Source organism: Pseudoalteromonas sp. SCSIO 43095 (assembly GCF_023650455.1).
Taxonomy (GTDB): Bacteria; Pseudomonadota; Gammaproteobacteria; order Enterobacterales; family Alteromonadaceae; genus Pseudoalteromonas; species Pseudoalteromonas tetraodonis.
In genome coordinates this window covers 1038085-1153427 of the sequence record NZ_CP087995.1, presented here as the reverse complement: position 1 = coordinate 1153427, position 115343 = coordinate 1038085, and the positions used below count along the sequence as shown (strand labels likewise).

Below are 115343 nucleotides of genomic sequence, written 5' to 3'. Positions count from 1 at the left end.
TCGAATATTAAAATCACTTAACACTTTCATTAAATTCATTTCATGTTGGCGCAAAACAATTTCAGAGCCAATTAACGCTACCAGCGTTAAATTGTTTTCAACCGATACATGGCAAAATTCAGCAAGCTTATCTAAACATGCTTGATCAAGCTCTGGACGTGATGCATTAGGCGCATTATCAAGGGTAATTGCTACACTAATTTCAGAGGTGGTGACCAAATCTACCGAAATATTGCACTCACTTAAAATAGTAAATATACGCGCTAAAAAGCCACTGGCTAATAACATTTCTGGGCTTTTAAGGGTTAATAATATTTGATTTTTACGTTGCGTTACCGCACGAATACCAGGTAGCTGCGATTTTTCACGTTCAATCCACGTACCGCCAAGTTCTGGCTCTGTGCTTGAGCCAACAAACACATTAATATGGCTGCGACTGGCAGGCAAAATTGTAGCTGGGTGCAGCACTTTAGCGCCAAAGGTCGCCATTTCTGCTGCTTCATCAAAACTTAAACGCGCAATAGGAGTGGCTTTTACACACAAACGAGGATCGGTGCTAAAAATACCCACTACGTCAGTCCAAATATGCACACTTTTAGCGTTAATAGCCTCAGCAAGCAGTGCAGCACTATAATCTGAGCCACCTCGACCGAGCGTGGTCGTTAAATTGTTTGCATCGCTACCAATAAACCCTTGGGTTACAATAACGCTATCATCAAGCAGCGGAATTAAATGTGTTTTAGCGGCTTGCGCTGTGGCGCCCACATTTGGTGTTGCTTTACCAAATTGGCTATCGGTTTTAAGCACCTGGCGCACATCAAAACGAGTGGCATTTAAACCCTTTAACCTTAGTACTTGGGTAAATAAGTACGACGATAAACGCTCGCCAAAGCTAAGTAGCTCATCGAACTGCTGCTCAGTATTGAGTGTTTGTGCCGCCAACGTTTGAAATGCATCAAGCGTTTGATTAAACCCAAGGGCTAAATCATCATCTAACGACAGGTCATTTAAAATAGCCTGCTGAATCGCAAGTACACCATCAATATGCTGTTGGCGTTTAGCGGCTTCAATACCCGCTTTGCAAAGCTCCACTAAATGATTGGTCACTCCGGCACTGGCGCTTACTGCAACAATACGTACATTTTTATCGTTTACGATAATTTCGCTACAACGGCTCATCGCCTCAAAGTTAGCAACGCTGGTGCCACCAAATTTGGCAACAATGTAATCTGATTTTGTGCACTGTGAACTTTGTGGCACTGATTGGGTAGTCATTTCGTCTCCTTTCGCGGCATCCAAACCGCAATAAAACAAGAAGAACTTGGCAGGAAATAAAGATAAGAAAAATCTACTGCCAGAAGCTCTCCACCTAAATTGGTGACAGTTTTGAGGATTCAGCCCCATAAACCGAAAAACAATAGTAACGACCCATTATTTTCCTCGGCGAGTACTTCCCTCCTTAATGGTCGCAGGCTGTCGTTGCCTCACATTAAGTACCTAAGTATCGCACCTCTTCTGAATGTATTATTAACCTGTGGCTAATAAAACAAAACCGCACTAAGAGTGCGGCTTTGAAAGTTATCGTTTAGACGTCTAGCTGTCAAGTCGTTTTACACTAAAATCAAATAAAACTACCCATTAAGTAAGAGCCCGCATAACCAAAGGTGTAACACAGTAATAAATACAGCGATAAGCGAAGGTAACTTGCAAACGTCAGCTCTTTTACCTTACTCATGGCTATAATACCGGCTGCCGAGCCAATGATTAGCATAGAGCCACCTACACCGGTTGCATACGTAAACGACAACCAATGCTGTTGACTCATTACAATGTCGGCTTTTAATAACGCTGCCGTTAGTGGCACGTTATCAACACCTGCAGATAAAATACCCATTAAGTAGTTTGCGTACTCTGGCGCCATTACCGTATACAAATTAGTAAATTGGCTCAGTACCCCAACTTCTTTTAACGCACCAACAAGCAGTAACACACCCACGAAAAACAATAAGGTGTCGTACTCTATGTCGCGTATAAAGTCGATCATATCTTTGTTGATGTCTTTTTTGCGCATTAAAAATTGCGCGACTAAAAACATAATAGATAAACCCAATAAAAAAGTAAGCAGAGGCGGTACACTGTATAAAACACTCAATGTAAGCGTAGCAATAACCGTAGTGAAGAAAATAACCGCAATGGTTATGTCGGTTTTTTCAATACGTTTAAATTTAGTTTTTTTAAACTCGAGTTGCTTATTCATGCCAATTGATAACAAAGTAGCGAGTAATAATACACTTAGTAACGCAGGCACAATTAACAGTAATAAATTGCTAATTGATACTTTACCATCAAGGAAAATCATAAGTGTGGTTACATCACCCGTGATAAGTGATACACCACCGGAGTTTACAGCAAATACAATAAGCGTGGCGTACTTAACTAACTTTTTGGCTTCAAGCTTTAATGACATAATCACTGCCAGTGATATTAGCGTGGCCGTAACGTTGTCTGAAATAGATGAAAATAAAAACGCAAAACACCCCACCAAAAACATCAGCTTACGCTCACTAATGCTGGTTGGCATAATCCGGTTCACAACATTTTCGATAAGTCCTTTAGAGTTTAAATAGGCAACAAAGGTCATTGCGGCCATTAAAAACAGCCATAAAGAAGCAATTTCTAAAATATTGTGGTCTAGGAGGGTTTGAATCGTTTCGGGGCTTTGCCCATTAAGAGGAAAAATAAAGGAGATAATCCAACAAAGTGTACCAAAAAATAATGTCGTTTTTGCTTTGTTTACGTGGATCACATCCTCAATAACGATAAGCAAAAATGCAATCGCTATCAGCGTCAGGATAATCGAGGAAACCATGATATTAAACAACCTTCGGGGTTAAGTAAAAATTGAAACCATGTAAAAAATATACCCACAAACTCTATGTGCCTATATTCGGCGCGGATACTATCACTAAGCGGGTGTAAAAACTATTATTAAATCGTCGCAAAAACGAATACCATATAAGTTCGAGAAATATAAAATAACGAATACTAGGAAGTTGCAACGCCTTATGATCCCAGCTAAAAAGCTACTTAATACCCTAAATGAACACTGGGGTGTATTAGAGCTATTATTTAAGCGCTTTAAAATGGCCGACTTTAGTATTAAAGATCTTCAAAATGCCATTAAGCAAAAGCAACCCACGTGGAATAATGAGCGTATTTATAAAGAAACCAACCGGTTATTGAATCAAGAAATTATTATTCCGCTGGCTAAATCGTCACAACTGGAAATTAACCGCGCCATTGCCGACTTTGCCACCTTTTTACTGCAAGAAGAACATTTAGGCTTAGCACAAGAAATTAGTGTCTTGGTTGATGATTTGGCCCGTTTAGGTAATCGGCTATTCAATGCCGGTGAAATGGAAGATTTTGATGATTTACGCCGCTTTAGCCGTATTATGGATGATCGGGTGCGTAAAATAATCAAACTGTTTTTACACAACGAAAACGCTATTTTAAATATTGTTGAGCAAGCCAAATCTAATAATGCGGTGCAGTCGCTACAAAAACGCTATAAAGCCGTGATAGAAGCGTTTGATGAGTATATAGAACCCATGTTGGAAATGGTGGATATTAGAGGCGACTTTCATGCCTGCTTTACCCTTATTGAGCAACAAATTAGCACCCAAATAGAACACATTGAACGCTCAGGCAAAGCGTACAACGATAAACGCATGCTTGAGCAATTGCGTACCCGCATTCTAGAAATGCACTTAGTTGGCCGGACAAGCTTACGAAAAAGTGCCGATATGCTTATGCCACTGCGTGAAGAGTTGCGCCGTAACAACCTTGTTACCCGCCAAGTAGCAAAAGTATTAGGACTAATACGTAAAAATGGGGTAGATAATATGCTCAGCGCCGTGCAGCCACATTTTGTAAGCGATGCGCAAAAGTATTCATTGGGTCAACAGCGCCATATAGTAGCCTACATGGCAAGCCTGGCTGAGTTTGAGCATCACGAATATCAGCTACCAGAGCAAAACGATGTGCCTGCGTTTGTCACGCCAAACATTCCTGACTATCACGATGTAAAAGCGCAGTTTGCAAAACGCTTCAAAAAGCAGCGTAAAAAACCACAGCCTCTGCTGCAATTTTTAGACGAAAGCTACCCTGAGCTTGAAGCCGATGAAATGCTGTTTTTATATCAAAAGCTAGTGAGCGATAACACCCTACACATTAGCCAAAGCGATAAAAAAGCCCGCGTTAACATTGCAGGCCAGCACTTTTCTTTGTACCCCTTTAATTCAGAGCCTCAGGCTGATAAAGCCGAGCACGAGTAATCACCATGACACAGATAAACTTAAATGAGCTTTCTCACTTACAAGCCATTAATAAAAAATTAGTCGCGGGTTACCACATTTGCGAACAAGACACCCTAATGTGGCAAGAGCTTGACCAACAAATTGAAGCTTACAGCGCCTTATTCACAGCATTAGGCCATGATTTAAAGCACGACAGTCGTGGCTTTTATTATTTTGCTAGCGATGAAAGCACCCCCAATATGGGCAAAATATCGCGCGCGATAGCGCTCACTATTTATATTTTAATCGAACACTTTGCCAACACAGGTAAAGACCCAATGCGTGCATTATTTGATGAGCCAAACGATTTAGAGCTCATGCAAACCTTGGTACAACTTAATAAACATTTATTTGATCAGCTTGAAATATTCTCGGGTTCTGATTTACGCAAAGATGTGTATTTACGCATGGTACGTTTAGGCCTTGCCCGCGAAGTGGAAGGCGGCTTTATGCTACAGGCGCCAATTCATCGCTATATTGATGCCTTAATGGAAGTAAATGAAGAAACCTTTTTAGGAGAGGACGAGGAATGAAAAACTTATACGGACTGAGTAAACTCGCCCTACTTAATACTGCAGGCTATGCAAAGTGTGTGATCCCTCTTGATAAAAGTAGCTCGATTTGTGCGCCTAACAACACAGGTAAAAGCTCAGTAATTAATGCACTGCAATTTCCGCTAATTAATGATTTACGCCTTACCGAGTGGGATGGCCACGATTTAGATGAAACCCGTAAGTTTTATTTTTCATCAGATCAATCGTACATTTTATTGCAAGCCGATTTACCCCATGGCTCAGTTGTCATTGGCGTAGCCGGCTTAGGTAAAATTGCCGGTTATGCACACCAATACTTTTGCTATCAAGGCAAACTTGATTTAGCCCAGTACACCCAAGGCAATACCATTATTAAGTTTACCAAGCTGTTTAATCACTTAAAGCAGCAAGGTTACAACCCGATAGAGCTTAAAGCGCAAGAGTTAAACGCCCTACTTACAGGCGGTGCAACGCAATTTGATGGTGAGATCAATTTAAAAATGATCCCCCTTAACAACGTTCAAGACTCTGCAATATACAAAGAAATATTTCGTCGTATTCTTAATTTACATAAATTAGGTGCAAACGACGTTAAGCGCTTTATGTTACGTGTGTTTGAACGCCACATGTCAAATTCAAAGGTCGACTTTTACGAAGTATGGCGCCGGTCGTTTGATAAAGTAAACCGCGCAAAACGTGAATTAAAAGCCCTCGAGTCAATGCAAGAGCCCATAGCCGCCCTTGAATCTATGCTTGAAAACCAAACCGTTCTTAAAGGTAAACTGGCCGCTTATGCGCCAAAAATTGACCAAGCACTGATTGATTTTGATACGTATCAGGAAGAGCAACTCAGCGAGCTCAACATCGCTCTTGAAGATATTGAGCACGAAAAACACGAGTTTGAACAAAAACAAAGCCTATACGTACAACAATCACGCGATATAGAGCGCAAACAAACCCAAATTGAACAGTGGTTTTTAGATTACAACGCCCTTAAAAGTGAGTTTGAGCTGGTTAATAAAGCCACGCTAAAAACCGGCTTAACGCAGTTAAAAAATGACTACGAGTCGTTGTCACACTCAATAACGAGTGCTCAAGGGCAAAGCCTGCACACCCTTGATTACCGCATTGGCGAAACACAAAAACAAATTAAAAGCTTAAAGTTACAACTTAAAAACTTAGAATATAATTTATTCACTCGTATGCGTGAAGACTTATCACTGAAAGAAGTTGAAGAAATATCGCGGCTATTAAACCCCGATCTTCTCTCCTTTGCCACCACCAGCAATGGCGATATAACCATTGATGATGACGACGCTTTCGGGGAGTTTTTATCACAGCTTAGTGAAAACGTGAAAGGCGGTGTGCTCACCCTGCCCGGTGCCAGTATTAAACTTAAAAAACTCTCACCTGTGCAAATGCAAAGCGGCGAAAACAAAGAGCAACTGAGTGCTCAATTAACCGCGCTTGAGCAATCATTAAAAGAGTTTAAACAACAGCGCGAAGTGGCCGCCAATGTTGCAGATAAGCAAAAAGAAAAAGACGCGCTATACGATGAGCTTATGAGTGCTGAAAGTGCACTTAAACGCTTAGAGCAATTTGAAGTGATGCAACAATCGGTTGACGCGCAGGCGATGCTAAAAGAGCAGCTTTTAGCCGAACGCGAACAAGTTGACGACTACCTACAAGATATTCAAAAAAACAGTGGCTCAATTGCTGACAGACGCTCACTAATCAAATCAAAACAAGCGCAAATTAATCGTCAAACAGAGCGCCTGCGCCAAGTTAAAACCGAGCGTATTGACCACACGTTAGATTTATACAGTGGTAAAGTGACGCCTTACATGATTGATATAAAAATCGATTTTGATAATTTAAGCGATTTAATTCATCACTTTAATAAAGACTGCCAAGAGCTTCGTAATTTCGATATAAATGTACGTAATACCTATATGCATATTTACAATGCAGGTATTACCAAGTTCGATAACGAAAACGATGAGTTTAGTAAATACCAAAAACTTATTAGCGCGTTTCATAATATTGATAACGAACGTGATGCCGTTGAGCGCCAAGGTCGCGTTGCCCTCACCGAAGTGGCCGCCACGATTAAAGGCTTACGTGAAGATTTAGACCGCCTACGCCGTGAAATGAATAGCTTTAATAAAGGCATAAGCCAGCACCGCATTTCAAACCTGCAAGCGTTTAAAATTAATATTATCCCGCGCAAAATGTTGGTAGATAGCATTGATACCATTATCAGTACATCTAACCAAATTGAACAAGGCGATACCCTGGATTTACTCAGCCATGAGCCGTACAGCGAAAGTGCGGTAAACGACGCAAAAGATCATTTAATTAAACTCGCCTCAGACAAAGCAGGCCTGACCCTCACCGATTTATTTGATATTCGTTTTGAAGTGGTTAACCGCGCGGGCGAAACCGAACACTTTGAAAAAATAGATTCGGCTGGTTCAAATGGTACGCGTATCACCATTAAGCTGTTATGTGGCATGTTGTTTATTCGTTACTTATTAAGCGATCAGGAACAAAACTTATACCGTATACCTATTTACATAGATGAAGCGGCTGATATCGATCCGCAAAACCAAAAAGCAATTATAGAAACCGCCCTGAGCTTTGGCTTTGTGCCAATATTTGCTTCGGTTAAACCGCAAATAAGTTGTGATTATATTGTGCCAATTCGTTCAGTAAAAGACGGCGCACAAAACTGGGTAGATGAAAAAGATTGGATTGAGGTTGAACATAAAGACTCTCTACTGGACTAAGAATTAATTGGCTATTCATCTTAGCCAGCTACACTTATTTTTAGATTTTAAATTACCCTCGCCCATGGTAGTTTAAACAAACGCACTTTATTGGAGCAAACGGTATGAAACATATATTTATTGTCGCAGCACTGGCGCTACTTACCGCCTGTACACAAACGCCCGATTGGGATTACGATAAATCAGCAAACTTTAGTAACTACAAAACGTTTGCTTGGGTAGAAAACGCGAGCCTAACCAAAGACACGAATAACTACCAAATCAGTGGCCTTATGGAAAAACGCGTTCGCAATGCGGTAAACAACCAACTAAGCCAACAGTTAGGTATGCAATTGGTTGACGTAGCGCAAGCTGATGTACTTGTTAATTACCATGCAAGTGTTGATAAAGAGCTAGAAGTAGATACCTTTAACGTAGGCTACGGTGCACGTTGGGGTTACTGGGGCACAGGCTTTAACCACGATGTAAGCGCACGTGAGTATGAAGTAGGCACGTTAGTTATCGATATTATTGATCGTGAGTCAAACCAATTAATTTGGCGTGGTGCTAAAGATGGTCGTTTAAAGAAAAAACAAACACCATCACAACGTGAAGCCGCTATTAAAGAAACGGTTGCCAATATTTTAAGCAACTTCCCGCCAAAAAAGCAGCAGTAAGTTTTAATTAATATTTAAAAAGCCCGCAGGCTCGCGGGCTTTTTTGTGAGAAAAGGAATTTTTCGGTGACATTTAAAAAGCTCCTAACCCTTAGCTTATTTTTACCCCTGCTTTGTGCGTTCCATGCGTACGGCACTCAACTACAGTTAAAGCCTGGTATATGGCAAGGAATTTATAAAGATCATTTTGAGTACAATGTACTGGAAATTAAAGAAAACGGAGAACACCGTTTAATAATAGCAAGTATCGCCAATGCATTTTATAGAAATAAATCAATTGCGTTTAGCAATAATGATATCAAATGCAGTCGCATTAATTGCACTATCAAACTTGTTAGCCCTAATAAAGAACATCTGCAATTTACATTGATTTTAAGCCCCTTTTTAGATAATTCATTCGAGGTGTTAGAAATTTATTCTAATGCAGACGATAATTTTGTAATGTCAAAAACGTACCGATTGGAAGAACAAAAAGGGCAATCTACCGTTCGTACATTTATAGGTAAATACCGCTCTAAAATAGATGAGTTAGCTGCTATAGAAAAGACGGGCCTACATGGTTTTTGGGTAGGATTATTAAATTTAGACGGCAAGCAAGAACTAGCAAGTATTGAATTTCACCCCAATAAAAAGTCGTATTTCAATTATTTTACAAATGGGACCAATGACATAATTAGCACCTCTTTTATGCCACAAGATATTCAAGAAAAAGAGAGGATATTGGAAATAACCACCAGCCACCCACTTTTCGCAAATAAGCTAATTATTCATAAAGACAACCGAGAACTTAAAGGCTATATGTACTCAAACCACAAAGGCACAACACTTCAAACTGGCTCGTTCAAATTATATCGTTTTGAAAGGCCTGAGTACCCTTAAAGCTATCACGATTTATACTTGTGCAATAAATCAAGCGGGATATGGCAATAATCATCAGGGTGATTGGTTAAACGGTCTTGATGCTCGGGATCGCTAGGGACATAATTAGTCAATGGCGCTACTTGTACCGCTATTTTTTTTGCATCGTCCCGCTGGCTAATATAGTCTCTGGCGATGTTTAAATGATTACTGTCTTGGCTAAAAATGGCGGTGCGGTATTTTTCGCCTACATCGTTACCTTGTTTATTGATACTGTATGGGTCAATAATTTCAAAAAAATAGCCGATTAATTCATTTAAGGTCACTTCTTGGCTATCAAAGGTAACTTTCACGCATTCGGCATAGCCATCGTATTCACCTTGTGTTGTGTTACTGGTGCCATTGGCACGCCCCGCCTCAGTAGTCACTACTCCAGGTAAATACTTCATAAATTCTTGCACGCCCCATAAGCAACCACCAGCAAAATAAAGTGTGTGCTGATTTAATGAATGGCTCGGTTGTTGTGTTTGCATAATAAAGTGACCAATGTAAATAATTTATAGGATGCAGAGTTACTATTTTGTAACGCTAGATTTGATTATCAAATGCAGTTTTTTATCATTAATGTACAATAGCGCCCAAAATCACCCTAGCTTAGTGAGCTTACCTTATCATGTGATAAAAAATGATAGGTATTTAATTGTTAGCGCCATTGCATAAAATGAGAGTAATGATATGAATCGTGCCCCGCACCTTATAATACCGGCCGTACTAGCCAGTATTTCAACTGTTGCTTATGCAGAGCAGAGTAAAGAAACAGCAACCATAGAACAAATAACAATTGAGGCGTCACCCACCGCCAATACATTACCTGTTGGTACATTTGATTCGCCTATTTCAAATTTAGAGTACGACCCGCGTGTTGACTTGCAATCACGCAATATGGCTGAAGCACAAGCTGATGTAACGATACGCGGGGGTATTTTTGAAAATACCGGCTTTAGAGTCGGCAGTGCAACTCTACTAGACCCGCAGTCTGGTCACTACTTTGCAGAAATTCCTATTGCACCACAAATGCTAACGGGTGCCAGCGTATTAACCGGAGCCGATAATGCACTTTATGGCATGAATAGCTCGGTAGGTACTGTGTCGTTTACTTGGAAACCAATAACAACGGGTGGCAGTGTCTCTTTGGGCGCTGGCTCAAATGACTTTAACCTACAAACAATTCATGCAGGTGTGAGTACTCCAATTGAAGCAAACGCTAATTGGCGTATTGGTTTTGAAGGTGAATATTCGCACTCACAAAGTGATGGTTCAATTGATTTTGGCGATCATGACTTTACCCGTACTTCTGGAAGAGTGCAGTTAACCGGGAGCGATTCACAAACTGATTTATTTTACGGCTTACAAGAAAAGTTTTTTGGTTGGCCAAACCTTTATACCCCCTTTGGTGTAAATGAAACCGAAGACTTAGAAACCCAATTATGGATGCTCAACCATAAGCAAGCCTATGCTACCAACAGTGAATTTGAAGTATCGGCTTATTACCGCAAGCATAACGACCATTATGTTTATTCAAGAGAGAACCAAAGCGCGTTCCAAGCATTTCATGAAACACAAGTAACATCACTGGCTATTTCAGGTCGTCATACGCAAACAAAGTCAGTTGCGGTTAATTACTCGGCGCAATATATAGAAGACAGTATTGACTCCACCACCCTTGAAAATAACTTTACTTCACGTAACTACTTTAAGCTTAGTGTATTGCCTGAATACACAACAGCACTAGCAAGCAACCAGCAACTAACGTTGCGTTTAGGGGCTGCGTTTGATAACACCAGTCGTGATGATTCTGAGCTATCGTTAATTGGTGATGTTAGTTTAAATACCCAAAATAACGATGGCACTGAGCGTACATTGTATTTGTCTTATGCTGAGGCAAGCCAAGTAGCCGGTTATACTGCTATTGGTGGCAGCGAGACTGGTGGGTTGTTCAGAAGTAACGCTAATCTTGAGCGCGAAACCACTAAAAATTTAGAGCTGGGCTTATTGCTTGAGCAACATAGCTGGCAGCTTAACTCCGCGCTTTTTTATCGTAAAGATAACAACCTAACCGATTGGACATTTAACTTTAATTCAAGCTCAGCACGATTTGCACAGCCTGTTGATATTGATACCACAGGCCTTGAGTTTTTAGCCACTAAGCAATTTGATAACGCAGAAATTATTGCCAGCTATATCTACTTACATAAAACAGAAACCTACGGCGCTGAAAATATTGATGCTAGCTTTTACGCCTTAAACTTTCCTGATCATCGTGTAACGCTCGGTGCAATTTGGAACCCGACGGATATGTTAGAGTTTCGAGTAGATAATGAATGGCGTAAACAGCATAACAATGCGCTACGTCGTTCAGGTGACGAGGCGTTATTTACTCAACTGACAGTAAAAATAACTCCACCAGCCCTGCCTAACTTCTTTATCAGTCTTGCAGCTGATAACTTGTGGGATGAGTCGTTTGAAGAAATTCCAGGCACGCCGGGTCGCGGTGAGCAATATACGCTAAGCGCCACGTATAGCTGGTAACAATTTAGCTCGGCGAGGGTGTATCCCACGCTGAGCGTGTTTTTTAAATTGAAATAATAAACAGACTAGCAACAAACTGACTTAAAAATTTTATACCACAGCTCACCCTACTTTACGTACTCTAAAAGCCCAGCGCCTCTTCGCTCTCTTTGTGCATTTATCATTAAAAACGGTATGAACAAAGAGGATTGAATGAGAAGAAAGTGAGAAAAACACGACTCACTAAACCAAGTGATTTTGTGTCTAAGTCACTTACTCTTAAAGCGCAGCGTCTCTTCGCCCTTGTTGTACATTTATCATTAAAACCGTATGAACAAAGAGAATTGAATGAGAAAAAACATTAGCGACAATGCTAAGTGGATACGGAATTGCATTCTCTTAGTGCCACTTTTAGAAACAAAAAGTACGTGTCTACACTTTTCAAGCGTATAAATTGTAAATATATGTGTATTTAATACAATAAATTAGGTTAATTGCTCTAATTCTGTAATTAACGTTAATGCATGTTCATTGGTTGTCCCGCATACATCTAAAGTGGCGCTAAAATCACTACACACTTTAGGGCGCGACTCATCACCAAATAGCTTACATAAATTACGCTCATCTAGCTGAATACAACGTTCTCCGGCCTTTTTACCATTTGGCATACCCGGTATTGGCGAGCTAATACTTGGTGCAATACAACATGCTCCACAGCCTAAACGGCACGCCATTGATTGTGTTTTCATTATAACCTCAGTAATAAATTTCAATTCTATTGTTGCTGTTTTGCATAAAAACAGAGCGATTTGTTCTATTTGCAACCGCATTATGCAATGACTTGTTACATCTTCAAACACACTGTAAACACTTTATTGCGTATCATTAGCCCATCAGCACAATTTATGAAGGAATGCCCTGTGGCGACTAAAAAACAAATAATACTCCCTATCGCGGTCCTTGTTGGTGGCATCGCCCTTGCAGCGGGCTTTTCAGCAATGAAAAAACCACCAGAAGAAAAACCAGATCAAGATACTCGCCCATTGGTTGCAGCACAACCTATTCACCTTGATGCAATCACTCTCGATGTTAAATCGTACGGTATTGTGCAACCTAAAGACCGCACTGAGCTGATTGCTCAGGTAAGTGGCCAAGTTATTTCTGTTGCAGGGCAATTTGTTGAAGGTGCCTTCGTAAAGCAAGGAGATATTTTAGCACGAATTGACCCAAATGATTACGAAGCTGATTTAATTGAAGCCCAGGCTGGGCTCGCCCAAGCAAGTTCAGCGCTTGAGATTGAACGTGCTCAAGCGCATGTTGCTAAAGCTGAATGGGAACGCATTAAAGCAGACTCAAGCGATATTACCGCTTCTGCGCTTTATTTACGTAAACCGCAATTAGCAGAGAAAATGGCGCGTTATCGCTCAGCACAAGCAAGTGTAAAACGTGCTAAACGTAATTTAGAACGCACTTATATTAAAGCCCCCTACGATGCAATTATAAACGCGCGTAGCATTAGTTTGGGTTCTGTTGTAAATCCAGGTAATAGCTTTGGCTCACTCAGCGCCACTTCGGTCGCTGAAGTACGTTTACCGGTTGCCGATAAAGAGCTGCAATATTTAAATAATGGCGGTATTGGTGCAACAGTGTTATTTAGTGCGCAGTTCGCGGGCAAAGAAACCACATGGCAGGCTAAAGTGGTACGCAGTGAAGGGGTGATAGATCAAAAAAGCCGTATGAGCTACTTAGTGGCACAATTACCAACCCCATATGCTAACAAAACTCAACCATTGCGTTTTGGCTCCTATGTTAACGCTAGCATAGAAGGTCGTGCAGTTAATAACGCCATTGTTGTGCCACATCATTTAGTCAAAGAAAATAAAATTGCGATATTAAATGACGATTTAACTCTGTCGTTTAAAACTCTCAATATTATACGTGAACAAAACGGCATGGTGATCGCAGACCAAGGGCTTAATGAAGGTGAACAGCTAATTACTTCTGCCCTTGAATACCCTACCGAGGGAATGGCGGTAAAAATTGAAGACGTTGTAACAACCCCAGACGTTACTCAACTTGCATTGAAACAGGAGTAACTTATGTCTACACGTGAAAAAGGCCTAATTGCATGGTTTGCGCGCAACCCTGTTGCAGCAAATCTATTGATGATATTTATACTTATTGGTGGCATTTTAACGGCGTTTACTATTCGCAAACAAATGTTTCCACAATTTGAAAGTAACTGGATCAGTGTCTCCGCGGTATACCCTAGCGCAGCCCCGCAAGAGGTTGAGGAGGGCATTACCATAAAAGTCGAGGAGAACCTTGAGGGTATAGAGGGAATAAAGCGCCTTATCACCTACTCCAATAGAGGCTCTTCACAAGCATGGATTGAAATAGAAGAGCAGTTTGATCCGCAAGAAGTACTCGATGAAATTAAAGTACAAGTAGATTCAATTAATACGTTTCCTGCGGGTATGGAGCGCCCTATTGTTCGTCGCGATAAGTACAAACAAGAAGTAATGATACTTGCGCTTTACGGTGACATGAGTAACTACCAACTTAAAGAGCTCGGAAACGATATAAAAGACGAGCTTCAGGCACTACCTAATATTAATTTAGTTAACTTTAATGGTGGCCTTAATTACGAAATTGGTATTGAAGTAAGCCCTGATAAACTGCGTGCTTATGGATTAACGTTTAGAGATATTGCCAGTGCAGTGCAAAGCTTTTCTGCCAATATGTCAGCTGGGCAAATTCGCTCTGAAAATGGCTATATTTCAATGCGCGTTGAGAAACAAGCCTACCGTGGTAGCGAGTTTGCAAAGCTACCGCTGATCACCCTTGCCGATGGCGCGCAAGTATATTTAGGTGATGTTGCCACTATAAATGATGGCTTTGAAGAAGGCCTACAATACTCAAAATACAATGGTAAAAACTCATTGTCGTTTGAAGTAAACGCCTCCAAAGATCAAGATATTACCGATGTTGCTAAAGTACTTAAAACCTATATGGCTGAAAAAGAATCGCAACTGCCTGCAGGTGTTAAGCTCTCTCCTATTGTTGATTTAACTTACTACCTCGAAGGTCGCCTCGATATGATGGTCGACAATATGATTTGGGGTGGCTTACTAGTTATGTTGGTATTAGCGCTGTTTTTACCATTACGTTTAGCTTTTTGGGTAATGATGGGTTTACCTGTGTCATTTTTAGGTGCCTTTTTGTTTATGCCAATTGGCTTTTTAGATGTCACCATTAACTTAGCCTCGTTATTTGCCTTTATACTGGTGCTTGGGATAGTGGTTGATGACGCCATTGTTGTGGGCGAATCTGCTAGTGCTGAAATAGAAAAACATGGCCATACACTCGATAACGTAGTACGCGGCGTAAAGCGCGTGGCAATGCCAGCAACATTTGGCGTACTTACCACTATTGCGGCATTTTTACCGCAAACTCTTGCCACAGGCCCAAGTGCGGCTTTTTCTAAAGCCATTGGTGGGGTGATTATTTTATGTTTAATTTTCTCACTAATTGAATCAAAACTTATTTTGCCGGCACATATTGCGGCAATGAAAGATCGTAAAGCAAATCCAAAAAACCCGCTTCACCGTGCACGTAAAGTAATGGATAACGGCCTAAAAAGTTTTGTTGATAACTACTACACCCCGTTTGTTGGCCGCTGCATTCATTATCGCTATACCGTAATTGTCGGTTTTATGTGTTTACTGATTGTCAGTGCGGGAATGTTTGCCGGTGGTTTAGTTAAATTTGTGCCTAACCCTAAAATACCGCATGATTTTCCACGCATTGATATAGAAATGAACTTAGCGTCTTCTGAGCAAGCAACGCTTGAGACAGCTAAAAAAATAGAGCAGCTAATAATGAGCGTTGATAACCAGCTCAAAGAGCAATACGGTAAACCGATGATTCACGATTTATCAGTTAGTTTACGTGGGCGAACGCAAGCAAACATTATGGCTATTTTAGTTGAACCCGACCTGCGCCCCATTGATACCTTTGCACTGAGTGCATTATGGCGCGAACAAATGCCTAACTTACCGGGCGTTAAAACCCTAACCATTCAAGACAGTATTATGAACGGGGGTCGAGACGATGGCGATGTAAGCTTTAAACTCGAAGGTAAAAATGCACAAGTACTTAAAGAAGTCGCTGGTAAACTTAAAACCAAGTTGCAAAGTATGGAAGGCGTAGGCGATGTTAATGACTCAATGCAAAGCGCTACCGATGAAGTACAGCTAGATTTAAAACCACTTGCTTACAGCATGGGGCTTACCCTTGCCGATGTGGCCTCACAAGTGAGCTTTAGTTATTACGGTTTAGAAGCACAACGTATTCTTCGCGAAGGTGAAGAAATCAAAGTGATGATCCGCTACCCAGAAGATGAGCGTAACTCAATCAGCGATATTGACAGCGTACGTATTATCACCCCCACAGGCGCTGAAGTACCATTAAGTGAAGTTGCTAATATTTCATTAGTTGATGGGGTTAATCGTATTCGCCGTGAAAATTCAAAACGCACAGTAAACGTATGGGCTGCGGTAAATACTGACCAAGTAGAGCCATTTGCGATTGCACAACAAATTCGTGATGAGTACTTACCTTCATTACTTAAAAACTATCCAGGGGTGCAAAGTAATGTGGCTGGCCGTATTCAAGAGGAAATGGATAGCGCTGATGAGCAATTACGTGACTTTGCGCTATCGATGATCATAATTTTTGCATTATTGGCTATTCCTCTGCGCTCTTACTCGCAACCATTAATTATTATGTCGGTCATTCCATTTGGTGTGGTTGGTGCCATGTTTGGCCACATGGTACTAGGTATGACCATGAGCAGCTTATCGATGTTTGGCATTATTGCGGTAGCCGGTGTGGTGGTTAATGACTCACTCGTGATGGTAGATTTTGTAAACAAAGCGCGTGCTGAAGGTGTGGCAATAAAACAAGCGGTAATGCAAGCCGGTGCACGTCGCTTTAGAGCCATATTACTAACTTCAATCACCACCTTTATTGGGGTCATGCCGATTATTATGGAAACCAGCTTACAAGCAAAAATTGTAATACCGATGGCGGTATCGCTCGCTTTTGGTGTGCTGTTTGCCACGGTAATAACGCTTATTCTTATACCGTGTCAGTATGTTGCGCTTGAAGATGCAAAACGCCTGATCCGCAAATGGCGCGGTAAAGATGCCCTAGTCGATGGCCAACCAGCAACGATAAATCACTAAATTAAGTAAAATCCCAACCAAAAAGCTCGGTATTATTATGCCGAGCTTTTTATTTATACATTAAACTGCTCGTTTTTTATGCCTTTTACGTTATGGTATTTAATAATCATAATAAATAAGGCACAACTATGAATTCCCCTCAGTCCGAACACATTCCTCAGGAAGCATTTGATTGGTATGACGAATACGCTCACGGTTTAATTGATAGACGCACGTTTATGAAAAAGCTTGGTGGCTTAGCCGCATTGGGCTTTTCAATGACGGTGCTTACAGGTGCATTATTACCTAATTACGCACAAGCCGAGCAAGTCTCATTTAACGACGATGACATAAAAGCCACTTACCAAAAATTTGATTCGCCTAATGGCCATGGTTCAGGCAAAGGCTGCTTAGTGATTCCAACAAATACACAAGGCAAACTACCTGTTGTATTAGTAGTACACGAGAATCGCGGCTTAAATCCATATGTAAAAGATGTTGCAAGGCGACTAGCTAAAGCCAGGTTTATTGCTTTTGCACGTGATGCGTTATACCCACTAGGTGGCTATCCAGGCAACGACGATGAAGGTCGAGCCATGCAACGCACGATGGATCGCGTTAAAATACAAAATGATTTTGTTGCCGCCGCGCACTTTTTGAAGGCGCATCCAAATAGTAATGGTAAATTAGGTGCCGTTGGTTTTTGTTTTGGTGGCTATATTGTTAACTATTTAGCTGCCGTAGACAGTAATTTATTAACTGCGGGCGTGCCCTTTTATGGTACACCTGCAAGTGAAAGCTTACATAAAAACATTAAAGCGCCATTAATGATTCAGTTAGCCGAGCTTGAAAAACGCGTTAACGCCACATGGCCTGAATATGAGCAGAGCTTAAAAGCTAACAATGTTGATTACACTATGCACATGTACGAAGGCGAAAATCATGGTTTTCATAACGATTCAACTGGCCGCTACGATGAAAAAAATGCCGAACTTGCATGGCAGCGTACATTAGCGTTTTTTAATAACCACTTAAGTTAACATTACTAAGCGTGAATTTGTTACTCGTTAATTAATACACGTTTATCAACAATTCCCTGCTTTACTAGCTGGTTCAATAAGTGAGCGGTTTTTTCTCTGCACACATCGCGTAGTAGTCGTACAGCGGGAGTAATCGATTGTCGGCTTGGGCAAATAAGCCACAGCTCCCCTTGGGTGTGCTGATAGTTAGGCATCACAGTCACAACGCGTTTATTTAATAAGTCATCGGCAATATCTAACGCCGATTTAATCGCTAAACCTTTGCCTGCTAAACACCAACGCCTGACTAAATCGCCATCGTTTGAGGCACGTCTGCCCTGCATTTTTACTTTGTATTTTTTTTGGCCATCGGTAAACTCCCATACATTATTGATAATACCTTGCAGCTGATAAAATAACCCTTGATGCTGCGCTAAATCATCAGGGTGTTCTGGCTCACCATATTTAGCTAAATAGGTAGGTGTAGCACAGAGTAGTCGCGGTACGTTGCAAATTTTAAATCCATAAACACTGCTATCACTTGGGGAGCCATAACGCAGTGCAATATCAACCGAATCACGAAAAAAATCGATATTGCTATCGCTAATGTGCGTACGCAAGCTCACACTTTGGTACCTATCCATAATGTCATCAATCCAGGGGATCACTAGGTTGCGCCCTAAATCAGATGAAGTAGCCACCCGCAATTCTCCCTCAATAGCATCATGTTCTCCTTTGAGGTTTTGCCTCGCCGTTTCAAGTACAGCCAGCGCTTGTTCGCATTGGGGTATGTATCGCTCCCCTGCACTGGATAAACGCAAGTGCCGAGTTGTTCTAATAAATAATTCACAGCCAAGGGCTGATTCTACGCGCTTAATAGCCGCACTGGCGGTTGCTGTGCGCATATCTAACTTAGCAGCAGCTAAAGTAATACTTCGACACTCTGCTACTTTTAAAATCAGTTTTAAGTCATTAATCTGCATATTATCTATTTTTATTTGATAATAATTCAATAATTATGCTGTTTATTTTAAATAAAGCAAATTGTATTATGTTGCTAATACACTCAGTGAACACTGTTTATTAGCCCTTTTTATTATGGAGAGACTATGACTCACCCTATTATTCGCGACCTTGAAAGCCGCCATACTGCTAAACGTTACGACGCGACAAAGCACATTTCTCAAGACGATTTAGCGGTATTGTATGACGCGATGCGTCTTTCTCCTTCGTCAATTAATTCGCAGCCTTGGAAATTTGTAGTGATTGAATCAGACGCTGCAAAAGAGCGTATGCACACTACCTTTGCTAATAAGTTTCAATTTAATCAGCCACACATTAAAGCGGCGTCGCACATTATTTTATTTGCTCATAATCCGCAATATACTCGTGAAGATTACGGACACGTAATTGATGCCGATATAAAGAATGGCAGAACTCAAAAAGAAAACCGCGAGCAAGCTTTTGGCGCTTTTGCGTTTGTTGATTTAAATACCGATGAGCAAGGTAATAATGCCGCCTGGACCAAAGCACAAACCTACATTGCTTTAGGCAATACTATGCATGCAGCAGCGCGCTTGGGGATTGATACCACGCCGATGGAAGGCGTTGATGCACAGCTGATTGGTGAAGAGTTTGCAAGCGAATTAGACGGCTATGTGTGTGATGTAGCACTTGCGCTGGGTTACCATGATGCAGAAGAAGACTACAATGCTAAGCTGCCAAAATCACGTTTAAGCAAAGAACAAGTAATTCAGGTTTTATAAGTCAAAGCTGCTCACTATAAATTGTTAGTGAGCAGCTTACTTTACTAGGCTAGTTTTGTGACCACAGACGCACTAATAACTTTGCCCTGATCAACATCTGCGGTAACAGTGCATAAAGCTCCATTGATTAAATTTAAATTAGGAGGGATGTGACCAATATCGGCATCAATGATCACCGGAAATAAACACCCGCCAAAAGCGGCATTTAAGCCTTGGCGATAATCAAACCCCAGATCTTGCCCCTGTAAGGTTACATGGCGGCCAATAATCACCCCGTTTATATCATCAAACATACCGGCTAATTTGAGTGACAATAAAAACCGTGCAACCGTCGCAGGCGTGAGCTCTGCGCTTTCTAAATAAAGCACAATACCTTGCGAGGCACTGTGCTTTTTAAACTCATGCAGTGCCAAAAAAGGCGAATCGAGCAACAGTCCAACCGTATCAAGACATCCACCAAACAATCGCCCTGACATTTCGATACTGCGTTTATCGGTGTAATTTAAACATTGCCATTGGGTGGGTACGCTGTGATCAAATAATGCGTTTGGGTTTTGTGCATAATCAGGTTTACTATGCTGGTGATAAACAGAGGGGGCTTGCTCAAACTCACTGTTAGCCTCATAACTTAGACTTTCAAAAATTTGTAAACAATATGGGTCTTTTTCATCGGGGTGTAACTGAATTAAATTGGCGCTATGCAGTGTTGCCCAATTACATTTTGCTGTCAGTGCACAGGCAATCGTGCTGACATCTGAATAACCCACCAACCATTTAGGTTTGGCATTTTTAATTGCGCCAAAATCAAGTAACGGCAATATTTCCATTGCCAGCTCTCCGCCCATTGGCGGCATAATCGCATCTATTTCATCATCTAATAAAAAGTCCATTAGTTGCTTGGCATGCTGCTTGGCTGTTAGCTGAGTTCGCGGTTCGTTTTGACGTAAAAACTCCCCCTCAACAACCTCATAACCTTTTTGTTTTAAGCCGTTAATGACGATGTCTAACCGTGGGTGATATTTTGATTTGATCCCCGCTGATAAAGAACACACGGCGATTTTAGATCCCATTTTTAAAGGTGCTGGATACAGTATATTTGCCATATTATTTCCTTATTGAAGAATAGGTTACTACCATAACAACATAGCCTACATTTACAAACAATGAATAATAATTGACCGGTATTTAAATCAAATATAAAAACCAAGCATAAAAAAACCAGTGCTTGTTGCTAAGCACTGGTTTTTATAAAACGCTAAAGTGAGTTAACTAATTAAATATACTCAACCTCAATGATTTCGTACTCTACATCACCTTTTGGCGTTTTGATAATCACAGCGTCATCCGCTTGTTTACCAATTAAGCCGCGAGCAATTGGTGAATTAACAGAGATTAAATTACTTTTAATATCTGCTTCATCATCGCCAACAATCTGATATTTAACTTCAGCGTCGGTTTCAACATTAACGATGGTTACTGTAGTACCAAAAATCACTTTACCTGTATTAGGCATCTTTGTTACGTCAATCATCTGCATGTTTGAAAGTTTTGCTTCAATTTCTTGAATACGGCCTTCACAAAAACCCTGTTGCTCACGCGCAGCGTGATACTCAGCATTTTCTTTTAAGTCGCCGTGTTCACGTGCATCAGCAATATCAGATACAATTTTTGGACGGGTAACAGTTTTTAATTCGTTAAGTTCATCGCGCAATAATTTTGCGCCACGAACTGTCATTGGAATTGATTGCATACTTTTCTCACTTAATCCCAAGGCCGTAATTACGGCCTTGGCACATTTCCTTAGTTCAATCGTAGGTGTAGTTCTTGAACAGACGTCACTTTACTGCGGTCATCTGCTTGGTTAGCAGTACAGTTAGCAAATGCCGCATTCAATGTCGTAGTATAATTGGTTTTGTGCTGCAATGCACCACGACGTAACACCTTCGAATCTTCAATCGCTTGGCGACCTTCGGTGGTATTAACGATATAGCTATACTCGCCATTTTTGATTCTATCAAGAATGTGCGGACGACCTTCATATACTTTATTTACACGGCGAACCGTAATTCCAGCATCTTCAAGTGCAGCAGCTGTTCCACCTGTTGCATCTAGCTCAAAACCAAGGTCTGTCATGGTTTTAGCTAGTTCTACAATACGTGGCTTATCGCTATTACGTACAGATAGTAACGCGCGACCACCACGTGGTAAAGTGTTGCTTGCACCTAATTGTGCTTTTGCGAACGCTTCGGCGAAAGTATCACCAACACCCATTACTTCACCCGTAGAGCGCATTTCTGGGCCACGGATAGGATCCACACCTTGGAACTTAGCAAATGGCAATACCACTTCTTTTACGCTGTAGTACGGTGGAATCACTTCTTTAGTAATGCCTTGGCTTGCTAAAGATTGACCTGCCATACAACGTGCCGCAACTTTTGCAAGTGCTACACCCGTCGCTTTAGATACAAATGGAACTGTACGTGCTGCACGTGGATTTACTTCGATTAAATACACTTTGCCATCTTTAACCGCAAACTGTGTATTCATCAAACCAACTACGCCAAGCTCAAGGGCCATATCAGTTACTTGCTTACGCATTACATCTTGTACTTCTTGCGTTAGCGAGTGAGCTGGTAATGAACACGCTGAGTCACCAGAGTGAACGCCTGCTTGTTCAATATGCTCCATGATGCCGCCGATGATGACTTGCTCGCCATCACAAATAGCATCAACGTCAACTTCGATTGCATTATCTAAGAAGTGGTCAAGTAGTACTGGCGCTTCATTTGACGCTGATACTGCTTCGGTCATGTAACGACGTAAATCGTCTTCATCATAAACTACTTCCATCGCGCGACCACCTAGTACGTACGAAGGACGTACAACCAGTGGGAAGCCAATTTCAGCAGACTTAACAATCGCTTCTTCTAAAGAAGTAACCGTTGCATTCTCTGGTTGAAGAAGGTTTAGACGCTCAACAAGCTGTTGGAAACGCTCACGGTCTTCTGCACGGTCGATTGCATCTGGTGAAGTACCAATAACTGGCACACCATTCGCTTCAAGCTCACGCGCAAGTTTAAGTGGTGTTTGACCACCGTACTGAACGATAACACCTTTTGGCTTTTCAACGCGTACAATTTCTAATACATCTTCAAGCGTGATTGGCTCGAAGAATAAACGATCAGATGTATCGTAATCAGTTGAAACAGTTTCAGGGTTACAGTTAACCATAATTGTTTCGTAGCCGTCTTCACGTAAAGCTAATGCTGCGTGAACACAACAGTAATCGAATTCGATACCTTGACCGATACGGTTAGGACCACCACCGATTACCATGATTTTATCTTTGTCAGATGGATTCGCTTCACATTCTTCATCATAAGATGAGTACATATAAGCTGTGTCTGAGCTAAACTCTGCAGCACAGGTATCAACGCGCTTATATACAGGCACGATATCTAACTGGTGACGCTTCTTACGAATTTCTGCTTCAGAAACACCGGCAATTTCAGCGATACGCGCATCAGCAAAACCTTTACGCTTAAGCTTACGTAAAAACTCAGCATTTAAACCAGCCATACCTACTTCGCTGATTGTTGCTTCGTCTTTTAAAATGTCTTCGATTTGTACTAAGTACCAAGGGTCAATCTTAGTTAGTTCGAAAACGTCTTCAACGCTCATACCGTGACGCATTGCATCAGCAACGTACCAAATACGCTCAGCACCTGGCTCACGTAATTCACGGATGATTTTTTCTTTTGCTTTCGGATCATCAAGAGCAACAATTGGGTTAAAGCCCGTTGCGCCAACTTCAAGACCACGTAATGCTTTATGCAGTGATTCTTGTTGGTTACGACCAATTGCCATCACTTCACCCACAGACTTCATCTGTGTTGTTAGGCGGTCGTTTGAACCTGCGAATTTTTCGAAGTTAAAACGTGGGATCTTAGTAACAACGTAGTCAATTGACGGCTCGAAAGACGCTGGTGTTTTACCGCCAGTGATGTCGTTTTGTAGCTCATCAAGGGTGTAACCTACTGCTAGTTTTGCAGCGATTTTCGCAATTGGGAAACCGGTTGCTTTTGATGCTAGTGCTGAAGAACGCGATACACGTGGGTTCATCTCGATGATAACCATACGGCCATCAACTGGATTTACACCAAATTGTACGTTTGAACCGCCGGTTTCAACACCGATTTCACGAAGTACCGCCATCGATGCATTACGCATGATTTGGTATTCTTTGTCGGTTAATGTTTGTGCTGGCGCAACCGTGATTGAGTCACCTGTGTGCACACCCATTGGGTCAAAGTTTTCAATAGAACAAACGATGATGCAGTTGTCTTTTTTGTCACGAACAACTTCCATTTCGTATTCTTTCCAACCAATTAACGACTCATCAATTAATAACTCGCTGGTTGGTGAAAGGTCTAAACCGCGCTCACAGATTTCTTCAAACTCTTCCATGTTGTAAGCCACACCGCCACCGGTGCCGCCCATTGTGAAAGAAGGACGAATAATACACGGTAAGCCGATACGGCTCATAGTATCGCGCGCTTCATCCATTGAATGGGCAATTTCAGCACGTGGACATTCAAGGCCGATGTTACGCATAGCAACATCAAAACGCTCACGGTTTTCTGCTTTATCGATTGCATCGGCTGTTGCGCCAATAAGCTCAACGCCATGCTTAGCCAATACACCATGCTTGTCTAAATCAAGCGCACAGTTTAATGCTGTTTGGCCACCCATTGTAGGCAGGACAGCATCTGGCTTTTCTTTTTCAATGATTTTTTCTACCACTTCCCAGTGAATTGGTTCGATGTATGTTGCATCGGCCATTTCAGGGTCAGTCATAATAGTGGCTGGGTTTGAGTTAACGAGTATAACTCGATAGCCTTCTTCTCTTAGTGCTTTACACGCTTGAGCACCAGAGTAGTCAAATTCACAAGCTTGACCAATTACAATTGGGCCTGCGCCTAAGATAAGAATGCTTTTTATGTCGGTACGTTTTGGCATTATTACTCCGGTTAAATTAGTGGTTACGCGCTTGCATCAAATCGATGAAGTGGTCAAATAATGGGGCTGCATCGTGCGGACCAGGACTCGCTTCAGGGTGACCTTGGAAGCTAAACGCTGGTTTATCTGTACGATGAATACCTTGCAATGTGCCGTCAAATAACGATTTATGCGTAGCACGTAAGTTATCTGGTAATGTGGCTTCATCTGCAGCAAAACCATGGTTTTGTGCAGTGATCATTACAACATCACGGTCAAGATCTTTAACTGGGTGGTTACCACCATGGTGGCCAAACTTCATTTTTACTGTTTTAGCACCTGAGGCAAGCGCTAGTAGTTGATGCCCTAAACAAATACCAAAAATTGGCGTGTCGGTTTCTAAAAAGGTTTTAATTGCATCAATGGCATAAGTACATGGCTCAGGATCGCCAGGGCCATTTGATAAGAAAATACCATCTGGGTTTAAGGCTAGTACGTCAGCGGCAGAGGTTTGTGCGGGTACAACCGTTAGTTTACAACCACGATCTACAAGCATACGTAAAATATTACGTTTAACACCGAAGTCGTAGGCAACAACATGAAACTTTTCATCATCAGCGTGTAAGGTTTTAAACCCTTCACCTAATGTCCAGCTTGATTCGCGCCACTGGAAATTTTCCTTGGTTGAGACAACTTTTGCTAAATCCATGCCTTTTAAGCCTGGGAAGGCTTGCGCAGCTTCAAGCGCTTTTTTCTCGTCTAATTCGTCACCGGCAACAATACAGCCATTTTGTGCGCCTTTATCACGCAAAATACGGGTTAGTTTTCTGGTGTCGATGTCCGCAATACCTAAAATATTACGTTCTTTTAAGTAATCATCTAACGATTGCTCGTTACGAAAATTACTCGCTAGCAGTGGCAAATCACGGATCACTAGGCCTTTAGCCCAAATATGACTCGCTTCTTCGTCTTCGCTGTTGGTACCCGTATTACCGATATGTGGGTACGTCAAAGTTACGATTTGTTCCGCGTACGATGGATCAGTCAAAATTTCTTGATAACCAGTCATAGACGTATTGAATACTACTTCACCGACTGACATGCCGTCAGCGCCGATTGCAGTACCGCGAAACACTGTGCCGTCTTCTAGGACTAACAGAGCGGATTTAGTCAAGTTAAACCTCCTAACAGTAAAAAACGGGAGTAAGCAAATGCTTAACACCCCGCCAATACCCAGAGGGATCGTTAAAACCAGATTTTTGTGAGCTTAAATTGTTTTACGCAGTCTTAAATGATGCCGATAAAAACGCTAAACCTTCAATCATTTTTCTTGCCTAAAACTATTATCATTCCCACTGAAACCCATGATTTTACTAGCCACTAGGGTATAATTGGAAACACGCATTTAGTAATTTTTGGCAAATTGGGGGCATACTACACGAAGATGCTATTTAGGTCTATGCTTATTTAGATAAACACTACAAATAAGTCACTTTAGGTAAAAATAGACCCAAACAGCTAAAAAAGCAACTAAACTACTTAAGATCTAGCACATCTTGCATATCATAAAGTCCAGCCGGTTTATTTTCTAACCACTTCGCAGCCCTTATGGCACCTAATGCAAAGGTCATTCTTGAACTTGCTTTGTGGGTTAATTCAAGCCTTTCTCCAATAGTTGCGAAATAGGCGGTGTGTTCACCTACTATGTCCCCGCCTCTTAGTACTGAATAGCCAATTTCATTTTGCGATTTTGCAGTTTCTACTTGGCTGCGGTCGTATACCGCTACTTCATCATGATCCCACCCTTTAGCCTGTGCAATTGATTCACCAATGGCTAATGCAGTGCCCGATGGCGCATCTATTTTATGACGATGGTGCGCTTCAAACACTTCTATATCTAGGTCGTCACCAAATTTAGTTGCCGCTGTTTGTACTAGGCTAAGTAGTACATTAACACCAACGCTGTAGTTACGGGCAAACACAATAGGAATATGTTTAGCAGCATTTTCTAGTAATGCCATGTCTTCGCTCGTTAAACCTGTGGTACCTATAACCATAGGTAATTTTTTATCCACCGCTGTTTTTAAGTGATTGCGCATACCTGCTGGTAGTGTGAAATCGATAAGTACATCAACATCAACAACCTTGCTTTCATCGCTAAAGCTAATGGTTTTGTCGGCTGCACTGTTTACCTGATTTACATTAATACCCAATAACGATGAACTGCTACGAACATACGCACCACCAAGTTGTGTTCGCTCTTTAATTGTCGCGGCTTCTAATAAGGCTAAGCCCATTCTGCCGTTAGCACCAAAAACACCGATTCGATTCATTGTTATTGCCTTAATCTATTTTAGTTGGATCTATTGCGTAGCCCGACTAATTTAAAACTAAATCCACTATGAGCAATTTTTAGCCGCATTTTGTCGAACACCGTTAGATATTATCTAAAAGTCGTGCAATAGTCAGGTCAGCACTTTATTAAATTATAATAACAATACCCATTTACTTTAGCCATCTATACATTTAAACTTCTCTTTCGCGTCGATTTGGTCTTTGGCTTGCGGGCGCTGTGGTCATCTACTTTTCAATTAAAGAGTGATCTACTAAATTCAGCTAAAAGAGGAGTTTTGGCTGTGGTTATATTAACTGGTTATGAGGAATACAATGCAGCCATCATTTGATAAAAATAAAGCAAGATTTTCTTTGCTTCCCCTACTCACCTTTGTTGCTATTTTTTTAGGCTCAGGCGTATATTTACAATCTCAAGGGGTTGATTACGCGTTTTATCAACTCCCAGCACCAGTCGCTATTTTACCCGCGATTGTTTTAGCCTTTATTTTAAATAAAACCAGCATCAACCAAAGCGTAGAAACCTTTATAAAGGGCGTAGGTAATAACAATATTATTACCATGTGTCTTATTTACTTACTAGCGGGTGCTTTTTCGGCGGTTGCTGGTGCTACCGGCGGTGTGGATGCGGTTGTTAATGCCGGACTTTCACTTATTCCCCCTTCGTTACTACTACCTGGTTTGTTTTTGATAGCGGCGGTTATTTCTACTGCTATGGGCACATCAATGGGAACTATTGGTGCTATTGGCCCAATTGCCTATGCAGTATCTATTAAAACAGGGATTGATCCTGCTTTAATGGCCGGTACCATTGTATCTGGTGCTATGTTTGGTGATAACTTATCAATAATTTCTGACACCACGATTGCTGCTACCCGTACGCAAGGCTGTGAAATGAAAGATAAGTTTAAAGAAAACCTTAAAATTGCAGTTCCGGCCGCCATACTCACTATTGCATTGCTATTATTTTTAACGCCTGCAGCACAAGTAGTTGATACCAAAGACTACGATATTTTATTAGTACTTCCGTATGCCTTTATTTTAGTCTTGGCGGTAATGGGCTTTAATGTGTTTGTCGTGCTGTTAAGCGGTATTGTGTTTGCCGCATTAATGGGCTTTACTGGCAGCTATGAAGGTGCAAGCTTTGTAAAAGATATTTACAAAGGCTTTAGTGAAATGCAGGAAATATTTTTACTGTCTATGTTTATTGGTGGCCTCTCTGAGTTTATTCGTATTAATGGCGGCCTCGACTACATCGCTCAAAAGATTCAAGCTATTACTAAAGTCATTGCCAAATGGCACCGTAAAGTAGCTGATCAGTTAGGGATCGCGGCGTTAGTTGTCACCAGTAATATGTGTATTGCCAATAATACTGTGTCTATTATTGTGACAGGCCCTATTGCTAAAAAACTGGCTGATGATGGCGAAATTAGTGGTAAACGCTCTGCCAGTTTATTAGATATTTTTGCTTGTGTAACCCAAGGGTCTTTGCCTTATGGCGCGCAAGCATTATTACTCGGTGCTACATTTAAAATTAGCCCATGGGATGTTTCAACCTCATCTTACTACTGCTTTATTTTAGCTTTTACCGCGATTGCGGTGATTTGCTTACGTCGTAATAAAGCTTAAAGCTTGTTTAAACAGTGTATTAGCTGCGTGCTAATGCACTGTTTATCTCAATAAATAATTAACAAATTAACCGTGTTTGCTATAATGTGATATTCAGCGTGTCACATAAAATATGGTTATGAAAATTAAAAACTTACTTCCTCTCGTTGCACTAAGTGTGTGTGCCTTAAGTTCAACAGCTACCGCTGCTAATTGGAGCAATACGGCGCTTCATATTAACAACGGCAACCACAAAAACCCATTTACTGAACAAAAATCTAATACCACGGTGTACTCAATTGAACATGCTTCTGGGCATGATTATGGCGATAACTTTTTCTTTATTGATTACAGTACCGACAGCAACGATGATGACTTTCAAGATCAAGACTTTTATTTTGAAGGTTACTCTACCCTTAGCTTATCTGCTGTAATGGACGAAAAAGTAGCGTCAGGGGCGCTCGTTGATGTTGGTCTAACCATGGGTATTAATGCTGCTGGCGATGCTAAAGTAGTTAAATATTTACCAGGCGTAAAATTAAGCTGGGATGTGCCTGGTTTTAATTTCTTTTCAACCCTTATCAGTGCATACATTGATGATAGCGAAGGCGTTGCAAAAGGCGGTGCCCCCATTGAAACTAACAGCTGGATGTTTGATGTAGCCTTTGATTACCCGTTCATGATTGGCTCGCAAAAGTTTAACGTAAAAGGCCATGCAGAGTACATTGCTGAACGAAAAGATGAGTTTGGTAACGATGTGCGTGCTTGGTTTTTAGCCCAACCTATTATTGTATGGGATATGGGACATGCGCTAGAAATGAAAGAAAATACCTTACTGTTAGGTATGGAATGGCAATACTGGCACAATAAATTTGGTACTGATGTTAGCGAATCAGTACCACAAGTTCACTTAGAGTGGACTTTTTAGGTTCTAGGTTCTAGTAACATGATAATTGAAAAGCCTGTCAGTTTATATCTACAGGCTTTTTTAATTGTATAATGACTATTTAAATTACAACTTACACTGCGGGTTTTTACCTTTTGCCTTAGCTGCTTTTTGCTCACTAAGCGCTTTACTCATTTGTGACTGCAAATTGCTAATACGGCTGGTCGGTGCTGGGTGAGTTGATAAGAACTCTGGCGTAGTCCCACTGCCCGCTTGGCTCATATTTTGCCAAAGCGTCACAGACTCTTTGGGATTAAACCCTGCTTGCGCCATAAGATCTAAACCAATTGTATCCGCCTCTGACTCGTGTGAACGACTAAAGGGTAAAACCACACCATATTGAGCGCCTAAACCAAGGCCTTGCATAATTTCATCACGGTATTGCACGTTACCTATTTCAAGCGCCGCATTGCCCAGCTGCATTCCCGTTTGTAAAATAGAACTTTGTGAGACCCGTTCATTTGAATGCTCAGCAATCACGTGTCCAACTTCATGGCCTAAAACAGTGGCAACCTGATCTTGATTTGTGGCTATTTTTAAGAGCCCCGTATGTACACCAATATAACCGCCAGGCAATGCAAAGGCGTTTGCAGATTCATCTTCAAATACCACCACTTCCCAATTTTGAGATGCATATTCTGTAGGAAGCACGGCCACGACTTTTTCAGCAATGCAATTGACGTAACTGTTTACTTTTGGGTCTTTATTTATCGGCTGCGTTTTTTTCATCTCTGCAAAACTGGCAGTGCCCATTTGAGTCATTTGCTGATCTGAGTAAAGCGCAATTTGCGTGCGCCCAGTTGGTGATGTTTTACAACCTGCTAATACTGCACTGGCTAGAACTACCAAAACCAATTTTTTCATTGTGTTACCCTAAAAAAGTTTGTTACTAAGTATAGAATACCAAACGCGGTGTTATTTTAAAATCTTTGCTTTTTGCGATTAAACAATTAAGTTAGCAGGCAAACTAAGTTTATCCAAGGCTACTGCCCTGCTATAATGCTGGGCCTATATTCGTTGTTTTGAGTTTTTAAATGAGTGCTTCGGCTTCTTCTTTTAATACCCGTATTTTATTGCCTTTATTAGCCAGTATTGTCGCGATCACGCCTTTAGCCATTGATATGTATTTACCGGCGATGCTGGTGATTGCCAATGATCTCAATACCAGCATGCCAAATGTTCAAATATCGTTGAGTATATACTTAGCGGGTTATGCATTGGGCATGTTGTTTTTTGGTCCTATAGCGGATCAAATTGGCAGGCGTAAACTGGCACGGATAGGTCTCAGTTTATTTGGCTTAAGTTCACTGGCGTTAGCATTTACCACTGAAGTGCATGCTTTTTGGGGGTTAAGAGCTGTACAGGCATTTACAGGCGCGGCCGCTACGGTTGTCGTCCCAGGGATCATTAGGCATATATATCAAAAAAATACTGCTAAAGGTATGTCTTACGTGTCTATGATTATGATGATAGCGCCTTTACTTGCCCCCTCTATCGGCTCGGTTATTTTAGGCTTTTCGGTATGGTCGACTATTTTTATTGTTTTAGCGAGCTATAGCTTTGTTATTTTACTCTTTGTGCAACGTTACTTAATCGATATTCCAATATTTAAAAATGAGCGAAAAGGATTAGCATTATTCTTCTCAAGTTATAAAGTGGTTTTAAGTAATACGCACGCCCGCGCCGATATTTTAAGCTCGATGCTTGTGTCGTTTGGCTTTTTTTGCTTTTTAACGTCCGTCCCTTTTATTTACCTCGACCTATTTAAAGTATCAGAACGATTGTTTGGCCTGTTATTCGCTTTTAATGTAATGGCGTTGATGTTTGGTAATTTTTTAAATACTCGCGTAGTGCCACGTATTGGCTCACGCAAAATGCTTTATTATGGCTTAATGTGTGGCTTTATCTCTGGCGCAGCATTACTTAGCTTTAGCGTATTAAACTTATCACTTTACTTTATTGTTGCGGCTATTGCTCCGTTGATGATGAGCCTAGGTATAATAGCAAGTAACGCAGATTCGTTGATTTTGATGAAATTTGAGCAAAATACAGGGACTGCAACCGCGGTTATTGGCACCTTACGTTTTGGTAGTGGCGCATTAGTAGGCCCTATATTAGCGGTAATGCATGCACAAAGCGCAGTTCCATTTTCAAGTTTAATGTTCAGCGCAGTTGTACTCACTATTCTAGTGCAGTTAGTTCATTATTTTAAAGACAAAAAAAATGCCTCATAATGAGGCATTTTTTAATTGTATACTTAGTTAAGCATCAGCTGCTTTAGATACCATAACCATTGCAGGACGTAATAAACGACCGTTTAATGTGTAACCTTTTTGCATTACAGCTAACACAGTATTAGGCGTCACATCATTACTTGGCTGAATCGACATTGCTTGATGAAAATCTGGGTTAAACTGCTCACCTTGTGGGTTTACAATTTCAACGCCAAATTTAGCCACTGCATCGTTAAAGCTTTTTACTGTCATATCAATACCTTCTAACAAAGGCTTAAGCGTTTCATTTTCTTTATCAGAGAACTCAATAGCACGCTCTAAGTTGTCTATAACAGGAAGTAATTCGTTAGCAAATTTTTCAAGTGCAAATTTGTGTGCTTTCTCAACATCTTGTGCAGCACGACGACGCATATTGTCAACGTCAGCAGCAGCGCGAACGACGCTATCTTTCTGATCTGCAATAGTTTGTTTTGCCGCTTCTAACTCAGCATATAGCATTGCAATTTCTGCTTCAGGGCTTTGCTCTTGCTCGGCGTGTTGTTCTGCTGCTTCTACTGCAGCCTCAACGTCGGCTTCCATTTGCGCCACTTCTTCGTTCAATTCTACTTCTTGCTCTGGGTTTTGTGTCTGCTCAGACATAAAATATACGCTCCAATTCTTTACAACTGCGGTAATTATGGGGATTGAATAAAAAGATTCAAGAGCCCGATGGCTCTAATAATTTAAATTCTTGGATTATTTTCTCTAATTGCGCTGATTTCGGACAAATAACACAAAAACGACTTTGATATTCCTGATTTTGAAAGTACGGCACAGTGATCACAATGAGATCATCACAGGTGCTAAAAGGTAAGTTTTCAGCACTGAGAATTGAGACCCCATTTTTAAATGCGAGCTTATCTTCCACAAAATTTAAAAATGAAACACCAATATTAAGACTTTGCTCACAATCTATTTTTTTATAAAGGTAGTTTTCGCCCACCACGATACTGTTATCTGAGCCTAATTTTTGGCTTAGTTCACGCGTCCATTGAGTTAAAGAGTCATGACAATTACGCGGTGCCGTATTTGCCATGGCCTGCATTCTGTATAGCCCTTCAATGAGCGTTTGCTGGCTAAATACAGTGTTAAGCCAAGTGGCAAACTCGTAGCGCTGGCCGTCACTAGGATCATCAGGCTTGTTAATGCAAATATTATGGCTTTGCCCTGCTCTATCTAAGAGTAAAATAAGCCAGTTGTTTGCATCAAAGTCGAGCACTTCTACTCTAAATACCTGCTGTGTTCTTACCTGCGGTAGCCCCACACAACAACACACTTGGTAACGTTGACTCAAGCCATGGGCCAATTCGACTAGCTCAGCCTGTTCAGGCTGCCAATAATTAGCAATAGCACCCAAAGTAAAAAACTCATCAAACCAATAGTCAAACCCATCATTGGTTGGCACTCGACCAGCCGATGTGTGTGGTGAATACAACAAGCCTATTTTTTCAAGGCGCGCCATCGCGTTACGCACAGTGGCAGAGCATACCGCCATACCTTTTTGTTTTGCAATTTTTGTTGACGGCACAGGTAAACCATCGCCGTTACAGTACATACTCATAACAGCGGCAAATATTTGCTGATCTCGTGGATTTAGTTTCATGTTATCTACATCTTTATACATGACTGTTATATCGGGGCTAGGTATTATTATTTCAAGTATAAAAAATACAATAAATCTAAATTTTACAGTGAATTAATTAAATCCGCTGGGTATTACTAAAATCCATGTTTTCAAACACTTCTGTTTTAGGTTACTCTACAAATATTAGAACTTTCAGTGTATTTATTATGGACTCTCCCTTTAATACTATCGGCTTAATTGGTAAGCAAAATCACCCTAATGCTGCCGCTACTTTACAACGATTACATACGTTTTTATTAGCTTTAGGCTTTGAGGTGATTGTTGAAAAACGTACAGGGAGTCAACTTAGCGATGTACCAAGCGACAAACTCGTAAAGCTCGTTGATTTAGGCGAGCGTGCCGACTTGGCGATTGTGGTTGGAGGTGATGGCAACATGCTGGGTGCTGCACGGGTGCTTGCTCGCTTTGATATAGCCGTAATTGGTGTAAATAGAGGTAATTTAGGCTTTTTAACTGATTTGAATCCAGAAGGGTTTGAGGGCAGTTTAGAACAAGTACTCAGTGGCGATTACATTGAAGAAAAACGTTTTCTATTAGAAGTTGAAGTGTATCGACATAACGAACTTAAAAGCGCTAATTCTGCCGTAAACGAAGCTGTGCTCCATGCTGATAAAGTAGCACATATGATTGAGTTTGAAGCCTTTATAAACGATGACTTTGTATTTTCACAACGTTCCGATGGTTTGATTGTATCCACTCCAACAGGGTCAACAGCCTACTCTTTATCGGGCGGCGGCCCTATTTTAACCCCAGAACTCAACGCCATGTCATTGGTTCCTATGTTCCCGCATACTTTATCAAGCCGCCCTTTAGTGGTAGATGCCGATAACGAAGTACGTTTAAAGCTTAGTTTAGAAAATACCGATAGCTTACAGGTAAGTTGCGACAGCCATGTTGTACTTGCCGTATTACCCGGTGATGAGGTCGTTATTCGCAAAGCAGATAGAAAATTACGATTAATTCACCCAAAAAATTACTCTTATTATAATGTGCTTCGTAAGAAGTTAAACTGGGGTAGCCGATTATACTAATTTTATTGCCAAACATGCAACTTTAGCGCAAAATATTGGACTAGAAATTTTAAATATCGTCAGGAAAAAGTAGTAATGAATTATGTGGTATTTCTTGCTTTATTATTGTTAATTACTTTACTTGGCAGTTACTTACTCATTGAAAGTAATCGTAAAAAGACTATTGAAGCAAAGAAAAAGCTGTTTAACGAGCGCGTTGCAAGTACTCATTCACGTTTAAAAATAAAACTTAACGAGTTACTTGATGCAAAAGTCATTAGTGCTAAACACCTTCCTCGAATTCAAGCCGTTGTCAGTAATTTTTTTGTGGTACAGCCACACACTGATGAAAATTTAAATAAGCTAGAATCGCTATGCGATTTACTTATTAATATACTTAACGAAGAACTAATAAAAACCTATAAAAATAATAACAGCCAAGCTTTTTCCGATACCACTCAATATTTTATAGCAGAGTTACCAGCTCAAGGTATTTTATATAATAAAAACTTTTATCAAGAAGTCCTTCCTACGCTAATTTTAAAGTTAAAAACTGATGACATAGCGCAACCAGTTGATAGTATTGATCTTAACGATGAAAACCTCCCTATTGATGAAGAAAAAAAACATTAATTGAGTCCAGCCTTGCTTAAAATATAGAAATTTAATTTGCAAAAAACCAAAACACTGTATAAATTAACAGTTAATTCACTGGATGGATGAACAGTATGTTAATTGGTTTAGAAATTAAAAATTTTGCAATCGTAAGTAATTTAAGCACAGAATGGCATTCGGGCATGACCGCTATCACCGGTGAAACGGGAGCAGGTAAATCAATCGCCATTGATGCATTATCATTGTGTCTTGGAGAGCGAGCAGAAGCGTCTGCTGTGCGTCCAGGAACTGATAAAGCAGAGGTAAGTGCACAATTTGATTTAAGCAATTTACCACTCGCTCATGCTTTTTTAGAAGAGAACATGCTTAATAACGACGACAACGAATGTTTACTTCGTCGAGTTGTTTGTAAAAATGGTCGCAGTAAAAGCTACATTAATGGCAGCCCAGTTACCGCTGCACAACTAAAAGAGCTAGGCCAATATTTAATTTCTATTCATGGTCAACATGCGCACCAGCACCTATTAAAGGCAGAGCATCAGCTACAATTACTCGATGCATATGCAGGCCATCATAATCTTGTTAATGCTGTAAGCCAGCGTTATAAACAATTTGCTGATTTACAAAAAGAATTTAAACAGCTAGAACAACAGCAGCAGCAACAAGCCGCACAAAAGCAACTATTGGAATATCAAGTCGCAGAGCTTGATGAATTTGCATTGCAGGCAGATGAATTTGAGCAAATAGAAGCTGAACATTATAAACTCAGCAATAGCCAAACTATATTGCAAGTCTGCCAGCGCGAGTTGCAGCATTTATATGAAAATGATGAACAAAATGCGTGTTCCATTTTACAGCACAGCGCCCAACAATTTACTGAACTTGCACAGTATGATGAAAGCTTAGCCAGTGTGGCAACATTATTATCAGAAGCCGCTGTTCAAGTTGAAGAAGCAAGCCGAGAAGTACGTAATTACACTGAACAAGCCGACTTGGATCCTCAGCGATTAACTGAAGTAGAAAACAGACTCAGTGGTGCAATGGACTTAGCCAGAAAACACCATATAAAACCCCAAGAGCTTGTTGGATTTCATCAAACTATTGCACAAGAGCTCGAGTCGATAAGTAATAACAGCTCACGTCTTGAGCAACTTGAAGGTGAAATTGAACATGCCCTTGAGGATTATCAAAACGCCAGTGAACAATTAAGTGCAAGTCGCCACCAATATGCGAATACATTAAATGGATTGATCAGCGAAAGCATGGCTAATCTATCTATGGAAAATGGCGTATTTGAAATAGCATTGACTGCACAAAACGATCGCGCTCCAAATAGCTTAGGCTTTGATAATGTTTCATTTTTAGTATCAACAAACCCAGGGCAACCATTGCAACCTTTAGCAAAAGTAGCCTCGGGTGGTGAGCTATCACGCATTAGTTTGGCTATTCAGGTTATTATTGCGCAAAAAGTCACGACCCCTACGCTTATATTTGATGAAGTGGATGTTGGTATTTCTGGCCCAACAGCTGCTGCTGTTGGTAAACTACTGCGCCAACTAGGTAAGTCTACGCAAGTAATTTGTGTGACCCATTTACCGCAAGTGGCCAGTAGCGCTCATCAGCAGTTTTTTGTTGCCAAAGAAATTGCAGACGGTGAAACATTTACGCATATGCTGGCATTGAATAAAGATGGTCGAGTAAATGAGATTGCTCGATTACTGGGTGGTGATAACATTAGCAAAACAGCTAAAGCAAATGCAAAAGAGCTTATAAAAGCGCACGGATAAAGTGAATCGCTTTACAGTGCGTTACCTTGATACGGTGAGGATACATTAATGCAAACGACGGTCATTTATTTTGGCTTAGCAATTAACTGGCTGCTATTGATTGTCAGTATACTTTTGGCTGTTTTTAGTAAGTTTAAACATACACAATTTAAGCAGAGCTTATATCGCTTTTTAAATGTGGCATTAATTGTACATATTGTTATTGCTGTTATGTTAGTTTTTAGCAGCACAGCTATTAGTGGCTTAATAACACTAAGTTGGTTAGTTATTGCCCTACAGCTTGTTTGTAACGTTATCTGTTATAAAAGTGTGAAACGTCGACAAGCCAGAGTGAAACCGAGCCTTGATCACTTCTCGATGGATTGAAACATTAATCAAATGAAGCAAGTTACACGCTCACTTGCCTAGATTAATAAATTGATATTTTATTGAATTAGTGAAAATTAATTCAAAAAGCCATACTTGTAGAATAATTGATACAAAAAGAGTCAGCATTATGATCTGAGATTTAATTTATTGCTTCTTAATGGCTTTTTTAAGAGCCCTCTAATGCCCACTTTTAATCTTTATAATTTAAGTGTAAACCTATTTGTTGGCATTAAAATCAAGGCACTTTTATACAACAAATAACTTATATTTAATTTAGAAACGTTAATTTAGGGTTGATATAAGTGTTTTTTTTAGTCATTATTTAAAAAATATCAGGGATGAACAATGTTATTTTTTAATATTTACTTCTGTGATATTAATTCTCTTTGTCATTAAATATAAAGAGCATGATATAAAAATAACTTTAAGGATTAAAAATGAACAAGCTTACTCTTATCGTTCCCGCATTACTTATACTTTCAGGGTGCAAAAGCACAGATATAAGCCGTGCGGTAAAAGACGGAATTAATGGTGCAATAAATAGTGCTTCGAGCACTACAAATCAAGCTATTATGCCATCTAGTTCAAAAACTTATACAACAACAGAAGAAAAAATCTACACTTACAAAGCAGAAAAAGAATCAAGAGATTTTGGTAATATTTCCCTAGCTAAAACCGCTGTAAATCCTACAAAACAAACTAGAGTTCTAATTAACCAGTGTTTACACCCTCGGGTTGGTGAAGTTAAATGCGAAGCTTATATGCATGAAATTAGCCCTGAAGGCTGGATAGTCGATTCACAGAATAATAAAATATACCTTGAAAAACGTTCAAGGTATAACGATAAGGTCGTACCGGCAGGTAATTATTATATGAAAGTAAAAACAAAGGGCGTAGCTAAAGAGAGCTATGCTGTTGGTGATATCACAATTATGCCATTCGTTACAAACTATGTTGATATAACATTTGAATAAAAACAAATATAAAAAAAGCAAACCCGAAGGTTTGCTTTTGACTCCATTCTAACAAAAGCATTATTTACACTTTTAAATAATCCATAATCCCTTCTGCAGCGTTACGCCCCTCAAATATAGCGGTGACCACTAAGTCTGAACCACGAACAATATCGCCACCAGCAAATATTTTAGGATTAGTGGTTTGATGTGTAAATTCACCTTGCTCGGGTGCATTAATACCACCCCAGTGGTTAATTTCTACGTCGTACTGCTCTAACCAATCCAATTTATGTGGCTTAAAACCAAATGCCATAATCACTTGTGTGGCTTCAATAATATGCTCTGAACCCGGTACTTCCTCAGCGCGACGGCGGCCGTTTTCATCGGCCTCGCCAAGCTGAGTTTTTACCATTTGAACACCGGCTACAGCGCCTTTTTCATCAAGTACAATCCCTTTAGGCTGAACGTTATAAGTAAAAATTACGCCCTCTTCTTTGGCATTTTTTACTTCGCGTTTTGAACCAGGCATGTTCTCTTCATCACGACGATAAGCACACGTTACTTTTAACGCGTTATGACGAATGGAGGTACGCACACAGTCCATTGCTGTATCACCACCACCTAGTACCACTACTTTTTGGTTTGCCATATCAATGCAAGCTTGTTTAGACTCATCGTAACCCATAACACGATTAGTGTTACCAATTAAAAATGGCAGGGCATCATGCACCCCCGGTGCATCTTCGTTCTCAAGCCCCGCTCGCATACTCTGATAAGTCCCCACGCCCAAAAATACAGCGTCATACTCATTAAGTATTTCATCCATGCTAATGTCTTTACCTACTTCGACATTAAGCTTGAATTCAACACCCATTTCGGTAAATATTTCACGACGTTTTTGCATGACTTCTTTTTCTAATTTAAAAGAAGGAATACCAAAGGTTAACAGCCCACCAATTTCAGGGTGACGGTCAAATACCACAGGCTTTACGCCATTACGCACTAAGATATCTGCACAGCCCAGGCCCGCAGGCCCTGCGCCAATAATGGCAACTTTTTTATCAGTCCATGTCACATAGGACATGTCTGGTTTCCAGCCCATTTTAAACGCGGTGTCGGTGATGTATTTTTCAATATTACCGATTGTTACTGCACCAAACTCTTCATCTAATGTACATGAGCCTTCGCATAAGCGGTCTTGCGGGCATACTCGTCCACACACTTCTGGCAAACTGTTAGTACGGTGCGATAGCTCAGCGGCCTCTAAAATACGCCCTGTACGGATCAGTTTTAACCATTGTGGAATATAGTTATGTACTGGACATTTCCACTCACAATAAGGGTTACCACAATCAAGGCAACGATCCGCTTGTGAATTAACCTGATTTTCTGAAAAGGGTTCATAAATTTCTACGAACGATTTTTTACGCGACGAGATTGGTTTTTTGCGTGGGTCTACACGCTGCACGTCTATAAATTGATATACATTTTCGCTCATACTGCCCCCTTATTGCGCCTGAACACGTAGTTCGGCGCTACTGCGAGCGCGGTGCCCGAGTAAACTTTTTACGTCACTTGATTTAGGTTTTACTAATTTGAACATCGGTAAATAAAGTTCAAAGTTAGCTAAAATAGTTTCTGCTCTGCATGAGCCTGTTAGCTCTAAATGATCAGCAATTAAGCCGCGTAAATGCTCTTGATGTGAACTCAAATCATCTAAAGTAACCACTTCAACCAACTCTGGGTTAATGCGTTTCTCAAAATCACCTCGTTCATCTAAAATGTAAGCGAAACCACCGGTCATACCTGCACCAAAGTTCACTCCTACATTACCAAGTACACACACAACGCCACCGGTCATGTATTCACAACCGTTATCACCTACGCCCTCAACAACGGCTTGCACGCCTGAGTTACGTACAGCAAAACGCTCGCCTGCACATCCTGCTGCAAACAATTTACCGCCGGTTGCACCATATAAACAGGTATTACCAATAATTGTTGCTTTATGACTTTCAAATGACGAACCCAGTGGTGGGCGAATAACTAGCTTACCGCCGGCCATGCCTTTACCAACGTAATCGTTAGCATCGCCAACCAAAGTCATTTCAAGACCACCAGCATTCCATACACCGAATGACTGACCAGCTGTACCATGTAATTCAATAACTACTGGATCTGCGGCCATGCCTTGATTACCGTGTTTATCAGCAATATAACCAGAGAGCATAGCGCCAACCGATCTATCGGTATTACAAATACGACTTACTAATGAAATGCCGCTTGAGTTATCTATTGCCTCTTGTGCCTTGCCCAGTAAGCTCTCATTTAACTCACCTAAATAATGCGAGCTATTTGGTGCACTGCAAAACAAAGTTTCACCTGTTGGGTTATTTGGCTGAGCGATAACCGCTGATAAATCTATTTTTTGCAGCTTCGCTGTTTTGCCTTCAATGGCTTCGAGTAAGTCTAAGCGACCAATTAAATCGGTTAGGTTTGCAACCCCTAAACTTGCCATAATTTCGCGCGCTTCTTGAGCAATAAACTTAAAGTAGTTCATCGCCATTTCTGGCAGGCCATGATAATGCTTTTGACGTAATGTTTCGTCTTGTGTTGCCACACCTGTCGCACAGTTATTTAAGTGACAGATTCGTAAGTATTTACAGCCTAATGCCACCATAGGCCCTGTGCCAAAACCAAAACTTTCGGCGCCTAAAATGGCCGCTTTGATGATATCAAGGCCCGTTTTTAAACCACCATCTGTTTGCAGGCGAATGCGATGGCGAAGGCCATTTTCTACCAAGGCTTGCTGTGTTTCAGCAAGTCCCAACTCCCATGGGCTGCCAGCGTATTTAACCGAGGTTAATGGACTTGCACCTGTGCCACCATCATAGCCTGAAATAGTAATTAAGTCGGCATACGCTTTCGCTACACCGGTTGCAATTGTGCCAACACCCGGTTCAGATACCAGTTTTACAGAAATCAATGCATTCGGGTTTACTTGTTTTAAGTCAAAAATCAGCTGGGCTAAATCTTCGATAGAATAAATATCGTGATGCGGCGGAGGTGAAATAAGTGTCACACCCGGTACCGAGTAACGAAGCTTGGCAATATAGGGAGTGACTTTTTCACCTGGTAGTTGTCCGCCTTCCCCTGGTTTAGCGCCTTGTGCCACTTTTATTTGAATAACATCAGCGCTACGTAAATAATGGGGCGTTACACCAAATCGACCCGAGGCTACTTGTTTAATACGTGAATTTTTTTCTGTACCGTAACGCAGCTTATCTTCGCCACCTTCACCAGAATTTGAGCAGCCACCTAAACGATTCATGGCAATTGCGAGTGCTTCATGCGCTTCTGGCGATAATGCACCAATACTCATGGCCGCTGAGTCAAACCGTTTATAAAGCTCAGTGGCAGGCTCTACCTCATCAATGCTTATACCCTTTTCTGGCAGCTTTAATGTCAACATATCGCGCAGAGTCGCAACTGGACGGTGATTAACTAGCTTTGCGTATTCGCTGTAATCACTGTACTCGCCGCTACGTACTGCTTTTTGTAACGTTTGAATCACATCAGGATTGTAAGCATGGTACTCGCCGCCGTGAACGTATTTAAACAAGCCACCATGGCTTAATAATTTACGTTTACTAAGCGCCAGTTTATGCAAGCTTTGCTGATCGTCATCAAAGTCGCTAAAACATGCCCCTTTAATACGACTCGCCACGCCTTTAAAACACATCTCAACAATAGCGTCCGATAGACCAACCGCTTCAAACAACATTGAACAACGATATGAAGCCACGGTACTAATGCCCATTTTAGACATGATTTTGTACAAGCCTTTATTAATTGCTTGACGATAAGCCAGTGTAACTTCACTGTATGACTTATTAATTACCTTGGTATCGCTCATAGCCACAAGTGACTCGTACGCTAAATACGGGTAAATTGCGGTTGCACCAAATCCAAGTAGTACCGCAAATTGATGCGCATCGCGAACGCTGCCAGTTTCAATAATAATATTTGACTCACAGCGTAAGTTATTATCTACCAAGCGTTTTTGTACCGCACCCACCGCCATAGCAGCAGGAATAGGTAATTGATTGTCATCAAAGTTACGATCCGTTAATACCAGCATAATGCAGCCAGATGCGGCTTTTGCTTGTGCTTCATCACAGATGCGCTTTACCGCATTCTCAAGGCCTTCTTCTACGGTATAAGTAATATCAATCTTACAATAGCTGTAGTGCGCTTCATCGGCGTTAAGTAGCTGCTGCATATCAGCGTACATTAAAATAGGCGTATCAAATTGCAGGCGTTTAGCGTGCCCTGTTGTTTCATTAAATACGTTTTGCTCACTGCCAATACACGTTGCCAACGACATTACATGGTTTTCACGTAACGGATCAATTGGCGGATTAGTAACCTGAGCAAACTTTTGACGGAAATAATCATAAAGTGAACGGTGCCCTTCGCTCAGTACGGCAAACGGCGTATCGTCACCCATTGAGCCAGTGGCTTCTTGCCCATTTTCACCCATGACACGAATGACGCTGTCTAGCTCTTCGTTAGTATAGCCAAACATCTTTTGGTATTTGACAAGGGTTTCATCATCAAATGAGCGATTGCCCGCATCTTGCTCGGTAAGTGCTTCAAAAGGCGTTAATCGTTTAACGTTTTCTTCTAACCACGACTTATAAGGGTGGCGTGATTTTAAATCTTGGTCAATTTCATCTGAATGCCAAATTTTGCCTAATTTAGTATCAATAACGAGGAGTTCGCCCGGGCCAACACGTCCTTTTTCGACCACTTCGTCAGCGGTGTAATCCCATATCCCAACTTCAGAGGCTAAAGTAATAAAGCCATCTTGAGTAATGATATAGCGCGCAGGGCGCAGGCCATTACGGTCTAAGTTACAGGCAGCAAAACGCCCATCCGACATAACAATCCCTGCAGGGCCATCCCACGGTTCCATATGCATAGAATTAAAATCATAGAATGCGCGAAGGTCGTCATCCATAGCACGGTTTTTTTGCCATGCTGGCGGTACCAGCATACGCATCGCACGGAATAAATCCATACCACCGGCTAAAAACAGCTCTAGCATATTATCGAGGCTAGATGAGTCAGACCCTGTTTCATTAACAAACGGCGCTGCGCTTTGTAAATCAGGAATAAGCGGCGAAGCAAATTTATAAGAGCGTGCACGGGCCCACTGACGGTTACCTTCAATAGTATTAATTTCACCATTGTGCGCTAAATAACGAAATGGTTGCGCTAAAGGCCAGCGAGGCTGTGTGTTTGTAGAGAAGCGTTGATGAAAAACACAAATAGCACTGGTCATGCGAATATCAGCAAGATCGAGATAAAAATTTGGCAAGTCAGCAGGCATCATTAAGCCTTTATAGATGGTGACTAGCCCAGATAAGCTCGCAATATAAAATGATTCATCATCCATCAAGCGCTTTTCTGCACGACGACGTGCAACATATAAACGTCGCTCTAAATCTTTAGAACGCCAGCCTTCAGGCGCACTAATAAAAATTTGTTCAAACCCAGGCAATTGCTTTAGGGCTATAGGTCCTAACATTGATGGATCGGTAGGGACAACACGCCAACCTAAAATATTAAGCGTTTCTTTTTCTAGTTCTTCGCTTAAAACATCTTTAGCTGCTTGTGCTAATACCGGATCAGCATTGAGGAAAATCATCCCAACGGCGTAATTTTTACCTAAATGCCAATTATTTTCAGCAGCAATAGCACGAAAGAAGCTGTCTGGTTTTTGAAGTAACAAGCCACAACCATCGCCCGTTTTACCATCAGCAGATATACCGCCGCGGTGCTGCATGCGATCTAAACCGGTGATCGCCGTACGGATGAGTCGGTGACTCGCTTTGTTATTAACTTGGGCTATTAAGCCAAAGCCACAATTATCTTTTTCTAGTTTTGAGTCATATAACATGGACCCCTCCCCTTGCTGCACTGTTAACGTGGATGAACGGCTCGACGATTTGCTAACAGACGATCAAAATTAGCGTTATTCCTAAACTGAGTCAATATCTTTCTGAATATATATTCATTATATTGAATATATTTCAACTTCATTAAAAATCATAAAACAATGCTAAATATTAACATTTGAGTAGATATTGGATCGAAAACTTTAATGACACCGGTGTTATTTTTAATAACTTGTAAATAAAGCCTCCTCACAATAAGCAGTTTACGTAAACGTAAACGAGCCACAATGTGAATAACTATTCACCGAATGTCATTCAATCATTTTTGCTTTATTCGTAATACATCTAAACATGACATTTAATTACATCGACTTTTATTAGCACATAGTTTATTCAATGAATTTGCACGTTAGTCTTATGCTATGCATTAATTATCAACTTTCTTTGCTTTACGTTGAGGTAATCTCACCCCGCAGCGGACACTTTTTATGTCCGCGGACATATAAAAATAAAAAGTAATTAAATTCAAAAAGATAAAAAATGGAGCGCTATTCGAGTATCGCATAACTATATTAATTTTGAGGGCATTTAATGTTTACTATTGGCTTATTTTTAATTTCACCAATTATTCTGTTTATTGCCTCGCTAATGATTACTGTGTTTGAAAAACACTAAGCAAAGAGAACAAATAATGATTAAAGACACTAGCGGGCAAGACATGCAAATCTCACGACCTATAAATTTTAAAAAAACATATGGCTGTTTATATTTATTGTGGGCTTAGTTGCTCTATGTGTATATGCATTATTAAATACTGATCAAGAAGGTACTATCTCGGTTGATAGAGTAAGCCTACAAATAGCCACAGAGGTGCGCCAATCGCTAATACGCGATGCTGCAGCCAGCGGTAAAATTGTGGCCGCCAGAGCACCAAAAGTTTACAGCCCTGAACGAGGCTTTGTTTCATTGAAGGTAAATGCTGGTGACTCAGTAAAACTGAATGATGTAATAGCCATGGTTGAGAGCCCCAAGTTCACAAACGAATTAAAGCAGCAACACTATTTTAGCTCGTCTTGAAGGCGAGCTACGATTTTTATTAGCCGATGAACCAACTGGTAATCTCGACAGCCTTATGGCTCGTCAAATAATGGAGCTGCTTGAACAAATAAATCGTGATGGCGCAACCATTGTCATGGTTACCCATGATGCAGAACTTGCTCGGCGTGCCCCTCGAAACATTCAAGTTGTAGACGGTCAACTTGCTGATTTCACCTTGTACCAAGGTGCACAAAACCTTAAAAAACGAGTTCGTTCAAGGCTATGGTTGGGTTTGCTAAACTTCCACCACCTATAATAACGACGGTTGACTGGCATTCATTACTCGACCAATTACAAAGCCAATGGCAATTTAATTTCGACCTTCAAAAAGACATCACTACACAAGCCGATCAAACCCAAATAGAACAATTGCTCATTAACCTGTTGAATAATGCACATGAATCAGAGTCGCTAGCAGAGCATATTAGTTTAAAAGTAACACAAGATAGTCTCGGCACTCATATTAATGTGAGCGACAAAGGAAAAGGCATGAGTGAAACAGTTATGGCTAGTGCGCTTATCCCTTTTTGTTCTACCAAGGTGGCAGGAAGTAGATTAGGTTTGGCACTGTGTCGAGAAATTATTGAAGCCCACCATGGGCAAATTAGCCTACACAATCGGGACGTCGGCGGGATCAGTGTTTTTGTAAGTTTACCTTGAGAGTTGTTTAGCTTTAAGGCTGAAAACTCATCCAATTTAGAAATGATACAATCGCGTTCTGAAGTTTATGACCTAGGGGGCTAAGTAAAAACCGCGAAAAGCTGCCTACTCATTCGGTACTGTCATCGTATAAGCAACTATGAGTAAATACTTTATAGACATAAAAAAAGCTGCAAATTGCAGCTTTTTTTTACCTAAACGCTTATTCAGCGTCTGCAGGTTTATGCTTTGCAGCTGTTTCAGTGATCAGTGGTTGTAATTCACCACGTTGAAACATTTCAATGATAATGTCACAGCCACCAATTAACTCGCCTTCAACCCAAAGTTGCGGGAAGGTAGGCCAGTTAGCGTAAGCAGGAAGCTCTGCACGAATGTCTGGATTAAGTAAAATATCCACATATGCAAACGGTTCACCGCACGACATTAATGCTTGTGATGCTTGTGAAGAAAAACCACAATTAGGCAGTTTTGGTGATCCTTTCATGTATAAGATGATTGGGTTTTCAGCAATTTGCTGTTTAATTTTATCGATGGTTTCCATTTACAACCTCAAAATGACGATAGCGAACACATTAGGCCTTGAAAAAGTTTCACTGTGGCCTCAGATATATAGATTAACATAGGCAATTAAAGCCTCAATCTTAAATAGCTTTAGCAAGAGCATTGCTGTTTGCTAAAACTTGAGTAAAATACTCAACAATTATAGTAACACTATATTCCTGTTTGGTATAGATAAGTGCCCTGTTTGCGCAGGCATTACGTATTACTAAATAGACTATCAACCAAAAGAAGATGGAGATAAAAAATGGCATTTGAACTACCGTCACTACCGTATGCAATTGATGCACTTGAGCCACATATTTCACAAGAAACGTTAGAGTTTCACCATGGTAAACACCACAACACTTATGTGACTAAACTTAACGGTTTGATCCCAGGCACTGAGTTTGAAGGTAAATCACTTGAAGAGATCGTATGTTCTTCAGAAGGCGGTGTATTTAACAACGCTGCTCAAATCTGGAACCACACTTTCTACTGGAACAGCCTATCTCCAAATGGCGGTGGCGCTCCAACAGGTGCAATTGCTGATGCAATTAACGCTAAATGGGGCTCATTTGACGCATTTAAAGACGCGTTAAACGACAAAGCAGTAAATAACTTTGGTTCAAGCTGGACGTGGTTAGTTAAACTAGCAGATGGTTCACTAGACATCGTTAATACATCTAACGCTGCAACACCATTAACAGATGCAGGTGTTACACCAATCCTAACCGTGGATTTATGGGAACACGCATACTACATTGATTACCGTAACGTGCGTCCAGATTACCTTAAAGGTTTCTGGTCACTCGTTAACTGGGAATTCGCGAACGCTAACTTCGCATAATTAGTTTTAAACTAATCTTTAAAAGACGCTTAGGCGTCTTTTTTTATGTCCGCTACTTTATTTGATTAAGGTTATACGTAGGTTGTTTTCTAAAAGTGCATCATGATCATTTTTCATATAAATTTTTAATTTTATTGCACAAAAATTTAAATTCGTGACTAGACTTTAAATGGTGAATACATTTTCCAAGTAGGTTTCGGAGGTCATTATGACTATTTTTGATCACTACCAAGCACGTTATGAATCAACACAAGAAGAAGAGTACAGTGTTGCTGAGTTTCTAGAAATTTGTAAAACCGATAAGTCTGCTTATGCCAGTGCTCCTGAAAGATTACTGATGGCCATTGGCGAGCCTAAAATGGTAGATACCGCTACCGATACTCGTTTAAGTCGCTTATTTTCGAACCGTGTTGTTGCACGTTACCCTGCATTTGCCGATTTTTATGGTATGGAAGACGCCATTGAGCAAATTGTTTCTTATCTAAAACACGCCGCGCAAGGATTAGAAGAGTGTAAACAAGTGCTTTACTTGCTTGGTCCGGTAGGTGGCGGTAAGTCATCGATTGCTGAAAAGTTAAAGTATTTAATGCAACAAGTGCCTATTTATGCAATTAAGGGCTCCCCGGTTAATGACCATCCGCTGTCATTATTTGATCCCGTTGAAGATGCCAGCCTACTCGAAAAGGAATATGGAATTAAGTCTCGTTACCTCAAAACGGTAATGTCGCCATGGGCCGCAAAACGTTTACAAGAATTTAATGGTGATATTAGTCAATTTAGAGTGGTTAAACGCTTCCCATCAATTTTAAATCAAGTTGCGATTGCTAAAACAGAGCCCGGAGATGAAAACAATCAAGATATTTCTGCTCTTGTCGGTAAGGTCGATATTCGCCAACTTGAACACTTTGCACAAAATGATCCTGATGCTTATGCCTATTCAGGCGCATTATGTTTAGCCAACCAAGGCTTAATGGAATTTGTGGAAATGTTTAAAGCCCCCATAAAAGTGTTACACCCACTGCTAACAGCCACACAAGAAGGTAACTATAACGGCACAGAAGGCATAAGCGCCCTGCCATTTAACGGCATGATACTCGCCCACTCTAATGAATCAGAATGGCAAACCTTTAAAAACAATAAAAACAACGAAGCCTTTTTAGACCGTGTTTATATTGTTAAGGTCCCTTATTGCTTACGAGTGACCGAAGAAATTAAAATTTACGATAAGCTGATTGAACACAGTGAGCTTTACAACGCCCCCTGTGCGCCAGGTACACTTAAAATTTTAGCCCAATTTACCACTCTTTCGCGCTTAAAAGAGCCGGAAAACTCAAGCATTTACTCTAAAATGCGAGTTTACGATGGTGAAACCCTTAAAGACACCGACCCAAAAGCGAAGTCGTATCAAGAGTATCGTGATTACGCTGGTGTTGATGAGGGCATGACCGGCCTTTCAACCCGTTTTGCGTTTAAGATTTTATCGCGAGTATTCAACTTTGACACCACCGAAGTGGCCGCCAACCCTGTGCATTTGTTTTATGTGCTTGAGCAGCAAATTGAGCGTGAACAATTTAGTGCCGAGGTTGAAGAACGTTATTTAAGCTTTTTAAAAGGCTATTTAATTCCACAATATGTTGAGTTTATAGGTAAAGAGCTACAAACCGCGTACTTAGAGTCATATTCAGAATATGGCCAAAATATTTTTGACCGCTACGTTATTTATGCTGATTTTTGGATTCAAGATCAAGAATACCGCGACCCTGATACAGGGCAATTATTTGACCGTGATGCACTCAACGCTGAGCTTGAAAAAATAGAAAAGCCTGCAGGTATTTCAAACCCTAAAGATTTTAGAAATGAAATTGTTAACTTTGTGCTGCGTGCTCGCGCTCATAACAATGGCAAAAATCCGCTGTGGACGAGTTATGAAAAACTACGCACGGTTATTGAGAAAAAAATGTTCTCAAACACGGAAGACTTACTCCCTGTTATTTCATTTAATGCAAAAACATCAGCTGAAGATCAGCAAAAGCATGAGGACTTTGTTAATCGTATGGTTGAAAAAGGCTACACGCAAAAACAAGTGCGCTTGCTATCTGAGTGGTATTTACGGGTTAGAAAATCGCAATAACCTTCATAATTGCAGTTTTTAGGAGGTCATTATGGCGCATTTTATCGACAGGCGTTTAAATGGCAAAAACAAAAGCACAGTTAACCGCCAGCGTTTTATTAGGCGTTATAAAAAGCAGATCAAAGAAGCGGTGTCTGATGCGATCAATAAACGCAGTGTCACTGATTCAAGCTCTGGAGAGAGCATCTCTATTCCGCAGCGTGATATTAGCGAACCTACTTTTCATCAAGGTAGAGGCGGTAATAGAGAGCAAATACACCCTGGGAACGATCAGTTCTCTACTGGCGACAAAATAGAACGCCCTAAAGGAGGCAAAGGCGGTGGCGCAGGCGAAGGTGAAGCAAGTGACTCTGGCGAAGGCCAAGATGAATTTGTTTTTTCTATCTCTAAAGATGAATACCTTGATTTGTTATTTGAGGATTTAGAACTCCCTAATTTGCAAGAAAATCAGCTTGATAAGCTAGTGCAAATGAAAACCCATCGCGCTGGGTTTTGCAGTGATGGTATGCCCAGCAATATTGATGTAGTGCGCTCATTACAAGGCTCTCTAGCTCGTCGTATTGCAATGACCGCAGGTAAAAAACGCCGCCTTAGCGAGCTTGAGGGGCAACTAGCACTGCTGCTTGAACAACCACACTGTGATAAAGCCGCTGTGGCCTTATTACAAAAAGAAATCGACACACTCAAACAGCAAATAAAAACCGTGCCCTTTATCGATAATTACGACTTACGTTTTCGTAACTACGACAAGCAACCACACCCAACTAGTAAAGCGGTGATGTTTTGTATTATGGATGTGTCAGGTTCGATGGATCAAGCAACAAAAGACATGGCAAAGCGCTTTTACATTTTGCTTTATCAGTTTTTAACTCGCAGCTACAAAGACATCGACGTTGTGTATATTCGCCATCATACCCAAGCCAAAGAAGTTGATGAGCAGGAGTTTTTTTATTCACAAGAAACAGGCGGTACCATTGTTTCAAGTGCACTAAAACTGATGAATGAAATAATAGCTGAGCGCTATAATGCTGATGAATGGAATATATACGCAGCACAAGCTTCTGATGGCGATAATTGGGCCGATGACACGCCCCAATGTGGACACATTTTACGTAATAAAATACTTAAAGCTGTTCGCTATTTTGCCTATATAGAAATTACCACACGTGCTCATCAAAGTTTATGGCGCGAGTATCAAAGCATTAGCCAAACGAACAGTAATTTTGCCATCCAACATATCCAAGGTGTTGAAGATATTTACCCTATATTTAGGGAGCTATTTAAAAAAGGTCGTCAACAGCAAGGGGCTGCATAGTCAAAGCGAGGTAGCATTATGAGCGATAATCGAATAAGTGATGGGCCCGATTGGACCTTTGAACTATTGCAACAATACCAAGACGAAATAGCCCGTGTGGCTGAGCACTACAAGTTAGACACCTACCCTAACCAAATTGAAGTGATCACCGCAGAACAAATGATGGATGCCTACTCAAGTGTAGGCATGCCCATTGGCTACACTCACTGGTCGTATGGTAAAAAATTTATTCAAACGGAGCAAAATTATAAACGCGGCCAAATGGGACTTGCGTATGAAATTGTGATTAATTCCAACCCCTGTATTGCTTACCTAATGGAAGAAAACACCCTTCCGATGCAGGCACTGGTTATGGCACATGCTTGCTACGGGCATAACTCATTTTTTAAAGGTAATTATTTATTTAAAACTTGGACTGATGCAGGCTCAATTATTGATTATTTATTGTTTGCTAAAAACTATATTAGCCGCTGTGAAGAAAAGTACGGTATTTCCGAAGTAGAAAGCATACTCGACTCATGTCATGCATTAATGAGTTACGGTGTTGATAGGTACAAACGTCCACAACGAATTTCGTTATTTGAAGAACAAAAGCGTCAGCAAGAACGGGCTGAGTATTTGCAATCACAAGTTAACGAATTATGGCGTACCATTCCTTCTCAACAGCAAGAGTCAAAAAAACACGAACGCCACTTCCCGCAAGAGCCACAGGAAAATATTCTGTACTTTATTGAAAAAAATGCCCCTTTACTCGAGTCATGGCAGCGAGAAATCGTCAGGATAGTGCGAAAAATATCACAATACTTTTATCCGCAAAAACAAACCCAAGTAATGAATGAAGGTTGGGCCACTTTTTGGCACTATACTATTTTGAACCATTTATATGATGAGGGAAAACTAACCGACTCATTTATGTTGGAGTTTTTACAAAGCCATACTAATGTTGTGTACCAACCTCCATACAATAGCGATTATTACTCGGGTATTAACCCCTATGCACTGGGCTTTAATATGATGGTTGATATACGTCGTATTTGTGAAAACCCAACAGAAGAAGATAAACGCTGGTTTCCTGAGCATGCGGGCAGTGACTGGCTCGAGACACTCCACTTTGCAATGCAAAATTTCAAGGATGAGAGTTTTATTAGCCAATTTTTATCCCCTAAGCTGATTCGGGACTTTAAATTATTCACCATAGTCGACCATGCTAGTAACCCACATTTAGAAATAGGCGCTATTCACGACGATAATGGCTACAAATCGGTTAGAGAAGCACTTTCTGCACAATATAACATTAGTAATCATGAGCCTAACATACAAGTTTACGATGTTGACTTACGCGGCGACCGCTCTTTAACTCTACGATATGTACCCCATAATGCTATTCCACTGGCTAACTCCCATGGGGAAGTATTAAAACACCTTTACAGACTATGGGGCTTTAAGGTAAAACTGGAACAGGAGTCAAATTCGGGTGAGATTTCAACCATTGGTCAATGTCCAATTGATGATTCACGCCATACAACAGAGTAAAAATAATGGACAAAAAAAAGCTTCTTGTACTGATTGATTCGGTTGAATTTGCAAAAACGTCATTGCAGCACGCTAAACAAAAAGCGCTGCAAGGCAATAAACATATTGATATTGTTGCATTTAGCTTTGAAGAAACCAGCAATATTTTATTTTCTCTGTCGCCAGAACAATTGCTTTCACTCCAAGATAAATGCCTTTCATCATTAAGGGCTCAGTTGGAGCCACTGATCAGCGATGAACTGGAGGGTTGCAGTTATACCTTTCAAACCGCATGGCATGAAGCCCCCGAGCAGTGGCTTAACGAAGATATTAATACTGATGATTACGAAATGGTGATAAAAACACGCCATATCGACAGCGATAGCCAATTTAGTGAGCTTGATTGGCAACTTATCCGCTTTACACCCATCGCTTTGTATTTAGCGGCAGATAACAAATGGCGCAAGCATACCAACATACTCGCCGCACTTGATTTAGCTAGCGAAAAAACCGCAAAACATAAACTTAATCAGTCAATTATTAAATATGGCCTAGCATACGCACAGCGAACAGACTGTGAATTTTATGCCGGCTACACAGTGTATATTTCTCCAATATTAAGAGATTTAGGCTTAGTATTTTCAGAAGAGCAACTAGTCAATGCCTTTGAGAAATTACCTCAATCACAGCAACAACTCATTATTGATAATAACTTACGCGACAAACTTTATATTAAAGCGGGTTTACCTGAGCAGGTGATCCCAAGCTTAGCAGCCAAGCTCAATGCTGATTTAGTGATTATAGGATCTGTTGGGAATGTAGGAATTAAAGCAAAACTCATTGGTAATACTGCAGAAAAAATAATGCGCTTACTTAAAACTGACTTGCTTATTTTACCCCCCAATTAAAAAATGATGCCTAAGCATCATTTTTTATATCAGCGTATACCGACACTTTATTTCGACCCGTTTCTTTTGAATGGTAAAGCGCTTTATCGGCAGCTTCAATCCAACGTTCGTGATCTTTAAATTGATCATCAAAACACGCAATACCCACACTAATGGCCAAATGCAGCGTGTGCTCATTGTATTTCGCCGGAGAGGTTTCAATTAGCTGGCGTAAGCGTTCAGCAAATACAATAGCCCCTTGTTTATCGGTATCTAATAAAGTAACAACAAACTCTTCACCGCCGTATCGCCCAGCAATGTCTGTTTCACGCAATGCAGTTTTCAGTAAACTCGCTACATGACGAAGTGCTACATCTCCAGCACTATGTCCAAAATCATCATTTACCTTTTTAAAGTGGTCAATATCAAAAATTAATAACGAGCAACAACCTTTGTTTCGCTTCGTTCGTAAAAATTCTTGGTGCAATAAATGCTCCCAGTGCCCTCTATTGGCAAGCTGGGTTAAACTATCTGTTTGGCTTACTTGTTCTAGTTTTTTATTTAACTCTTCTAGTTCTTTTTTGTTAACCGCAATATCTGTCACATCGTAAATAATAATACAAATATGCTCGACTTCGCCTCGCACATTGGTAAGTGGGATAAACGTGGCATTTTGATACATATAGTCCGCTTTACCGGTAATTGGTCGGTAGTTTTTAAAACGAAAAATATAAGGCTGTTGCTCCCAAATAGTAAATGAACGATTCTTTAATACAAACACTGACTCAGATTTACTTCTAAACCATTTTTCATCAATGGCCGGAAATAAATCAAATAAGTCTTTGTCTTTCACAGCGCTCGGTAACAAACCAGAATGATTTTCCATAAAACCATTCCATACATGCACTTTGTATTCTCGATCGAGTATAACAAGACCGACATCAACCGTATTAAACATATCCATTAACCAATGGATTTCATTCACATCTAAATCAGCTGGCATAAATATTTAATCTTCTAGTAGATGAGCAACTTTGTATTTCAAAGTTTTCAGTGAATCTTCAGTAAAGAGCAACATTAAATCACAACTAATATCATGATTTTCAATACCGTAACTTATTTCTATGGCTAGAGTCCGTTGCCAGCGCGACTTATTCGATTGAACAAGTTCAGAAACGTCCCGATGCTGCCCCAAAACTATTGGATGCCCTTGGCTAAAGGTCATGTCGAGCTGTTTTGACAAGCCGGTTAAAATAGCGCCAATTAAAATGTTACTTACATCCATTAGCAACTCTAACTCAACCTTGTCGTTTAGTTCACCTTCGTAATTCATCAGTGAGGCTATTTCTTTAAAACTAGAGTCATTTAAAAGTAATAATGCCTCGCCAGATACCCCGCCGCCTATAAAGCCTTGGCAAATACCCGATGTAGTGTCATTGGTATCAACATAGCTTAACGCCATGTTGAGCTCACTGACTTCTAAAACATTAACATTAGGAATGGGTAACTTAACAAATACATTAAGCAGTCTTGCTAGTAAATCTCCCGCCTGACCCATGGCAACATTAGTCAGCTCTTGATATATATCACGAACATCAGGGTCAACTTGTTCACCTAACGAGTGAGACATGCGTTCACGCAGTGCTCTATCTCTAATACCATGATGTTCAATAATGGCAGCAAGCTTTTCAGGGGAACACGGTTTTTGAATAAAATCTATGGCGCCAAGCTCAAGCACACGTTGATGCGCACTCGGTTGAATATCGCCTGATACCACAACAGTGAGAACGTCGAGTCCTTGCTCTTTCATTGCAGCAAGCACGCCATAACCGTCCATTTCTGGCATATTTAAATCAAGGAAAAGAATTTCAGGCTGGGCTTTAGTTATTTGTTTTATGCAGTCTACACCGTCACATGCAAATTCAACTTTAATATCCCAATCATCGGGTAACGAGCGAGCTAATTGACGTCTAGCTAATTTTGAATCATCACAAATTAAAACCGATGTTGACATATTATCTCTCTATTTTAAAACTTGTTGTACGCTGACACCGCAAAAAATAAAGGCACCGATATTATTAATCATTACCTATTTATTATATATACATATTAATCAAAGTATTGCTTATTTACAATTTTAGGGAAAAATAAACGCGTCAATTATTCTGCTTGGTAACTCCATCACTGTATAATACACTCACCACTATTACGTTAATTCTTAAAAGGAAAAAATCCATGCGTCGTTCATTAGCCTTTGCATTAAGCCTGTTTTGTTGCACTAGTTTTGCATCAGAGTTACCTGAAAACACCTTAGATGCAGGAAAAGTAACAGCGCAAGGTAAACCTGTTACGTTACTAGGCCAAGGCCTTAAAGTCGGTGCTGATGCGCCAAATTTTAAAGTGGTCGACGACAGCTTTACTGCCATTACATTAGAAAATTACCAAGGACAGGCTATATTGATCAGCGTAGTACCAAGCTTAGATACTGGTATTTGTAGCCTGCAAACAAAACATTTTAATGAAAAAGTAGCGCAACAGTTTCCTAGCGTAGCCATGTTGACGATTAGTGCCGACCTACCTTTTGCACAAAAACGTTTTTGCAAAGCAGAAAATATCGATAAAGTTACGACACTTTCTGATTCTGTATGGCGTGATTTTGGCCAAAAGTATGGGTTAATAATTAAAGATATGGGGTTACTTACTCGCGCTGTTTTTATTCTCGATAAAAGCCATAAAGTTATATATAAACAATTAGTTAGTAGCTTATCAACCGAGCCTGAATACGATAGCGTTATTGAAAAGCTTAAAACGCTTTAAAGGTCAAATTTCAGATAATAAAAAACCGCTATAAAGCGGTTTTTTTAATTATGCTTTAATTTTAGATAAAAATTAACCTAAAAGCTCAGCTAGTTGCTTGCTTAGAGCTTCAACCGCTTGAGTACCGTCTAATTTATGGTACTGCGTATTACCTGCTTGCGCTTCTGCTTGATAGTAGTCAACCAGTGGCATTGTTTGCTCATGGTAAATGCCTAAGCGTTTACGAACTGTCTCTTCTGTGTCATCCGCACGGATAATAAGCTCTTCGCCTGTTTCGTTGTCTTTACCTTCCTCTTTTGGTGGATTGTAAACAACATGATAAACACGACCAGAACCAGGATGAACACGACGGCCACCCATACGCTCAACAATTACTTCATCAGCAACATCAAACTCAATAACATGATCAACGACAACGCCATTGTCTTTCATTGCATCAGCTTGTGGGATGGTACGTGGGAAGCCATCAAGTAAAAAGCCTTTCTCACAATCAGGTTTTGCAATGCGCTCTTTAACAAGGCCAATGATGATGTCATCAGAAATTAACTGACCTGCGTCCATTACTTTTTTTGCTTCAAGGCCAAGTGGTGTGCCCTCTTTAATTGCAGCTCGTAGCATATCACCGGTAGAAATTTGTGGAATACCGTATCTATCCATTAAAAACTGAGCTTGAGTACCTTTACCTGCACCCGGCGCGCCCAAAAGAATAATGCGCATATCATTGTCCCCTAATATGAGAGTTTATTTTAAAGTCTGAATTCTTCCACAAGCGCCGCAGATACTCAAGTAACTTATACTAATTGTCTAGAGTCTGTTGGCCTTTGCGGATTAATATTTGTGCAAACCAGGGGCACTTTAATAGCGGCACAAGGTTTGCAACCTAGTAGGCTGTGTAAAAATCGAGCAAAGCTTCTGCGTCCTGCTCACGCCATTTGCCACCCCCCCATGTAGGCAGACAGACCCTTTCGGGCAGCGCCTATGCAGAAAATTTAACCTTTACAAATCAATAAACTCTATGCTCCAGCGCATAAAAAAGGGAACAAACGTTCCCTTTTTACTCAATCATTGATTTTTAATACTTATTTGCTCAAATCAAGCATAAGTTTATTTAAGCGAGTGACAAATCCAGTTGGATCTTTAAGCGTACCGCGCTCAGCTAGTAATGCTTGATCTAGCAATACATGTGACCACTGCGCAAATTTATCTTCGTCTTGCTCATCATTTAAATGCTTAACAATCTGGTGTTCAGGGTTTAGCTCAAACACAGGTTTAGCTTCTGGCACTGCTTGACCTACTGACTCCATCAGCTTTTGCATTTGCGAGCTCATGTCGTTGTCGTCGCTCACCACACAGGCTGGCGAATCGGTTAAACGATGTGTAAAGCGTACTTCTTTAACATCATCACCTAATGCGGTTTTAATACGCTCAATAAGGCCTGCAACTTCTTTTTCAGACTCTTCTTGTGCTTTTTTCGTTTCTTCGTCGTCTAAGTCACCTAAATCTAAATCGCCGCGAGTAATTGATTGAAATTGCTTGTCTGCAAATTCAGTTAAGTGGCTCATCATCCACTCATCAACACGGTCACTTAGTAGTAAAACTTCAATGCCTTTTTTGCGGAAAATTTCTAAATGCGGTGAGTTTTTAGCTGCAATAAATGAGTCAGCAACAACATAGTAAATTTTATCTTGGCTGTCTTTCATACGCTCAATGTATTGTTCAAGCGATACATCTTGAGTGTCTGAATCGGTATGCGTTGAAGCAAAACGTAACAGCTTAGCAATGCTCTCTTTGTTAGCCGCATCTTCTGCTGGGCCTTCTTTCATTACTTGACCAAATTCATTCCAAAACGTTTGGTAATCATCGGCTTTGTTTTTCGCCATACGCTCAAGCATTTTAATAATACGCGACGTACACCCCTTACGGATAGCTTGGGTCACTTTGTTATCTTGAAGTATTTCACGCGATACGTTCAGTGGTAAATCATTTGAATCTAATAAACCTTTAACGAAACGCAGGTAGCTTGGCATAAACTGCTCAGCATCATCCATAATAAATACACGTTGCACGTATAATTTTAAGCCACTTTGGCGCTCACGGTTCCATAAATCAAACGGCGCTTTTTTCGGAATGTATAACAAACTGGTGTATTCAGTTTTACCTTCAACTTTGTTATGCCCCCAACTAAGTGGATCTTCCCAGTCATGGCTTACATGTTTGTAAAATTCTTTGTATTCATCTTCAGAGATTTCAGACTTATCACGCGTCCACAATGCCGTAGCACGGTTAATGCTTTCCCACTCACCAGGAACTGCTGGAATTTTCTCACCGTTTTCGCCTTCAGACTCTGGTACTTCTGCTTTGTACATTTGTACTGGTGTAGAAATATGATCAGAGTATTTAGTCACGATACTACGAAGGCGCCATTCGTCTGCGTACTCTTTTTCTTCTTCACGTAGGTGTAGAATAATATCTGTACCACGGCCTTGTTTTTCAATTTCTTGCAGCGTGTATTCACCTTCACCTTTTGACTGCCACTCTACAGCTGTTGTCTCCCCTGCTTTACGGGTACGCACTGTCACTTCATCAGCCACAATAAACGCTGAGTAAAAGCCCACACCAAATTGACCAATAAGTTGTGAATCTTTGCTTTGGTCGCCCGTTAAGTTTTTGAAAAATTCTGCGGTACCCGACTTTGCAATTGTACCTAAAGAGCTGATCACTTCATCACGTGTCATACCAATACCATTATCAGAAATGGTTACCGTATTCGCTTCTTTATCAGCACTAATACGTACACGTAAATCAGCATCACCTTGATATAAGTCGCCGTTTGATAACGCTAAAAAGCGTAATTTATCGGCTGCATCAGATGCATTTGATACAAGCTCACGTAAAAATATTTCTTTATTAGAATAAAGCGAATGAATCATTAAGTTTAATAATTGTTTTACTTCTGTTTGAAAGCCTAATGTTTCTTTTTGTGCTGCAGTCATTTATGTATCTCCAATTTGCAAAGTGTCTGCGTTATGCACTTAATATGGGGGGAGGTGTGAGAACTTCAAGTAAAAAAATATAAAAAACCCCATTCAAAGACACTTTAAAAGGCTTAATCAACTAAAAAGGCGTTGCGGCATGCCCGTGCATTAGCTTATCAGTGCGTGGATGCACAAAAAATAAGTCGCTGGCATGTAATAATAACCGTTGAGTTCTCTGCTCACTGCAATCATTTGTATATAAATCACACCCTAGTATAGGGTGGCCAAACGTTAGGCTATGTATCCTAAGTTGATGAGTGCGTCCAGTTATAGGAGTAAATTCGACTAAGGTTTTTTGCTCTTTGTGAAAACGTTTAACCACTTTAAATTCGGTTTGCGCGGGTTTGCCGCTGTGGTGGCAAATTTTCACTTTCGGAAATAGCATTTTATCTTTTGCTATAGGCGCAGTAATCACTCCTTGAGACACAGCAACCAACCCTGAGAGCATTGCGCGGTATTGTTTTTTAACACTTCGGTATTGAAATTGCAGATTCAGTGCTTTAGCTGCTTGCGCGTTAAGTGCTACCACCATCACTCCGGAGGTACCCAAATCTAAACGGTGGGGTAATATGGCTTTAGGAAACGCTGCGGTAACGCCTTGTTGACCATTAACAAGCCTATAGTGAACCGAATCCCAGTTAAGAGGGCTTTTACCCGATAAACTCAACAAACCGCTAGGTTTATTGATCAACAAAATATCATCATCTTGATAAATGATTTCTGTGTGTTCATGGCAAACAGGTGCGATAAAGTCATCAACAATCACATTAGCACTTTGAGTTATTGCAGCCATACCATCCTTAAGTTGTTATTTATATTGCATCAAAGGCAATAAAAAAGCCTACAAGATGTATGTAGGCTTTTAAAATAAGTTCAAATAGTTAAGCTTAAAATAAACTATTCATGGCTGACTAAGCGCCGACCACTAAATGCATGCATAAGCGTCATTCCATCGACTAAATCAAGCTCACCACCAACAGGAATACCATGAGCAATACGCGATGCACCCACATTGTTTTTGTGGCAAAGCTGAGCAATATAATGCGCCGTTGTTTCGCCTTCAACCGAAGGATTTGTGGCTAAAATGACTTCATTAATACCGCCTTGCGCGAGCTTTTGCTCAAGTACATCAAGGCCAATTTCTTTAGGCCCTATGCCATCAATCGGTGATAAATGCCCCATTAATACAAAGTAAAGCCCTTTGTATTGACCTGTTTGCTCAATGGCGAGTACATCCGTTGGTGATTCAACAACACATAAAATACCACTGTCTTGGCGTTTAGTGCTTAAGCAAATATCACAATGCGCTTGCTCGGTAAATGTGCGGCACGATTGGCAATGACCTACAGCATTCATTGCTTTAGTCAGGGCATTACCAAGTTGAGCACCGCCTTTACGGTCGCGCTCTAACAAATGAAACGCAATACGCTGAGCAGACTTCGGACCAATGCCGGGCTGACAACGCAGTGCTTCAATAAGCGATGTTAAACTATCTGAAAGTTGCATAGTTGCTTAGAACGGCATTTTCATACCAGGTGGTAATTGCATACCGCCTGTTACTTTGCCCATGCGCTCTTGCGTTTCATCGGCAACACGGCGCACAGCGTCGTTACATGCTGCAGCTAATAAATCTTCAATCATGTCTTTGTCGTCTTCCATTAAGCTCTCATCAAGCTCAACACGGCGCACGTTGTGGTTACCAAGCATGGTTACTTTAACTAAACCTGCACCAGCTTCACCAACGACTTCCATTGTTGCGATTTCTTCTTGGGCTTTTTGCATGCGCTCTTGCATTTGCTGCGCTTGCTTCATCATGTTACCCATTCCACCTTTAAACATAATCGTCTCTCTTTCTTTTAATACATTAACTGAAATATAAATAAGGGCACTGATAGTTAATTACAATGCCTGAATACTGTTTTCGTCAATTTCAGCGCTAAATAGCTGTTGAAATTGTACTATATTTTCATCGCTTGTGATCACATCAATCGCTTGCTGGTGACGACCTGCATCAATTTTTTGTTGAATCAGATAAGGCGAGTCAATCACCCCACTGGCAAAGTCGATATTTAGCTCAACGTTATGCCCATAAATAGCAGATAACGCCACATTTAACTTTTGGCGCAGCATAGGCGTATCTAAATGCTTTTGCGATTCATCCACTTCAATATGAAAATGATTATCTTGCTTGGTAAAAATTGAATGCAAGGCAAACTGGCGCATACGCCCGCCAAGCCCCATTCGCTTAATTAAATAAGCCCATTCATCTTGTTGATGGGCAAATCTAATTTCACTGATGGGGCTTTGAAAATCATCCGGTACCGGAATACTTGGTGCTTGTTCAACAGCAGGAGCCGGTTTTTGCGGATTAATTTGCTCTAAAAGCTCAGGTGCAAGATTTTCGGTAATTGTTTGGTGCTTCGCTTTAAAGTCAACTTTATTTGCAGGTTTAGTGCTTACCTGTGGCTTGCTCCCTGACATGGGGAGCGCTGGCTTTTTTGGTAACTCATCACCCGTCTCACTATCCCATGGAGGCGGCTCCTGCGCTACAGTTTGAGGTGTATTTCTAATAGGTTTATCGACGGGCCCTAGCAGGGGTCGATTTTGGCACAACAGGTTTATCGGTTGCTGCGCTTGACAGTTTACCCGCACCGGAAATATTTCTGTCACGTAAAATACGCGCTATTGCAGACTGTGCACGTGCTTCTTGCTCGCCCATTGTTGGCGCTGAATGCTCAGTGCTACTAGGTGCGTTTGATAGATCAGGATTAAATCCTTGATCAACCGCGCTACTCATTACATCATCGTATTGAGCTGCAATGGTTTGTTCTACATCGCTGTGCTGCATGTAGGCATCATCTTCGCTTTGACGCTGCGCTTGTTCATCGCTAATTGGCGTTGTATCAGACACGTTTGGCTGACTTTGTGTTGACTCTTGCTCAATGTGAGTCAGGCTATTATCAGAGCGCGAAACCTCAGGCTCAGCGGCCTCTATTGGCTGTGCATTATGTATTGATGGCTGACTTTCAGTGCTATTGCTCTGCGCTGGTTTATTTTTATTTAAAATATCACGCAATGCATTGGTACGCCCTGCGGCATTTTGCTCTGGCGCGGGTTGCGAGCTAGGCGCTGAATGCGTTGTTTGTGACTGCTCAGGTTGAAATGCTAACAATCGTAGCATAATCATCTCAAACCCTAAGCGTGGCTCAGGCGCCCACTGTAAATCTTTTTTGCCATTCAGTAATAACTGATAATACACTTGAATTTGCTGAGCATGAGTGTGCGCTGCAACATGCTTAATGTAGTCAGCATTATTGCTATCAAGTGCTGCCGCTTCAGGCACTAATTGGCTTAATTGAATAATATGCGTAAGTGCAATTAAGTCATCAAGTAGTGCAATGTAATTCGGATTTCTGCTCGCGACTTGGGCAACTTCAGCCATTAAGGCTGCGCCATCCTGCGCGAGTAATGCAGCGAGTAAACTCTGACTATAATGGGTATCCATTAAACCAAGCATGGCTTGAACAGCTTGATTATTAATATCGCCATTTGTTTGAGCAATAGCCTGATCGGTCAGGCTCAGCGCATCTCGCATACTGCCATCGGCTGCTTTAGCAATAATGCTTAGGGCATTATTATCAAAATTGAGCTGCTCTTGCGTAAGAACATGCTCAAGCTGTTGCTTAATTTCAGCTTGCGACAAGGCATTTAAATTAAACTGTAAGCAGCGCGATAAAATAGTTACCGGTAATTTTTGTGGATCGGTGGTCGCCAGTAAAAACTTTACATGCTCAGGTGGCTCTTCGAGCGTTTTTAATAAGGCATTAAAGCTGTGCTTTGACAACATGTGTACTTCATCAATTAAGTACACTTTATAGCGTCCGCGGGTTGGCGCATATTGAACGTTATCGAGTATTTCGCGAGTATCTTCAACTTTTGTGCGTGAGGCCGCATCTATTTCGAGTAAATCAATGTAGCGCCCTGCTTCTATATCAACACAGCTACTACATTGACCACATGGTGTGGCAGAAATGCCCTCATCACAATTTAAGCTTTTAGCAAAAATACGCGCAATGGTCGTTTTACCAACACCACGGGTTCCAGTGAATAAATAAGCGTGATGCAGTCTATTTTGATTCAGCGCATTAACCAGCGCTTGTTTAACATGAGACTGCCCAACCAATTCATGAAAGGTTTGAGGACGCCATTTTCTCGCTAGAACCTGATAACTCATCGATTATTCGCCTTCGAATTCAACCAATTTTAGGATTTTAATACCCATTTTTTCAACACGCTGCTCCCCACCTAGTTCAGGTAACGATACAACGAATGCTGCATCTGTGGCGTTGCCGCCTAATTTTGCAACCAACTTGGCTGTTGCTTCAATTGTACCACCGGTCGCCAACAAGTCATCAACTAGCAATACTTTGTCACCGGCTACAATTGCATCAGTATGAAGCTCTAATGTATCTTCACCATATTCGAGTTGGTAATCTTGGCGAATAACTTCGCGCGGTAATTTACCAGGTTTGCGAACAGGGATAAAAGGAATTCCCAAGGCATAAGATAGCGGTGCACCAAAAATAAAGCCACGCGATTCTGTGCCAATAATTTTAGTAAAACCTTGATCTTTATAGGCGTTAATAAATGCATCTATGGTTGCTTTAAACGCTTCAGGGTTTGCCATTAGGGTTGTTACATCGCGAAACATAATGCCCGCTTTAGGGTAATCAGCAATTGTAGTAATGCTGTTTTTGATAATTGCTGGTGTTACTTGAGTCATAATTTTAACTGCTCAATGGTTCATATTACAAAGCAGGTGATTATAACCTTAAGTGAGCGTAAATTGCGAGTTTGCGGTAGTTATAAAAATTCAGGAAGGATAAACAAGATAAAAAAATATAAGGCTGATGAAAACAACAGCCTTATGAAATAAAGCAAAAATTACGTCAAGCTGGTGATCCAACCTAAAATAGCATTTAAACACCCTATTCCAGCAAACACGGCTAAAAATGCAAAAAAGTAAGCCGCATTAAACGGGTCTTTAAACTCTTTATCATCTGACATCGGTACAACCTTTTATTAAGCACAACAAATAAAGGCGTTATAATAGACGATGTGAAATAATCTATAAAGAGCTTAATCTTGATTTTTTGTCACTATAATTTGACGCTGTGCCATAGCCGTTAAGGTACTTAATGCGCCTTGAGTTATTTGCTCAAGGCTAAATTGAGGTGCATTTTCACTGACTTGCTGGCAAACATGCGCAAATGTGCTTCCTGCGTTATTGTCAATAATAGTCAACAGCATGGCGGTCATCGCATTAGTTGATAAAAATTGCACTTCATCATCTTTATCTCTGTACACCACAAAATAATGAGGCTGCTCTGAGGGCTGTTGTGGTTGAAACGCTTCGCTAATATGTTGCACGGGGAATTCATAGCTTAAGTTACGTGCCGTTTTAGATAAATATAAAGGGCTTTGGGTTAATTGATTCGTTACCAGTTCGCTCTCATTCAAGTCAGCCTGAGTTACCGATACATCAAGCTCAATCCATTCATAATGTGCCAGCGCTAGCATAAACACAGGGTCACACTCTTTGGGCACATAACTTGTCATTAAGTACGTTATAAACTCTTCAGCAATATCTAAAAAGTAAGGCGACTGACAATCGTGTTCACTAAAAAATTCACGAACACGTAACTGCCATTGTTGCTCAGTGTAAAGTGTTTTTAATACCGGAAATGCTGATGATACAAACCCATTGATGTTATTAAAAAAAAGCTCCCGATAAATAGCCATACGTCTGTCTTCAACATCTGCTGGGCAAGGGTTCGTATTGGGCTGGCGAATATGAGCCATAAACTCATTTTGAATATCGATAAAACTCATAGTTAATACTCTTTTAAAACCATGCTGTTGTTATTACTAGCTGCATAAGACTGTTTAAGCACTTTGCTCAGTGGATAACAGCTGCAGGTGCTTTGCTTGTAATTGATGAATTATATCCAGCTCTTCAATTAGCACGTTAATAGGTGGAATATTAAAGTCCCGCTCTAACAGCGTCGGAAATACACCATGCGTTTCATAAGCGCTATCGAGCAACTGCCATACCGGATCAATAACATCGGCGCCATGAGTATCTATAATCAAGTCCTCGGCTTCGTTGTAATGCCCTGCAACATGGGCATAAGCAATTCGGTTAGCTGGCAATGCAGCTAAAAAGGCATGTGCATCGTAGCCATGATTAACTGAATTAACATAAATATTATTTACATCTAGTAGTAACTGGCAATCAGCCTGTTCTAAAATAGCGTTTGTAAATTCAAGCTCAGTTAACTGTTTTCCAGGCGCGCCATAATAAGACACATTTTCCAGCGCAAGCGGGCGTTCTAAAATATCTTGCACCTGTTTAACCCGAGAAACGACATGTTTAATCGCTTCTTCAGTAAAAGGAATTGGCATTAAGTCATACATGTGTCCTTTTCCTGAACAATAACTTAAATGCTCGCTGTATACTTTAATATTATGAGTATCAAAAAACGGTTTTAACGACTTTACAAATTCAAGGTCTAGTGGCTCAGGCGAGCCAATGGAAAGTGACAAACCATGGCAAACAAAGTGATTAGTATTGGTTAACTGTTTAAACTGCTTTTCAAAGCGCCCACCTAACTTTAACCAGTTTTCAGGGGCCACTTCCATAAACTCAATTTGTTTTGGTGCAGCACCGTCTAGCTCACCTAGCATTTCCCTGCGTAGGCCTAAGCCAACCATGCCAAAGTCAGGTGTTGGAATGTGGGCCATAATAATACCTCATATTAAATAAAAAGGGCCTAATAGGCCCTATAGCTTAACGTAATTAAAAGAAAAGTTTAGTGACCACCGCATTTACCTTCGCCGCATTTGCCTTCTTTTTTGGCTTTAGCTTCGCCGCATTTACCTTCGCCACACTTACCTTCTTTTTTGGCCTTAGCTTCGCCGCATTTACCTTCGCCAAACTTCCCTTCTTTTTTGGTTTTAGCTTCACCGCATTTACCTTCGCCGCACTTACCTTCTTTTTTGGCCTTAGCTTCACCGCATTTACCTTCGCCGCACTTACCTTCTTTTTTGGTTTTAGCTTCGCCGCATTTGCCTTCGCCGCACTTACCTTCACCTGCGTCTAACTGGTAACCAGCAACCATTTGCTGAAATTCAAATGGGTTGGCTTGTACATCTGCACTGGCCATACTTGCACTGCCAACAACCACTGCACCGAGTGTTAATGCAATTGAGTTTTTCTTTATAGTATTCATCTTTTATTACCTTCTAAACTTGTCAGATATCATTATACAAGTAGACCTGCATAAAACTAAAAACTTTCACATTATCTATTTTTTCTAAAATAACTTAGTAAACTAACTATGAACCCTAATAAGCGTTTTATCAATTTATGATTTACAGGTAAACTGGCGCTCTTTTTCAGTAATAAATTAATCACACTATGAAACTTGTTTTAGCACCTATGGAAGGTGTCGTTGACTTTAAAATGCGCCAACTGCTTACCGACATAGGTGGCTTTGATCTTTGTGTGACTGAATTTATTCGCGTTGTAGATACTTGCTTGCCTGATAAAGTATTTCACCGCTATTGCCCTGAACTAAAAAATGCTGGGCTAACTCGATGTGGCACGCCAGTTCGAATTCAGTTATTGGGCCAAGTGCCTGACACCCTTGCTGCAAATGCAGTAAAAGCGGTTAGTTTGGGCTCTCATGGTGTTGACTTAAACTTTGGCTGCCCGGCAAAAACGGTGAATAAAAGCAAAGGGGGCGCTGTTTTACTCAAAGACCCTGAGCATATGTATTCAATAATTAAAACTGTAAGAGATGCCGTAAGCAGTGAAAATGAGGTAAGTGCTAAAATTCGCTTAGGTTTTGATGATGATAGTAATAGCCAAGAAATTGTCGATGCCGTTGTTAGCGCTGGTGCGAGCAGTATCGCCATTCATGCGCGAACTAAACGCGATGGCTATAACCCGCCTGCCTATTGGGAAAAAATCCCTCCTCTAGTTAAAGATAAACAAATTGCGGTGGTCGCCAATGGGGAGATTTGGCAGGTAGAAGATGCCCTTTTATGCCAAAAGCGCAGCGGTTGCACTGACTTAATGATTGGCCGTGGCGCCCTTTCACATCCTGATTTAGCTCGTAAAATTAAAGCTCATATTAATAATGAAGATTATAGTGAGTTAACATGGGAAAATATTTTACACCATATTATTTACTCATCCATGCACCAAACCGCCAGTAAAGATACCAAGTACTTTGCCTCACGCACAAAACAATGGCTTGGTTATTTAAAACGTCAGTACCCACAAGCAGGACTATTATTTGACGAAATACGTCGTTTAAAAGCCAAAGATGAAGTGGCAGAGGTATTAAAAAAGTATGCGAAAGCGCCACAATTTGATACAAATCATAACATCTAAGATAATCTAACTAGATAATAGCAATATCACTGAGGACTAATTTAAGGGTTATACTGCTAATGCATCATCAGCAACGACTAAACGATGAAATTGAAAGTGTTAAAGCGACTATATTAGGCTTGCTGTCACAATCGACTCACCCTACACATCAAAATTTGCTTTGTATACTAACTCGTACCTCAAATGAAGAGTGGCTTGATATGGCAGCTCAGCAATTAGGCACCGAGTACAACCCCTTGATTGAGCGTATGAATAAGCTTGAAGCGGCAATAAGCCAAATTGACATTGGCCAGTATGGTTACTGTTGTGACTGTGAGGAAAAAATATCAGCGCAGCGCTTAGAGCAAGACCCTGCAGCGCAGCGATGTGATCAGTGCGCTAGTTAATAGCGCACTAAAGTTTAATTAAGTAGTTGTGGAGCAAAACTAAACGCTTGTCCTGGATAAAAAAGAATATCTTCAACTAATAAAGTCGCTTCCTCTTCACTTATGTTTAATCGTTTAAGTAAATTTAAGCGTGCTTGTGACAATGTCCAAGCGTGATAATGCACCCCTAGATCAGTCTCCATCATAGCCATATAGAGCAGTTCATCGGCTGGTTCTAATTGTAAAGCGTTAGCCCTCAGAGGTAATAGCGTATAACCCGTTAACCAGTCTAAACCCGCTATTTTCGAATCAGTTAAAAGTAATGTGGTAAGCTGTGAGGCATTTGAGGCTTTTACCGTTGTTTGCTGTTTTTGACTCTGCATTGATTTGAATTTGCTATCAATACGACTTAGCCACTCAAGCGGTGAGAGCACAGCATTTGCAAAATAATTTAATTTACTTTGATACCACTGACTGCCATTAGCAAGGCCTGATAAACCAATGCTGCCTCTTGGCTTATAGTGCGCCAAATAATTGTCTAACTCACTCAACGCTGCATTAAGTTCAACCGGTGTGTTAGTGCGATTTATGGCTTGTTGCACGTACTTTCTTAAATAACTATGTTCAACTTTATTTAGCTTTAAATTACTTTGCTCGGCAGCTTCTAGCTGAGATTTTACAAACCTTAACCATTGCTCAATATTTTTATATTGGGCATCATTTTTCGCCATAGTGAGCATAATAGCCAAAACATTTGTTTGTGCAGGCCATGCAAAATAGCGCTCTGGGAATCGCTCAGCAATAACTAAATAATTAACCTGATTGGTTTGCTCTGCTGATAACTGCATTTGCATTAGCTGCTGATAAATAGCGTGGCGACGCTCTAAATAAGCACCTGTAAAAGGGAGCTGCTCATTACTGAGCTGTGTAACCTGTGAATTAGGCTGCGCACTTAAAGCCGTATTAAGTGATATTAACGCGCTTTGCGCTTCTTCATAAGATGAAAATATATCCGTAGGCTTAGAGCAAGACGTTAAAAGCAAACAAAATAGCAGTGAAATAATAGGCGTTTTTTTCATGTCAATTCCAATAAAAAAAGCCCCATTGGGGCTTTTTAAAAATACTAGAGTACATTAAATACTAAATTTTAACACCGTTGCGAGCGGCTTTATCTTTAATATATGTAGCCCAACCTTTAGCAAACCTACGTGTGCTTGGGTCGTCCATGGCTTTAGTAATAGCAGCATAAGCTTGCTTATACTTACCTTGGTAGTAAAACGCTTCAGCTAAATCTGAATAAATAGTGCCTTTTTTATCAGAGCCAAGCTCTAATGCTTTGTTCAAACGAACAACAGCAGCGCTGAATTTTTCAGATTGTAAAAGTAATGAACCTGCTTTGCGGTAGAGCTCAGCGTCGTCATCAAATTTAGCAGCTTCTTCGTAATACTTAGCAGCTTTCTCTATATCTTTCGAACGATGGTAGTTACTAGCAATCGCGCTAATATTTTGCTTAGTGCGTTTTACTTTCTCTTCTTTAACAGCCTTTTCAAGCGTTACTGCTGCTTTGTAAGGAATTTCGTTTAAAGAATAAAAGTTAGCTAGTACTTTGTATTCAACTTCGTTTTCGAAGTAACCATTCTTGTATGCAACTTCCATAGTTGCTAGACCTTTTTGGTAGTCTTCGGTTTGTAAATAATACTTACCTAAGCCTACCCAAGATTTTTTGTCTTCAGGCCATACACGAACAATTTCTTCTGCAACTTTAACCATATCTTGATATTGCTTTTTCTCAAAATAGGCAGCTAATTTAAGTTGATAAGGAGCTTTATTTGGCTCTTCAGCTAACTCAATTGCTTTGTTTGCCGGTTCAAGGACCTGATCAAATTGTTTAAGCTCATAGCTTGCTTGCGCAATACGAGTGTAAACTTTCGGGTCCTCTTCACCTGTGAAGTCCATCCAATCAGAATATGCTTGCTTGGCAGCACTGTATTGTTCAGTACCCGCATACATATCGCCCAAGGTTTTTAAACCTTGAGCCTGATCAGCAAAGTTCAATACATCCGGTGCAATCGCTGCTTTCATATACTTAATTGCAACTTTGTATTGCTCTTTTTGAGCGTACATGCTGCCTAAGTAACGATTAACAGTTGCTTTATCAAAGTCATTAGACGGATCTAACTCTTTCAATAACGCTATTGCACCATCAACATCATCTTCGTTATACAAATCGAACGCTTTAATTACTTTTTTACCAGTACGTTCGCCCATGATTTTAGTTTTTGCTTTCTTACGCTCTTCAATCTTTGCGTAATCTGGCGCCGCTAAAACAGGTGCAGTTAATGATGCACCTGACACAGACATAAGAATTGCAAGTGCAGTTACTTTAGAAAAATTTCTCATTACTCGCCTCCTTAGTTGCCTTGGTTAAGTTTAAAGTCTAGTTGAACTTGTAAACCAACTTGCTTTTGTGGTTTCCCGTCAATTATCTTAGGACGGTATTTCCACTTACGCAATGCACGTTTAGCTTCACGGTCAAAGATACGTTTTGGTTCTGCGTCGATAACTTCAACGTCAATCACGCCACCTAACTCATCAATTGTGAACGAAAGTTGAACCCAACCTTCTTTACCATCACGTGCTGCTTGTGTTGGATATTTTGGTTCAATACGAACGATAGGTGTCGCATCACCATCTCGTCCAAATGCACCTGGACCACTTAGTCCACCGGCCGTGCTTCCCACATCGATACTTGGCATATTAAACGACAAGCTCGTACTTGGGTTGCTATTTTCCGGCTGTGGCGGCTGCGGTTTAGGCGGCTGCTTTGGCGGTGGCGGAGGCGGAGGCGGTACACGCTTCCTCTCCTGCACCTTAGATTCAGGCGGATTCGTCATAATTTCGACTATGATCTGCTCTTTTTGTTCCGTATTACGGTCAGCCCCACCAGAGATGAGGTATGCCATGAAGTAGAACAAGCCGAAAGTAACTGCCCCACCTGCAATCAGTGAAAACAGAAAACGAATCATTACTGATCTCCAGCTATTGAAATTCTCAGGTTATCACCCGTCGCTTTAATCTGGTCCATCACTTTAACCACTGTGCCGTGTTTTGCTTCTTTATCAGCTTGCAAAATTACAACATCAGTAGGTTGTTCTGCTAATAAACTTTCGATTTTTGCTGAAACACGTTCAACATCAACTTGCTGTTTATCAATCCAGATTGCACCGTCACTGCGAATTGCAATAAAAATGTTAGCATTTTTTTGCTTCGTAGCTTGGGCAGCTTTTGGTTTATTGACCTCGATACCAGCCTCTTTAACGAACGATGTAGTTACGATAAAGAAAATAAGCATGATAAATACGATGTCAAGCATTGGCGTCATATCTACCGCTGCTTCTTCTTCTTCACGAAAACGTTGTTTACGTGCCATATTTAATTCTCTCTCTAGTGATGAGGCATACTATCTATAAGCTTGGCTTTCACCATTCTCGCTCTTGCCTCAAGGCGTGAGCTAAAGAATACCCCAGATAGTGCCGCAACCATTCCAGCCATTGTTGGGATTGTTGCCATTGATATGCCTGATGCCATTAAACGTGCATTACCTGTACCTTGGGTTGCCATGGTTTCAAAAACCGCGATCATACCCGTAACAGTACCAAGTAAGCCTATTAAAGGACATACAGCTACTAATGTTTTAATCAACAACATACGCTGATCTAATTTTTCAGACGCTTCAGAAATCCATGCTTCACGGATTCTGTGTGCGTACCAAGACGTAGTGTCTTGGCGGGCATCCCACTTGGCTACTATTTCCTTCGTTAAACGAGGAAATTCAGCAAGTAGGAACCAATAGCGCTCAATCATTAAAACCCACATAAGAAAGAGTGCTATCGCGACCACGTATAATACCTGGCCGCCTGTGCCAACAAAATCCCTGATAGATTCCCATATCTCCATCAGGACTAGCATTAGGCTTTCTCCTTCTCCGCGTGAGTCGCGATGATACCCGCGCTTTGCTCATCAAGGATATGTAATACCGACTTACTACGACTTGCAACAATAGAGTGAAGTAGGATAAGTGGTAGAGCTGCAATAAGACCTAGCGCTGTAGTTACAAGTGCTAGAGAGATGTTACCAGCCATGATCTTCGGATCGCCCGTACCGAACAATGTGATTGTTTGGAACGTTAGGATCATACCGATTACTGTACCTAGTAGACCTAGTAATGGTGCGATAGCAGCAAGGATCTTGATGATGTTAATACCCGCTTCGATGCGTGGCGTTTCACGTAGAATCGCTTCATCAAGTTTAAGCTCAAGGTTTTCAACATCTTGATTTTTGTTGTCAGAGTACACTTTAAGAATACGACCCAATGGGTTGTTTGTATTCGGTGTAGACAAGTTCTTAAGCTGAGCTTTGATCTTAGAAGTAGTAAGCGCTAAATCAACGAAACGTACTAAGAAGATTAAAAGACCTACAGCAAGCAATAAGGTGATGATGTAACCAACTTCAGCACCTTGCTCGTAGTACTCCATAAGAGACTTCTTCTGCGTGTTGATACGCAAAATTGCACCACGTGTAGGATCCACGTATACGCCAGCGTAGTTATCAGCTGAAGTACCTTCTAGATCAGAAATACCTTTTAAGATATAGCTGTCAGGTTGCTTACCTAGAGGCTGTATAGACTTAGTCTCTGGTGAGTAGATTAAGTAGCCATCGTCTGTAACTAAGTTGAAGTTACCGATACGTGTTACTTTTTTCATTGACGGGTTACCGTCAAGACCTGCAACTTCAGTTTCAAACGTTGAAACTTTAGCTGACTCAGTCATTTCTGTTTGAAGTGAAATCCAAAGTTCTTCTAACTCACGAACTGTTGGAAGTTCTTTAGCCGCAGCTAATGAACGAAGTACTTCAGCACGACCTGGTTTTTCAGCACTTACTAAAGATGCTTCGATTGAACCAATCGCGTCAGCTGCTGCACGACGAACAACACCAAACATTTCACCTAACGTACCTTGCGCGTTTTGAAGAGCTTGCTCTTTTTCCGCTAAAGTATTTTCGTTTTGTGCATATTCTTTGCTAAGACGATCACCACGTGCTTTTTCAGCAGCTAATTGGCTTTTCGCTTTGTTAAGTAACGCTTGCTTATCAGCACGATCTGATAAGAACTCTTGTTCACGTTGCTTATTGATTTTCCCTTCAGAAATACGCTCTTGCTTTACTTGCTCAAGAATTTTATCTAAAGCATCAGTATTTGCATGTGCATTAAGCGCGGTACCGGCAGAAACAGACAGTACTGCTGCAACAGCAAAACCTTTAAATAGTTTCTTCATTATTGATTACTCCGCGCCAAAAATTGGTAGTTTAACAAGTTCTAGTGTGGCTTGCTTACGCGCCATACGGATCACTTCTTTAACAGGTTTTAGGTATTCTTCACCTAATTCTTTCCACTGTTTAGTGTTGTTATCCCACACCCAAGCGTGTTTTAGATCGAATGATTGCGCAACATAAGTGATACGACCTAAACGACCAATATCTACGTTAATGCTACGACCATCAACATCTAAAGTACCTTGAGAAGCAGTTACAGCTGAACTGTATGCTGTTTCAACAGTGTACGCTTCAAGTACCTGACGGAACTTCTCAGACGTTGTTACAGATGCAGATGCCATGATCTCACGTAATCTTTCAACACGTCCAAGACGAGTTTCAAGGTTAAATGGAACGTCCGCTTTGATGAATTGCTCAAGCGTATCGATCATGCGATACATCAAAGGCACAACGTTTTGTTTAGTGTTATCGATAGTCGCGATTTGACGATCGAACGATGCGATAGACGCGTTTTGGTCTGCGACCAAACGTGCTACGTGATCGTTGTACACTTTCATAAGTTCAGTCTCATCAACGATGCTACGGTACTCAGCGATTAGCTCCTGAGTTTGACCATATACATTGTCAATTTTAGTTTGAGACTTAACCGCAGCCTTTTGAATTGTTTGACCTGCTTTTTGCACGTCATTCAAAGGATCTGCAATCACATTGCTGCTTGCAAATGCAAAAGCGCCAGCCAACGCAGTTGCTACAAGACTCTTTCTGATTTTAACAGACATAGTTCCCAACCAATTAAGTAATGTTACTTTTATAATTTAATTATCAACCCGTAAGGGGAAGACAACCCTGATATCTTTTAATAGATATCAACTTACCAATAATGCTAAATGCATTAAGTCATGTCAACTTCATGTTTCGCATAACCTATAAATAAATCAGCTTGTTTGTAAGATATTTAAAGGGCTCACACAAAAAAATTAACATTATCGTAACCAACGTGACAAATGCAATTTCAGCAAAGCCAGATATAGTAAGAATAATGATAAACCACCTAGTTAAAGTAAACAAAAATATAACATTTAAAATTAACTTAATCGTGGCTGAAAAAAAATTAAAAATAAGCTTATATTCTCTCCCGAATATTCTTTTTTAGTGGTTTTTGAGACTTTTTAAGCTAAAAATACAGCTAATCGTTATTATTCGCGCATTCGTCGCATAGTAATAAGGACGTGCCGATTATCTAAAAAGCAATACAAAGGAGGGGAAATAGATTACAAAGAATCATTTTTATTAACACCTGTGTTTTTTTGTTTCTACTGATCATTAATATCCTGCCGATTTTTTATATTTTTCCATGGAGAAATATCAATCTTACACACTTTTATGAACTCAATATCATTAAACTCATATCAAGCAGTAGACTAAATTTAAATCGCTAGGCGATCATTGGCCAACTACGGAGTTGCGCATAAAGGTTTACGTTTAATTTGGTATATCGGAGTTAAAAATATAAATAATGGATATCAGAAATGAAAGGCAATAAAGAGAGATTAAAAATAGAGTTGATAATTATAATTATGGTGAAACAGGTTAGTGTTTCACCACGATGAACTTAGGTTCACATAATAAATTATGCTACTTCTACGTTCTCAGCTTCAGGGCCTTTTTGACCTTGCTTGATGCTGAAAGTCACTGCTTGACCTTCGCTAAGAGTGCGAAAACCAGAACCAGCGATTGCGCTGAAATGTACAAACACGTCAGGACCATTTTCTTGTTCAATGAAACCAAAGCCTTTAGCTTCGTTGAAAAATTTTACTTTACCAGTAACCGACATACTAAATTTTCCTGTAAGTCAATAATTAAAATTCAGCCATATAATTATGGCAATATCCTCCCTGAGTCAATGCCCAAAAAACTGGAGGTGATAGTACAGGAAGAAGTAATAACCAAACCGGTAACCTTAAACGCAGCACAATACCGTAATTCAATACGCAAAAACTCAAAGCAAATTAAGATTAACACATTAAAATTTTTTTAGCTCTATTATTTAGGATTTATTTTTGAAGTTTCATTGTTTTACTAACTACGGTCTAACCTTTTAATTTTTATAGAAAATAACAAACAAAACATTGTATTTTTTATAAACAGATTACAATTGCTTTAAAATAGTTTTTATCAGTATATTTTTTAGCTACTTAAAATAAAAAACCACCTTGAATTTAAGGTGGTTTAGAGTTTAGTGTTTAAATATTAACTATTTAACTTGCCAGTCGATAACGCTCTCGGCTTTGATTGGTACTACTTCAGAGTCACCTAGCGAGTAGCTTGCCGGCACTGTCCAAGGCGATTTTTCTAAGGTAATAGTGTCGGTATTACGCGCTAAGCCATAAAAATCTGGACCAAAATGGCTTGCAAAGCCCTCTAACTTATCAAGCGCATCAGCCTCTTCAAAAGCTTCAGTATAAAGTTCAATAGCAGCATGTGCAGTGTAAGCACCTGCACAACCGCATGCAGCTTCTTTTTTATCTTTATAATGTGGCGCTGAATCAGTGCCTAAAAAGAATTTTTTATTGCCACTCGTTGCAGCCGCCATAAGTGCTTGCTGATGAATGTTTCGCTTTAATATAGGTAAGCAATAATAATGTGGGCGAATGCCCCCTGCTAACATATGGTTACGGTTATATAGTAAATGATGCGCAGTAATTGTAGCTGCTACGTTATCAGAGGCACTTTTTACAAACTCGACTGCATCTTTCGTTGTTATGTGCTCAAGAACAATTTTAAGCTCAGGGAAGTCAGCGACAACATCGCCTAGAATAGTCTCTAAAAACACTTTTTCACGGTCAAATATATCAATAGACGAGTCGGTTACTTCACCGTGGACGAGTAACAGCATGCCAACTTCTTGCATTGCTTTTAACACCGGATAAATATTTTTAACCGATGTTACGCCAGAATCTGAATTTGTGGTTGCACCCGCTGGGTACAATTTAGCTGCAAATATTTTACCCGTTGCTTTTGCCTTTTTTATCTCTTCTGGTGTCGTTTTATCAGTAAGATAAAGTACCATTAGTGGCTCAAACTGCCCTTGAGGTTTCGCTGCCATAATGCGCTCTCGGTACGATAATGCGGTTTCAGTACACGTGGCTGGCGGTACTAGGTTTGGCATAATGATCGCGCGGCCCATATAACGACTGATATCACGTACTGTATCTTTTAGCTGATCCCCGTCGCGTAAATGTACATGCCAATCATCGGGTCTAGTAATCGTTAAAGTTGTCATTTTGCTCGTCATCGTAAAATCCTAATGCTTAAGTTAACTGATCATAGGCATATGGGGTTTTCGAGTAAAGACCTTATTAAAAATAATCCTTAGATACTATATATAAAGTAAACTTTACACTTCACGCTTCTCATTTGTCGTTTTATTTTGTAGAAAGGTTAATATTAGGTTAACGTATGTACCTTTAATAATTATAAGGCCTACCTTCGTTGCCTATGTCGAACATTATCGATACTACTAAAGCGCTCGAAACTAAAACGGATCAATTGAGTATAATCAATCAGTTCTCCTCAAGTTTATTGCAACTGAATACGTTAGAAGCGCTCTTTAGTTATGTCACTACACAAGTTGTTAATCGACTTGGATTTGTCGACTGCGTGATTTATTTAGCCGATGACAGCCAATCTACGCTAAATCAAGTGGCGTCTATGGGTATTGAAAGCGAACACACTAGTTACCAGTCAGAACGAAAGTTAATCCGCTTTAATGAGGGGATAACGGGCTATGCTGCATCAACTGGGCAAGCGTTAATAATAGGCGATGTAACTAAAGACAGCCGCTACATTGCTGATGAGCGCCCTGCACAATCAGAGCTGTGTGTGCCTTTAATATATAAAGATAAAGTACTCGGCGTAATTGACTGTGAACACCCAATAAAAAATTACTTTACCAGTTCACATTTAGAAATTTTAACTACCGTTGCCCACTTACTAAGCGCAAAAATAAATCAAGTGAATACCGTCAACAGCTTGCAAGATACCGTTCGGCAACTTAATAATGCGCAAAAATTAGAAAGTAGCCTATTGCAAATAGCTAACTTAACCTATAAAGCACAAAATTTAGATACCTTTTTTAAATCGCTGCATGTGATTATTGATAGCCTTCTTAATGCAAGTAACTTTTTTATTGCTTTGTATGATAAAAAAGAAGATGTTCTAGATTTTGTCTATACCGTTGAAGGCGGTGTACAAACAAACACGCATAAAATTATTTCAAAAGATCAGTTAAAAGAAACAGCCTCTTACTATTTATTAATTAACGAGCGCCCTTTACTGCTTAATAAAGAGCAATACCGACACTATATAGAGCAAGGCCACTTTAAATTGGTCGGTGAACTAGCAGACTCTTGGCTTGGTGTGCCATATAAAGTTAATGAGCGCATGAGTGGCGTTATTGTCGTACAAAGCTATGACAAGCAACATTACTACAACGAACATGATAGCTCGCTGTTGACGTATGTGAGCCGACAAATAAGTATGGTTATAGACAGGCATTTAGCCCGCCAAGAACTCGAGCACAAAGCACTGCATGATGAACTAACAGGGCTTGCCAATCGTTCGTTACTAATAGAAAGAATGAAGCATGCAATTTTACGCTTGAATCGTGCAAAAAAAGGTACTTTTCATGCTCTGCTCTACCTTGATTTCGATCGCTTCAAAAGTATTAATGATTCGTTAGGCCATGAAGTAGGTGACTATTTTTTAATTGCTATTTGTAAATTGATTACTCAAACCATTCGCAATACTGATACCTTTTCTCGCTTAGGTGGCGATGAGTTTGCTATTTTTATGGAAAATCTCAGTCATCATGACCAAGTAAACGATGCCCTCGCTCGAATAAAAACCGCCCTGTCAGATCCCATTGATATTGATGGTCATTTACTGCAACCCTCTACCAGTATTGGCATTGCATTTAGCGATAATGTAAACGATGAAGCATTTGTTTTATTACAGCAATCAGACGCGGCTATGTACGAAGCAAAATCATCAGGGCGTGGCCAAGTTAAGTTTTTTAATAATGTCATGCGTAACAAGTTAAAAACACATGCCGACCTTGAAAATGATTTACAACACGGTATTGAGCATAATGAGTTTGAACTGTATTTTCAGCCTATTTTTAACATTACTAGCAGTGACGTTATGGGGTTTGAAGCTTTAGTACGTTGGCATCACCCACGAAAAGGGTTTGTATCGCCAGGTGACTTTATCCCCATTGCAGAAAAAACGGGGCAGATTATTAATTTAGATTTGCATTTGCTCGACCTTGCAGCACAGCATATCGCTTTATGGCAACAACAAGGGCATCGTTTTTTACGCGTTACGGTTAATGTTTCATCTCGCCACTTCGCAAGTTTAGAGTTTGTAGATCAGCTTCACGCGATCTACAAAAAACATCAACTACCTTTAGGCTCATTATGTCTAGAAATAACCGAATCGGGATTGATTGAAAACTTAGAGTTAGCAACACAAATTATTCAAGGATTGTCGCCTTTAAAAGTATTGCTCTGTTTAGATGACTTTGGCACCGGTTACTCTGCCCTTGGTTACTTGCATCAACTGCCTATTCATGTCCTTAAAATTGATAAAAGCTTTATCGATAATTTAAAAACCACGGCCAATCCATTGATTGATGCTATTTTAACCTTAGCCATTTCATTAGATCTTATTGTTATAGCAGAAGGGATAGAAAGCCCTGAACAACTCGCTATTTTGCAAAAAACCCAATGTGATTATGGCCAAGGCTTTTTAAAGTCTAAACCTGTTACAGCAAAAGAAGCTATTTTACTAATACATAGCCCTCTTTAATTAATAAGCCAGGGTTGCTGGCTTTTAAAAATCACAGTAATTTCTTACACGCTTTTGCCAGCCCATTAGCTGGCTGTTCTGTTGAATGCTATATGACTTATTTTGCCAACACTAACTCATGCGACGTCACTTTACAGCTTTTTACACTCTGCCTTATAACTACTTACTTAAGTAAGGGTCTATTTAACCAGTAGAAAACCTTATAATTAGTTTTATGTCACATTGTTCTCAGTAAAATCTTTAACGCCATTAGAGAATGCTTTAATACGTTATATTATTTAAAGACGTATACGAATTAGTATTAATGTGCGCCAATGAGTAGCGGCTAATCATTAAATCCCTGCATTCGCTGCTTTTTTCAATCGTGTATCCTTTGAATCCGAGTTGCGTTTACTGAGCTTTTGCCTGCCAAACCCTTCGCCGTAAATTTTAATTAACATTTTAACCTCGCTATGAAACATCTAAATAACCTGAACTTTGGTTAAGAGATTTACTAACGTATTGAATCAAAATTGATATTTATATTTATTTTCTCTAGCCAGAGATTTCCAGTGAAAACAAGGCGAAATTACGCGTCAATAGCGCGTCTATTGCAAGTAAATTCAACGTAGTTAGCGCTGTAAATAGCTGCTTGAGATAGATTTATTATCCAGAGTTCAGGTTAAATATTAATGTCGCGCTATAACCTACTTATTTTAGAGAGTTACATAACAATAAAGTTATCTGTTACCAGGACAAAAATCATTAATAAAAAACTCAAATAAACATGAGACAAATTCAACAACATATAAAAAATTAAACACTATTTGACTCGGCAAAGTTAAAAAACTTAATATTCGCAATAAAAAACACACTAAAGTGCAATTTTATAGCCGTCCAGACGTTGAAACGGTTTTTGTAAAGGCGTAGTATGTAATGAATCTGAGCTATACTCACCATATCTATGAGATTTATTAAAGATGATTGACATTAAACACTTAAAAACAATTGCTACCCTTAAGGAAACGGGCTCTCTCGTCAATACAGCCCGCGAACTATTTTTAACTCAGTCAGCTTTATCACATCAAATCAAAGATTTAGAAAACAAATTAGACTGCCAGTTGTTTGAGCGTAAAACTCAACCAGTCCGATTTACACCTCAAGGTATGTTATTACTTGAATTAGCACACGACATATTACCTAAATTAGAAGCCACCAAGTGCCGACTCAAAGAAAGTCTAAATCAGCCTATTTCGCAGCTGCGTTTAAGCGTTGAATGTCATGCCTGTTTTCATTGGTTATTGCCTACCATTAAAGAATTTAATAACTTTTGGCCTGATATAAAAATTGATTACGAGCGTGGCTTTAGTTACGACGCTATCCCAGACTTATTAAATGATGAATTAGATCTCGTGCTTACATCAGATATTCGCGACCCTGACAAACTTGAATACGCCCATTTGTTTGACTTTAAGCTGAAACTGATTGTGGCACCAGATCACGACTTAGCGAAAAAAGCCTATGTAACTGCGCTTGATTTGAAAAGCGAAACTATTATTTCTTACCCTATTCCGCGTGAGCGCCAGGATATATTTAAGCATTTCATCCAAAATGCGCGTTTTGACGGCACGCTAAAAACGGTTGATCAAGGTTTACTTATATTTCAATTAGTTAGTGCAGGTATGGGTGTGGCCGCCTTACCCGATTGGTTAGTAACCCCGTATGAAAGCCAAGGGTTAATTAAGTCAATTCCACTGGGCGCGCTTGGTTTAACTCGTCCTATGTACTTAGCGATGAAAAAAGATATGAAAGATAATCCAGTTTATCGTCACTTTTTAAACACCTGTAAATTAAATAACGGTCGATAAACCTTAAACTTATGAGTAACATGCTAATAAATATACTTAACCATGTTGCTCATTATGTTTGAACTAAAAAAAATACTAGGCGGCTTGCTCATGCCGTTACCTTTGTTGGGTTTAGTAAGCCTAATATTACTTATTTTTGCGCTCAAACAGCGAAAGGTCGCAATCGCTTTATCTTTAATGAGCCTTGTAACTTTGCTACTTGCCAGCACCCCTTTGGTGGCCAACTTACTGATTAAAAATAGCCAACCAACCTCATTTGCATTTAATTATCTTAAACACCCCAATATAGATAAAATTGTGGTGCTTGGCTGTGACATAAACCCCAACCCTGCATTGAGTGCTAACAGCCAGTTAGGTAATTGTGCGTTAACTCGTTTGGTGGAAGGAATTAGACTTGCTAACATTTATCCCCATGCGCAGCTAATTGTTTCAGGTGGGGGGTATGAAAAAGTCACCAACAGCGCGTTAATGTATAAAACCGCAATTAGCTTAGGTATTAATAAAAATCGTATTGTGCAAAATCCAAACGCAATGGATACCGCCCAAGAGGCAAAACTTTTAGCCTCAAAACTCGTTGATTACAAGGTCGCTTTAGTCACCTCAGTAAGCCATATGCCCAGAGCAAAAAATTTATTTAATGCGCAAGGCATTAACGTTATCCCTGCCGCAACCGATTACCACAACTTTGCCGCTTTCCCTTGGTATAAACAACTCATACCCAATGCAAAAGCACTACTAGTAGTCACCCAGTATGCTCATGAAGTTATTGGCAATGCGTGGATAAATGTACGCCGTACAATTAACCCTGAAGCACTTTAATTAAGTTAACGCTTATTACGCTGGGTAAATTCCCCCTAAAACCGCAATTATTTGCTTTTTACACAGGGGGTTATGAAAAAATCAAACTGAATATTCGTTTATAGTAGCGTTGGGTGTTTTGTTATTTTTAGAGGGTTTTAACCTCAGCTGTTTTATTCCAAAGCCGGTACAGTGTCACTAAAAATACGCAAAGAAATAGCAGACTTAGTGCTGTTAAATTCTCAACACCTAAAGCATCAAAAGTAGCACCGAAAATGTAGCCTCCATCGACTAAAACAATAACCCATAGCAGTGTAGAGCATCCATTTAACACACTAAAACGGCGCCAACTAATTGCTGTAAGCCCTACGGGAAGGGCACCAATCGTGCGTAATTCTTTAGGATAACTATATAAAAAAATGTAGGCTGTGCCATGGCGTTCAGCAAGCTCACTGGCTGTTTTAAATAATCGACCAAGGCGGCCTAGTTTTTCAAGCCATGCCGCGCCATACGCTCTTGCTAGAGCAAAACGTAATTCATCGCCCAAGTAGCCACCCATAAAAGTAGCCAAAGCAACAAAACCAACATATAGTGCGCCAGTATGTGCAGCATAGCCTGCGAACAAAGGTAGCCAACCACTTTTTAACGCACAATAACCAAAAAGTAACAGATAAACCAACAACCCGTACTGCTCAATTAAAGCTAATACCCATTTCATTCCTTTAAAGTAACTACCTTAGTAGCAAGCAAAGTAACATTGTAATTTAAACGAGGTAAGTACAGCGAAAGATCTGTGTTTTTTGCAATATAAGAATGGATGTAATTATGATTTTAAGCGTAGGTTTATATCTATTACGTTTATTCAATTTTTGGGATGCATAAAACCAAAAATAATTAACTCACAAAAAGATAAAAGGGTATGCGGGTATATAAAAAATCAACATACTGGCTTATTATAGTTTGCTAAATTAGCTATTTAGAACACTAGATTTAAATAACCTACCCGAAATACGTTACAAGTAGGTTATTTATAAAATTACTTTTAAGCTAGGTGTTTACACAGGATTGTCTATGTCAATAAATGTCACGTCAAAACCATGTTGCTTAGCAAGATATTCGCCTAATGCTTTTATGCCGTAGCGCTCGGTGGCGTGATGACCTGCGGCAAAAAAGTCGATATTTTGCTCGCGTGAGCTGTGTATGGTTTGCTCTGATGCCTCACCGGTTATGTAAGCATCAATACCATGCTCGGCTGCTAAGTCGATATACCCTTGCCCGCCACCAGTACACAAAGCGATGGTTTCAATTTTATCAGTACGTACTAAACTCGTTAGTGGCTCGCGCTTAAGCACTTGGCTTATTTTTTTAGCAAATTCACTGCCCGTTAGCGGCGTTTTTAAACGCCCTCTCATCGCTACACTGTTGTTAGTTGGCTCAAGGCCTGCTTCAATTTCAATATCGAGCAATTGCGCCAGCTGTGCGTTATTACCCATTTCAGGGTGAATATCTAACGGCAAATGATAGGCAAATAAATTGATGTCGTTAGCTAAAAGTGCAGCCACACGACGTTTTTTCATGCCAGTGATAGGTTGTGACTCGCCTTTCCAAAAATAGCCATGGTGTACCAAAATGGCATCGGCATTATTTTCAATCGCGGCATCAATAAGTGCTTGGCTTGCCGTTACACCCGTTACTATGGTACGTATCTCATCTTTACCTTCTACCTGAAGCCCGTTTGGACAAAAATCGTTAATGGTTTCTGGCTTTAATAGGGTGTTTAATAATTGATTAAATTCTCTACGTTGCATACTACTTACCTTACTTTGCACTGAATTTTGTACAAATTTTGGCGGTTATGCGCTAAAAATGAAAGGAAAATCGCAAAAAATTGAAAAACAGTTCTAAAATAGGTATAAATACCTCTTCTTTATCTGTGTAAACAACGTATTGGGTCTCTGATGAGCAAACTAGACAAAACAGAAGTGTTATCTGCCTTTGAAGCTGCATATGAAGCTGCCAACGGTAAAAAACCTGAAATAACAACTAAACCTGGCTGGTATAGCATTGATGGCGGCAAGAACATGCGCCTAGCTGATGTAGCAGAGCTGACTAAAGAATTAAGCTCTGGTAAGTCTACAAAAAAAGCTGCAGTAAAAGCACCTGCTAAAAAAACTAAAAAAGCTGCTCCTGTAAAAGCACAGAAAAAAGCGCCTTTCACCGTGATCACACAAAACGAAGAAGGCTACACAGCAGAAGAGCTTTGGATAGTTGAGCTTGCTCGCAAAGATCACGATTGCCGCCTACCTCGCGGTGTTGTTTGATCAGCTGAGTGTTTGTATAAAAGAAACCGCGTTAAGCGGTTTTTTTATATTTATTATCCATCAAGTATTGAATAAACTACCTCGCAACAAAGCCAGACAAAACTATAAATACAGTTCCTGCCAGTACTGGCATTATTAAAAAATCCCAACTTTGGCCAGACTCAATAATTAAGATAGGGTTGCGCCGGCAACAGGGTGAATAGTTTTTGTGATTATCATTAATGTTATAGCAATACCCAAAGCCAGCCCAACCATAATCGCACTATCAGCTAAAAACAACCCCAATCATTGCGGTCAGCATATGTCCCCCTATTACTTTTTTGGCATAGCTAACGGGCTCTGCGGTACACCAAAAACAAGTACAGCTGTTGCGCCGAATGGCGCCATTAACCAAATACCGTAATCACCCATATAATTTAGCCACGCCAAAAACCCCAAAACAAAAGTAGAAAAAACACCTGCGATTAATACCGACTTTATTTGCTCACTATGCATATTACCTGCTCAAATTTGGAATATCATGGATAAACAACAACAAATAATCAGTACGGCACTGAGTCTTTTTTATAAAAAGGGTATACACGCTGTTGGTATTAATGAAATTTTAGCTGTATCGGGCATTGCAGAAAAAACCTTATATAAGCACTTTGAAAGCAAAGACGCGCTTATTTGTGCTTGTTTAGTCGCACGTGACATCTGCTTTAACGCTTGGCTTAAAAAATATGTATACAACCTAGTGCTATGTTAGTCGCGCAAGCAATTTTTGCCGGACTGAAAAAGTGGATTAATAATGAGGTTTCAGAGTTAGGGTGTTTTAATGGCTGTTTTTTTATTGATACTGCAGCTGAGTACCCTGTAGAGAACGACCCTATTGCCAAACTTTGTAAACAGCACAAGCAAGCGAACTTTGAGATCATACTATCAGCTCTTTTAGAAACACCTGAATTTGCTCACAATAGAGAAAAAGCAATTGAAGCCACGCAACACTTACTTATTCTAAAGGAAGATTATATATGTAGAGCGAGGGTGATGCATGATGTAACAGTGACTCCACCTAGTGATAATATTTTAAAAGCGATAGTAGCGGTTAGTTAAATAGGTAAATACAGTATTAAAAAAGCGGCTAAATAGCCGCTTATTAACTAAAAAATAGCTGCATTATTCAAAAAATAATGGTTCACGCTGTTTTTTGCCTACTTCGTTCATGGTGGCTGCGTTGAACAAACGACCGTTGATCATGGTGTAATCAATTTTGTCTGAATCACGAATGTTTTTCAGTGGGTCGCCATCAATAACCATTAAATCTGCCAGTTTACCGACCTCTAATGAACCCACATTTTTATCTAGGCCTAAATATTTTGCCGGATCGAGTGTCGATGCTCTAATTGCTTCCAGTGGCGTCATGCCGCCTTGGGCAAACATCCACATTTCCCAATGCGCACCTAACCCCTCACGTTGGCCATGCGCACCCAAATTAACAAGTACACCTAAATCTTGTAACTCAGCCGCTACGCGAGCATTGTTGAAGTGATTATAGTGATGATCGGGTGCTTTAACTCGGCGCATTGAGCGCGGTAATAATTGGTTTTTAGGCACAAATTTACTTAAACGTGGATGATTCCATACGTCCGTTTTATCATACCAGTAGTTTTCACCCCAAATACCGCCATAGGCAACCACCAATGTAGGTGTGTAACCTACATCACTTTGTGACCATAGCTGCTTAATATCGTCATAAATATGTTCAACAGGAATTGAATGTTCAATACCTGTATGACCATCGATTACCATGCTCAAGTTATGTTGTAATAATGACCCCCCTTCAGGGACTACCATCATTTCAAGCATTCGCCCTGCTTCTATAACTTGCTGACGCTGCTCTCTGCGCGGTTGGTTATAAGATTTAACACTAAACGCACCCACTTTTTTAAGACGCTCTAAATGAAATTTAGCATCATCTAATGAGTCAATATGCGAGGTATACCCAGGCATATTCGCACCGTATAAAATAGTACCAGTAGAGAAAATACGCGGACCAACGATCATCCCCGCTTTTTGCATTTCACTCGCGGTAAATATTTCAGTGGTATCGTTTGATGGGTCGTGAATAGTAGTAACACCCAGCGCAAGACCTGCTAAGTTTTTCCAATTTTGCTGCGGGATAATTTCATCACTGGCTTGTGAGCCATGAGCATGGGCATCTACAATGCCTGGCATAATTGTTTTACCTGTTACATCAATGACCTTTGCTCCCTTAGGAATGCTCACATCAGCAGCAGTGCCAATGGCTTTGATATGTTTGCCATCGGTAACAATAACGCCATTTTCAATGACCTTTTCACCCTCCATGGTAATAATTTTAGCGCCAGTTAATGCAATCATGCCCTGCGGTTCAGCCATTTTTTTACTAAAGCCGATGTTAGTACCGCTTTTTACTTTAACGTCTTTATCATCCGCTTTATTAATCGCAAACATCCCCTCTAAACTGGCATGGTAAAGCTCAGGCCCCAGTGTCCAATACAGTTTATTGCTGTTTGCACTCCAGCTAATGTTTTCACCGGCGCGTACAGATAGCTGCTCAATTGGAAATTGACTGTCTTTGGGCCCAATATTTATCGTTTTGCCGCGCTCTACAAATGGAGTAACAAATACTTTAAAGCGCTCAGCAAAAGCTAAATACTCACCATCAGGAGAGACTCTAAATTCAGTGGCGTGCTCTGATTCATACAGTTTACGTACTTTTTTACTTTCAAGCTCTACCACACTTAATGTCGGCTTAGGCCATGGGCTCATAATATAAACACGATCGTTGGCACTGCCAAACTGAGGTTGATAGCCACTTTTAGAAATGAGCTCACTTTTTCCGCCTTTAGCACTAACACTGTATACCCCAGGATGCAGTGACCAGTTAGGGTTTAAAATGTTGCCGCCGCTGGCTTTACGATACACCACGGTTTTGCCGTCTGGACTAAATGTTGGCTCTACGTATTTTCCCGGCTCTTGTGTAATAGTGTCGCCACGACCACTGCGTGCAGAGACGACACGCACGGTGCCTTGTTCGTTATCATCCCACGTGGTGTAGACAATGTTTTTGCCATCACGAGAATACTGCGGGAATAACTCATAATGATCGGTTTGCTTAGTTAAGCGCTTTATTTTTCCTGATTCTAAGTCGCGCATGTAAATATAGCCCAATGCTTCAAAAAGTGCGGTTTCACCGTCAGGGCTAATTTGCACATTACGCAGCATTTTTACATCAAACTCATCAGTGTCGATATTTTGAGTAAAACGCACTGCTTTTTGAATTTTTTTCGTAGTGTCTACTTTAAATGCAATATCGCTGACTGATTTATTATCTACATTAAGTTTATGAAGGGTGCCACCAGCCCAAAATACCAGCTCTTCGTTATCTGGGGTCCACGCAATAGTCGGATATACGCCATGAATCGCCCACGTTTCTTGCATATCGCGCTCTAGCTTATCGTATAGCTTAGTATGCTCACCACTGGTTAAATCATATAAGTACAGGCTGGTTTGAAAGTCATCACGCTTTATGTACGCTAGTTTTTTACCATCTGGCGACGGCGTCGGTCTTATTGCCCCGCCCATGCCACTTATAATGGTTTCTATGTCGCCTGTTTCACGGTCATAACGTTTAATTTTATAAATACCGGCAACAGAGTCTTTTGAATAATGAAAAGTTTTACCTGGGGTTGCATCGTGAGAAAAATAAACATACCGACCATCCGGTGAAAACATGGGTTCACCTAAGTCTTTTTGATCGTTTTCACGTTTAGTCAGTTGCACCCCTTTACCGCCGGCTTTGTGATAAAGCCAAACTTCACCCGCACCTAGCGAGCGACTGGCAGTAAAATGCTTACGTGCAACTAAATAATCACCATCAGGGCTCCACGCAGGGCTATTGAGTAATCTAAATGTTTCGTCAGTGACGGCGGTTTGGTTTTCGCCGTTAACATCCATTATCCAAATATTGTCACCACCGCCTTGATCTGATGTAAAAGCAATGTGCTTGCCATCTGGGCTAAAGCGCGGCTGCATTTGCCATGCAATGTCTGAGGTTATTTTAGTCGCTTTACCACCACTCATTGGCATGGTGTAAATATCGCCCAGTAAATCAAATACTAAGGTTTCTCCGTCAGGACTTATATCGACATTCATCCATGTGCCTTGCTCTACACTAATAGATGCATCAACAAATTGCCCTTTTGGTGAATCAACTTGCCATTTTTTTTCATCCGTTTGCTCTGCGTGTGCGTGGCCTAATGCCAATGAAACTGATAACGCGAGTGCTGTTTGCAGCATTTTTTTCATGCTTATCTCACTTATTATTATTGCTGTGTGTTGATCTATTACATGATTGCAACAAAAACGCCAGCAAGTTACCAGCGTAATAGGATGAAGTGCATAAAATCAGTGCCAAACAATAGGATCAAATTGATAAAAATCCACTAGCAAATGGTAAATTTCAGGGTCTTCACGGCGTAAATCGGCAGGCTTTTCTAAAAATGTTTCGGTGATCACCGCAAAAAACTCAGCCTCATTGGTGGCTCCATAGCTATGTATTACATGCGGCATACTATAAGCAACATGGGTTTTTAACTGCGAAAACGCTCGGCTAAATACTCTGCCCCATTGTTGGTATTTTGCCTGTGATGCAAGTAGTGGCGTGCCGGTGGTTTTACCGGTTTCTTGATCAAGTTGATGTGCAAATTCATGAAACACTAAGTTATGCCCATCACTGGGTAAGCGGTTGCCCTCAAGCACATCATGCCAGCTAAGCACCAATGTTCCCCCCGGCCACGATTCACCTTGCCTTACTGTATTATGAAAACTGACAAGGCCTGCGTTATCGCGGCTTGATTGGGGCGCGTAATACGCGCTGGGGTAGAGTAAAATTTCTTTTACGTTTTTATACAAAGGCCAAGGCTTGTTAAGCACAAGCAAGCAGGCATCGGCGGCAATAATGAGTTTCATTGCCTCCGTTAGTTGCAACCCATCGCAGCCAACAAAACGCTTTTCATTTAAAAACCACACAATATGGGATGCTAACTTTGCTCGCTCTGCATCGGTCATTTTGTTGTATATGGGCATAGCACGCAGTAACAACGTATGTTGTTGCTCGCTTAATAATAAACCACTGTATTTACGGTGCCACACGGCATTTTGAATATCAGGCCAGCGCCAAAATATTATAATAAATACAATTAAAACAAAAATTAATAGCCCATTTATCATTGGGTCGTCCTAAATCAAACCATTTAGCTTTAACGCTAAAATGCTGCGCCCGTATTATTAAAATAGTAATGGGTGCAGTGAGGCTGTTTTTCAATCACATCACTTCAGTTCGATTTCGACCATTGTTTTTTGCCTTATACAAAGCTTGGTCGGCCCGTGATAATAATCGGTCATAATCATCAACATCACCAGAGTCAGAAACACCAAAACTCACTGTTACGCTGAGGCCTTCTGCAATATTTGAAAAGTTTTTATTTTCAATACATTTGCGTAACTTCTCGCACATTTCTTGGGCCTGCACTGCACTCGTATCGGGAAACACAAAAGTAAACTCTTCGCCACCCCAGCGAGCTACCTCTTGCTCACCTTCGCAGTGCGCTTTAAGAATGTTAGCTATTTCACATATAACCTGATCACCTATGAGGTGTGACCAACCATCGTTAATCCGTTTAAAGTGATCAATATCCATAATAGCGATAGCAAGTGATTTTTTACATGCTTTAAAGTCTGAAAAGTTATCCGCCAGCCAGCCATCAAATGCGCGGCGATTCGGTAAATCAGTAAGCTGATCGTGTGTGGCTTGATACGCAAAGGCACTGGCTTGCTCTTGCAGTGCTTGCGTTTGCTTCACCACTCGACTCGTTAATTCCTTTTCAACTTGTTTATAACGATATAAGCGGTAGCGATAAGCGCTATATATCACCACCACAAAAAGAAAAAACATAAACAACTTAAAGCTTGTTTTTTGCCAAAAGTGCGATTGAATTTCAAAGTTAACGACTTTGTGATTTTGTTGCCAATCAGTATTTGGATAGGCTGCACGTACAGCAAAAGAATACTTGCCCGCAGGTAAGTTAGTGTATTCAGCAGTCGCTATGTGTTGACGGTTGACCCATTCGTTATTAAAGCCTTCCAATTTTGTTTGAAAGTTTAATCGCTGCGGCATAATAAAGCTCAGTCCCGCGTATTGAAATGACAAGCGCGTCACCCCTGGTGGTAAAATAATAGTTTCACCGTCTATAGGTAACGACGTTGGTTTACCATCAACAGAAAAGCTTTCAACAATCGTTGGTAACGCTATTTTAGTGGCTTCTTTTAAGCGTTCCAGTTTTACTGTACTCACCCCTTTTGCGGTAGCAAACCAAATTGTGCCATCTGAATGAGCGGTTGCTGAGGGAGTTGAACCGCCATTTGCTTGTGCACTGTGCATGCCATCAGCCTCATCGTATAATTGAAAGGCGAGCGTACCTCTATTGTTAGATTTTGAATCAAGCAGCTCATTTACCTGCTTATAATTGACTTCAATAATGCCACGGTTACTTGATAGCCAAAGTGAGTCTTTAAACGGCACAATTTGAAAAAGCTTATCAACGGGTAAACCTAATTCACGCCCTAAAATAGTCATCTTTGCGTTTGAATGCTGATAACGAACTAAGCCACGATCGGTAGCCATCCACGTGTATTTATCATCAATGTAAAAGCCAAACGCATATTGGGCGGCAAATTCAGCAGGAAACTCAACAGGATTAAACACGTCAGTTTGAGAGTCATAAACCACGACCCCATTACCGGTTCCTACCCAAATATTAGCTGAGTTGTCTTCACTCAAGGCTAAAATAAACCCACTCGGCAGCTCTTTTTCATTAGTAAATTGGTTTAAGCTACCGTCGGTATTAACGCGTGTCAGCCCCATGGCCGAGCCTATCCATAAGCGATTTTTTGAATCAAAAAGTAAAGATCTTACTTCATTACTACCTAAGCCATTATCACGGTTTAAATAAGGTACGAGTTCGTTATTAACCACTTTTAAAACACCCGAGGTGTATGTGCCTACCCAGACATCACCTTGGTTTTGCTCTAGTAAGCTTAGTATTGAATATGGCGAGCCTTGTTTAGTGCCTTTAATATGGCTGATCTGATTATTGTGCAGCCGATCTAAACCCGTGCTTCCGCCTATCCATAAACTGCCATCAGAATGTGACAATACCGTACGCACATAATCGCTAGATAAGCCTCGCTTTTTGCCCCACGATGAAAACGGCGCTTCTCTTAACCTAAATACACCAGCATTGGTGCCTACCCAAATACTATTTTCTCTGTCTTGTAACAAAGAAAGAATACGGTTAGCGGGTAAAGCATTTTTAGCATCTAATTGCTCTAAACCATCGACGCTAAGCCTAAAAACACCTTTATTAATGGTGCCAAACCACAGATCCCCATGATCATCTTCTAACAAACTGGAAATAGGTTCCGCCTCGAGTTGTGGGTGAGGCGATTCAAATAGCCCACCATTAAGGATTCGTGCCCCTCTTTCACTTCCTATAATGAGTCGACCTTCACGGGTGATTAATAAGGTATATACGGGAGCATCTGGAACCCCTTGTTGTGGCGTCATCAAAGTGGGTTTGTAGTTGACTATTTTATACAGGCCATCACTGGTCGCCGCCCATATAACCCCCTTGGGGTCTTCAATGATTCGATACGCACTGACATTTTGTATTATTGGGATGTCTTGAGTGCTGCTAGCTGAACGATAAAACACACCATCATTCTCAAGCGCTAGCCACAAGTTATCATTTTTACTTTTAAATATATGATTAACCATCGCTTGGGCAGGTGGTTGCGTGTCCCATTGGCGATGTTGATATAGGCTAATACCGCCACGCGCTCCTGCAATAAGTAAACCGCCATCAGATGTAGGGGTTAGCGCACGTACGCCTGAGTCAGGCAAGTCAGTAATTTCGGAGCGAGTAAATAACTTAAACTCTTGGCCATTGAAGCGGGCAAGTCCTTCCCAAGTACCCACCCATAGATACCCATCTTGTGTTTGTGCAAGGCTATTAATGCTATTGTGAGGAAGACCCGTACGTGTATTCCAGGTTTCAAAAAAATAATCACGTAACGGCAAACGAGTCTGCTGTTGTGCGTCAACAGAAACAGAAAAAATCACCAATAAAATACATAAAATCACTAAGCGATTCATCAGATATTGCCTTTATAATTATTAATTTTTATATTTGGATAAGTTTAGAGCGACAATTTAAGTTAAAAGCACTGCTGGTAAATAATAACATAAAACTTACAACTTTTTAATTAATTATTATTACTTAAATTATTAAATGTATACTGCAATTGCTTTATAAATTTAGCGACATGAAGCCCATCCAACAACGCATGATGAACATCAATAGCGAGCGGCATTTTACCTGTCTCAGTATTGTATTGGCCAAACACAAATTTAGGAATACCATTACTTTGACCGTGGGTAAATGCATGTGAAAAGCTGCTAAAGTTTAACCAAGGTAATACAGAAACATGAATTAAATCTGCTTGCCCTTCAGTTGCTGCAAACGCATCAGAAAACAGTGGGTTTAATTTTGTGGCATTGCTAATAGCTTTCGCCTCACGGGCAAATTCATTTAACGACTCGTGTAATTTAAAATAACTAAAGCGAAACGACTCGTCATCGGCAAGCTCGACTACACTTGCCCGCGTAGCACTTAAGTAACAAGGTTTTTGGTTAATAATGCGCAGCATCATCGGCTCATACTTATGACAAACTTTTAATAAGCAATAAATATAACCATGAAAAAAAGCAATATTAGCTTGTTTACAGGCGATATATAACTTTTTCGCATTCAGTTGTACGCACACATTAAAATAAGGCTGAGTGAACTGCTGAAATAACTCAAAGTGTTGCTTTCGAGGCCATTGCTCAAAATCAAGAGGGGTAATAGAAAAATCAGTAGAGGACATAAAATATAGATAAAGTGTAAAACTAAATTTTACCGTGCTTTATCTATATTCGCATTAACTAAAATGACGCTTTGGGTGTAGTTATACTAAAGTCTTACATAAGGTATAAAAAAGGAGCGTATTTCGCTCCTATTTTAAATCGAGTGGAAACTTAAAGTCCGTTTTCAATAATTTCTTGTGCCAGTTCATCGGCAATTAAATGGGTTGATTTTTGCTCTTTTTCACTACGGGTAAAAATTTCACTCAGTGTATCGTAAATTCTTTCTACGTGTTTATTAGAAGCCTCTTTACTGTAACCCTCTGGTGCAGTTTCGTAATAAACGTTAATAATACCACCTGCATTTATTACATAATCAGGCGCATATAAAATACCTTTTTCACGTAAAATTTCACCATGGCGTGATTCAGCAAGTTGATTGTTTGCACAGCCTGCTACTATCGTTGCTTTTAAGCGTGGGATTGTTGTGTCATTAATAGTGGCACCTAATGCACAGGGTGCATAAACATCCACATCTAGGTCGTATATTTCATCAATACCAACTGCAGTTGCGCCAAAATCATTTACTACACGTTCTACTGCAGCTTGATTAATATCGGTAACAAATAACTCAGCACCAGCTTCAAACAAATGTTTACATAATCCATAAGCTACTGCACCTAAACCTTGCACCGCAACTTTAATACCAGAAAAGTCTTGAATACCGCGTTGATGGTTAAGCGCTGCTTTCATGCCCAAAAACGTACCATAGGCTGTAAACGGCGAAGGGTTACCACTTTTTCCTTCAAGACCTAGCACGTAATTTGTTTCTTTGTTCATTAACGCCACATCATCACAGGTAATGTTTACATCTTCTGCTGAGTAGTAGCTACCATTTAGTCGCTCTAACTGGCGACCAAATGCGCGAAATAACTGCTCAGATTTGATTTCTTTGGCATTACCAATAATAACCGATTTACCACCACCAAATGGCAAGCGTGCTACGGCATTTTTATAGGTCATCCCTTTTGATAAACGCAGCACATCATATACTGCATCTTCATCGTTAACATAATCCCACATTCTACAACCGCCTACCGCAGGGCCTAAGTTTGTGTTATGTACCGCAATAATGGCTTTCAAACCAGACGCTTTGTCTGAACAAAAAACCACTTGTTCATGGTTATCAAATTCAACTTGATTAAATACAACCACTTTAAATACTCCGAAAATAATGAGCCCTTTTGGGCAAGCACGCTACAAATTGCCGAGACTTTATCACTTCAGTTAATGGTTCGCCATACCATGAGTAAATAAACCAGATAAAGCGCGTCAAAGTGAAATATAAAACGACTTATCGTTAAAAGTAAGCATAAAAAATCCAAAAATAACCATCTGATTAAGTATTAAAGTTAAAAACACCATTGCAATTAAAGTTTACGCTTACGTGAACGTCACACTGCAGTTATTTGTAAACTTAATCATACACCCTAAAAAAGTACACTACACCTTAAAATACAGTGACTTATACACTAATTGCCTATGCAGCATAAACTGGTCTGAGGTGTATAAGTCTTTGCAAATATAAAAGTAAATAAAAAAGCGAGCACACAGTGCTCGCTTATATGATTGCTTTTTAAGTAAAAATTTACTTCATTTTGCTGTCTAGCTCTTCAATTTTTGCCTTCCAAATAGCAGGGCCTTGGGTGTGTGCATTTGCTCCTTCACTGTCTACGGCAACTGTTACTGGCATATCTTCTACTTCAAATTCGTAGATAGCTTCCATACCTAAATCTTCAAAGGCAACAACACGTGCTTTTTTGATTGCTTTAGATACTAAGTAAGCCGCACCGCCTACCGCCATCAAATACACTGACTGGTGCTTTTTAATAGACTCAACCGTTGCTGGGCCTCGTTCAGCTTTACCAATCATACCCACGATGCCGGTTTTTTCTAACATCATATCGGTAAATTTATCCATACGTGTTGCCGTTGTAGGACCCGCTGGACCTACTGCTTCATCGCCTACTGCATCCACAGGGCCAACGTAGTAAATAAACTTGTTATCAAAATCAACACCTTCAGGTAAACCTTCCCCTGAGTTGATCATATCCTGAAGACGTTTATGAGCAGCATCTCGACCCGTTAAAATAGTACCTGAGAGTAAAACGGTTTCACCCATTTTCCATTCTTTAGTGTCTTCTTTAGTAAGAGTATCTAAATTAACACGGCGTGTACCCTCACCCACTTCGAAAGTCACTTCTGGCCAATCTTCTAATTTAGGTGCTTTTAAATTCGCAGGGCCTGAACCATCAAGGGTAAAGTGAACGTGGCGCGTAGCAGCACAATTTGGGATCATAACCACTGGCTTTGAAGCTGCGTGAGTAGGCGCTGTTTTAATTTTAATATCAACAACCGTGGTTAAACCGCCAAGGCCTTGCGCACCAATACCTAATTTATTCGCACGTTCAAAAATTTCTAAACGCAGCTTTTCTTCTGTTGTTTCTGCGCCGCGCTCAATTAGTTCATGAATATCAACCGGATCCATTAATGACTCTTTGGCCATTACCGCTGCTTTTTCTGCCGTGCCACCAATACCTATACCTAGCATGCCAGGTGGACACCAACCCGCCCCCATTGTTGGTAGCGTTTTTTCTACCCACTCAGCCACATCGTCAGATGGGTTTAACATCACCATTTTACTTTTGTTTTCTGAGCCGCCGCCCTTAGCAGCGACCATCACTTCGACTTTATCGCCTGCAACTAAGTCAATGTGAACCACTGATGGCGTATTATCTTTAGTGTTTTTACGTGTTCCCGCAGGATCTGCAACAATCGATGCACGTAAAGGGTTATCTGGATTTAAGTACGCACGACGCGTTCCCTCATCAACCATTTGTTGTACTGTTAAGTCGGTTTTATCCCAATTAACATCCATCCCTACTTTTACGAAACAAGTAATGATCCCGGTATCTTGACACAGTGGGCGCTTACCTTCTGCCGACATACGCGAGTTAATTAAAATTTGCGCAATCGCATCTTTAGCGGCTTTACTTTGTTCTTTGTTATACGCTTTTTCTAGTGCTTGAACAAAATCAAGAGGATGGTAAAACGAGATATATTGCAAGGCATCTTCAATGCTATCAATAAAGTCTTGCTGACGAATTGTACTCATAGTGGTTCCTTAAGTTGTTGTTACTCACGCTTCACGTAAGCGATATCAAACCCGTGACGGTGGTTCGAACTGTTTTCAACCACAGCGCTCACTAAACGCTGCCAAATAAATTTGACTTATGATACCCTCCCAGCCCGTTTGGAGCCAGTTCTTATAGGGGTAGTAAATGCTAAACAATAAAAAAAATTGTGTTGAATTAGCCATATCACAAAATTGTATTGAGGTATTTTCGCATTTTGCTCATTTGCCTTACGCCATTTTATTAGATTCGGGTGATAGTGATCACATAAACAGTCGTTTTGACATTATTGCGATTGCCCCCCAGAGCACCCTTGAAGTCGAAAATAATCAAAGCGTTTTTAATAACCAGCCAAACATAAAAAGCTGCTTTGAAATAATGAATAATGAACTGGCAAAGTTAGACAGCACTAAAGCCGCCAACAACTTACCTTTTAATGGTGGCTGGCTGGGTTATTTTGGCTATGACTTAGGCCGTACTATAGAGCAACTACCAAGCAGCGCTTTACACGACATAAATTTACCGCAAATGGCGGTTGGACTTTACCTTGATGCACTGATTTACGATAAACAACTGCGCACGTGGTTTTATGTTTCGCAGCCCAATGCAGACCGCCTTTGGCTATATCAGCAATATTTAGCGCAACCACCTAAACACGAGAGCTTTTCGCTTACATCACCGTGGCAGTCAAATATGAGTCAGACTAGCTATAGCGAAAAGTTTGCCGCGATTGAAGAATACCTAAAAAGTGGTGATTGCTATCAAATTAACTTAGCGCAGCGTTTTAGCGCACATTACCAAGGCTCGCCTTGGAGCGCCTATGTTAAATTAACTCAGGCTAATAAAGCGCCTTTTTCTAGTTTTATTAATCATCCTCAGGGCGCTATTTTATCAATCTCACCCGAGCGTTTTATTGCAGTACACGACAATAAAGTAGAAACAAAACCCATTAAAGGGACTTTACCTCGCAAAGAAGATGCCCTTGAGGATGCAAAACAAGCAACCTTACTGGCAAATTCAAGTAAAGACCGCGCTGAAAATGTAATGATAGTAGACCTGCTACGAAATGATTTAGGTAAAGTCGCAAAATCGGGCTCTGTTGTTGTACCTTCTTTATTTGCTATTGAAAGCTTTCCGGCAGTACACCATTTGGTAAGTACAGTTACATCCATCCTTGATGAAGGAAAAACAGCAGTCGATCAACTTGAAGCTGCATTCCCTGGAGGGTCTATTACCGGGGCACCAAAAGTGCGCGCAATGGAAATAATAGAAGAGCTGGAGCCGCACAGACGCAGCATTTATTGTGGTTCTATTGGCTATATTAGCGCCTGCGGTAATATGGATACCAGTATTACTATTAGAACTTTAGTTACACATCAACAACAAATACACTGCTGGGCTGGCGGTGGCATTGTTGCTGATTCAAAAGTCGAATTGGAATATCAAGAAACTTACGATAAAGTAAATAAAATACTCCCTATATTAAATGAGGGTCGCTTTGAATAGTGAAACCATTTCGGCTCGTTTTCAATTAAACCGCAGTTTAACTGTGGATCAGCTCAAAGATAATAAAAAAAAGCGCGCCAGTGCAGTGATGCTACCTTTGATTGATATTGATAATGAAGCACATGTTTTATTGTGTAAGCGGCCAATCTATTTACATCACCACCCTGGGGAGATTTGTTTACCAGGTGGTAAATTTGAAATTAATGATGTTAACCTGCGGACCACGGCACTGCGTGAATTACACGAGGAGCTAAACATTGCCCCGCATAATGTTCAAGTTTTAGGCCAGCTGCCGGAATACTCTACCCTTACTGGATTTACTATACGTCCTTTTGTGGGCTTAATTAAAAAAGAAACGGTATGGGAGAACGATCATAACGAAGTACAAGCCAGCTTTTTACTCTCTATAAAAGCGCTGAACAACGAAGCTAATTGGCAACCAATCCCCTTTGAACGTAATGGAAGAGCCCTAACTTTAAATGGCTTTATCACTCCTCACGGGCTTTTGTGGGGTGCCACAGCCAGCATTATTAAAAACTTTACAAAACAACTCGCCATACCAGTTTAAATCTTTGCTAATAAGGGTTACACACCTGCATTTCCACGTTATTATAGTCGACCGTTCAAAGAACAGCTGAATGCTGAGAAAACTAAGTAGAGACACACATTATGATCAGTGCATTTGATATGTTTAGCATTGGTATTGGCCCTTCATCGTCACATACCGTTGGCCCAATGCGTGCATCACGCTTATTTGTTAATGACCTAGATGAACAACAACTATTAGCAAATGTGACCGATGTAAAAGTAGAGCTTTACGGCTCGCTTGGCCAAACAGGTGTTGGCCACGGCTCTGGTAAAGCAGTGATACTTGGCTTAGCAGGGTATGATCCTGAAACCATTGATGCCGATTTAGTGGATGGCATACTCGCTAAAATTGAAAAAGAACAGGTTATTTACCTAAACCAAACTCACAAAGCTAAATTCCCTAAGCAGGGCGCGATTGTTTTCCATCGCAGAAAGACACTCCCTAAACATTCCAACGCAATGGAAATTATTGCCTATAACAATGGCGAAAAAGTATATAGCAAAGTTTACTACTCTATTGGTGGCGGATTTATTGTTTCGGATGAAGAGTTTGAAAAAGAAAAACAAGCGGCCTTAGATATTCGTGAAGAAAACCCTGCCCCGTTCCCGTTTGGAACGGCTAAAGAATTACTCGAAATGTGTAAAGAGTCGGGTTACAGCGTATCAACGTTAATGATGAAAAACGAAAAAACGTTACGCAGTGAAGAAGCCATTAAAGATGAGCTATTTAATATTTGGCAAGTAATGAAAGCCTGTATTGAGCGAGGTATGCGCACCGAAGGTATTTTACCTGGCGGATTAAAAGTAAAACGCCGTGCGCCAAGCTTATATTTAAAGCTTAATGTAGAAGTGAGTAACGACCCGCTGCGCGCCATGGACTGGGTTGATTTATTCGCATTAGCTGTAAACGAAGAAAATGCAGCCGGAGGACGTGTAGTAACTGCCCCCACAAATGGCGCAGCCGGAATTTTACCTGCAGTATTAATGTATTATCATACTTTTATTAAAGAAGTAGACCGTGATATTGCTACCCGCTACTTATTAACTGCCGCTGCAATAGGCATTTTATATAAAAAGAATGCCTCTATTTCTGGTGCTGAAGTGGGTTGCCAAGGCGAAGTCGGTGTTGCTTGTTCAATGGCCGCAGGCGCACTTACTGAAATTGTTGGTGGTAACGTTGTACACGTAGAAAATGCCGCTGAAATTGGTATGGAACATAACTTAGGGTTAACCTGTGACCCTGTTGGCGGCTTAGTGCAAGTCCCCTGTATTGAACGTAATGCAATGGGCGCTATTAAAGCAATTAATGCGTCGCGCCTGGCTATTCGCGGTAGTGGTGAGCAAAAAGTATCGCTGGATAAAGTAATAAAAACCATGCTCGATACGGGTAACGATATGAAAACAAAATACAAAGAAACCGCTCGCGGTGGACTGGCCGTTAATATTATCGAGTGCTAATTAACCTGAACTCTGGTTAAGAGATTTACTAACATATTGAATCAAAATGATATTTATGTTTATTTTCTCTAGCTAGAGATTTTTAGTGAAAACAAGGCGAAATTACGCGTCAATAGCTCGCCTATTGCAAGTAAATTCAACGCAGTTAGCGCTGAAAATAGCTGCTTGAGATGGATTTATTATCCACAGTTCAGGTTAATTACATAGCACAAAAAAAGCCGCTTAGTTGCAAAACTAAGCGGCTTTTCATTGCTGTTTATGGCGGTTACTTAACCGGCAATTCAATATCAGCAAATAACTTATCAACATCTTCTTGATTACGCAGTAAACTCGCACGCTCTACTCGCTCTTTAGTTAAATGCGGTGCAAAACGTTCGATAAAGTCATACATGTAGGTGCGTAAAAAACTGCCCTTTCTAAAGCCAATTTTAGTCGTGCTCGCCTCAAATAAATGGCTAGCATCAATGCACACTAAGTCGCTGTCGTTTACCTGATCAATTGCCATAGATGCAACCACACCCACACCTAGTCCTAAACGCACATACGTTTTAATAACATCAGCATCGGTGGCAGTAAATACAATATGTGGCTCAAGTCCGTAGGCGTTAAATGCTTTATCAAGCTCTGAGCGACCAGTAAAACCAAATACATAAGTGATCAATGGATACTGCGCTATATCTGCCACCGTTAAGTTATCGGCTTTTTTCGCAAGTGGATGATCTTTAGCAACCACAATACTGCGATTCCAGTGATAACAAGGCAACATAACTAAATCTGAATATAAGTGCAGTGCTTCAGTAGCAATCGCAAAATCTGCATCACCGCGCGCAGCTGCATCCGATATTTGCTGAGGCGTACCTTGGTGCATATGTAGTGACACTGCTGGGTATTTTTGAGTAAAGCCTTTAATTACACTTGGTAACGCATAGCGTGCTTGTGTATGCGTAGTCGCAATATTAAGTTTGCCTTGATCGGGCAGCGTATGTTCATTCGCAACCGCTTTAATACCCTCAACTTTTGAGAGTATTTCGCGTGATATGTTAATGATTTCTTCGCCAGCGCCTGTAACATGAGTTAAATGCTTACCACTGCGGCCAAAAATTTGTACACCGAGCTCATCTTCTAACATACGTACTTGCTTAGAAATACCAGGCTGGGAGGTAAATAAACTCTCAGCCGTAGCTGAAACATTTAATTTATGATTTTGAACTTCTACGATATATCTAAGTTGTTGTAATTTCATGGCTATGTAGTTTCGTTATAATTCACATTGACAGATAAAAACGCACCCTAACTATAGGTAGCTATATAAAAGGCTGATTAAGGTTACACAATGTAACAATTAATATATTGAAATTTCAGGTTAACACAATAAATACACTTGAGGTAGCAATGATTATCAGCAATCGAAACATAACATATTAAGATTTAAACGCTTTATGGTGACGCTTTTTTCAGTTAATCTGAGCAAAGTTTCCCACCTTTTATATATTTAATGTAAGATTAGATAATAAGGTTAAGAACTTGAGAATTATAACATGATCGTTTCCATTATAATTGTATTAATTGTTGCACTTATAGTCATTGCACTATTGGTTAGTGCTGTTCAGCAACACAAAGAAAAACAAGAAGCTGAACGACGCAAAGAGTTAACAAAACAAAAAGCAATCATTGAAGAAACCGAAGAAGCATTAATGAATAGCGCCAACATTCCACTTTCAGAGGCAACTCAGCGAATATTACAACGACGAATTCATGATGCGCTCAGTCAAATGGTGCCTATTTCAAGCGGAGGTAGTGGACTAAAAAACCGCTTAAAAGAAGCAAAAGAGCGACTACAAAACCCAATTCAAGACGGTTCAGATGATTTTGTTTTACCAGGTAATGACAAGCAACTGATATCACTAATACAGGGTATAAAAAAGCTCCGTACTATTATTCGTTCTGAGCATAATAAAGGCAAAGTAGACAGCCAAGCGTTTATTGCAGAAGACAAACGCCTTGAAAAGCTACAACTAAGAATCAACATTGAAAGCCAGATAAAACGTGGTCTAGCAGCACAAACAGCCGGTATGGTTGGCTCTGCAAGGCAGTACTTTGAAAAAGCAGCTTCCACACTTAACAGTGTTTCATTTAATGACGATTACATTACGGCAAAACGAGCTGAAGTTGAAGGCTACCTTGAAACGATAAGTAATGAACTCAAGGCATCAAATGCTACATCATTGAAGAAAAAGAACGAACAAGAGCAAGATGATTTAGACGTATTATTTGCACCTAAAAAGAAATGGTAACATCCTTTCTAAATAAAAAAGCCCATGCAGTTGCATTAACACCACTCGTTTAAGAACGAGTGGTGTTTTTTCGTTTATATCTAACCGGATATTTTTGTGTCTTTGCCAGCACCGCTCGCGGATAAGCTTTTCGCTTTCTTTTCTCCGGTAATATTAGCCGTTTACCGTTTTCACGTAGTTCTTTTAGCTTTTTAGGGATTGTCCCTGGGCTTCGACCTGAACACCATAAAAACTCGTCTTGTATGAGGTATAATGCGTTAATAAAACTGATGCGTAATGGCTCAACTTTATGGGCTTTAGCCATCTCTGCCATTTCTAGTCTCACGATATTATATGATGTCAGAATACCCCAGAGCTCTTGATAAATACCTTCCTGTTTCAAGCTCCGTAATGCTGGTTTATTTGATAGTTGATATTGCTTGAGCTCACCATAGCCTCGCTCTATTTCCCATCGTTGCCAATACACATCGAGTAGCGCTTTCAGCGGGTACTTTTCTGGACAGGCGCATGAGGTGATGAACCCTTTTATTTCCCCTTTAGGTGTCGGAATTTGAATAAGCCTTGCTTGCCATGTATCACCTAGGTAAGGGGCTGATTTCTTAGCTTGTGGTGAAATAGGCATTGTTATTAAGTGGTCGTAATCGCTAAATGACTCCGTTATTTCATAGCGCATTTTGCTTTTGATGGGTGTAAGCCAATGATGGTTTTCGCTAACGCCTTGCCAGCTCGTAAATAGTTCAGCCGAAAAGAAACCTCTATCAAATAGCGTCAATGAATAGTCAGGTGCTGAGCCAACAAGCTGTTGAGCATAATGAATTTCACTTTGAGTAATGGGGCCAAACGCTGCATCGGATATTAAATGCGTTCTTGTCGACATCAAGGTCACAGCAAGTACTGAGGGGAAGTTTGTTGTCGATTTAGCATAGCCAAAGTGACGGTTACTCGGTGTATCTTGAGTTTTAAATTGTGTACCGTCAATGCTGAGCAGCTTTAAACCACACACGTCATCAAAAGTTTGCGACTGCTCCCACTGCGTTGCTGTATGTTTAAAAAGGTGTTTCATAGGTGCTGCGCCTAGCTTTTCTTTCCCTTTTATAATACTGCTCGTCGCCAATGGTGGAAGCTCTCCTTTAGCGTCAGGAAAAGCGAGCTCTAGTTTGTCACAGACTTCAGATATTGAGCGGTTTCTTAATAAACCAATCCCTAATACAAGCCAAGCAGCTTGCTCGGCGGGGAAACGTCGTTTACGCACAGAGGCTCTCCCTGTTTGAGTAACGGCTGCTTCAATCCACTCAAGGGGAATATGCTTAGTAAACGAATCAATATCACGATCTTGGCTAAACTCAGTAGTAAGGTGTAATTCTTTAATAAATTCAGACATAAAAATAGGCCACAACTTTTGTTGTAGCCTATTATGAAGCCTCTGAAAGATCGTTCAATTAACTTAAACGATCCGCATTAATGCAGTTGCATGGGCTTTTTTTTGAATAGGATTTTGCCTCACTTTGTGTTTACATACTAGAACATATACATATTCTAACAAGCTGCCTGCATTAAGATAAAAATGCGAACTTAACAATAAACAAGGCCGTTAAAATCCAGACACTAATGCTTACCTGATCTTTTTTGCCACACAGCACTTTTACCGCCGTATAAGAAATAAAACCAAGTGCAATACCGTGTGCAATTGAGAAAGTCAGCGGTGTCATTAATAATACAACACTCACCGGAATTGCATCAGTCATGTCGTCCCAATTTACAAACTTTAAGTTTTGTAGCATCAATACAGATACATATAAAATAGCTCCCGCGGTTGCGTATGCAGGCACCATTTGAGCTAAAGGCGCAAAAAACATCATCAGTAAAAAGCAGCAACCCACAACCACAGCGGTCAAACCAGTTCGACCACCAACAGATACACCTGCAACAGACTCAATGTATGACGTGGTTGTTGAAGTACCGAGCATTGCACCTGCAATGGTAGCTGTGCTGTCGGCGCTTAATGCACGACCTAAACGCGGCATATTACCGTTTTTATCTGCTAAACCAGCTTTCTGAGTTACCGCAACTAACGTGCCTGAGGTATCAAACAAATCAACGAATAAAAACGCAAAAATAACACTCAACATCGACAGTTCAAACGCGGCACTAAAGTCCAGTTGCATAAAGGTCGGCATGATAGAAGGTGGCATTGCAATAACACCATGATACTCCACTAACCCCATAGACACAGCAATCGCGGTGACTAGTAAAATACTGATCAGTACGCCACTTTTAAAATCGCGATAAAGCAGTGCAGCAATAACAAAAAAGCTGAAAATAGCCAATAAAGGACCCGGCGAGGTAATATCACCCAACTGCACCAGTGTTGCAGGACTTGATACAATAATACCGGCACTTTTAAGTGCGATGAGAGCTAAAAATGCGCCAATACCCGTTGCTATTGCTTGCTTGAGCACCAGAGGGATTGCATTAATAATCCACTCTCGCACCTTAAATAAGCTTAGAATTAAAAATATACACCCTGACATAAATACCGCACCCAACGCAGCTTGCCAGCTATAACCCATACCTAATACAACACCATAGGTAAAAAATGCATTTAATCCCATACCCGGTGCCAATGCCAGTGGGTAATTGGCCCACAAACCCATAATAAAACACCCTATTGCAGCTGCAATACAGGTGGCAACAAAGGCAGCACCTTGATCCATACCCGCTTCAGCAAGCATAGCTGGGTTAACGAATACGATATAAACCATCGTAATAAATGTAGTCATACCGGCAATACATTCACGGCGAACCGAAGAATCATTTGCACGGATTTTGAATAAGGCTTCGAGCATAATAAACTTGTGGTTGTAAAAAGTGGCGAGATTTTAGCATAAAAATAACTTTTTAGAGGACATTTTACCTTGCTATATACTAAACTAGCTAAGTGATTAAAATAACAAACGAAGTAGCATGATCAAAACGACACCAAGTGGCCAAGACTTAGAGCAACAATTAGACAACATTCTTTCTTTTGTAACGCAACCAAGCGATGCAAATCTCCCTGCGAGCTCTAAAAACACCGATCAAGACACATTAAATAAAGCCCTTTATTACCTTAAAAATGAACAAGGCGCCTTAGCCGCAAAATGGATGCGTTTGGCAGCAATGGCAGGAAATTATCGCGCGCAGTTTTATTTAGGGCTGTTTTTTATAAAAGGACAAGGTGTGCCGCAAAGTGTATTTCATGGTGCTGCGTGGCTTAGCTTAGCCGGTAGTCAAGGCTATGAACCTGCCATAGAAGCAATGAGCGATATACGAAAACATATTAATACCAAACGACTTAAAGATGCTCAATGCTACGCAGCCAGCCTGTATGAACAAATTCACCAGTTACAATTCTCACATTTGATCCCTCCTAGTAGCGAAAAATAATTTCACTGCCCAGCAACTCATTTCATCTGTAAATTAATTAAGCGTTTATAGCCAAAACAAGCACGCTTAATTAATTTAAACTACTGTATACCCCCTGTTCATCTGTATTTATTTGTTCCCAGCCTTAAAATTAATTCTGTGGGCATTAACTTTCAATAAAAATTAAACCATTGTTATATATAGATTATTTATATATTTATAGTAACTGTCGCGTTTTAAGATGAATAACTGTACAAAAAATAGCAAAAAAACACTTGCACCAAACAACTGTATAAACTACTGTATGAATGTACTGTATAAAAACCCAGTGAGTGAGAAGATTATGTTACAGCCAATTACCGTAAGAACAGTTAAAAGCTATCAACAAGATGACCAATCAGATTGTGTTAACGTTATACAAATTGAAGATGAAATTTCAGCAACGTTTGAGTTATTAAAAGTATTACACCAATACAACAGCCTAAACGCATGGACACTGTTAATAGCACCAGATAACGTACCGAGCAAAGCGCTACTTGATTCATGCTCAATTGATACCAGTAAATTACTGGTTATTCGTCAAAAACATTTAGTTAATTTAGAGTATGTTTTAAATTCTGCACTTCACAATGGAAATTTTGCTGCGGTGATCACCTGGACTGACATAATAAATAACCAACAACTGTCGCAGTTATCATTAAACTTGAGCCATACGCGCACTAAGTTGTATTGCTTTAGCAAAAAAAGCGCTCATTCTGAGATTTCACTTACGCAATAAGCTTGATAAACTAGCGTTTTAATACACAGTACATTTATCATGACTTCTAACGCCCTATTATGTTTTTGTGGCAGTCAGCAACCTTATGCTGATTGCTGCGAGCCTTTTCATTTAAAAACCAAACAGCCACACACACCAGAGCAACTTATGCGTGCACGCTACAGTGCTTATGCTGTTAAAAACGCGGTTTTTGTTCGTGAAAGTTATGCAAAAGAAAAACAAGCTGAAAACTCAATTTCAGAAATTAAAGATTTTGCAAATAGTTGCCGTTTTATAAACTTAACCATATTAGACTCTGGTTATAATGATGAAACAGGGTTTGTTACATTTAAAGCTCACTACTTTTATCAAAATTTATATTGCGAGTTGGCAGAAAATTCAAGGTTTATTAAAGAAGATGGACAATGGCGATACCTTGATGGTGAGATTACACCGGTTGCCGATATTAAAGTAAAACGCAATGATACGTGCCCTTGCGGCAGTAATAAAAAGTATAAAAAGTGTCATAGTGTATAAATAACAGCTACAAAAAATGGGCCACAAGGCCCATTTTCAAAAACTACACTAAACGCAAATTAGCGTTTTACTCGCCATCATCTTCATCGAAATCTTGACGCTGTGCAGGTCTTGCTAAAATCTCTAAGTAAAAAGAAGTTAAACCTTGCTTTTCAATTTCACTGATGTGATTGTTAATTTCAGCAACGTGAACCACTTGGGCTTCTTCAACCGTGTTACCAAACTTACAATCAAATGCCCAGTAGTCGGCATCAACAGGTAAAGTTTTATTACGTTCTCTTTTCAAATATTTTTTCACTTCATGCTTTGCAGCATCAACCATACGAGGGTATTTGATTTTCTCATGATTCAGCGTGAATGTTTTCTTCATTACGTTCCTAATTACCTTGGTTTAATGATAATGGCATTTAATGTCATACCATTTGCGCCATTATAGCAATTGCATTTAAATTTTGGATGCTTTTTTTATATTAAATCAGTTATTAAAATAAAGCATCTATAAAATCAATAGTTACTTTCTACTATAAACTCAGTTTATTACAATCAAATGGCATCTATAAAATCAATAGTTACTTTCTACTATAAACTCAGTTTATTACAATCAAATGGCATGTATAAAGCAGCAATTGAACACATATAGTTAGGCACTAAACAAATGTAATGGCTGGTGGATAGCTTCATTTTGTAAATCATCATAAAATGCCACCGCATCCATTTGAGGGTTTGATAGCTCGGTGTTGGTATTTTGAATTCGTCGACGGACTGCTAGTTCACAGTTATCAATGACAGTCAGTGGAATGTGGTTTTTATCATCACGAATATTAAATGGCTCAGGCTTTAAGCACTGAGTTAACTTTATATCACTCATCCCTACAGCGCTTCCCATTTTTGCTAAAAGCTCTGTGTTATTTTTACCAATTAACATATTAAAGGTATCTGGCGCTAATGGCTGCTTTGGACCTGCGCCAAATTGTTTACGCAAAGCATCTTCATCAGCTTGATAATGCTTAGTGTCACTTTTGGGTAGGTGGAATTCACTAAAATCGAGTGCATCGTGAGAGAGCATTGCTAATAAAAGTGCAAACTCGCCTCGGCGGTTTTCGTGCACACTTTCGTTAAGCCTCGTTTTTAACTGGCTCTCCGTGATTAACAAATCACCAATCTGCATAGACTTTAGCCTATTTAACTAATTAATAAGTATTTATCGGCTAAATTTGAATTTTCTTTAGCTTTTTTCTTTACTTAAATAAGAAGTTTGCTATTATCTGCCGCGTTGCATTGGAGGGGTTCCCGAGCGGCCAAAGGGATCAGACTGTAAATCTGACGGCTCAGCCTTCGCTGGTTCGAATCCAGCTCCCTCCACCACTTTTCTTAGGCTAAGTTAAGTGGGGCCAAATGCAATAACAGTTAGTGTGGAGGGGTTCCCGAGCGGCCAAAGGGATCAGACTGTAAATCTGACGGCTCAGCCTTCGCTGGTTCGAATCCAGCTCCCTCCACCACTTCTCTACCTTATTTCTTTTTATTCAAATACCCACTGTAAACTCATACCATGATTGTTTAACCAGTTACTTGCTTGTTTATAATCTGAATAAAATAATCCCACAAGTTGCCAAAATTGAGCGCTGTGATTTAAATATTTTAAATGTGCTAATTCATGAACAATCACATAGTCAATGACCCATGTCGGTGCACTTGCCAAGTGTAAGTTGAAGGTTAGTTCACGCCTGCGATTACAACTACCCCAGCGACGTTTATACAATTGAATACGAATATTACTCGGTAGCTTTTCACCCATCAGCTGACAATAATCGTTAACTCGCATTTCAATATAACTTTCTAATTTCTCATGCAAAAACTGTTCTAGCAAACTTTGATACATTTGCGTTTGATGCTTTACACGTGAAGAAATACTCAGTAACAGCGTTTGGCTTTCATTGTGCTGCTGCCATTGAGTGCGTGCTGCGTTTTCAAATTGCACATTAACAGCTTCATTAAATAATTTAATACTCTGGGTTTTGAGTGGAAACTGTCGTGTATCGGCTTGAATTTGTTGCTTATGTAACTGAGCATCAATCCAGTCCTGTTTACTTAACAGCCATTCATTAATTTGTGTTTTCGTTACAAAATGGGGCGCATATACCGTAAGCTCACGTTGTGCAACTTTGATAGCCACTGTTTTTCTTCGCTTACTACGCTTTAAAGTGTAATCCAACAATGAATGCTGCCTATTTATAATTAACCACTGGGTTTTATTTTACCTTGTACCATAACGGCTAATCTATAAATAATCCCCACTAAATGCCATTTTAATAACAATGCATTTAGTGCTACTCAATAAATAGTATGGTTTAGAGCTTAAAACACTTACGTTACTTTTGTTATTTATAACTCAATACCTTGTGATTATTATTGTATTTTATATTAGACTGAATTTAAGAGTTATTATGTGAATGATTGATGTTAGCTAATTTTTTTATAAACGAACCAGATCCAAGCCTAATTATTAATGGTGTATACGACCCAAGTTTAGTGACACTATCTATACTCACCGCAATTTTTGCAGCTTATTTTTCTTTGCACGTTCTCGATTTAGCAAATAATACACATTTTAAATCTTATCGAAAGTTAGCCAATATAACCGCAGCCTTAGTCCTTGCCGGCGGGATCTGGAGCATGCACTTTATTGCAATGCTCGCATTTTCTTTGTGCACTACAATTGAATACGACCCCACACTCACTTTTGTATCGTTTATACCGGCTTTACTGGCATGTACCATTGCTTTTTCTTGTTTGAAAACATATAGCTCTCGCCCTCGTATTATCAATTTAATTCTAAGCTCTCTTTTATTTGGCGCGGGTGTTGGCACCATGCATTATAGCGGTATGGCCGCGATGCAATTAAGTCCTTTACTTCGTTATGATCTAATATGGTTTGGCGCTTCAATTGTTGTTGCAGTGCTGCTGTCTTTTATAAGTCTTTATGCACGTTTTCATTTACCAGCACACTTTAAAAAATTAACGCCTATGCATAATCGTATTATTTGTGCCCTTATTCTTGGCCTTGCCGTGGCTGGTATGCATTTTATGGGCATGGCCGCTACGCGATTTATTGCAACAAGCCCGATAATTAACGAGCAAACAAACCAATCACATCTAACCTTTATTGCTATTAGTGTGTCGTTCGCCACGCTTTTATTAACAGCGGTGGTTGTGATCATCAATGGCATGATCCGTTACAGAATGCTGTTGGGGAAAAAATCAGCTGAAGAGTCTCGCCTTGATGCTATTTTATCAACTGCCATTGACGGCATCGTTACTATCAATATTAAAGGCACTATTTTGAGCTTTAATAAAGCCGCAGAAACAATTTTTGGCTGGCAAGATAATGAGGTCATTGGCCAGAATGTAAAAATATTAATGGCTGATGATATTGCGAATCAACACGATGCTTTTTTAAAAAATACAACAAACCATGAGGTAAAACGTGTTATTGGTGTTAATCGCGATGTGTGGGCAAAACATAAAAATGGTCATCAATTTCCAATTCGCTTGGGGATTGGTGAAGTAAAGCAATTACAAACTGAAACATTGTTTGTGGGCTTTATTACCGATTTAACTGAACAAAGAGCGTTACAACAAAGCTTAATTGAAAAAGAGCGACAATACCGTACCTTGATGAACAATATGCCCGGTGTGGTATTTCGCTGCTTGTTAGATGAACACTGGAGTATGTTGTTTATCAGCCCTAGCGTCTATGAACTAACGGGTTATCGCGCTGAAGAATTTACTGAGCAGCGTATTACCTTTGCCGAGCTTATTGTTAAAGAAGATGAAGCAGCGATTTCTTTAGCGATTGATCAAGCAGTTGCATCGACCAGTCAATACTCAATTGAGTACCGCATTCGCCATCGCAACGGCAATATTATTTGGGTACTCGATCAAGCAAGCATTATCACTAACTCTAAAGATGATACACGCTGGATTGATGGCGTTTTAATTGATATAACCAAGCGCTATGAATATGAGCAAAGCTTAAAGCAAGCTAAATACGAGGCTGAAGCAGCCGTGCAAGCTAAACAGTCTTTTATGGCAAATATGAGCCATGAGATACGTACCCCTATGAATGCAATTATTGGCTTTAGTGATATTTTAATGGATAGTCCGCTTAATAAAGAACAACAAAAACAAATTATTACCGTTAATAACGCTGCGCGTTCTTTATTGCATTTACTCAACGATATCCTTGACTCAGCAAAGCTAGAGAAAGGTAAACTCGAAATTCAAAAAGTACATTTTAACTTGCAAGAATTGCTTGATAATATTGTGTCGACATTTTGGCTTGATGCAAAACGCAAAGACTTACAGCTCATTTTAAAAATAGCTGACAATGTAAATCCATTTTATTTTGGTGATGATACGCGTTTACGCCAAGTGCTAACCAATTTAATCGGCAATGCGATAAAGTTTACTGAGCAAGGCCATGTTACTGTTTCGGTTACTCATAAACCCAATCAACCCATTTTATTTGAAGTACAAGACAGCGGTATAGGTATCGAAAAAGGTCGCCTTGAGGCTATTTTTAAACCCTTTGAGCAAGCAGATGCCACCACAACACGCCGATTTGGTGGCACAGGGCTTGGCACAACAATTAGTAAGCAGCTGGTTGAATTAATGGGTGGCAAAATATACGCACAAAGTACCCTTGGTCAAGGTAGCTGCTTTTCCTTTACTGTTGGGCTTGAGCCAGGCGAAAAAAGTCAGGTGCAAGCCATTAGTAAAAATGCATTTAGCTTACCCCCATTAAAAATCTTAGTGGTGGATGATATTGAACAAAATATCGAACTACTCACAATTATGCTTTCCCAAGCAGGCCATCAGGTAAGTAAAGCAAATAATGGTTTTGAGGCCATTGACATGTTTAATCAGCATCGCTTTGATATTATCTTAATGGATATTCATATGCCTAAATGTGATGGGATCAGTGCCACAGCATCAATTCGCTCTTTAGAGCAGCAAAAACAACTAAAGCACACGCCAATAATTGCCTTAACGGCCAGTGTGCTGCAGCAAGATAAGCTAACAGCCAAACAAGCGGGTATGAATGGTTTTACAACGAAACCCGTTGACATAAACCAACTCAACCAAGAAATAGCGCGGGTGCTTGGGCTTACTATCAGCCAGTTAGTAACTAACGATCCAATAGATTCAAAACTTCGTATAGATTTTAATAAAGGCGAAAAAATGTGGGGCAGCAAAGAGAAACATCTCAAAGAGGTTGTACTCTTTTTAGCTCAGCATCAAAATAGTATGCAAACCTTGGCGGCCACTAAGCTAAACGATAAACATCATGCTCATATTTTGCATAATTTAAAAGGTCTTGCCGGTAATTTAGCGCTCAATAATTTATCTTACTTAGTTGCTCAAGCTGAAAAGCAACGTGATATAGCCAGTTATACCCAGTGCATATTACAATGCCAGCAAGAGTGGCAGCAGCTAGCAGTTGAATTATCACACTTAGAAATTGCTCCTAAAGAGAATGAATTACAAAAAGAAACCGTGTCAGATGCTGAATTTATTCACCAATTAACGCTTTTACTCAGCCAAGCTAAACGAGCAGAATTGGATGATGCGTTACTAGGTTATATCGAAAAAATAACGCCAGAACAGCACAAAGCTGCTATTTTAAATATTTGTGAACAGTTTAATGACTTTGAATTTGATAATGCACAAACACAGCTCAATGCATTATTAATAACACTCAATAATTAGCCCTTCTGAGGATGACGATGGATCAATCGATAAGTCAGGCACGAATATTAATCGTCGATGATGAACCTGCAAATTTAAAAGTAATGCGCGAGGTTTTAGCGAGTAACTACCGTTTGTCGTTCGCTAAATCTGGACCTCTAGCACTGCAATTAATAGAAAACGATCCGCCAAAACTCATTTTACTTGATGTAATGATGCCTGATATGAATGGCTTTGAAGTATGTAAAATTTTAAAAGCTAATCCTAAAACCGCGCATATTCCGGTGATTTTTGTCACCGCACTCACGCAAGAACAAGATGAATCGGAAGGGTTTTCGCTAGGTGCGGTTGACTACATAACTAAGCCTATTAGCCCTGCGATTGTAAAGGCAAGGGTAAAAACTCATCTTTCTTTAGTACAAGCCGAGCAGCTAAAACAAGCACATGTAGATTTAGTTGAGCGATTGGGTCGTGCCGCAGAGTACAAAGATACCGATACGGGTGAGCATATTGCACGAATGAGCCAATACAGCAAAGTACTTGCTTTAGCGTTGGGAATGAATGAACAACACGCAGAATTATTGCGCCAAGCTGCGCCAATGCACGACGTAGGAAAAATAGGTATTCCTGATTCTATACTGCTAAAACCTGGCAAATTAACCCCCGACGAATTTGCACACATGAAAGAGCATGCCGCTATAGGGGCTAAAATATTGGCTAACTCACCTTCCCCCTTACTGCAACTTGCCCATGTGTTGGCTATTGAACATCATGAAAAATGGGATGGCACAGGTTATCCTAATGGATTGAAAGGCGAGGAAATCTCCATTGAGGGACGGATTGTGGCGATTGCTGATGTATTTGATGCACTCACATCAAAACGTCCTTATAAAGAACCTTGGAGCATTGAGCAAACAGTAGAGCATATGCAGCAACAAGCAGGAAAACATTTTGACCCACAGCTGGTTAAGCTTTTTATTAGCAAAATAGACGCTATTTTGGCAATAAAAAAGGCTCATCAAGAGCGCGTTTAATTTAGCTTCTTTTGGCGTTGTGAGAGCCTAATGCTACAGCCGGAAAATGCTGTTTTATAATGCGGTAGTCATGGGAAGTGATCTCATGGCTATTCCCACTGTTATCTTTAAAATACATAGAAAAAGTCACGCCATGATCAGCCAGTATCGTTTTAATTTTAAGCTGCTCAAAATGTGCTAACCACGCTATAAATTGCTCACCGGTTGCAGCAAAAGCGATTCCTTTACTTGGCCCTGACGCCTCAAATAAAGCTAAACGAGTCGATGCGTTTTCATCTTCAAGCGTTAAAGGGCCTTTGCCTTCTTCATTCCAAAATGCTAACCCCTCTACTACGGTAAAACCAAGCACCTTTTCATACCAATCAATGGCTTGGCTGAGGCTTTCAACATTTAAATGACAATGATCAATACCGCTCAATTTTGGCCTCACTGTCTTATCCCCCAATTTCAGACTTTAGCTGCTCTAAAAAGTCATACATGTAATCTGTTCTTCTAAGTGCTTCGGCTTTAGCTGAAGGTGTATTCATACTTTTTGCAATATGCAGCAACTTTATAAAAAAATGATCTAATGTGTATTGTTTATCATCAGGTTCACGCTCTAAACAAAATGGATCATTAGGATTGTACAAAAGTCGGCTTATTGAGCCCCCCACTTTCATACAACGACTAACACCAATAGCCCCTAAGGCATCCATTCTGTCAGCATCTTGTACAATCTGTGCTTCAACGGTTTTAATAGCAATATTAGCGCTAAAACTATGCGCTGCAATGGCATGGTGAATATCAGCAAATAGCGCTTCATCATAGCCAATAGACGCTAAAAAACTAATCGCTTTATCGGCAGCCATTGTGGAGGCTTTTGCCCTATCGGGGTGATTTTTTGCCACGGCCACACAATCATGTAACCACGCAGCAGGTAACACAACATTCATATTGGCTTTTTCAGCATTGCATAAGTTAACTGCGACACGGACAACGCGTTCAATATGGGTAATATCATGGGCTACATCAGCATGAATAAGCGACGTTATAAATTCTCTGCATTGCTGATCAAGTTGCTTTAATGAAGGGCTAAGGGCTGAATTGTCCACCGAATTTCCAAAAATCTATTTAAACGAGGTAATATCCGCTACTTTAACGCGATTTATAAGGCCCTTGCAAAACATTCATTGTATGTTGCGCGTGGCTTGACTAAAATACAGCGCTTATTTATTACTACAGAGAAGCCCTATGTCATCTGCCGTTTACCTGCAAGCTGGTCGCGATAAATCATTAAAAAGAAAACACCCTTGGTTATTTTCTAAAGCCATCAAAAAAATTAAAGGTAAACCTGGATTAGGTGACACGGTAACCATACACGACAGTGAAGGTAAGTTTTTAGCCACCGCGGCTTACAGCCCGCATTCACAAATTCGCGCGCGTGTTTGGAGCTTTGATGAAAAAGAAGTCATAGATCAACATTTTTTCGAGCGTCGCCTTCGTCGTGCTTTAGAAGCTCGTAGCCATGCGATTGAAGAAGGTGGACTGACCGGCTTTAGGCTTTGCGCCGCTGAATCAGATTATTTACCGGGTGTTACCATAGATAAATTTGATAACACCTTGGTTTGTCAGTTACTCAGTGCCGGTGCTGAGCGCCACAAAGGTGAAATTGTTGGTGCATTAATGGCTATTTTCCCAGGCTCTAATATTTATGAGCGCTCAGAT

General features: G+C 40.3%; 99 protein-coding genes, 2 tRNA genes, 2 pseudogenes and 1 riboswitch (2 of these 104 only partly in view). Of the genes and pseudogenes, 47 read left to right on the top strand and 56 right to left on the bottom strand.

Going from position 1 to position 115343, the window contains the following annotated elements:
- Together lysC and nhaD are read right to left on the bottom strand one after the other, a co-directional pair.
- Positions 1–1275, bottom strand: partial view of a lysine-sensitive aspartokinase 3 gene (gene lysC, locus LOC50_RS05520; protein WP_248532030.1) — the 5' portion only. It extends 117 nt beyond the left edge of the window; only the first 1275 of its 1392 coding nucleotides appear in the window; the start codon lies at positions 1273–1275; its stop codon lies beyond the left edge, outside the window.
- 75 nt (positions 1276–1350) lie between these two features.
- Positions 1351–1523: riboswitch (Lysine riboswitch) on the bottom strand.
- Positions 1524–1621: 98 nt separating this feature from the next.
- A complete protein-coding gene (gene nhaD / locus LOC50_RS05515; RefSeq protein ID WP_036982403.1) occupies positions 1622–2869 on the bottom strand; it encodes a sodium:proton antiporter NhaD in 1248 nt (415 codons plus the stop codon).
- A gap of 196 nt (positions 2870–3065) precedes the next feature.
- On the opposite strand from nhaD, the gene LOC50_RS05510 reads away from it, so the two are divergent.
- The 5 genes from LOC50_RS05510 (at position 3066) to LOC50_RS05490 (ending at position 9214) form a co-directional block, all read left to right on the top strand.
- A complete protein-coding gene (locus LOC50_RS05510; protein ID WP_036982402.1) occupies positions 3066–4337 on the top strand; it encodes an MksB family condensin complex protein in 1272 nt (423 codons plus the stop codon).
- A 5-nt stretch (positions 4338–4342) separates the two neighbouring features.
- Positions 4343–4891: a condensin complex protein MksE gene (locus tag LOC50_RS05505; protein WP_028835095.1), complete on the top strand. Its 549-nt coding sequence runs from the start codon at positions 4343–4345 to the stop codon at positions 4889–4891.
- Positions 4888–7680, top strand: a complete 2793-nt coding sequence (locus tag LOC50_RS05500) for an Mks condensin complex protein MksF (RefSeq protein WP_250653761.1) — start codon at positions 4888–4890, stop codon at positions 7678–7680. Before LOC50_RS05505 ends, LOC50_RS05500 begins: the two co-directional genes overlap by 4 nt.
- Positions 7681–7784: 104 nt before the next feature.
- The gene (locus tag LOC50_RS05495) at positions 7785–8336 is read left to right on the top strand and encodes a DUF4136 domain-containing protein (RefSeq protein ID WP_036982398.1); all 552 of its coding nucleotides are present in this window, start codon (positions 7785–7787) and stop codon (positions 8334–8336) included.
- Positions 8337–8401: 65 nt separating this feature from the next.
- Positions 8402–9214 carry a hypothetical protein gene (locus tag LOC50_RS05490; protein ID WP_033103309.1) on the top strand — a complete coding sequence of 271 codons (813 nt, stop codon included), beginning with the start codon at positions 8402–8404 and terminating at the stop codon, positions 9212–9214.
- Between the two features lie 5 nt (positions 9215–9219).
- Here the strand turns inward: LOC50_RS05490 and LOC50_RS05485 are convergent, their stop codons facing one another.
- Positions 9220–9726, bottom strand: a complete 507-nt coding sequence (locus LOC50_RS05485; protein WP_036982396.1) for a peptide-methionine (S)-S-oxide reductase — start codon at positions 9724–9726, stop codon at positions 9220–9222.
- Positions 9727–9928: 202 nt separating this feature from the next.
- Here LOC50_RS05485 and LOC50_RS05480 point away from each other — a divergent pair, with 202 nt between their 5' ends.
- The gene (locus LOC50_RS05480) at positions 9929–11782 is read left to right on the top strand and encodes a TonB-dependent receptor plug domain-containing protein (protein ID WP_250653760.1); all 1854 of its coding nucleotides are present in this window, start codon (positions 9929–9931) and stop codon (positions 11780–11782) included.
- A gap of 464 nt (positions 11783–12246) precedes the next feature.
- On the opposite strand, the gene LOC50_RS05475 is transcribed toward LOC50_RS05480, so the two are convergent.
- Positions 12247–12510 (bottom strand): YkgJ family cysteine cluster protein, encoded by a 264-nt coding sequence (locus tag LOC50_RS05475; protein ID WP_008109286.1) that lies wholly within the window; start codon positions 12508–12510, stop codon positions 12247–12249.
- A gap of 171 nt (positions 12511–12681) precedes the next feature.
- Here LOC50_RS05475 and LOC50_RS05470 point away from each other — a divergent pair, with 171 nt between their 5' ends.
- From LOC50_RS05470 to LOC50_RS05460, 3 genes are all read left to right on the top strand, one after another.
- Positions 12682–13857: an efflux RND transporter periplasmic adaptor subunit gene (locus tag LOC50_RS05470; protein ID WP_250653759.1), complete on the top strand. Its 1176-nt coding sequence runs from the start codon at positions 12682–12684 to the stop codon at positions 13855–13857.
- A 3-nt stretch (positions 13858–13860) separates the two neighbouring features.
- Positions 13861–17010, top strand: a complete 3150-nt coding sequence (locus tag LOC50_RS05465) for an efflux RND transporter permease subunit (protein ID WP_250653758.1) — start codon at positions 13861–13863, stop codon at positions 17008–17010.
- Between the two features lie 128 nt (positions 17011–17138).
- Positions 17139–18029 (top strand): dienelactone hydrolase family protein, encoded by an 891-nt coding sequence (locus LOC50_RS05460; protein ID WP_250653757.1) that lies wholly within the window; start codon positions 17139–17141, stop codon positions 18027–18029.
- Positions 18030–18049: 20 nt separating this feature from the next.
- On the opposite strand, the gene LOC50_RS05455 is transcribed toward LOC50_RS05460, so the two are convergent.
- Positions 18050–18991 carry a LysR family transcriptional regulator gene (locus LOC50_RS05455; RefSeq protein ID WP_069439695.1) on the bottom strand — a complete coding sequence of 314 codons (942 nt, stop codon included), beginning with the start codon at positions 18989–18991 and terminating at the stop codon, positions 18050–18052.
- Between the two features lie 126 nt (positions 18992–19117).
- On the opposite strand from LOC50_RS05455, the gene LOC50_RS05450 reads away from it, so the two are divergent.
- Positions 19118–19774: a nitroreductase family protein gene (locus LOC50_RS05450; RefSeq protein WP_069439608.1), complete on the top strand. Its 657-nt coding sequence runs from the start codon at positions 19118–19120 to the stop codon at positions 19772–19774.
- Between the two features lie 44 nt (positions 19775–19818).
- On the opposite strand, the gene LOC50_RS05445 is transcribed toward LOC50_RS05450, so the two are convergent.
- The 5 genes from LOC50_RS05445 to dapB form a co-directional block, all read right to left on the bottom strand.
- Positions 19819–20877 (bottom strand): S66 family peptidase, encoded by a 1059-nt coding sequence (locus tag LOC50_RS05445; RefSeq protein ID WP_250653756.1) that lies wholly within the window; start codon positions 20875–20877, stop codon positions 19819–19821.
- A gap of 170 nt (positions 20878–21047) precedes the next feature.
- Positions 21048–21524, bottom strand: a complete 477-nt coding sequence (greA, locus tag LOC50_RS05440) for a transcription elongation factor GreA (RefSeq protein ID WP_010388635.1) — start codon at positions 21522–21524, stop codon at positions 21048–21050.
- Positions 21525–21574: 50 nt separating this feature from the next.
- Positions 21575–24793 (bottom strand): carbamoyl-phosphate synthase large subunit, encoded by a 3219-nt coding sequence (carB, locus tag LOC50_RS05435; protein ID WP_250653755.1) that lies wholly within the window; start codon positions 24791–24793, stop codon positions 21575–21577.
- Positions 24794–24809: 16 nt separating this feature from the next.
- The gene (gene carA / locus LOC50_RS05430) at positions 24810–25946 is read right to left on the bottom strand and encodes a glutamine-hydrolyzing carbamoyl-phosphate synthase small subunit (protein WP_036982376.1); all 1137 of its coding nucleotides are present in this window, start codon (positions 25944–25946) and stop codon (positions 24810–24812) included.
- A gap of 361 nt (positions 25947–26307) precedes the next feature.
- Positions 26308–27105: a 4-hydroxy-tetrahydrodipicolinate reductase gene (gene dapB / locus LOC50_RS05425; RefSeq protein WP_250653754.1), complete on the bottom strand. Its 798-nt coding sequence runs from the start codon at positions 27103–27105 to the stop codon at positions 26308–26310.
- Positions 27106–27439: 334 nt separating this feature from the next.
- On the opposite strand from dapB, the gene LOC50_RS05420 reads away from it, so the two are divergent.
- A complete protein-coding gene (locus tag LOC50_RS05420) occupies positions 27440–28753 on the top strand; it encodes a Na+/H+ antiporter NhaC family protein (RefSeq protein ID WP_250653753.1) in 1314 nt (437 codons plus the stop codon).
- A 118-nt stretch (positions 28754–28871) separates the two neighbouring features.
- Positions 28872–29660, top strand: coding sequence for a nucleoside-binding protein (locus LOC50_RS05415; protein ID WP_502934582.1), 789 nt, complete (start codon positions 28872–28874; stop codon positions 29658–29660).
- A gap of 84 nt (positions 29661–29744) precedes the next feature.
- Here LOC50_RS05415 and LOC50_RS05410 read toward each other — a convergent pair whose 3' ends face one another.
- Complete coding sequence (locus LOC50_RS05410) at positions 29745–30542, bottom strand: M48 family metallopeptidase (RefSeq protein ID WP_250653751.1); 798 nt, start codon at positions 30540–30542, stop codon at positions 29745–29747.
- A gap of 170 nt (positions 30543–30712) precedes the next feature.
- Here LOC50_RS05410 and LOC50_RS05405 point away from each other — a divergent pair, with 170 nt between their 5' ends.
- Positions 30713–31912: a Bcr/CflA family efflux MFS transporter gene (locus LOC50_RS05405; RefSeq protein ID WP_248532060.1), complete on the top strand. Its 1200-nt coding sequence runs from the start codon at positions 30713–30715 to the stop codon at positions 31910–31912.
- 27 nt (positions 31913–31939) lie between these two features.
- Here the strand turns inward: LOC50_RS05405 and grpE are convergent, their stop codons facing one another.
- Together grpE and LOC50_RS05395 are read right to left on the bottom strand one after the other, a co-directional pair.
- Complete coding sequence (gene grpE, locus LOC50_RS05400; RefSeq protein WP_013465165.1) at positions 31940–32551, bottom strand: nucleotide exchange factor GrpE; 612 nt, start codon at positions 32549–32551, stop codon at positions 31940–31942.
- A gap of 58 nt (positions 32552–32609) precedes the next feature.
- Positions 32610–33575, bottom strand: a complete 966-nt coding sequence (locus tag LOC50_RS05395; RefSeq protein ID WP_036982366.1) for an HrcA family transcriptional regulator — start codon at positions 33573–33575, stop codon at positions 32610–32612.
- A 167-nt stretch (positions 33576–33742) separates the two neighbouring features.
- Here LOC50_RS05395 and nadK point away from each other — a divergent pair, with 167 nt between their 5' ends.
- From nadK to LOC50_RS05370, 5 genes are all read left to right on the top strand, one after another.
- Entirely contained in the window at positions 33743–34627 is an 885-nt protein-coding gene (gene nadK / locus LOC50_RS05390; protein ID WP_036982364.1) for an NAD(+) kinase, read from the top strand.
- Positions 34628–34702: 75 nt separating this feature from the next.
- Positions 34703–35239 (top strand): hypothetical protein, encoded by a 537-nt coding sequence (locus LOC50_RS05385; RefSeq protein WP_250653750.1) that lies wholly within the window; start codon positions 34703–34705, stop codon positions 35237–35239.
- A 95-nt stretch (positions 35240–35334) separates the two neighbouring features.
- Positions 35335–37008, top strand: a complete 1674-nt coding sequence (recN, locus tag LOC50_RS05380; RefSeq protein WP_028835081.1) for a DNA repair protein RecN — start codon at positions 35335–35337, stop codon at positions 37006–37008.
- 48 nt (positions 37009–37056) lie between these two features.
- Positions 37057–37374, top strand: coding sequence for a hypothetical protein (locus LOC50_RS05375; RefSeq protein ID WP_250653749.1), 318 nt, complete (start codon positions 37057–37059; stop codon positions 37372–37374).
- A gap of 440 nt (positions 37375–37814) precedes the next feature.
- Positions 37815–38351 carry a hypothetical protein gene (locus tag LOC50_RS05370; protein WP_250653748.1) on the top strand — a complete coding sequence of 179 codons (537 nt, stop codon included), beginning with the start codon at positions 37815–37817 and terminating at the stop codon, positions 38349–38351.
- Between the two features lie 64 nt (positions 38352–38415).
- On the opposite strand, the gene LOC50_RS05365 is transcribed toward LOC50_RS05370, so the two are convergent.
- The gene (locus LOC50_RS05365) at positions 38416–39831 is read right to left on the bottom strand and encodes a glutamate synthase small subunit GltD family protein (protein ID WP_076922467.1); all 1416 of its coding nucleotides are present in this window, start codon (positions 39829–39831) and stop codon (positions 38416–38418) included.
- A gap of 9 nt (positions 39832–39840) precedes the next feature.
- Entirely contained in the window at positions 39841–44298 is a 4458-nt protein-coding gene (gene gltB, locus LOC50_RS05360) for a glutamate synthase large subunit (protein WP_250653747.1), read from the bottom strand.
- A gap of 772 nt (positions 44299–45070) precedes the next feature.
- On the opposite strand from gltB, the gene LOC50_RS05355 reads away from it, so the two are divergent.
- From LOC50_RS05355 to LOC50_RS05345, 3 genes and pseudogenes are all read left to right on the top strand, one after another.
- On the top strand, positions 45071–45373 hold the full coding sequence (locus LOC50_RS05355; RefSeq protein WP_036982358.1) for a hypothetical protein: 303 nt from the start codon (positions 45071–45073) through the stop codon (positions 45371–45373).
- Positions 45357–45650: pseudogene (locus LOC50_RS05350) on the top strand (hypothetical protein); the annotation flags it as partial. The gene LOC50_RS05355 and the pseudogene LOC50_RS05350, both read left to right, overlap by 17 nt.
- The gene (locus LOC50_RS05345) at positions 45617–46054 is read left to right on the top strand and encodes an ATP-binding protein (RefSeq protein ID WP_502934581.1); all 438 of its coding nucleotides are present in this window, start codon (positions 45617–45619) and stop codon (positions 46052–46054) included. The pseudogene LOC50_RS05350 and the gene LOC50_RS05345, both read left to right, overlap by 34 nt.
- 202 nt (positions 46055–46256) lie before the next feature.
- Here the strand turns inward: LOC50_RS05345 and LOC50_RS05340 are convergent, their stop codons facing one another.
- Entirely contained in the window at positions 46257–46595 is a 339-nt protein-coding gene (locus tag LOC50_RS05340) for a Grx4 family monothiol glutaredoxin (RefSeq protein ID WP_008113155.1), read from the bottom strand.
- 264 nt (positions 46596–46859) lie between these two features.
- Here LOC50_RS05340 and LOC50_RS05335 point away from each other — a divergent pair, with 264 nt between their 5' ends.
- The 5 genes from LOC50_RS05335 (at position 46860) to LOC50_RS05315 (ending at position 53307) form a co-directional block, all read left to right on the top strand.
- Positions 46860–47441, top strand: a complete 582-nt coding sequence (locus LOC50_RS05335; protein WP_010388603.1) for a superoxide dismutase — start codon at positions 46860–46862, stop codon at positions 47439–47441.
- Between the two features lie 208 nt (positions 47442–47649).
- A complete protein-coding gene (locus LOC50_RS05330) occupies positions 47650–49572 on the top strand; it encodes a PrkA family serine protein kinase (RefSeq protein ID WP_013465180.1) in 1923 nt (640 codons plus the stop codon).
- Positions 49573–49603: 31 nt separating this feature from the next.
- Positions 49604–50887, top strand: a complete 1284-nt coding sequence (locus LOC50_RS05325; protein WP_024602945.1) for a YeaH/YhbH family protein — start codon at positions 49604–49606, stop codon at positions 50885–50887.
- An 18-nt stretch (positions 50888–50905) separates the two neighbouring features.
- On the top strand, positions 50906–52420 hold the full coding sequence (locus LOC50_RS05320) for a SpoVR family protein (RefSeq protein ID WP_250653746.1): 1515 nt from the start codon (positions 50906–50908) through the stop codon (positions 52418–52420).
- Between the two features lie 5 nt (positions 52421–52425).
- Positions 52426–53307: a universal stress protein gene (locus tag LOC50_RS05315; RefSeq protein WP_036982352.1), complete on the top strand. Its 882-nt coding sequence runs from the start codon at positions 52426–52428 to the stop codon at positions 53305–53307.
- Positions 53308–53317: 10 nt separating this feature from the next.
- On the opposite strand, the gene LOC50_RS05310 is transcribed toward LOC50_RS05315, so the two are convergent.
- Positions 53318–54289: a sensor domain-containing diguanylate cyclase gene (locus LOC50_RS05310; protein ID WP_248473721.1), complete on the bottom strand. Its 972-nt coding sequence runs from the start codon at positions 54287–54289 to the stop codon at positions 53318–53320.
- Between the two features lie 6 nt (positions 54290–54295).
- Entirely contained in the window at positions 54296–55300 is a 1005-nt protein-coding gene (locus LOC50_RS05305; RefSeq protein WP_214552022.1) for a response regulator, read from the bottom strand.
- Between the two features lie 221 nt (positions 55301–55521).
- On the opposite strand from LOC50_RS05305, the gene tpx reads away from it, so the two are divergent.
- A complete protein-coding gene (tpx, locus tag LOC50_RS05300) occupies positions 55522–56103 on the top strand; it encodes a thiol peroxidase (protein ID WP_036982343.1) in 582 nt (193 codons plus the stop codon).
- 72 nt (positions 56104–56175) lie between these two features.
- Here the strand turns inward: tpx and adk are convergent, their stop codons facing one another.
- The 12 genes from adk to LOC50_RS05250 all read right to left on the bottom strand — a co-directional run bounded on the left by adk (position 56176) and on the right by LOC50_RS05250 (position 66430).
- Positions 56176–56820: an adenylate kinase gene (gene adk / locus LOC50_RS05295; RefSeq protein WP_138764327.1), complete on the bottom strand. Its 645-nt coding sequence runs from the start codon at positions 56818–56820 to the stop codon at positions 56176–56178.
- Positions 56821–57182: 362 nt separating this feature from the next.
- A complete protein-coding gene (htpG, locus tag LOC50_RS05290; protein WP_036982337.1) occupies positions 57183–59096 on the bottom strand; it encodes a molecular chaperone HtpG in 1914 nt (637 codons plus the stop codon).
- A gap of 121 nt (positions 59097–59217) precedes the next feature.
- Entirely contained in the window at positions 59218–59931 is a 714-nt protein-coding gene (locus LOC50_RS05285) for an RluA family pseudouridine synthase (RefSeq protein ID WP_250653745.1), read from the bottom strand.
- Between the two features lie 104 nt (positions 59932–60035).
- A complete protein-coding gene (recR, locus tag LOC50_RS05280) occupies positions 60036–60644 on the bottom strand; it encodes a recombination mediator RecR (RefSeq protein WP_036982332.1) in 609 nt (202 codons plus the stop codon).
- A 6-nt stretch (positions 60645–60650) separates the two neighbouring features.
- Complete coding sequence (locus LOC50_RS05275; RefSeq protein WP_013465191.1) at positions 60651–60977, bottom strand: YbaB/EbfC family nucleoid-associated protein; 327 nt, start codon at positions 60975–60977, stop codon at positions 60651–60653.
- 60 nt (positions 60978–61037) lie between these two features.
- Positions 61038–61619 carry a DNA polymerase III subunit gamma/tau C-terminal domain-containing protein gene (locus LOC50_RS17580; protein ID WP_502934580.1) on the bottom strand — a complete coding sequence of 194 codons (582 nt, stop codon included), beginning with the start codon at positions 61617–61619 and terminating at the stop codon, positions 61038–61040.
- 94 nt (positions 61620–61713) lie between these two features.
- On the bottom strand, positions 61714–63372 hold the full coding sequence (gene dnaX / locus LOC50_RS05270; RefSeq protein WP_502934579.1) for a DNA polymerase III subunit gamma/tau: 1659 nt from the start codon (positions 63370–63372) through the stop codon (positions 61714–61716).
- Between the two features lie 3 nt (positions 63373–63375).
- Entirely contained in the window at positions 63376–63921 is a 546-nt protein-coding gene (gene apt, locus LOC50_RS05265; RefSeq protein ID WP_013465193.1) for an adenine phosphoribosyltransferase, read from the bottom strand.
- A gap of 161 nt (positions 63922–64082) precedes the next feature.
- Positions 64083–64205 carry a hypothetical protein gene (locus tag LOC50_RS17355; protein WP_255314607.1) on the bottom strand — a complete coding sequence of 41 codons (123 nt, stop codon included), beginning with the start codon at positions 64203–64205 and terminating at the stop codon, positions 64083–64085.
- A 72-nt stretch (positions 64206–64277) separates the two neighbouring features.
- Positions 64278–65030, bottom strand: a complete 753-nt coding sequence (locus tag LOC50_RS05260) for an HvfC family RiPP maturation protein (protein ID WP_250653744.1) — start codon at positions 65028–65030, stop codon at positions 64278–64280.
- A gap of 54 nt (positions 65031–65084) precedes the next feature.
- The gene (locus tag LOC50_RS05255) at positions 65085–65942 is read right to left on the bottom strand and encodes an HvfB family MNIO-type RiPP peptide maturase (protein ID WP_250653743.1); all 858 of its coding nucleotides are present in this window, start codon (positions 65940–65942) and stop codon (positions 65085–65087) included.
- 68 nt (positions 65943–66010) lie between these two features.
- Positions 66011–66430, bottom strand: a complete 420-nt coding sequence (locus LOC50_RS05250) for an HvfA family oxazolone/thioamide-modified RiPP metallophore (protein ID WP_250653742.1) — start codon at positions 66428–66430, stop codon at positions 66011–66013.
- Between the two features lie 188 nt (positions 66431–66618).
- On the opposite strand from LOC50_RS05250, the gene LOC50_RS05245 reads away from it, so the two are divergent.
- A complete protein-coding gene (locus LOC50_RS05245) occupies positions 66619–67599 on the top strand; it encodes a tRNA-dihydrouridine synthase (protein WP_138627245.1) in 981 nt (326 codons plus the stop codon).
- A 59-nt stretch (positions 67600–67658) separates the two neighbouring features.
- The gene (locus LOC50_RS05240; protein WP_036982316.1) at positions 67659–67985 is read left to right on the top strand and encodes a TraR/DksA family transcriptional regulator; all 327 of its coding nucleotides are present in this window, start codon (positions 67659–67661) and stop codon (positions 67983–67985) included.
- 14 nt (positions 67986–67999) lie between these two features.
- On the opposite strand, the gene LOC50_RS05235 is transcribed toward LOC50_RS05240, so the two are convergent.
- From LOC50_RS05235 to pyrC, 9 genes are all read right to left on the bottom strand, one after another.
- On the bottom strand, positions 68000–69043 hold the full coding sequence (locus tag LOC50_RS05235; protein ID WP_250653741.1) for a DUF885 domain-containing protein: 1044 nt from the start codon (positions 69041–69043) through the stop codon (positions 68000–68002).
- 61 nt (positions 69044–69104) lie between these two features.
- On the bottom strand, positions 69105–70364 hold the full coding sequence (locus LOC50_RS05230; protein ID WP_069439632.1) for a tetratricopeptide repeat protein: 1260 nt from the start codon (positions 70362–70364) through the stop codon (positions 69105–69107).
- Between the two features lie 11 nt (positions 70365–70375).
- Positions 70376–70990, bottom strand: a complete 615-nt coding sequence (locus LOC50_RS05225) for an energy transducer TonB (RefSeq protein WP_036982309.1) — start codon at positions 70988–70990, stop codon at positions 70376–70378.
- Positions 70990–71394 (bottom strand): ExbD/TolR family protein, encoded by a 405-nt coding sequence (locus LOC50_RS05220; protein WP_006792384.1) that lies wholly within the window; start codon positions 71392–71394, stop codon positions 70990–70992. Before LOC50_RS05220 ends, LOC50_RS05225 begins: the two co-directional genes overlap by 1 nt.
- Positions 71395–71408: 14 nt before the next feature.
- Positions 71409–71933: a MotA/TolQ/ExbB proton channel family protein gene (locus tag LOC50_RS05215; protein WP_036982306.1), complete on the bottom strand. Its 525-nt coding sequence runs from the start codon at positions 71931–71933 to the stop codon at positions 71409–71411.
- On the bottom strand, positions 71933–73297 hold the full coding sequence (locus LOC50_RS05210) for a MotA/TolQ/ExbB proton channel family protein (protein WP_248532063.1): 1365 nt from the start codon (positions 73295–73297) through the stop codon (positions 71933–71935). The genes LOC50_RS05215 and LOC50_RS05210 overlap by 1 nt, the downstream gene beginning before the upstream one ends.
- Before the next feature lie 6 nt (positions 73298–73303).
- The gene (locus tag LOC50_RS05205) at positions 73304–74074 is read right to left on the bottom strand and encodes a DUF3450 domain-containing protein (RefSeq protein WP_250653740.1); all 771 of its coding nucleotides are present in this window, start codon (positions 74072–74074) and stop codon (positions 73304–73306) included.
- Between the two features lie 851 nt (positions 74075–74925).
- Positions 74926–75129: a cold-shock protein gene (locus tag LOC50_RS05200; RefSeq protein WP_036982297.1), complete on the bottom strand. Its 204-nt coding sequence runs from the start codon at positions 75127–75129 to the stop codon at positions 74926–74928.
- Positions 75130–75549: 420 nt separating this feature from the next.
- The gene (gene pyrC, locus LOC50_RS05195; protein ID WP_250653739.1) at positions 75550–76590 is read right to left on the bottom strand and encodes a dihydroorotase; all 1041 of its coding nucleotides are present in this window, start codon (positions 76588–76590) and stop codon (positions 75550–75552) included.
- 203 nt (positions 76591–76793) lie between these two features.
- Between pyrC and LOC50_RS05190 the strand changes: the two genes are divergently transcribed.
- The 3 genes from LOC50_RS05190 to LOC50_RS05180 all read left to right on the top strand — a co-directional run bounded on the left by LOC50_RS05190 (position 76794) and on the right by LOC50_RS05180 (position 81829).
- Positions 76794–79163: a bifunctional diguanylate cyclase/phosphodiesterase gene (locus tag LOC50_RS05190; RefSeq protein ID WP_250653738.1), complete on the top strand. Its 2370-nt coding sequence runs from the start codon at positions 76794–76796 to the stop codon at positions 79161–79163.
- A 959-nt stretch (positions 79164–80122) separates the two neighbouring features.
- The gene (locus tag LOC50_RS05185; RefSeq protein ID WP_036982291.1) at positions 80123–81010 is read left to right on the top strand and encodes a LysR family transcriptional regulator; all 888 of its coding nucleotides are present in this window, start codon (positions 80123–80125) and stop codon (positions 81008–81010) included.
- 54 nt (positions 81011–81064) lie between these two features.
- Positions 81065–81829 (top strand): YdcF family protein, encoded by a 765-nt coding sequence (locus LOC50_RS05180; RefSeq protein WP_250653737.1) that lies wholly within the window; start codon positions 81065–81067, stop codon positions 81827–81829.
- 127 nt (positions 81830–81956) lie between these two features.
- On the opposite strand, the gene LOC50_RS05175 is transcribed toward LOC50_RS05180, so the two are convergent.
- The gene (locus LOC50_RS05175; protein WP_250653736.1) at positions 81957–82526 is read right to left on the bottom strand and encodes a DedA family protein; all 570 of its coding nucleotides are present in this window, start codon (positions 82524–82526) and stop codon (positions 81957–81959) included.
- 337 nt (positions 82527–82863) lie between these two features.
- Positions 82864–83616 (bottom strand): Nif3-like dinuclear metal center hexameric protein, encoded by a 753-nt coding sequence (locus LOC50_RS05170; RefSeq protein ID WP_036982289.1) that lies wholly within the window; start codon positions 83614–83616, stop codon positions 82864–82866.
- A 150-nt stretch (positions 83617–83766) separates the two neighbouring features.
- Here LOC50_RS05170 and LOC50_RS05165 point away from each other — a divergent pair, with 150 nt between their 5' ends.
- Positions 83767–84129: a hypothetical protein gene (locus tag LOC50_RS05165; protein WP_008114254.1), complete on the top strand. Its 363-nt coding sequence runs from the start codon at positions 83767–83769 to the stop codon at positions 84127–84129.
- A gap of 168 nt (positions 84130–84297) precedes the next feature.
- On the opposite strand, the pseudogene LOC50_RS17430 reads toward LOC50_RS05165, so the two are convergent.
- Positions 84298–84624 (bottom strand): annotated as a pseudogene (locus LOC50_RS17430) (HPP family protein).
- A gap of 25 nt (positions 84625–84649) precedes the next feature.
- On the opposite strand from LOC50_RS17430, the gene LOC50_RS05155 reads away from it, so the two are divergent.
- Positions 84650–84877, top strand: coding sequence for a TetR/AcrR family transcriptional regulator (locus LOC50_RS05155; protein WP_250653734.1), 228 nt, complete (start codon positions 84650–84652; stop codon positions 84875–84877).
- Positions 84871–85224 (top strand): hypothetical protein, encoded by a 354-nt coding sequence (locus tag LOC50_RS05150; RefSeq protein ID WP_250653733.1) that lies wholly within the window; start codon positions 84871–84873, stop codon positions 85222–85224. The genes LOC50_RS05155 and LOC50_RS05150 overlap by 7 nt, the downstream gene beginning before the upstream one ends.
- A gap of 63 nt (positions 85225–85287) precedes the next feature.
- On the opposite strand, the gene LOC50_RS05145 is transcribed toward LOC50_RS05150, so the two are convergent.
- The 6 genes from LOC50_RS05145 to LOC50_RS05120 all read right to left on the bottom strand — a co-directional run bounded on the left by LOC50_RS05145 (position 85288) and on the right by LOC50_RS05120 (position 96293).
- Positions 85288–88461 carry an amidohydrolase family protein gene (locus LOC50_RS05145; RefSeq protein WP_250653732.1) on the bottom strand — a complete coding sequence of 1058 codons (3174 nt, stop codon included), beginning with the start codon at positions 88459–88461 and terminating at the stop codon, positions 85288–85290.
- A 99-nt stretch (positions 88462–88560) separates the two neighbouring features.
- Positions 88561–89385, bottom strand: a complete 825-nt coding sequence (locus tag LOC50_RS05140; RefSeq protein ID WP_250653731.1) for a M90 family metallopeptidase — start codon at positions 89383–89385, stop codon at positions 88561–88563.
- A 94-nt stretch (positions 89386–89479) separates the two neighbouring features.
- The gene (locus LOC50_RS05135) at positions 89480–92368 is read right to left on the bottom strand and encodes a ligand-binding sensor domain-containing diguanylate cyclase (RefSeq protein WP_250653730.1); all 2889 of its coding nucleotides are present in this window, start codon (positions 92366–92368) and stop codon (positions 89480–89482) included.
- 110 nt (positions 92369–92478) lie between these two features.
- A complete protein-coding gene (locus LOC50_RS05130; RefSeq protein ID WP_008112770.1) occupies positions 92479–93141 on the bottom strand; it encodes a CatA-like O-acetyltransferase in 663 nt (220 codons plus the stop codon).
- A gap of 151 nt (positions 93142–93292) precedes the next feature.
- Positions 93293–94333, bottom strand: coding sequence for a Leu/Phe/Val dehydrogenase (locus tag LOC50_RS05125; protein WP_008112772.1), 1041 nt, complete (start codon positions 94331–94333; stop codon positions 93293–93295).
- A 433-nt stretch (positions 94334–94766) separates the two neighbouring features.
- Positions 94767–96293: a fumarate hydratase gene (locus LOC50_RS05120; protein WP_008112774.1), complete on the bottom strand. Its 1527-nt coding sequence runs from the start codon at positions 96291–96293 to the stop codon at positions 94767–94769.
- 166 nt (positions 96294–96459) lie between these two features.
- On the opposite strand from LOC50_RS05120, the gene pabB reads away from it, so the two are divergent.
- The 3 genes from pabB to LOC50_RS05105 all read left to right on the top strand — a co-directional run bounded on the left by pabB (position 96460) and on the right by LOC50_RS05105 (position 99864).
- Positions 96460–97818 carry an aminodeoxychorismate synthase component I gene (pabB, locus tag LOC50_RS05115; RefSeq protein ID WP_076922521.1) on the top strand — a complete coding sequence of 453 codons (1359 nt, stop codon included), beginning with the start codon at positions 96460–96462 and terminating at the stop codon, positions 97816–97818.
- Positions 97811–98386, top strand: a complete 576-nt coding sequence (locus tag LOC50_RS05110; RefSeq protein WP_069439638.1) for an NUDIX hydrolase — start codon at positions 97811–97813, stop codon at positions 98384–98386. The genes pabB and LOC50_RS05110 overlap by 8 nt, the downstream gene beginning before the upstream one ends.
- A 101-nt stretch (positions 98387–98487) precedes the next feature.
- A complete protein-coding gene (locus tag LOC50_RS05105) occupies positions 98488–99864 on the top strand; it encodes an L-serine ammonia-lyase (RefSeq protein WP_250653729.1) in 1377 nt (458 codons plus the stop codon).
- A 265-nt stretch (positions 99865–100129) separates the two neighbouring features.
- Here the strand turns inward: LOC50_RS05105 and cysB are convergent, their stop codons facing one another.
- A complete protein-coding gene (gene cysB, locus LOC50_RS05100; RefSeq protein WP_036982269.1) occupies positions 100130–101107 on the bottom strand; it encodes an HTH-type transcriptional regulator CysB in 978 nt (325 codons plus the stop codon).
- A gap of 295 nt (positions 101108–101402) precedes the next feature.
- On the opposite strand from cysB, the gene LOC50_RS05095 reads away from it, so the two are divergent.
- Positions 101403–102158 (top strand): hypothetical protein, encoded by a 756-nt coding sequence (locus LOC50_RS05095; RefSeq protein ID WP_250653728.1) that lies wholly within the window; start codon positions 101403–101405, stop codon positions 102156–102158.
- Positions 102159–102207: 49 nt separating this feature from the next.
- Here LOC50_RS05095 and LOC50_RS05090 read toward each other — a convergent pair whose 3' ends face one another.
- Together LOC50_RS05090 and LOC50_RS05085 are read right to left on the bottom strand one after the other, a co-directional pair.
- Positions 102208–103539 (bottom strand): IS4 family transposase, encoded by a 1332-nt coding sequence (locus tag LOC50_RS05090; RefSeq protein WP_250653727.1) that lies wholly within the window; start codon positions 103537–103539, stop codon positions 102208–102210.
- Positions 103540–103711: 172 nt separating this feature from the next.
- A complete protein-coding gene (locus tag LOC50_RS05085) occupies positions 103712–105004 on the bottom strand; it encodes an NCS2 family permease (protein WP_008113045.1) in 1293 nt (430 codons plus the stop codon).
- 118 nt (positions 105005–105122) lie between these two features.
- Here LOC50_RS05085 and LOC50_RS05080 point away from each other — a divergent pair, with 118 nt between their 5' ends.
- From LOC50_RS05080 to LOC50_RS05070, 3 genes are all read left to right on the top strand, one after another.
- Entirely contained in the window at positions 105123–105584 is a 462-nt protein-coding gene (locus LOC50_RS05080) for an SEL1-like repeat protein (RefSeq protein ID WP_214552619.1), read from the top strand.
- 322 nt (positions 105585–105906) lie between these two features.
- A complete protein-coding gene (locus LOC50_RS05075; protein WP_250653909.1) occupies positions 105907–106341 on the top strand; it encodes a SulA-like leucine-rich domain-containing protein in 435 nt (144 codons plus the stop codon).
- Between the two features lie 39 nt (positions 106342–106380).
- Positions 106381–106857 (top strand): YchJ family protein, encoded by a 477-nt coding sequence (locus LOC50_RS05070; protein ID WP_250653726.1) that lies wholly within the window; start codon positions 106381–106383, stop codon positions 106855–106857.
- A gap of 67 nt (positions 106858–106924) precedes the next feature.
- On the opposite strand, the gene LOC50_RS05065 is transcribed toward LOC50_RS05070, so the two are convergent.
- Positions 106925–107227, bottom strand: coding sequence for a DUF6172 family protein (locus LOC50_RS05065; protein WP_036982253.1), 303 nt, complete (start codon positions 107225–107227; stop codon positions 106925–106927).
- Positions 107228–107497: 270 nt separating this feature from the next.
- Positions 107498–108025, bottom strand: a complete 528-nt coding sequence (locus tag LOC50_RS05060; protein ID WP_036982252.1) for a VC2046/SO_2500 family protein — start codon at positions 108023–108025, stop codon at positions 107498–107500.
- A 112-nt stretch (positions 108026–108137) separates the two neighbouring features.
- Between LOC50_RS05060 and LOC50_RS05055 the strand changes: the two genes are divergently transcribed.
- Together LOC50_RS05055 and LOC50_RS05050 are read left to right on the top strand one after the other, a co-directional pair.
- Positions 108138–108222: transfer RNA gene (locus LOC50_RS05055), tRNA-Tyr, on the top strand.
- 49 nt (positions 108223–108271) lie between these two features.
- A tRNA-Tyr gene (locus tag LOC50_RS05050) sits at positions 108272–108356 on the top strand.
- 20 nt (positions 108357–108376) lie between these two features.
- On the opposite strand, the gene LOC50_RS05045 is transcribed toward LOC50_RS05050, so the two are convergent.
- Positions 108377–109069 (bottom strand): M48 family metallopeptidase, encoded by a 693-nt coding sequence (locus LOC50_RS05045; protein WP_250653908.1) that lies wholly within the window; start codon positions 109067–109069, stop codon positions 108377–108379.
- A 245-nt stretch (positions 109070–109314) separates the two neighbouring features.
- On the opposite strand from LOC50_RS05045, the gene LOC50_RS05040 reads away from it, so the two are divergent.
- The gene (locus tag LOC50_RS05040; RefSeq protein ID WP_250653725.1) at positions 109315–112626 is read left to right on the top strand and encodes a PAS domain S-box protein; all 3312 of its coding nucleotides are present in this window, start codon (positions 109315–109317) and stop codon (positions 112624–112626) included.
- A 17-nt stretch (positions 112627–112643) separates the two neighbouring features.
- Positions 112644–113639 (top strand): response regulator, encoded by a 996-nt coding sequence (locus tag LOC50_RS05035; RefSeq protein WP_250653724.1) that lies wholly within the window; start codon positions 112644–112646, stop codon positions 113637–113639.
- A gap of 1 nt (position 113640) precedes the next feature.
- On the opposite strand, the gene LOC50_RS05030 is transcribed toward LOC50_RS05035, so the two are convergent.
- Together LOC50_RS05030 and LOC50_RS05025 are read right to left on the bottom strand one after the other, a co-directional pair.
- The gene (locus LOC50_RS05030; protein ID WP_250653723.1) at positions 113641–114069 is read right to left on the bottom strand and encodes a VOC family protein; all 429 of its coding nucleotides are present in this window, start codon (positions 114067–114069) and stop codon (positions 113641–113643) included.
- Positions 114070–114073: 4 nt separating this feature from the next.
- Positions 114074–114730, bottom strand: coding sequence for an HD domain-containing protein (locus LOC50_RS05025; protein ID WP_250653722.1), 657 nt, complete (start codon positions 114728–114730; stop codon positions 114074–114076).
- Between the two features lie 139 nt (positions 114731–114869).
- Between LOC50_RS05025 and LOC50_RS05020 the strand changes: the two genes are divergently transcribed.
- Positions 114870–115343, top strand: the beginning of a protein-coding gene (locus LOC50_RS05020; RefSeq protein ID WP_013465236.1) for a class I SAM-dependent methyltransferase. 717 nt of this gene lie beyond the right edge of the window; only the first 474 of its 1191 coding nucleotides appear in the window; it begins with the start codon at positions 114870–114872; its stop codon lies beyond the right edge, outside the window.

Coding starts and splice junctions, on each gene's coding strand:
- LOC50_RS05070 (WP_250653726.1), top strand. CDS start 106,381: ATGACTTCTAACGCCCTATTATGTTTTTGTGGCAGTCAGCAACCTTAT.
- LOC50_RS05410 (WP_250653751.1), bottom strand. CDS start 30,542: ATGAAAAAATTGGTTTTGGTAGTTCTAGCCAGTGCAGTATTAGCAGGT.
- LOC50_RS05190 (WP_250653738.1), top strand. CDS start 76,794: ATGTCGAACATTATCGATACTACTAAAGCGCTCGAAACTAAAACGGAT.
- LOC50_RS05345 (WP_502934581.1), top strand. CDS start 45,617: ATGGTTGGGTTTGCTAAACTTCCACCACCTATAATAACGACGGTTGAC.
- LOC50_RS05180 (WP_250653737.1), top strand. CDS start 81,065: ATGTTTGAACTAAAAAAAATACTAGGCGGCTTGCTCATGCCGTTACCT.
- LOC50_RS05450 (WP_069439608.1), top strand. CDS start 19,118: ATGACTCACCCTATTATTCGCGACCTTGAAAGCCGCCATACTGCTAAA.
- LOC50_RS05120 (WP_008112774.1), bottom strand. CDS start 96,293: ATGAGTACAATTCGTCAGCAAGACTTTATTGATAGCATTGAAGATGCC.
- apt (WP_013465193.1), bottom strand. CDS start 63,921: ATGACTCAAGTAACACCAGCAATTATCAAAAACAGCATTACTACAATT.
- LOC50_RS05310 (WP_248473721.1), bottom strand. CDS start 54,289: ATGCCAGCTGATTTAGATGTGAATGAAATCCATTGGTTAATGGATATG.
- LOC50_RS05235 (WP_250653741.1), bottom strand. CDS start 69,043: ATGAAAAAAACGCCTATTATTTCACTGCTATTTTGTTTGCTTTTAACG.
- LOC50_RS05105 (WP_250653729.1), top strand. CDS start 98,488: ATGATCAGTGCATTTGATATGTTTAGCATTGGTATTGGCCCTTCATCG.
- LOC50_RS05065 (WP_036982253.1), bottom strand. CDS start 107,227: ATGAAGAAAACATTCACGCTGAATCATGAGAAAATCAAATACCCTCGT.
- LOC50_RS05285 (WP_250653745.1), bottom strand. CDS start 59,931: ATGGCTGCAATAACTCAAAGTGCTAATGTGATTGTTGATGACTTTATC.
- LOC50_RS05510 (WP_036982402.1), top strand. CDS start 3,066: ATGATCCCAGCTAAAAAGCTACTTAATACCCTAAATGAACACTGGGGT.
- LOC50_RS05135 (WP_250653730.1), bottom strand. CDS start 92,368: ATGAATCGCTTAGTGATTTTATGTATTTTATTGGTGATTTTTTCTGTT.
- LOC50_RS05325 (WP_024602945.1), top strand. CDS start 49,604: ATGGCGCATTTTATCGACAGGCGTTTAAATGGCAAAAACAAAAGCACA.
- LOC50_RS05210 (WP_248532063.1), bottom strand. CDS start 73,297: ATGAAGAAACTATTTAAAGGTTTTGCTGTTGCAGCAGTACTGTCTGTT.
- LOC50_RS05140 (WP_250653731.1), bottom strand. CDS start 89,385: ATGATAAATGGGCTATTAATTTTTGTTTTAATTGTATTTATTATAATA.
- LOC50_RS05460 (WP_250653757.1), top strand. CDS start 17,139: ATGAATTCCCCTCAGTCCGAACACATTCCTCAGGAAGCATTTGATTGG.
- LOC50_RS05335 (WP_010388603.1), top strand. CDS start 46,860: ATGGCATTTGAACTACCGTCACTACCGTATGCAATTGATGCACTTGAG.
- LOC50_RS05320 (WP_250653746.1), top strand. CDS start 50,906: ATGAGCGATAATCGAATAAGTGATGGGCCCGATTGGACCTTTGAACTA.
- LOC50_RS05245 (WP_138627245.1), top strand. CDS start 66,619: ATGAAACTTGTTTTAGCACCTATGGAAGGTGTCGTTGACTTTAAAATG.
- LOC50_RS05500 (WP_250653761.1), top strand. CDS start 4,888: ATGAAAAACTTATACGGACTGAGTAAACTCGCCCTACTTAATACTGCA.
- LOC50_RS05225 (WP_036982309.1), bottom strand. CDS start 70,990: ATGATTCGTTTTCTGTTTTCACTGATTGCAGGTGGGGCAGTTACTTTC.
- LOC50_RS05415 (WP_502934582.1), top strand. CDS start 28,872: ATGAAAATTAAAAACTTACTTCCTCTCGTTGCACTAAGTGTGTGTGCC.
- LOC50_RS05480 (WP_250653760.1), top strand. CDS start 9,929: ATGAATCGTGCCCCGCACCTTATAATACCGGCCGTACTAGCCAGTATT.
- LOC50_RS05155 (WP_250653734.1), top strand. CDS start 84,650: ATGGATAAACAACAACAAATAATCAGTACGGCACTGAGTCTTTTTTAT.
- LOC50_RS05175 (WP_250653736.1), bottom strand. CDS start 82,526: ATGAAATGGGTATTAGCTTTAATTGAGCAGTACGGGTTGTTGGTTTAT.
- LOC50_RS05230 (WP_069439632.1), bottom strand. CDS start 70,364: ATGAGAAATTTTTCTAAAGTAACTGCACTTGCAATTCTTATGTCTGTG.
- LOC50_RS05130 (WP_008112770.1), bottom strand. CDS start 93,141: ATGTCCTCTACTGATTTTTCTATTACCCCTCTTGATTTTGAGCAATGG.
- LOC50_RS05370 (WP_250653748.1), top strand. CDS start 37,815: ATGAACAAGCTTACTCTTATCGTTCCCGCATTACTTATACTTTCAGGG.
- pyrC (WP_250653739.1), bottom strand. CDS start 76,590: ATGACGAGCAAAATGACAACTTTAACGATTACTAGACCCGATGATTGG.
- LOC50_RS05405 (WP_248532060.1), top strand. CDS start 30,713: ATGAGTGCTTCGGCTTCTTCTTTTAATACCCGTATTTTATTGCCTTTA.
- gltB (WP_250653747.1), bottom strand. CDS start 44,298: ATGTTATATGACTCAAAACTAGAAAAAGATAATTGTGGCTTTGGCTTA.
- LOC50_RS05340 (WP_008113155.1), bottom strand. CDS start 46,595: ATGGAAACCATCGATAAAATTAAACAGCAAATTGCTGAAAACCCAATC.
- LOC50_RS05305 (WP_214552022.1), bottom strand. CDS start 55,300: ATGTCAACATCGGTTTTAATTTGTGATGATTCAAAATTAGCTAGACGT.
- nadK (WP_036982364.1), top strand. CDS start 33,743: ATGGACTCTCCCTTTAATACTATCGGCTTAATTGGTAAGCAAAATCAC.
- dnaX (WP_502934579.1), bottom strand. CDS start 63,372: ATGAGTTATCAGGTTCTAGCGAGAAAATGGCGTCCTCAAACCTTTCAT.
- LOC50_RS05035 (WP_250653724.1), top strand. CDS start 112,644: ATGGATCAATCGATAAGTCAGGCACGAATATTAATCGTCGATGATGAA.
- LOC50_RS05465 (WP_250653758.1), top strand. CDS start 13,861: ATGTCTACACGTGAAAAAGGCCTAATTGCATGGTTTGCGCGCAACCCT.
- grpE (WP_013465165.1), bottom strand. CDS start 32,551: ATGTCTGAGCAGACACAAAACCCAGAGCAAGAAGTAGAATTGAACGAA.
- LOC50_RS05330 (WP_013465180.1), top strand. CDS start 47,650: ATGACTATTTTTGATCACTACCAAGCACGTTATGAATCAACACAAGAA.
- LOC50_RS05395 (WP_036982366.1), bottom strand. CDS start 33,575: ATGTATAAAGATGTAGATAACATGAAACTAAATCCACGAGATCAGCAA.
- LOC50_RS05240 (WP_036982316.1), top strand. CDS start 67,659: ATGCATCATCAGCAACGACTAAACGATGAAATTGAAAGTGTTAAAGCG.
- LOC50_RS05505 (WP_028835095.1), top strand. CDS start 4,343: ATGACACAGATAAACTTAAATGAGCTTTCTCACTTACAAGCCATTAAT.
- LOC50_RS05455 (WP_069439695.1), bottom strand. CDS start 18,991: ATGCAGATTAATGACTTAAAACTGATTTTAAAAGTAGCAGAGTGTCGA.
- LOC50_RS05275 (WP_013465191.1), bottom strand. CDS start 60,977: ATGTTTAAAGGTGGAATGGGTAACATGATGAAGCAAGCGCAGCAAATG.
- dapB (WP_250653754.1), bottom strand. CDS start 27,105: ATGAATCGAATCGGTGTTTTTGGTGCTAACGGCAGAATGGGCTTAGCC.
- tpx (WP_036982343.1), top strand. CDS start 55,522: ATGCGTCGTTCATTAGCCTTTGCATTAAGCCTGTTTTGTTGCACTAGT.
- LOC50_RS05145 (WP_250653732.1), bottom strand. CDS start 88,461: ATGAAAAAAATGCTGCAAACAGCACTCGCGTTATCAGTTTCATTGGCA.
- LOC50_RS05185 (WP_036982291.1), top strand. CDS start 80,123: ATGATTGACATTAAACACTTAAAAACAATTGCTACCCTTAAGGAAACG.
- LOC50_RS05085 (WP_008113045.1), bottom strand. CDS start 105,004: ATGCTCGAAGCCTTATTCAAAATCCGTGCAAATGATTCTTCGGTTCGC.
- LOC50_RS05090 (WP_250653727.1), bottom strand. CDS start 103,539: ATGTCTGAATTTATTAAAGAATTACACCTTACTACTGAGTTTAGCCAA.
- LOC50_RS05250 (WP_250653742.1), bottom strand. CDS start 66,430: ATGAATACTATAAAGAAAAACTCAATTGCATTAACACTCGGTGCAGTG.
- LOC50_RS05165 (WP_008114254.1), top strand. CDS start 83,767: ATGAGCAAACTAGACAAAACAGAAGTGTTATCTGCCTTTGAAGCTGCA.
- LOC50_RS05485 (WP_036982396.1), bottom strand. CDS start 9,726: ATGCAAACACAACAACCGAGCCATTCATTAAATCAGCACACACTTTAT.
- LOC50_RS05420 (WP_250653753.1), top strand. CDS start 27,440: ATGCAGCCATCATTTGATAAAAATAAAGCAAGATTTTCTTTGCTTCCC.
- LOC50_RS05080 (WP_214552619.1), top strand. CDS start 105,123: ATGATCAAAACGACACCAAGTGGCCAAGACTTAGAGCAACAATTAGAC.
- LOC50_RS05215 (WP_036982306.1), bottom strand. CDS start 71,933: ATGCTAGTCCTGATGGAGATATGGGAATCTATCAGGGATTTTGTTGGC.
- LOC50_RS05170 (WP_036982289.1), bottom strand. CDS start 83,616: ATGCAACGTAGAGAATTTAATCAATTATTAAACACCCTATTAAAGCCA.
- LOC50_RS05040 (WP_250653725.1), top strand. CDS start 109,315: ATGTTAGCTAATTTTTTTATAAACGAACCAGATCCAAGCCTAATTATT.
- LOC50_RS05495 (WP_036982398.1), top strand. CDS start 7,785: ATGAAACATATATTTATTGTCGCAGCACTGGCGCTACTTACCGCCTGT.
- adk (WP_138764327.1), bottom strand. CDS start 56,820: ATGCGCATTATTCTTTTGGGCGCGCCGGGTGCAGGTAAAGGTACTCAA.
- LOC50_RS17580 (WP_502934580.1), bottom strand. CDS start 61,619: ATGTCAGGGAGCAAGCCACAGGTAAGCACTAAACCTGCAAATAAAGTT.
- recR (WP_036982332.1), bottom strand. CDS start 60,644: ATGCAACTTTCAGATAGTTTAACATCGCTTATTGAAGCACTGCGTTGT.
- LOC50_RS05315 (WP_036982352.1), top strand. CDS start 52,426: ATGGACAAAAAAAAGCTTCTTGTACTGATTGATTCGGTTGAATTTGCA.
- htpG (WP_036982337.1), bottom strand. CDS start 59,096: ATGACTGCAGCACAAAAAGAAACATTAGGCTTTCAAACAGAAGTAAAA.
- LOC50_RS05385 (WP_250653750.1), top strand. CDS start 34,703: ATGAATTATGTGGTATTTCTTGCTTTATTATTGTTAATTACTTTACTT.
- LOC50_RS05475 (WP_008109286.1), bottom strand. CDS start 12,510: ATGAAAACACAATCAATGGCGTGCCGTTTAGGCTGTGGAGCATGTTGT.
- LOC50_RS05260 (WP_250653744.1), bottom strand. CDS start 65,030: ATGAGTTTTATCGATATTCAAAATGAGTTTATGGCTCATATTCGCCAG.
- carB (WP_250653755.1), bottom strand. CDS start 24,793: ATGCCAAAACGTACCGACATAAAAAGCATTCTTATCTTAGGCGCAGGC.
- LOC50_RS05255 (WP_250653743.1), bottom strand. CDS start 65,942: ATGGCCCACATTCCAACACCTGACTTTGGCATGGTTGGCTTAGGCCTA.
- LOC50_RS05445 (WP_250653756.1), bottom strand. CDS start 20,877: ATGGCAAATATACTGTATCCAGCACCTTTAAAAATGGGATCTAAAATC.
- LOC50_RS17355 (WP_255314607.1), bottom strand. CDS start 64,205: ATGTCAGATGATAAAGAGTTTAAAGACCCGTTTAATGCGGCTTACTTT.
- LOC50_RS05060 (WP_036982252.1), bottom strand. CDS start 108,025: ATGCAGATTGGTGATTTGTTAATCACGGAGAGCCAGTTAAAAACGAGG.
- pabB (WP_076922521.1), top strand. CDS start 96,460: ATGCTAAACAATAAAAAAAATTGTGTTGAATTAGCCATATCACAAAAT.
- cysB (WP_036982269.1), bottom strand. CDS start 101,107: ATGAAATTACAACAACTTAGATATATCGTAGAAGTTCAAAATCATAAA.
- LOC50_RS05200 (WP_036982297.1), bottom strand. CDS start 75,129: ATGTCGGTTACTGGTAAAGTAAAATTTTTCAACGAAGCTAAAGGCTTT.
- LOC50_RS05205 (WP_250653740.1), bottom strand. CDS start 74,074: ATGTCTGTTAAAATCAGAAAGAGTCTTGTAGCAACTGCGTTGGCTGGC.
- nhaD (WP_036982403.1), bottom strand. CDS start 2,869: ATGGTTTCCTCGATTATCCTGACGCTGATAGCGATTGCATTTTTGCTT.
- LOC50_RS05075 (WP_250653909.1), top strand. CDS start 105,907: ATGTTACAGCCAATTACCGTAAGAACAGTTAAAAGCTATCAACAAGAT.
- LOC50_RS05095 (WP_250653728.1), top strand. CDS start 101,403: ATGATCGTTTCCATTATAATTGTATTAATTGTTGCACTTATAGTCATT.
- recN (WP_028835081.1), top strand. CDS start 35,335: ATGTTAATTGGTTTAGAAATTAAAAATTTTGCAATCGTAAGTAATTTA.
- LOC50_RS05220 (WP_006792384.1), bottom strand. CDS start 71,394: ATGGCACGTAAACAACGTTTTCGTGAAGAAGAAGAAGCAGCGGTAGAT.
- greA (WP_010388635.1), bottom strand. CDS start 21,524: ATGCAATCAATTCCAATGACAGTTCGTGGCGCAAAATTATTGCGCGAT.
- LOC50_RS05150 (WP_250653733.1), top strand. CDS start 84,871: ATGTTAGTCGCGCAAGCAATTTTTGCCGGACTGAAAAAGTGGATTAAT.
- LOC50_RS05365 (WP_076922467.1), bottom strand. CDS start 39,831: ATGAGCGAAAATGTATATCAATTTATAGACGTGCAGCGTGTAGACCCA.
- LOC50_RS05375 (WP_250653749.1), top strand. CDS start 37,057: ATGCAAACGACGGTCATTTATTTTGGCTTAGCAATTAACTGGCTGCTA.